General features: G+C 40.7%; 133 protein-coding genes and 1 riboswitch (2 of these 134 only partly in view). Of the genes, 123 read left to right on the top strand and 10 right to left on the bottom strand.

Features of this window, described 5'->3' with window-relative positions:
- The 35 genes from AJGP001_RS10830 to AJGP001_RS10670 all read left to right on the top strand — a co-directional run.
- On the top strand, positions 1 to 301 hold the 3' portion of the coding sequence (locus AJGP001_RS10830) for a hypothetical protein (RefSeq protein ID WP_071154201.1). Its footprint begins 146 nt before the window's first position; 301 of the gene's 447 nt are visible here — the last part of the coding sequence; the start codon falls outside the window, past its left edge; the stop codon is at positions 299 to 301.
- 36 nt (positions 302 to 337) lie between these two features.
- Positions 338 to 1,180 (top strand): terminase small subunit, encoded by an 843-nt coding sequence (locus AJGP001_RS10825; RefSeq protein WP_071154202.1) that lies wholly within the window; start codon positions 338 to 340, stop codon positions 1,178 to 1,180.
- Entirely contained in the window at positions 1,180 to 2,466 is a 1,287-nt protein-coding gene (locus AJGP001_RS10820; RefSeq protein WP_071154203.1) for a PBSX family phage terminase large subunit, read from the top strand. Before AJGP001_RS10825 ends, AJGP001_RS10820 begins: the two co-directional genes overlap by 1 nt.
- A gap of 3 nt (positions 2,467 to 2,469) precedes the next feature.
- A complete protein-coding gene (locus tag AJGP001_RS10815) occupies positions 2,470 to 4,032 on the top strand; it encodes a hypothetical protein (RefSeq protein ID WP_071154204.1) in 1,563 nt (520 codons plus the stop codon).
- Complete coding sequence (locus AJGP001_RS10810; RefSeq protein WP_071154205.1) at positions 4,029 to 4,937, top strand: phage minor head protein; 909 nt, start codon at positions 4,029 to 4,031, stop codon at positions 4,935 to 4,937. The genes AJGP001_RS10815 and AJGP001_RS10810 overlap by 4 nt, the downstream gene beginning before the upstream one ends.
- Before the next feature lie 47 nt (positions 4,938 to 4,984).
- A complete protein-coding gene (locus tag AJGP001_RS10805; RefSeq protein ID WP_071154206.1) occupies positions 4,985 to 5,233 on the top strand; it encodes a hypothetical protein in 249 nt (82 codons plus the stop codon).
- A 4-nt stretch (positions 5,234 to 5,237) separates the two neighbouring features.
- Positions 5,238 to 5,468: a multiubiquitin domain-containing protein gene (locus AJGP001_RS10800; protein ID WP_071154207.1), complete on the top strand. Its 231-nt coding sequence runs from the start codon at positions 5,238 to 5,240 to the stop codon at positions 5,466 to 5,468.
- A 29-nt stretch (positions 5,469 to 5,497) separates the two neighbouring features.
- Positions 5,498 to 5,623 (top strand): hypothetical protein, encoded by a 126-nt coding sequence (locus tag AJGP001_RS17725; RefSeq protein WP_256204365.1) that lies wholly within the window; start codon positions 5,498 to 5,500, stop codon positions 5,621 to 5,623.
- Positions 5,624 to 5,688: 65 nt separating this feature from the next.
- Positions 5,689 to 5,871 carry a hypothetical protein gene (locus AJGP001_RS10795; RefSeq protein WP_078080541.1) on the top strand — a complete coding sequence of 61 codons (183 nt, stop codon included), beginning with the start codon at positions 5,689 to 5,691 and terminating at the stop codon, positions 5,869 to 5,871.
- A gap of 164 nt (positions 5,872 to 6,035) precedes the next feature.
- On the top strand, positions 6,036 to 6,791 hold the full coding sequence (locus tag AJGP001_RS10790) for a hypothetical protein (RefSeq protein ID WP_078080540.1): 756 nt from the start codon (positions 6,036 to 6,038) through the stop codon (positions 6,789 to 6,791).
- Positions 6,791 to 7,141, top strand: coding sequence for a hypothetical protein (locus AJGP001_RS10785; RefSeq protein ID WP_071154210.1), 351 nt, complete (start codon positions 6,791 to 6,793; stop codon positions 7,139 to 7,141). The genes AJGP001_RS10790 and AJGP001_RS10785 overlap by 1 nt, the downstream gene beginning before the upstream one ends.
- A gap of 24 nt (positions 7,142 to 7,165) precedes the next feature.
- Positions 7,166 to 8,152, top strand: coding sequence for a major capsid protein (locus tag AJGP001_RS10780; protein WP_078080539.1), 987 nt, complete (start codon positions 7,166 to 7,168; stop codon positions 8,150 to 8,152).
- Positions 8,153 to 8,215: 63 nt separating this feature from the next.
- Complete coding sequence (locus tag AJGP001_RS10775) at positions 8,216 to 8,482, top strand: Rho termination factor N-terminal domain-containing protein (protein ID WP_071154213.1); 267 nt, start codon at positions 8,216 to 8,218, stop codon at positions 8,480 to 8,482.
- 34 nt (positions 8,483 to 8,516) lie between these two features.
- Entirely contained in the window at positions 8,517 to 8,900 is a 384-nt protein-coding gene (locus AJGP001_RS10770; protein WP_078080538.1) for a hypothetical protein, read from the top strand.
- On the top strand, positions 8,897 to 9,232 hold the full coding sequence (locus AJGP001_RS10765) for a hypothetical protein (RefSeq protein ID WP_078080537.1): 336 nt from the start codon (positions 8,897 to 8,899) through the stop codon (positions 9,230 to 9,232). The genes AJGP001_RS10770 and AJGP001_RS10765 overlap by 4 nt, the downstream gene beginning before the upstream one ends.
- Positions 9,229 to 9,621: a hypothetical protein gene (locus AJGP001_RS10760; RefSeq protein ID WP_078080536.1), complete on the top strand. Its 393-nt coding sequence runs from the start codon at positions 9,229 to 9,231 to the stop codon at positions 9,619 to 9,621. Before AJGP001_RS10765 ends, AJGP001_RS10760 begins: the two co-directional genes overlap by 4 nt.
- A 4-nt stretch (positions 9,622 to 9,625) precedes the next feature.
- Positions 9,626 to 10,171 (top strand): hypothetical protein, encoded by a 546-nt coding sequence (locus AJGP001_RS10755; RefSeq protein WP_078080535.1) that lies wholly within the window; start codon positions 9,626 to 9,628, stop codon positions 10,169 to 10,171.
- Positions 10,172 to 10,201: 30 nt separating this feature from the next.
- On the top strand, positions 10,202 to 11,230 hold the full coding sequence (locus tag AJGP001_RS10750; RefSeq protein ID WP_078080534.1) for a phage tail sheath subtilisin-like domain-containing protein: 1,029 nt from the start codon (positions 10,202 to 10,204) through the stop codon (positions 11,228 to 11,230).
- Positions 11,231 to 11,233: 3 nt separating this feature from the next.
- Positions 11,234 to 11,665 carry a phage tail tube protein gene (locus tag AJGP001_RS10745; protein ID WP_071152997.1) on the top strand — a complete coding sequence of 144 codons (432 nt, stop codon included), beginning with the start codon at positions 11,234 to 11,236 and terminating at the stop codon, positions 11,663 to 11,665.
- Positions 11,666 to 11,711: 46 nt separating this feature from the next.
- Entirely contained in the window at positions 11,712 to 12,119 is a 408-nt protein-coding gene (locus tag AJGP001_RS10740) for a phage tail assembly chaperone (protein ID WP_071152996.1), read from the top strand.
- A gap of 14 nt (positions 12,120 to 12,133) precedes the next feature.
- Positions 12,134 to 12,292, top strand: a complete 159-nt coding sequence (locus AJGP001_RS17530) for a hypothetical protein (protein ID WP_169835270.1) — start codon at positions 12,134 to 12,136, stop codon at positions 12,290 to 12,292.
- Positions 12,293 to 12,326: 34 nt separating this feature from the next.
- The gene (locus AJGP001_RS10735) at positions 12,327 to 13,079 is read left to right on the top strand and encodes a hypothetical protein (RefSeq protein WP_078080533.1); all 753 of its coding nucleotides are present in this window, start codon (positions 12,327 to 12,329) and stop codon (positions 13,077 to 13,079) included.
- Between the two features lie 274 nt (positions 13,080 to 13,353).
- On the top strand, positions 13,354 to 14,745 hold the full coding sequence (locus AJGP001_RS10730; protein ID WP_071152993.1) for a phage tail family protein: 1,392 nt from the start codon (positions 13,354 to 13,356) through the stop codon (positions 14,743 to 14,745).
- A complete protein-coding gene (locus AJGP001_RS10725) occupies positions 14,742 to 15,440 on the top strand; it encodes a LysM peptidoglycan-binding domain-containing protein (RefSeq protein WP_071152992.1) in 699 nt (232 codons plus the stop codon). Before AJGP001_RS10730 ends, AJGP001_RS10725 begins: the two co-directional genes overlap by 4 nt.
- An 11-nt stretch (positions 15,441 to 15,451) precedes the next feature.
- A complete protein-coding gene (locus tag AJGP001_RS10720; RefSeq protein ID WP_078080532.1) occupies positions 15,452 to 17,377 on the top strand; it encodes an XkdQ/YqbQ family protein in 1,926 nt (641 codons plus the stop codon).
- Positions 17,378 to 17,419: 42 nt separating this feature from the next.
- A complete protein-coding gene (locus AJGP001_RS10715) occupies positions 17,420 to 17,764 on the top strand; it encodes a DUF2577 family protein (protein ID WP_071152990.1) in 345 nt (114 codons plus the stop codon).
- A 1-nt stretch (position 17,765) separates the two neighbouring features.
- Complete coding sequence (locus tag AJGP001_RS10710; RefSeq protein WP_078080531.1) at positions 17,766 to 18,179, top strand: DUF2634 domain-containing protein; 414 nt, start codon at positions 17,766 to 17,768, stop codon at positions 18,177 to 18,179.
- Positions 18,176 to 19,264 carry a baseplate J/gp47 family protein gene (locus AJGP001_RS10705; RefSeq protein ID WP_078080530.1) on the top strand — a complete coding sequence of 363 codons (1,089 nt, stop codon included), beginning with the start codon at positions 18,176 to 18,178 and terminating at the stop codon, positions 19,262 to 19,264. The genes AJGP001_RS10710 and AJGP001_RS10705 overlap by 4 nt, the downstream gene beginning before the upstream one ends.
- Complete coding sequence (locus AJGP001_RS10700) at positions 19,264 to 19,917, top strand: putative phage tail protein (protein ID WP_071152986.1); 654 nt, start codon at positions 19,264 to 19,266, stop codon at positions 19,915 to 19,917. Before AJGP001_RS10705 ends, AJGP001_RS10700 begins: the two co-directional genes overlap by 1 nt.
- Before the next feature lie 3 nt (positions 19,918 to 19,920).
- Positions 19,921 to 20,670 (top strand): tail fiber protein, encoded by a 750-nt coding sequence (locus AJGP001_RS10695; RefSeq protein WP_071152985.1) that lies wholly within the window; start codon positions 19,921 to 19,923, stop codon positions 20,668 to 20,670.
- A 12-nt stretch (positions 20,671 to 20,682) separates the two neighbouring features.
- On the top strand, positions 20,683 to 21,081 hold the full coding sequence (locus AJGP001_RS10690) for a hypothetical protein (protein ID WP_071152984.1): 399 nt from the start codon (positions 20,683 to 20,685) through the stop codon (positions 21,079 to 21,081).
- The gene (locus AJGP001_RS10685; RefSeq protein ID WP_078080529.1) at positions 21,074 to 21,205 is read left to right on the top strand and encodes an XkdX family protein; all 132 of its coding nucleotides are present in this window, start codon (positions 21,074 to 21,076) and stop codon (positions 21,203 to 21,205) included. The genes AJGP001_RS10690 and AJGP001_RS10685 overlap by 8 nt, the downstream gene beginning before the upstream one ends.
- Before the next feature lie 46 nt (positions 21,206 to 21,251).
- Entirely contained in the window at positions 21,252 to 21,950 is a 699-nt protein-coding gene (locus AJGP001_RS10680) for a hypothetical protein (RefSeq protein ID WP_071152983.1), read from the top strand.
- 1 nt (position 21,951) lies between these two features.
- Positions 21,952 to 23,163, top strand: coding sequence for a hypothetical protein (locus tag AJGP001_RS10675; protein WP_078080528.1), 1,212 nt, complete (start codon positions 21,952 to 21,954; stop codon positions 23,161 to 23,163).
- 1 nt (position 23,164) lies between these two features.
- Positions 23,165 to 24,373 (top strand): WD40/YVTN/BNR-like repeat-containing protein, encoded by a 1,209-nt coding sequence (locus AJGP001_RS10670; RefSeq protein WP_078080527.1) that lies wholly within the window; start codon positions 23,165 to 23,167, stop codon positions 24,371 to 24,373.
- An 80-nt stretch (positions 24,374 to 24,453) separates the two neighbouring features.
- Here AJGP001_RS10670 and AJGP001_RS10665 read toward each other — a convergent pair whose 3' ends face one another.
- Positions 24,454 to 25,524: an EpsG family protein gene (locus AJGP001_RS10665; protein WP_245830289.1), complete on the bottom strand. Its 1,071-nt coding sequence runs from the start codon at positions 25,522 to 25,524 to the stop codon at positions 24,454 to 24,456.
- Positions 25,525 to 26,063: 539 nt separating this feature from the next.
- On the opposite strand from AJGP001_RS10665, the gene AJGP001_RS10655 reads away from it, so the two are divergent.
- From AJGP001_RS10655 to AJGP001_RS10610, 10 genes are all read left to right on the top strand, one after another.
- A complete protein-coding gene (locus AJGP001_RS10655; RefSeq protein ID WP_071152977.1) occupies positions 26,064 to 26,444 on the top strand; it encodes a hypothetical protein in 381 nt (126 codons plus the stop codon).
- Positions 26,445 to 26,459: 15 nt separating this feature from the next.
- Entirely contained in the window at positions 26,460 to 26,729 is a 270-nt protein-coding gene (locus AJGP001_RS10650; RefSeq protein ID WP_071152976.1) for a holin, read from the top strand.
- Position 26,730: 1 nt separating this feature from the next.
- Positions 26,731 to 27,672 (top strand): peptidoglycan recognition protein family protein, encoded by a 942-nt coding sequence (locus AJGP001_RS10645; RefSeq protein WP_078080525.1) that lies wholly within the window; start codon positions 26,731 to 26,733, stop codon positions 27,670 to 27,672.
- 262 nt (positions 27,673 to 27,934) lie between these two features.
- Complete coding sequence (locus AJGP001_RS10640) at positions 27,935 to 28,636, top strand: hypothetical protein (RefSeq protein ID WP_071152974.1); 702 nt, start codon at positions 27,935 to 27,937, stop codon at positions 28,634 to 28,636.
- Between the two features lie 4 nt (positions 28,637 to 28,640).
- Positions 28,641 to 29,312 carry a hypothetical protein gene (locus AJGP001_RS10635; RefSeq protein ID WP_177167555.1) on the top strand — a complete coding sequence of 224 codons (672 nt, stop codon included), beginning with the start codon at positions 28,641 to 28,643 and terminating at the stop codon, positions 29,310 to 29,312.
- 159 nt (positions 29,313 to 29,471) lie between these two features.
- Complete coding sequence (locus AJGP001_RS10630) at positions 29,472 to 30,731, top strand: Y-family DNA polymerase (RefSeq protein WP_078080524.1); 1,260 nt, start codon at positions 29,472 to 29,474, stop codon at positions 30,729 to 30,731.
- A 495-nt stretch (positions 30,732 to 31,226) separates the two neighbouring features.
- Entirely contained in the window at positions 31,227 to 31,415 is a 189-nt protein-coding gene (locus tag AJGP001_RS10625) for a hypothetical protein (protein WP_058384987.1), read from the top strand.
- A gap of 145 nt (positions 31,416 to 31,560) precedes the next feature.
- Entirely contained in the window at positions 31,561 to 31,992 is a 432-nt protein-coding gene (locus tag AJGP001_RS10620; protein WP_078080523.1) for a hypothetical protein, read from the top strand.
- A 60-nt stretch (positions 31,993 to 32,052) separates the two neighbouring features.
- Entirely contained in the window at positions 32,053 to 32,247 is a 195-nt protein-coding gene (locus AJGP001_RS10615; protein WP_078080522.1) for a hypothetical protein, read from the top strand.
- 88 nt (positions 32,248 to 32,335) lie between these two features.
- On the top strand, positions 32,336 to 33,070 hold the full coding sequence (locus tag AJGP001_RS10610; protein WP_078080521.1) for a class I SAM-dependent DNA methyltransferase: 735 nt from the start codon (positions 32,336 to 32,338) through the stop codon (positions 33,068 to 33,070).
- 60 nt (positions 33,071 to 33,130) lie between these two features.
- Here the strand turns inward: AJGP001_RS10610 and lexA are convergent, their stop codons facing one another.
- Positions 33,131 to 33,751, bottom strand: a complete 621-nt coding sequence (gene lexA / locus AJGP001_RS10605; protein ID WP_058384991.1) for a transcriptional repressor LexA — start codon at positions 33,749 to 33,751, stop codon at positions 33,131 to 33,133.
- Between the two features lie 165 nt (positions 33,752 to 33,916).
- Between lexA and yneA the strand changes: the two genes are divergently transcribed.
- The 6 genes from yneA to AJGP001_RS10575 all read left to right on the top strand — a co-directional run bounded on the left by yneA (position 33,917) and on the right by AJGP001_RS10575 (position 38,052).
- Complete coding sequence (gene yneA / locus AJGP001_RS10600) at positions 33,917 to 34,234, top strand: cell division suppressor protein YneA (RefSeq protein ID WP_058384992.1); 318 nt, start codon at positions 33,917 to 33,919, stop codon at positions 34,232 to 34,234.
- Entirely contained in the window at positions 34,231 to 34,884 is a 654-nt protein-coding gene (locus AJGP001_RS10595; protein WP_058384993.1) for a YneB family resolvase-like protein, read from the top strand. Before yneA ends, AJGP001_RS10595 begins: the two co-directional genes overlap by 4 nt.
- 58 nt (positions 34,885 to 34,942) lie before the next feature.
- Positions 34,943 to 35,176: a DUF896 domain-containing protein gene (locus tag AJGP001_RS10590; RefSeq protein ID WP_058384994.1), complete on the top strand. Its 234-nt coding sequence runs from the start codon at positions 34,943 to 34,945 to the stop codon at positions 35,174 to 35,176.
- Between the two features lie 87 nt (positions 35,177 to 35,263).
- On the top strand, positions 35,264 to 37,267 hold the full coding sequence (gene tkt, locus AJGP001_RS10585) for a transketolase (RefSeq protein ID WP_071154513.1): 2,004 nt from the start codon (positions 35,264 to 35,266) through the stop codon (positions 37,265 to 37,267).
- 130 nt (positions 37,268 to 37,397) lie between these two features.
- Positions 37,398 to 37,640: a YneF family protein gene (locus AJGP001_RS10580; protein ID WP_071154512.1), complete on the top strand. Its 243-nt coding sequence runs from the start codon at positions 37,398 to 37,400 to the stop codon at positions 37,638 to 37,640.
- Between the two features lie 130 nt (positions 37,641 to 37,770).
- Positions 37,771 to 38,052 (top strand): hypothetical protein, encoded by a 282-nt coding sequence (locus AJGP001_RS10575; protein ID WP_071154511.1) that lies wholly within the window; start codon positions 37,771 to 37,773, stop codon positions 38,050 to 38,052.
- A gap of 67 nt (positions 38,053 to 38,119) precedes the next feature.
- Here the strand turns inward: AJGP001_RS10575 and AJGP001_RS10570 are convergent, their stop codons facing one another.
- Both AJGP001_RS10570 and AJGP001_RS10565 read right to left on the bottom strand, forming a co-directional pair.
- Positions 38,120 to 39,061, bottom strand: a complete 942-nt coding sequence (locus AJGP001_RS10570) for an alpha/beta hydrolase (protein ID WP_078080520.1) — start codon at positions 39,059 to 39,061, stop codon at positions 38,120 to 38,122.
- A gap of 12 nt (positions 39,062 to 39,073) precedes the next feature.
- Positions 39,074 to 39,973, bottom strand: a complete 900-nt coding sequence (locus tag AJGP001_RS10565; RefSeq protein WP_078080519.1) for a hydroxymethylglutaryl-CoA lyase — start codon at positions 39,971 to 39,973, stop codon at positions 39,074 to 39,076.
- Positions 39,974 to 40,054: 81 nt separating this feature from the next.
- Between AJGP001_RS10565 and AJGP001_RS10560 the strand changes: the two genes are divergently transcribed.
- Positions 40,055 to 41,239: an acetyl-CoA C-acetyltransferase gene (locus AJGP001_RS10560; protein ID WP_071154510.1), complete on the top strand. Its 1,185-nt coding sequence runs from the start codon at positions 40,055 to 40,057 to the stop codon at positions 41,237 to 41,239.
- A gap of 13 nt (positions 41,240 to 41,252) precedes the next feature.
- Positions 41,253 to 41,462 carry a DUF3886 domain-containing protein gene (locus AJGP001_RS10555; RefSeq protein ID WP_058385001.1) on the top strand — a complete coding sequence of 70 codons (210 nt, stop codon included), beginning with the start codon at positions 41,253 to 41,255 and terminating at the stop codon, positions 41,460 to 41,462.
- 215 nt (positions 41,463 to 41,677) lie between these two features.
- On the opposite strand, the gene AJGP001_RS10550 is transcribed toward AJGP001_RS10555, so the two are convergent.
- Complete coding sequence (locus AJGP001_RS10550; protein WP_071154509.1) at positions 41,678 to 44,101, bottom strand: S-layer homology domain-containing protein; 2,424 nt, start codon at positions 44,099 to 44,101, stop codon at positions 41,678 to 41,680.
- Positions 44,102 to 44,595: 494 nt separating this feature from the next.
- Entirely contained in the window at positions 44,596 to 45,498 is a 903-nt protein-coding gene (locus AJGP001_RS10545) for an aldo/keto reductase (RefSeq protein WP_071154508.1), read from the bottom strand.
- 79 nt (positions 45,499 to 45,577) lie between these two features.
- Between AJGP001_RS10545 and AJGP001_RS10540 the strand changes: the two genes are divergently transcribed.
- From AJGP001_RS10540 to AJGP001_RS10510, 7 genes are all read left to right on the top strand, one after another.
- Positions 45,578 to 46,129 (top strand): NUDIX hydrolase, encoded by a 552-nt coding sequence (locus tag AJGP001_RS10540; RefSeq protein WP_071154507.1) that lies wholly within the window; start codon positions 45,578 to 45,580, stop codon positions 46,127 to 46,129.
- A gap of 104 nt (positions 46,130 to 46,233) precedes the next feature.
- Positions 46,234 to 46,695: a ferric iron uptake transcriptional regulator gene (gene fur / locus AJGP001_RS10535; protein ID WP_008430965.1), complete on the top strand. Its 462-nt coding sequence runs from the start codon at positions 46,234 to 46,236 to the stop codon at positions 46,693 to 46,695.
- A gap of 94 nt (positions 46,696 to 46,789) precedes the next feature.
- Entirely contained in the window at positions 46,790 to 47,692 is a 903-nt protein-coding gene (xerD, locus tag AJGP001_RS10530) for a site-specific tyrosine recombinase XerD (RefSeq protein WP_071154506.1), read from the top strand.
- Between the two features lie 67 nt (positions 47,693 to 47,759).
- Complete coding sequence (gene deoB / locus AJGP001_RS10525; protein ID WP_071154505.1) at positions 47,760 to 48,947, top strand: phosphopentomutase; 1,188 nt, start codon at positions 47,760 to 47,762, stop codon at positions 48,945 to 48,947.
- A gap of 48 nt (positions 48,948 to 48,995) precedes the next feature.
- Positions 48,996 to 50,300, top strand: a complete 1,305-nt coding sequence (locus tag AJGP001_RS10520; RefSeq protein WP_071154504.1) for a pyrimidine-nucleoside phosphorylase — start codon at positions 48,996 to 48,998, stop codon at positions 50,298 to 50,300.
- Positions 50,301 to 50,445: 145 nt separating this feature from the next.
- Positions 50,446 to 51,768, top strand: a complete 1,323-nt coding sequence (lysA, locus tag AJGP001_RS10515; protein WP_071154503.1) for a diaminopimelate decarboxylase — start codon at positions 50,446 to 50,448, stop codon at positions 51,766 to 51,768.
- A gap of 180 nt (positions 51,769 to 51,948) precedes the next feature.
- On the top strand, positions 51,949 to 52,308 hold the full coding sequence (locus AJGP001_RS10510) for a GNAT family N-acetyltransferase (protein ID WP_058385009.1): 360 nt from the start codon (positions 51,949 to 51,951) through the stop codon (positions 52,306 to 52,308).
- 1 nt (position 52,309) lies between these two features.
- Here AJGP001_RS10510 and AJGP001_RS10505 read toward each other — a convergent pair whose 3' ends face one another.
- Positions 52,310 to 52,810 carry a DUF309 domain-containing protein gene (locus AJGP001_RS10505; protein ID WP_071154502.1) on the bottom strand — a complete coding sequence of 167 codons (501 nt, stop codon included), beginning with the start codon at positions 52,808 to 52,810 and terminating at the stop codon, positions 52,310 to 52,312.
- A gap of 83 nt (positions 52,811 to 52,893) precedes the next feature.
- On the opposite strand from AJGP001_RS10505, the gene AJGP001_RS10500 reads away from it, so the two are divergent.
- From AJGP001_RS10500 to AJGP001_RS10450, 11 genes are all read left to right on the top strand, one after another.
- A complete protein-coding gene (locus AJGP001_RS10500; protein WP_071154501.1) occupies positions 52,894 to 53,667 on the top strand; it encodes a segregation/condensation protein A in 774 nt (257 codons plus the stop codon).
- The gene (scpB, locus tag AJGP001_RS10495; RefSeq protein WP_058385012.1) at positions 53,645 to 54,235 is read left to right on the top strand and encodes an SMC-Scp complex subunit ScpB; all 591 of its coding nucleotides are present in this window, start codon (positions 53,645 to 53,647) and stop codon (positions 54,233 to 54,235) included. Before AJGP001_RS10500 ends, scpB begins: the two co-directional genes overlap by 23 nt.
- Positions 54,236 to 54,488: 253 nt before the next feature.
- Entirely contained in the window at positions 54,489 to 55,220 is a 732-nt protein-coding gene (locus tag AJGP001_RS10490) for a pseudouridine synthase (RefSeq protein WP_058385013.1), read from the top strand.
- A 91-nt stretch (positions 55,221 to 55,311) separates the two neighbouring features.
- Complete coding sequence (gene resA / locus AJGP001_RS10485; RefSeq protein ID WP_058385014.1) at positions 55,312 to 55,872, top strand: thiol-disulfide oxidoreductase ResA; 561 nt, start codon at positions 55,312 to 55,314, stop codon at positions 55,870 to 55,872.
- A 13-nt stretch (positions 55,873 to 55,885) separates the two neighbouring features.
- Positions 55,886 to 57,544, top strand: coding sequence for a cytochrome c biogenesis ResB family protein (locus tag AJGP001_RS10480; RefSeq protein WP_071154500.1), 1,659 nt, complete (start codon positions 55,886 to 55,888; stop codon positions 57,542 to 57,544).
- On the top strand, positions 57,541 to 58,725 hold the full coding sequence (gene ccsB / locus AJGP001_RS10475) for a c-type cytochrome biogenesis protein CcsB (protein WP_078080518.1): 1,185 nt from the start codon (positions 57,541 to 57,543) through the stop codon (positions 58,723 to 58,725). The genes AJGP001_RS10480 and ccsB overlap by 4 nt, the downstream gene beginning before the upstream one ends.
- A 151-nt stretch (positions 58,726 to 58,876) precedes the next feature.
- The gene (locus tag AJGP001_RS10470; protein ID WP_058385017.1) at positions 58,877 to 59,593 is read left to right on the top strand and encodes a response regulator transcription factor; all 717 of its coding nucleotides are present in this window, start codon (positions 58,877 to 58,879) and stop codon (positions 59,591 to 59,593) included.
- On the top strand, positions 59,586 to 61,367 hold the full coding sequence (locus tag AJGP001_RS10465) for an ATP-binding protein (protein WP_071154499.1): 1,782 nt from the start codon (positions 59,586 to 59,588) through the stop codon (positions 61,365 to 61,367). Before AJGP001_RS10470 ends, AJGP001_RS10465 begins: the two co-directional genes overlap by 8 nt.
- Complete coding sequence (locus tag AJGP001_RS10460; protein ID WP_342743355.1) at positions 61,360 to 61,947, top strand: RNA polymerase sigma factor SigX; 588 nt, start codon at positions 61,360 to 61,362, stop codon at positions 61,945 to 61,947. Before AJGP001_RS10465 ends, AJGP001_RS10460 begins: the two co-directional genes overlap by 8 nt.
- Positions 61,937 to 63,127 (top strand): hypothetical protein, encoded by a 1,191-nt coding sequence (locus AJGP001_RS10455; protein WP_071154498.1) that lies wholly within the window; start codon positions 61,937 to 61,939, stop codon positions 63,125 to 63,127. The genes AJGP001_RS10460 and AJGP001_RS10455 overlap by 11 nt, the downstream gene beginning before the upstream one ends.
- Before the next feature lie 76 nt (positions 63,128 to 63,203).
- Positions 63,204 to 63,336: riboswitch (FMN riboswitch) on the top strand.
- Positions 63,337 to 63,480: 144 nt separating this feature from the next.
- Positions 63,481 to 64,062 (top strand): ECF transporter S component, encoded by a 582-nt coding sequence (locus AJGP001_RS10450; RefSeq protein WP_058385021.1) that lies wholly within the window; start codon positions 63,481 to 63,483, stop codon positions 64,060 to 64,062.
- A 228-nt stretch (positions 64,063 to 64,290) separates the two neighbouring features.
- Here AJGP001_RS10450 and AJGP001_RS10445 read toward each other — a convergent pair whose 3' ends face one another.
- Entirely contained in the window at positions 64,291 to 64,542 is a 252-nt protein-coding gene (locus AJGP001_RS10445) for a ferredoxin (RefSeq protein ID WP_071154497.1), read from the bottom strand.
- 106 nt (positions 64,543 to 64,648) lie between these two features.
- On the opposite strand from AJGP001_RS10445, the gene AJGP001_RS10440 reads away from it, so the two are divergent.
- The 36 genes from AJGP001_RS10440 to AJGP001_RS10265 all read left to right on the top strand — a co-directional run bounded on the left by AJGP001_RS10440 (position 64,649) and on the right by AJGP001_RS10265 (position 95,412).
- A complete protein-coding gene (locus AJGP001_RS10440) occupies positions 64,649 to 65,674 on the top strand; it encodes a YpbB family protein (protein WP_071154496.1) in 1,026 nt (341 codons plus the stop codon).
- Positions 65,671 to 67,098: a RecQ family ATP-dependent DNA helicase gene (locus AJGP001_RS10435; RefSeq protein WP_071154495.1), complete on the top strand. Its 1,428-nt coding sequence runs from the start codon at positions 65,671 to 65,673 to the stop codon at positions 67,096 to 67,098. Before AJGP001_RS10440 ends, AJGP001_RS10435 begins: the two co-directional genes overlap by 4 nt.
- Positions 67,099 to 67,177: 79 nt before the next feature.
- A complete protein-coding gene (locus AJGP001_RS10430; RefSeq protein ID WP_071154494.1) occupies positions 67,178 to 67,939 on the top strand; it encodes a LysM peptidoglycan-binding domain-containing protein in 762 nt (253 codons plus the stop codon).
- Positions 67,940 to 68,008: 69 nt separating this feature from the next.
- Positions 68,009 to 68,641, top strand: a complete 633-nt coding sequence (locus AJGP001_RS10425) for a CBS domain-containing protein (protein WP_071154493.1) — start codon at positions 68,009 to 68,011, stop codon at positions 68,639 to 68,641.
- Positions 68,642 to 68,707: 66 nt separating this feature from the next.
- On the top strand, positions 68,708 to 69,484 hold the full coding sequence (locus AJGP001_RS10420; RefSeq protein WP_071154492.1) for a metallophosphoesterase: 777 nt from the start codon (positions 68,708 to 68,710) through the stop codon (positions 69,482 to 69,484).
- 49 nt (positions 69,485 to 69,533) lie between these two features.
- Positions 69,534 to 70,502 carry a YpdA family putative bacillithiol disulfide reductase gene (locus AJGP001_RS10415; protein ID WP_071154491.1) on the top strand — a complete coding sequence of 323 codons (969 nt, stop codon included), beginning with the start codon at positions 69,534 to 69,536 and terminating at the stop codon, positions 70,500 to 70,502.
- A gap of 66 nt (positions 70,503 to 70,568) precedes the next feature.
- Positions 70,569 to 71,537, top strand: a complete 969-nt coding sequence (locus tag AJGP001_RS10410) for an asparaginase (protein WP_071154490.1) — start codon at positions 70,569 to 70,571, stop codon at positions 71,535 to 71,537.
- An 81-nt stretch (positions 71,538 to 71,618) separates the two neighbouring features.
- The gene (gene prsW / locus AJGP001_RS10405; RefSeq protein WP_071154489.1) at positions 71,619 to 72,308 is read left to right on the top strand and encodes a glutamic-type intramembrane protease PrsW; all 690 of its coding nucleotides are present in this window, start codon (positions 71,619 to 71,621) and stop codon (positions 72,306 to 72,308) included.
- Positions 72,309 to 72,392: 84 nt separating this feature from the next.
- The gene (gene cmk, locus AJGP001_RS10400) at positions 72,393 to 73,067 is read left to right on the top strand and encodes a (d)CMP kinase (RefSeq protein ID WP_177167604.1); all 675 of its coding nucleotides are present in this window, start codon (positions 72,393 to 72,395) and stop codon (positions 73,065 to 73,067) included.
- 1 nt (position 73,068) lies between these two features.
- Positions 73,069 to 73,659 carry a lysophospholipid acyltransferase family protein gene (locus tag AJGP001_RS10395; RefSeq protein ID WP_058385030.1) on the top strand — a complete coding sequence of 197 codons (591 nt, stop codon included), beginning with the start codon at positions 73,069 to 73,071 and terminating at the stop codon, positions 73,657 to 73,659.
- 68 nt (positions 73,660 to 73,727) lie between these two features.
- Complete coding sequence (rpsA, locus tag AJGP001_RS10390; protein ID WP_058385031.1) at positions 73,728 to 74,873, top strand: 30S ribosomal protein S1; 1,146 nt, start codon at positions 73,728 to 73,730, stop codon at positions 74,871 to 74,873.
- A 22-nt stretch (positions 74,874 to 74,895) separates the two neighbouring features.
- Complete coding sequence (gene fni / locus AJGP001_RS10385) at positions 74,896 to 75,930, top strand: type 2 isopentenyl-diphosphate Delta-isomerase (protein ID WP_281251052.1); 1,035 nt, start codon at positions 74,896 to 74,898, stop codon at positions 75,928 to 75,930.
- A 93-nt stretch (positions 75,931 to 76,023) separates the two neighbouring features.
- Positions 76,024 to 77,334: a ribosome biogenesis GTPase Der gene (gene der, locus AJGP001_RS10380; protein ID WP_058385033.1), complete on the top strand. Its 1,311-nt coding sequence runs from the start codon at positions 76,024 to 76,026 to the stop codon at positions 77,332 to 77,334.
- Between the two features lie 22 nt (positions 77,335 to 77,356).
- On the top strand, positions 77,357 to 78,376 hold the full coding sequence (locus tag AJGP001_RS10375; RefSeq protein ID WP_071154487.1) for an NAD(P)H-dependent glycerol-3-phosphate dehydrogenase: 1,020 nt from the start codon (positions 77,357 to 77,359) through the stop codon (positions 78,374 to 78,376).
- A gap of 87 nt (positions 78,377 to 78,463) precedes the next feature.
- The gene (locus tag AJGP001_RS10370; RefSeq protein ID WP_058385035.1) at positions 78,464 to 78,667 is read left to right on the top strand and encodes a DUF2768 domain-containing protein; all 204 of its coding nucleotides are present in this window, start codon (positions 78,464 to 78,466) and stop codon (positions 78,665 to 78,667) included.
- 10 nt (positions 78,668 to 78,677) lie between these two features.
- Positions 78,678 to 79,388, top strand: a complete 711-nt coding sequence (locus AJGP001_RS10365; RefSeq protein ID WP_058386878.1) for a hypothetical protein — start codon at positions 78,678 to 78,680, stop codon at positions 79,386 to 79,388.
- A gap of 170 nt (positions 79,389 to 79,558) precedes the next feature.
- A complete protein-coding gene (locus AJGP001_RS10360) occupies positions 79,559 to 79,831 on the top strand; it encodes an HU family DNA-binding protein (protein ID WP_006829858.1) in 273 nt (90 codons plus the stop codon).
- A gap of 470 nt (positions 79,832 to 80,301) precedes the next feature.
- The gene (gene folE, locus AJGP001_RS10355) at positions 80,302 to 80,886 is read left to right on the top strand and encodes a GTP cyclohydrolase I FolE (protein ID WP_058385036.1); all 585 of its coding nucleotides are present in this window, start codon (positions 80,302 to 80,304) and stop codon (positions 80,884 to 80,886) included.
- 22 nt (positions 80,887 to 80,908) lie between these two features.
- On the top strand, positions 80,909 to 81,130 hold the full coding sequence (gene mtrB, locus AJGP001_RS10350) for a trp RNA-binding attenuation protein MtrB (protein WP_058385037.1): 222 nt from the start codon (positions 80,909 to 80,911) through the stop codon (positions 81,128 to 81,130).
- Positions 81,131 to 81,206: 76 nt separating this feature from the next.
- Positions 81,207 to 81,983, top strand: a complete 777-nt coding sequence (locus AJGP001_RS10345) for a heptaprenyl diphosphate synthase component 1 (protein ID WP_058385038.1) — start codon at positions 81,207 to 81,209, stop codon at positions 81,981 to 81,983.
- A 5-nt stretch (positions 81,984 to 81,988) separates the two neighbouring features.
- Entirely contained in the window at positions 81,989 to 82,693 is a 705-nt protein-coding gene (locus AJGP001_RS10340) for a demethylmenaquinone methyltransferase (RefSeq protein WP_058385039.1), read from the top strand.
- 17 nt (positions 82,694 to 82,710) lie between these two features.
- The gene (gene hepT, locus AJGP001_RS10335) at positions 82,711 to 83,685 is read left to right on the top strand and encodes a heptaprenyl diphosphate synthase component II (protein WP_058385040.1); all 975 of its coding nucleotides are present in this window, start codon (positions 82,711 to 82,713) and stop codon (positions 83,683 to 83,685) included.
- 85 nt (positions 83,686 to 83,770) lie between these two features.
- Positions 83,771 to 84,217, top strand: a complete 447-nt coding sequence (ndk, locus tag AJGP001_RS10330) for a nucleoside-diphosphate kinase (protein ID WP_058385041.1) — start codon at positions 83,771 to 83,773, stop codon at positions 84,215 to 84,217.
- A 225-nt stretch (positions 84,218 to 84,442) separates the two neighbouring features.
- A complete protein-coding gene (gene aroC / locus AJGP001_RS10325) occupies positions 84,443 to 85,615 on the top strand; it encodes a chorismate synthase (protein WP_071154486.1) in 1,173 nt (390 codons plus the stop codon).
- 2 nt (positions 85,616 to 85,617) lie between these two features.
- The gene (gene aroB, locus AJGP001_RS10320) at positions 85,618 to 86,694 is read left to right on the top strand and encodes a 3-dehydroquinate synthase (RefSeq protein ID WP_071154485.1); all 1,077 of its coding nucleotides are present in this window, start codon (positions 85,618 to 85,620) and stop codon (positions 86,692 to 86,694) included.
- Positions 86,691 to 87,074 (top strand): chorismate mutase, encoded by a 384-nt coding sequence (gene aroH, locus AJGP001_RS10315; RefSeq protein ID WP_058385044.1) that lies wholly within the window; start codon positions 86,691 to 86,693, stop codon positions 87,072 to 87,074. The genes aroB and aroH overlap by 4 nt, the downstream gene beginning before the upstream one ends.
- A complete protein-coding gene (locus AJGP001_RS10310; protein ID WP_058385045.1) occupies positions 87,071 to 88,159 on the top strand; it encodes a prephenate dehydrogenase in 1,089 nt (362 codons plus the stop codon). The genes aroH and AJGP001_RS10310 overlap by 4 nt, the downstream gene beginning before the upstream one ends.
- A gap of 16 nt (positions 88,160 to 88,175) precedes the next feature.
- Positions 88,176 to 89,468, top strand: coding sequence for a 3-phosphoshikimate 1-carboxyvinyltransferase (aroA, locus tag AJGP001_RS10305; RefSeq protein WP_071154484.1), 1,293 nt, complete (start codon positions 88,176 to 88,178; stop codon positions 89,466 to 89,468).
- 77 nt (positions 89,469 to 89,545) lie between these two features.
- Positions 89,546 to 90,799: a tetratricopeptide repeat protein gene (locus AJGP001_RS10300; RefSeq protein WP_071154483.1), complete on the top strand. Its 1,254-nt coding sequence runs from the start codon at positions 89,546 to 89,548 to the stop codon at positions 90,797 to 90,799.
- A gap of 14 nt (positions 90,800 to 90,813) precedes the next feature.
- Positions 90,814 to 91,374, top strand: a complete 561-nt coding sequence (locus tag AJGP001_RS10295) for a ReoY family proteolytic degradation factor (protein WP_078080517.1) — start codon at positions 90,814 to 90,816, stop codon at positions 91,372 to 91,374.
- 9 nt (positions 91,375 to 91,383) lie between these two features.
- On the top strand, positions 91,384 to 91,836 hold the full coding sequence (locus AJGP001_RS10290; RefSeq protein WP_058385049.1) for a DUF2487 family protein: 453 nt from the start codon (positions 91,384 to 91,386) through the stop codon (positions 91,834 to 91,836).
- Between the two features lie 140 nt (positions 91,837 to 91,976).
- On the top strand, positions 91,977 to 92,480 hold the full coding sequence (locus AJGP001_RS10285) for a Rieske (2Fe-2S) protein (RefSeq protein WP_058385050.1): 504 nt from the start codon (positions 91,977 to 91,979) through the stop codon (positions 92,478 to 92,480).
- Between the two features lie 21 nt (positions 92,481 to 92,501).
- Entirely contained in the window at positions 92,502 to 93,176 is a 675-nt protein-coding gene (gene qcrB, locus AJGP001_RS10280) for a menaquinol-cytochrome c reductase cytochrome b subunit (protein WP_058385051.1), read from the top strand.
- Positions 93,177 to 93,214: 38 nt separating this feature from the next.
- Positions 93,215 to 93,997, top strand: a complete 783-nt coding sequence (locus tag AJGP001_RS10275) for a menaquinol-cytochrome c reductase cytochrome b/c subunit (RefSeq protein WP_078080516.1) — start codon at positions 93,215 to 93,217, stop codon at positions 93,995 to 93,997.
- 64 nt (positions 93,998 to 94,061) lie between these two features.
- Positions 94,062 to 94,673: a lipoprotein heptaprenylglyceryl N-acetyltransferase LhaT gene (lhaT, locus tag AJGP001_RS10270; RefSeq protein WP_058385053.1), complete on the top strand. Its 612-nt coding sequence runs from the start codon at positions 94,062 to 94,064 to the stop codon at positions 94,671 to 94,673.
- 55 nt (positions 94,674 to 94,728) lie between these two features.
- Positions 94,729 to 95,412, top strand: coding sequence for a zinc metallopeptidase (locus AJGP001_RS10265; RefSeq protein ID WP_078080515.1), 684 nt, complete (start codon positions 94,729 to 94,731; stop codon positions 95,410 to 95,412).
- Positions 95,413 to 95,453: 41 nt separating this feature from the next.
- Here AJGP001_RS10265 and AJGP001_RS10260 read toward each other — a convergent pair whose 3' ends face one another.
- Positions 95,454 to 96,320, bottom strand: coding sequence for a YitT family protein (locus AJGP001_RS10260; RefSeq protein ID WP_078080514.1), 867 nt, complete (start codon positions 96,318 to 96,320; stop codon positions 95,454 to 95,456).
- A gap of 107 nt (positions 96,321 to 96,427) precedes the next feature.
- Here AJGP001_RS10260 and AJGP001_RS10255 point away from each other — a divergent pair, with 107 nt between their 5' ends.
- The 16 genes from AJGP001_RS10255 (at position 96,428) to AJGP001_RS10180 (ending at position 110,601) form a co-directional block, all read left to right on the top strand.
- Positions 96,428 to 96,766, top strand: a complete 339-nt coding sequence (locus AJGP001_RS10255) for a nucleotide pyrophosphohydrolase (protein WP_071154482.1) — start codon at positions 96,428 to 96,430, stop codon at positions 96,764 to 96,766.
- On the top strand, positions 96,763 to 97,563 hold the full coding sequence (gene dapB, locus AJGP001_RS10250) for a 4-hydroxy-tetrahydrodipicolinate reductase (protein ID WP_071154481.1): 801 nt from the start codon (positions 96,763 to 96,765) through the stop codon (positions 97,561 to 97,563). Before AJGP001_RS10255 ends, dapB begins: the two co-directional genes overlap by 4 nt.
- Before the next feature lie 13 nt (positions 97,564 to 97,576).
- On the top strand, positions 97,577 to 97,981 hold the full coding sequence (gene mgsA, locus AJGP001_RS10245; RefSeq protein ID WP_071154480.1) for a methylglyoxal synthase: 405 nt from the start codon (positions 97,577 to 97,579) through the stop codon (positions 97,979 to 97,981).
- A gap of 11 nt (positions 97,982 to 97,992) precedes the next feature.
- Positions 97,993 to 99,135 (top strand): N-acetyl-alpha-D-glucosaminyl L-malate synthase BshA, encoded by a 1,143-nt coding sequence (bshA, locus tag AJGP001_RS10240; protein ID WP_078080513.1) that lies wholly within the window; start codon positions 97,993 to 97,995, stop codon positions 99,133 to 99,135.
- Positions 99,132 to 100,265, top strand: coding sequence for a CCA tRNA nucleotidyltransferase (locus AJGP001_RS10235; protein ID WP_058385060.1), 1,134 nt, complete (start codon positions 99,132 to 99,134; stop codon positions 100,263 to 100,265). Before bshA ends, AJGP001_RS10235 begins: the two co-directional genes overlap by 4 nt.
- The gene (locus tag AJGP001_RS10230) at positions 100,243 to 101,244 is read left to right on the top strand and encodes a biotin--[acetyl-CoA-carboxylase] ligase (protein ID WP_078080512.1); all 1,002 of its coding nucleotides are present in this window, start codon (positions 100,243 to 100,245) and stop codon (positions 101,242 to 101,244) included. The genes AJGP001_RS10235 and AJGP001_RS10230 overlap by 23 nt, the downstream gene beginning before the upstream one ends.
- A 281-nt stretch (positions 101,245 to 101,525) precedes the next feature.
- Positions 101,526 to 102,362: a pantoate--beta-alanine ligase gene (panC, locus tag AJGP001_RS10225; protein ID WP_071154479.1), complete on the top strand. Its 837-nt coding sequence runs from the start codon at positions 101,526 to 101,528 to the stop codon at positions 102,360 to 102,362.
- 3 nt (positions 102,363 to 102,365) lie between these two features.
- Positions 102,366 to 102,749, top strand: a complete 384-nt coding sequence (panD, locus tag AJGP001_RS10220; protein ID WP_071154478.1) for an aspartate 1-decarboxylase — start codon at positions 102,366 to 102,368, stop codon at positions 102,747 to 102,749.
- A gap of 143 nt (positions 102,750 to 102,892) precedes the next feature.
- Positions 102,893 to 105,652, top strand: coding sequence for an ATP-dependent DNA helicase DinG (gene dinG, locus AJGP001_RS10215; protein ID WP_078080511.1), 2,760 nt, complete (start codon positions 102,893 to 102,895; stop codon positions 105,650 to 105,652).
- Between the two features lie 24 nt (positions 105,653 to 105,676).
- The gene (locus AJGP001_RS10210; protein ID WP_071154477.1) at positions 105,677 to 105,847 is read left to right on the top strand and encodes a YpmA family protein; all 171 of its coding nucleotides are present in this window, start codon (positions 105,677 to 105,679) and stop codon (positions 105,845 to 105,847) included.
- Positions 105,848 to 105,855: 8 nt separating this feature from the next.
- Positions 105,856 to 106,332 (top strand): cell wall elongation regulator TseB-like domain-containing protein, encoded by a 477-nt coding sequence (locus AJGP001_RS10205; protein ID WP_078080510.1) that lies wholly within the window; start codon positions 105,856 to 105,858, stop codon positions 106,330 to 106,332.
- 5 nt (positions 106,333 to 106,337) lie between these two features.
- Positions 106,338 to 107,537 (top strand): pyridoxal phosphate-dependent aminotransferase, encoded by a 1,200-nt coding sequence (locus AJGP001_RS10200; RefSeq protein ID WP_269465416.1) that lies wholly within the window; start codon positions 106,338 to 106,340, stop codon positions 107,535 to 107,537.
- A 31-nt stretch (positions 107,538 to 107,568) separates the two neighbouring features.
- Positions 107,569 to 108,864: an asparagine--tRNA ligase gene (asnS, locus tag AJGP001_RS10195; protein WP_058385066.1), complete on the top strand. Its 1,296-nt coding sequence runs from the start codon at positions 107,569 to 107,571 to the stop codon at positions 108,862 to 108,864.
- Positions 108,865 to 108,893: 29 nt separating this feature from the next.
- A complete protein-coding gene (locus AJGP001_RS10190; RefSeq protein WP_071154476.1) occupies positions 108,894 to 109,595 on the top strand; it encodes a DnaD domain-containing protein in 702 nt (233 codons plus the stop codon).
- Positions 109,596 to 109,607: 12 nt separating this feature from the next.
- Complete coding sequence (gene nth, locus AJGP001_RS10185) at positions 109,608 to 110,288, top strand: endonuclease III (RefSeq protein ID WP_071154475.1); 681 nt, start codon at positions 109,608 to 109,610, stop codon at positions 110,286 to 110,288.
- Positions 110,263 to 110,601 carry a YpoC family protein gene (locus tag AJGP001_RS10180; RefSeq protein WP_071154474.1) on the top strand — a complete coding sequence of 113 codons (339 nt, stop codon included), beginning with the start codon at positions 110,263 to 110,265 and terminating at the stop codon, positions 110,599 to 110,601. Before nth ends, AJGP001_RS10180 begins: the two co-directional genes overlap by 26 nt.
- Positions 110,602 to 110,637: 36 nt before the next feature.
- Here the strand turns inward: AJGP001_RS10180 and AJGP001_RS10175 are convergent, their stop codons facing one another.
- Positions 110,638 to 111,134: the 3' end of a penicillin-binding protein 1A gene (locus AJGP001_RS10175; RefSeq protein WP_071154473.1), read on the bottom strand. The gene runs 2,179 nt beyond the window's last position; the window shows 497 of its 2,676 coding nt (coding positions 2,180–2,676); its start codon lies beyond the right edge, outside the window; it ends in the stop codon at positions 110,638 to 110,640.

Genomic DNA, 111,134 nt, shown 5'->3' with positions numbered 1-111,134 from the left:
CATCATCTCGAATTCTCGTAAACAGGCGAATGACTGGTTCAATCACACGAGCAAACAAGATGATGAATTGATTACAGGCTCTTGTGGACTGGAAGGATTAAAGAAATCCTTGGATATCATCATACAGTTCAGAAATCAGCTGAAAAAGAACGAGTATCTGTTTGTTCGTCCGAGTGATGACAGACGAAAGAGCGCATATCGACGGTTAGTGAATTATGAATTTGAAGAATTGTATTTAGATGGCGAATTTCATACGTATGCTTCTTTGAATCCAGCGTATTGGGATTGGATTGATGATTAATTAGAGAGTCTTATTGAGGGGGCGGAGTTGATGTAGATGGTCAACTGGGAAAAGATACAGAGTGAATGGGAATCATCAAAGATTACTATCGCTGCATTAGCTGAAAAACATAACTTGAAGCTCGGTACGATAAAGAGCAGAAAGAGTCGTGAAGGTTGGTCGAGAGAACCTTCTGAAAAAGATGCAACTAAAAGGAAAAAGGTTGCATCTGTCAAAAAGGATGCAACTCCTAAGGAAGTCTTTATAGAGTCGGAAGGGTTAACCGATAAACAGAGGCTTTTTTGCATTTACTACATTAAGAGCTTTAACCAAACAATGGCAGCTATTAAAGCAGGTTATAGTCCGGACAGAGCGCATGTCACCGGAAGTGAGCTGGTAAGAAATCGTAAGGTTGGTGAAGAGATCAGAAGGCTCAAGGGCGAAATGAGACAAGGTCTCTTCATTGATGCTATGGATGTGCTTGAAAAATACATCAAGATTGCATTTGCTGACATTACGGATTATGTCCAGTTTGGCACAAGAGAGTCGCCAGCGGTCAATGTGGTTACGGGAGAAAGGCTTTTAGATGAAGACGGCGAACAGATTATGCAGCCATATACTTATTTAGATTTAGGTGATTCAAGTATGGTAGACGGTTCGCTTTTATCTGAGGTTAAGCAAGGTCGTGATGGAATATCCGTAAAGCTTGCTGACAAAATGAAAGCCTTAGAAATGCTCTCCAAGTACTTCGACCTGTTATCTGAAAACGATAAGAAACAGCTGCAGGAAGAAAAACTAAAAGTTGATATTGCTAAAGGAAATGCTGAAATTGAAAAGCTGAGTGACGATAACGACGATGGCCCAATCGAAATCATGATTAGCCGAAAGGGTGGTCGCTGATGGTCGCTATCCAAAAGGAAGTAAATCCTCATTTCGAAGATTTCTTGTTTGACTGGAATCAGAAGTTTCAGTTCTTAGTTGGTGGTTACGGATCTAGCAAGAGTTACCATGCAGCATTCAAATTGATTCTAAAGCTGCTGGAAGAGAAACGGACCGCTCTGGTGGTGAGGGAAGTCTATGACACGCACAGAGACTCGACGTTCTCATTGCTGACGGAAATAATTGAAGACTTGGGGTTGAGTCACAGAATCCGCTCCGTGTCTTCACCGATGCAGATACGCTTCCCTAACGGCTCGAAGATTATCTTCAAAGGGATGGACAAAACAGCCAAGCTGAAATCCATCAACAACATTTCAATTATCTGGATTGAGGAATGTTCAGAGGTTAAATACGCAGGATTTAAAGAGCTGCTTGGACGGTTACGGCATCCGACACTTGATCTACACATGATACTTTCAACAAATCCTGTGAGTGAAAGCAACTGGACATTTAAGTATTTCTTCAAGGATGTCAGAAACAAGTTGTTGGTCCTTGACGACAGAGAACTTTATAAACGCCGCACAATCGTCGTGGGCAACACGTATTATCACCATTCGACAGCAGACGACAATCTTTTCCTTCCAGAAAGCTACGTGGAGCAGCTGGATGAATTGCAAGCCTTTGACCCTGATTTGTATCGAATTGCTCGTCAAGGACAGTTCGGCATTAATGGGGTGAGAGTGTTCCCACAATTCAAAGTGAAACCACACGCTGAAGTGATGGCAGAGATTCCGAAAATCAGACGGCCGCTCCGGAGAACCGGAATGGACTTCGGCTTTCAGACTTCTTATAACGCATTAGTGCGAATGGTGGTTGATCGCGAGAAACAGATCCTTTACATCTTTGAGGAATACTACAAGAATCGGCAGACCGATGATGTGACGGTTGAAGATTTAAAACACTTGAAGCGAGAGAATATAAAGGGCGATCCAGCCGAACCAAAGACCATTGCTTATTTCAACAAGAGCGGGTTCCGAATGGAAGGCGCCGATAAATTCGCCGGTTCTCGATTGCAATACACCAAAAAAGTGAAACGATTCAAACAGATTATCTGTTCGGATGCTTGTCACAATACGATATATGAATTAGAAGACTTGACATTCAAAGTCAATAAGAACGACGAGGTTGTTGAAGATGACTTTTCTATTGATCCACATACGTTATCGGCCATATGGTATGGCTTAGATGATTACGAAGTTGCCGATTTAAAGGGCGACTCAGTATATAGCAGTGCGAGGGGGTATTAAAACGTGATTGATTGGACAGAATGGAATGACTCAATAGTAAAGAAAGCGCATGGCGATATTTTTAATTTCAGAAAGTTGTATAACGGTACACACATTGAACTATTCCCTCGCGCGAAACGGCTGATAGATGAGCAAGAAGCCTATGACGCTGACGACATCGATGGGAAGACCTCTCCAAATGTTAAGACGCCTTATATCATTGCAAACTTGGCTAAGCCTATTTGTGAGATACCAGCAAACTACGTGAGCCGCTCTATTGGCGCTGTGAAATCATCGGTTCCATTTAATGAGCGGACGCAAGAGCAAAGTGATGTAGATGATGTGATTGAAGGACCGCAAGGAGATTCAGTCAATAACCGAGTTGACGACATTCAACAGGAAGTTATCAATCAAATCACTAAAAATAGCCGGTTGCAGTTCAAGCATTGGCAAAACATTGTGCAGCACCAGGTAGATGGTGGCATTGTTGGCGTTCCAATATTAGACCACATCGGCATCCGTATTGATTTTAAAAAGCGCGATCTTTATTTTCCGCATGAAGACGGTTTAGGCGTGGATCTCTCTTACTTTAAAAAGGTAGGAGACAAAGAATATCTACATGTCTACCGGGAGCGGGTTGAGATTGATGAAACGGATGACAGCCGCTCATTGGTGACAATGAATCTGCTCTACGAAATCGGCAAGGATACGAAAACTTCTCTTGTTGATGAAGAAGAGACCAAAAAGATTCTGGGTATGAATGAGTTGGTATCCGTTTACGAAGGACGCTCCACAACGTTTATCATGTTTTGGTCTAACGACCCGACCTTTGATGCACCACTTGGCAGGAGCGTACTGCAAGGGCAATTCAGCAGGCAAGATGAAATCAACTGGACACTGACCAAAGCTTCTTCCATTTTCACAAAGAATGGCGAACCCAAGATTGCTGTTTCGAAAGAGATATTCGACGCCGCTCAAGATAAGTCGTATGAACAGTATGGAAAAGACGGGGTGATTGACCATCGCGACTTCAACATCATCACCTACGATAAAAACGGCAAGGCTCTTGAGCTTATTCAATTAGATACAACAAAGATTGGGAATATGGAGTGGGTAAGGTCGTTGCAACGTGACATGTTAGCTGAAACGCGAACCAGTGAGAAGGCAGTCGATCTCTTCTCTGAAGGTAGTGGTGCGCAATCGGGTGAAGCGAAATGGTACGACCTCTTGACCTCGATTATGAAAGCAGAACAAATTCGGGATGAATACATCGTGTTCCTAAAAGAATTGTATGAATCAGCCTTATGGTTGGTCCATAACAAAGAAAAAGTAATGCTACCCGCAGGAGTAGAGCCGCGCCTCATTATTGAGGAGCCTGATATCGAAACAAAAGAAATGATTCCTTATAGCCGTAAAGAATTGGTTACGGAAAATAATGATGCATTCACTAAGGGCACACAGTCCTTAGAAACCACTTTGCGAAACCTAAACCCTCAAGCCAGTGATGAATGGATTGAGCGGGAACTGGAACGCTTAGAGCAAGCGGAAGATGTTGCTTACCCTGTTGAGGCAGGTGAAGCTAAGTGATTGATAACGAAGCTATCCAAGAGGAACTAGAAGCCCAGCAGGAGCCAGATGGAATCGGGGCGTTAGAAGCCGCGTTACTGGCTGCTCTTTTGCTGAGCACAACTGATCTATATACCGATTTCGATAATGGCGAAGGATTGAACATGAATCGAGGAAAACGTAAAAAAAACTTTTTCTCTCGCATCATGGGCATTGTTGCAAATCATTATGTAAATGTTTCCGCTCTGGTCGAAGGGAATGCGAAAGAGGCGTTCGAGTCAGCTTACGAGAAGTTCGTGGAAACATACGAAGAAGAGTTGGAACTGCCGCTGATTCAAACATTGACCACAGGAATGGTCGCTAACGCTTTTGAAGCGGGATTTCCGTTATCAAAAACGATGGCTCATAACAAAAAGATCACAACGAACATACTTCGTCGTACATTCCAGGAGTCATTTCGTCAGAACGAACCCTTACCCGAAGTAACTAGACGCGTTTCAGAAGTTGTCCGCAATGATGCCCAGCGAGTGCGAACAGTGGTACAGGAAGAGGCAGCTCGTATGCAGAACCAAGCGCAGACAGAGAGCGTGGTGCAGGCTGAGAAGCAGGGCGTCGATGTCGATGTAATCTGGAATTCTATGCGCGACAAAAAGGTGAGGAAAGCGCATCAAGAATTGAACGGCCAGAAAGCAGATGCTGACGGTTGGTTCTATGTTGATGGCGACAAAGCCAAGCATCCACACGGCTTTTCTAGAATTGGGTTAAACATTCGTTGTCGCTGTTACTTAGAAATCAGAGGCGTGAATGTAGCGGACTCCGAAACTGCTAGAGCGTTGAATTCTGCTGAGAGTAGTAGTGCAAGACGTGAAGAGTGGGAACGTCGGAGAGCGTTGGCTAAGGAACGTGCAAGAGGGGATATTTCTTAGGCATCCAATAGGGTGTCTTTTTTATGTTCTGAGAAAGGGATGAGCATATGGCGAAAGTAGAAATCAAGAAAAGAGAAGACGTTTCTAATTCTGCGAATAAATCTGACGGTTTAATATTTTTCGATTATCAAATATTGGTCGATGGAATTGAAATTGACAAGATGACAGGCATCAACTTAAACATGGATGCTTCAGAAATAAACTCCTGTACCTTAAGTTTCCTAGTGGATGATTTGCAGGTCGATGCAGAATTCGTTTCAGCTTTGCAAGCTCAACTAGAAGAACGGAAGGCGTGAGGATATGGGTGACACGACACTTTTAGTAGTTAATGGGAGCAATATGCTATTTAATAACTACGAAACGATTTCATATGAACAAGTTTTAAAGTTGTTAGGCATTAAGGATACTAAAAACTTCTCTGTTGTATACACCAGGGGCAAAAATAATTCAAAAGGTGGATTAAGTCGCGGTGAAAGTGTTGAAGTTGTCGATTTTATGCGTTTCAACGTAGACAGAACCACTAATAATTGAAATACGTTATCGAAAGGTGGTGATGGATCATGGAAACACCGGAAAAAATAACGGTGGTAACAGACAGCGGAGAAGTAGTTGCTTCAATCTCTTTTAAAGAAGGTAACGCAATCATTGCGGATGGATATCGAGTTCTTGGATATGACAAAGATTGAAAGGATGTGATCCATCATCTGCCGGCTCAGGCTTACGAGCAAATAGATTGGAGAGGGTGAACGATTTGAAAGATAAGACACTAGTAATTTGGATGGAAAACGGAACAACTTGTTTTTTCGAACGTGTCAAAATTCTTAAAGAATCAGCGAACAGTATTACTTTCGAATATTTCGGTGTCTCTACACAAACAAAACGAGAAGCGACGTTTTGTAAACATAAAATCGCAGGATATGCAATCGAGATTTAAACTATCGGGATTATTGACATAGTGCGCTTTCCCTAACTTTGGTGTAATGGGGTCAATCCAGAAGCTTTCTTGGTAAGGTCTTTTTTTCTTGGTCCATATCCGCGATCGGGACCCTAAACTTCGTGAGTATTGGTTCCTGCACCTTACGCAGAGGAGGTAACAACATGAAATTTTATTACACAATTTACGTTTGGCTTGTAGCCGTGATTCAAAACCTTTTTGAAGGCGACCTTCCCGCTCCAATGGAAGAGGGAAAAGTGCGGCCGCTCCGACTCGACCTTCAATTCTTTGCGGATGACGATGATGATGCGGATGACGACGATAGTGATGATTCAGGTGATGACGATGACGACGACATTGACCTAGAAGAATTATTGAAATCGAATCCGAAAGCTAAAGCGAAGTATGAAGTGTTACTGAAAACACAACTCGATAAGCGTTTGAAGAAATTCAAGGGCGTGGATCCCGCGGAATACCGTCGCTTAAAGGCGGAGCGGGACAAATTGGATGAAAAAGGTGACGGCGGTGACGATTCGGACACGTCGAAAGTAAATGAAAAAGTCCTGAAAGCCGAAGCCCGCGAGAAGCGAGCTGTTGCAAAAGAGTTCGCCATTGATGAAGGTATCGATCCCGTCTTGTTTGTGAAATTCATAAACCTGAAAGAAGTTGAGTTGGATGAAGACGGCGAGCCGTTGAACTTGGATGAATTGTTGGAAGATTTACAAGAAGGCAAGTACGCAAAGTACTTCACTGCTGCAGTCGATGACGATGAGGACGAAAAGGAGCAAGCGGCGAAGAAGAAAAAAGCGAGTTATGTTCCTGGCAGCATGCAAAAAGGCAATAAAAAGAAAAAAGTTGATGCCTATTCTGCTGGAGCGGAACGAGCGAAGCAACGACATTCAAAAGGAGATGACAAGTAATGAATTTACAACCACGTACAGATTCAATTACGGTTCAAAAAGAAATTCTGAAAACTACGCAAGGTCAAGTATTTAAAGTCGGTGGACTGACACTTGACAGCACAGCATTTGCAGCTGGAGTCGTACCAGCAGGAACGCCGGTATCTGTTCCAATCGCAGGAGGCAAAGCTATTTCTTGGACTGACTTGGCAACAGATGTTATTCCATATGTAACTACGCATGATGTATCTGTGAAAACTGGTTCAGATGCACTCGTCGGTGGATACGAAGAAGCTTATTTAGATAAAACAAAAGTGACACTAACACCAGCATTCATTACAGCAGCCGGAAGCCGTTACAAACTACGCTAAGGAAAATTAGAGGAGGAAAAATAAATGCCATTAACATTAGAAGAATTTCAACGCGAACAATTTCAGGGGTATGTAGAAAACGTCCCACCGGCACGCCGTCGCCTATTGGCTACCCATATGCCAAACGATACGACATTTGATGTAGATTTCTCTTATGGAGTAGCTACAGGTAAATATTCACGCGCTGCCAGCATTACAGCATGGAACGCAGGAGCTCCACTCCGGGATAAAGCAGGAATTGGCGTTGCTTATGGTTCGGTATCTAAAATTCAGCACGGTTTCAAATTGGACGAAAAAGAACTGATCAAATTTAATCGTCCCCGCTCTGATGGTGAACGTTCTGCCGTTATCGATTATGTTTACAACGAAACAGACGACCTAATTGAAGGTGTACTTGATACAGAAGAATTCTTCCGTGCTGCTGCTATCTATAAAGGTCGTTTAGAATTCGTTGAAAACGACATTGACCTAAATGTGGATTTCTTGATTCCTGCAGAAAACAAACTAACGGCTACTGCTGATTGGGCAACTCTAGCAACCGCTACACCACTGGCTGACCTGCAAGCGGCTGTGAAGCGATTTAAGGCAGCTAACCGTGGACAGGCGCCAGCTATCATGCACATGTCGGGAGCGGCTGAGTCAAACTTGTTGCAGAACGAACAAATCAAATCGCAAATTTATGGTTCTCCGACAGATCGCCGCATTTTAACATCTGCGGATATTCGCAACGTTTTCACAGCTTTGTCATTACCAGATTACATGGTGACGGATGAAATGGTTGATGTTGGAAATGGCGAAGAGCGTCTATTGCCAGAAGACCGCATCGTATTGATTGGCAACAGTCTCGGCAAGCTATTACTTGGACCAACCGTTGAAAATAACTACCAACCAGGCGTTTACGTTGTGCCGGAAATCAAAGCGACGAATCCGCCACAACAGGCTGTATTTGTAGGCGAAACGGCTTTCCCTGCATTGAAAAATCCAACCGCTATCGTTTGGTTGGATGTATAAGAAAACAAAGTGAGCGTCTATTGCAGGCGCTTTTTTCTATTTTAATTTTAAGGAGGAAAATAAATGCCGAAATATACATCAAATGCACAGCTTGTACATCGCGGTTCAGTAGTTGGGCCGGAGAAAGAAATTGAGTTAACCGTTGAACAAGCAAAACGCCTTGGCGACAAGGTAACTGCTGTTGAGGTAGAGAAAAAAGATTCTCTATCGGACAAAACAGTTCCAGAACTCAAAGAAGTCGCTAAAGACTTAGAAATTGAAGACTTTGATGGCCTGAAGAAAGCCGAACTGATTCAAGCAATTGAAGAAAAACAAAAAGTCGAAGCCTAATCCGCTCCGGCTTTTTTAATTGGAGGTGATCGGCATGATGGACTTTGCTAAAACGGATGCCTATCTGCTGAGATTGTCCGGTGCCGAGAACTATAAGGCGCTGACGCCAGTGGAGAAAGAAGAATTTGTCTTTACCGCTTATGAACGGTTGTCGCTGTATTACGCCGAATCCATGCTGACCCCTAAAGTCGTTGCGTTACAAACGCTCTACATGACGAAAAGTGCGAGTGTAGATGGGGAAGAAGGAGTGGCGTTACAAAACATCCGAAAAGCTGGAGCTAAATCCTACAGCTTAGAAGGTGTATCGGTGACATTCGATGATAACGCAACAGGTGATGGCATTGCACCAGATGTACTAGCCTATTTCGAATTGTTAGAGAGCCAGAAGAGTCGTGCCAGGGTGGGGAGATTAGTATGATCATCGTCGACAATCAAACCATTGCCCTGAAACGGATTACTGCTTGGGACAAGTACAAGGAGCCGCTTGCTTATATGACCTATGAGTTAAGTGCGCGCGTAACCAATCAAATCCAACGGACTACGAATCAAGCTGGAAAAGAAGTCATTACGAACTTAACGATTTCGATTCGTGCTGCTGAACTAAAACGTTCTGAAGCGTTACAAGTCTTGTATTCAGATGAATTTTCATTCGTTGATGAGTTTGGAAATGAAACAAGGCGTGTGCCGCAAAATATATCACCTGCTAGAGGCTTCAGTGGTTCCTCTTCTTTTGTAAGGATTGCCATATGACGAACTTAGAAAATGGACCGTTATTTAGACAGTTGCTACTTAAAACGCCATCTGATATTACGGATGGCGCGATAAACGGTCTGCATGAAGCCTTGGACGATTGGGTGAAGCGGGCACGTCCGAAAGCGCCGGAAGACATCGGGTTTTTGCGCTCCGAAATGAAAACACAAATCGACATCGGAAAGTTTGAAGGAACATTGCTATCGAATTCATACAAACGGGGATTTAACTACGCTTATTTCTTGCACGAGGTCGGCTCCAGAAGAGGATATAGGCCAAAGAAAGCGGGCACTTCTCTTACTTGGCTAGAAGACACGATGGATGAAGCGAGGTCCCGAGATATCGTTGAACGCGAAATCGAAAGGAATCTGGACACTAAGTGGAGGTGAGGAAATGGATCCGTTACTTGAACTAGATATACTAACCAACTACATTCAACCATTTACACCGATAGATACAGCGATTGAGTTGCTGAATCTGCCGGAGCAACCCTATAACGGGATGTTGGTCTTTCGCTTCTTAGAAGAAGAACTACGGATGATTAATGGATGGCAAAGTGAACACGTTCGAAGGTGGCAGGTGCTCTATTTCCATGAACACACCGCAAAAGTTGTTCAGATATCTACTCGAATCGCCAAAGCCTTTATTCACGGCATTACGATTCCTTATAAAGACGAAGAGTCAAGCATGTGGTTTACACGCATTAGAGCTTATAGCGTTGGACAACCACAAGAAACCGAGTCTGGAAAAGGATACATCCTATCGATACTGGAAACGAAAACGGGCGAAGTGCGTACGCAAGAACAATATGCACGCATGGAACAGTACTTAATCAATCTAACAGTGCCGGTTCTGATGCAAGATCTAACGTTCGGACAAGTGGAAGGCGCTGAGTTCAATACATTGGACGCCATGAAATTACCAGAAGAAACAATCTAACAAGATATTTTTAACGAGGAGGATGGAGAAATGACCTTTACTACAAAAGACAAAGGCCGACCAGGTGTTTGGATTAACTTTGTCGAGGCGGCATCAGCTGCTATCGAGGGTTCAGACGGCGTTGTTGCAATTGTAAAAAAGAATTATAACGTCACAGCAACTGCCAATACTCTTTATGAATTTAATGGAGATGGCGAAGCTAGAACAATTGTAGGTGTAAGTAATCTCGCTGACATTACACGTGCTTTCCGAGGCGGAGCGGCAAAGGTAATTGTTTATACACAGCCTGCAGGCGAACTAGATTATACAAAGGCTCAAGAAGCTCTCGAACTGCAGTTTTTTGAAGCCCTAACTTTTGATCACGCATTAACTACTTTGGAAGCAACTGACTGGAAAGCATGGTTGACTTCGCAAGAAGAGAACGAAAACCGGCACGAGATGTTTTATGGAGTCACTGATGATTCTGATGTAGCCGCAAGTATCGCTAGAGCGAATACTGATGGCAGCGAACATATCGCAACTATCATTAATGCACCTGTATTCGGAGATGAGGTTCTTTCTGGTTCGGAAATCGCACCACAAATTGCTGGAGCCTGGGCATCAACTCCGTTATCCGGGTCAATTACTTATTTGGAAATCCCAGGAGCGACGGATGTTAACGTTCGATTAAGCAATGCGCAGGTTCGGGACGCACTGGCTGCAGGAGCTATCGCCTTTGAGTACACAGGGCGAAACGTCCGTTTAATTCGCGGGTTAACTACAGCAGCTACCAGCCTAAAGCGTGTGGCCATTAAGCACACAATTTCTCGTGATTGGAAGTTTCTGATTGAGAATAAGTACATTGGCAAAGTTGCAAATGGACCGAATCAACGTCTGTCCATGCGAGCAGATCTAATGGATTATGCACGCTTATTGGAATATCAGGGCGTCATCGAAGCAGATACTTGGTACATCAAAGTAGAACAGGGCGCTGGGCCTCAACAAGTTGTTGTTACAGCATTTATGAGAGACCTTGAAGCCATGGAAGAAATTTATATCACGATCGGATTGGGGGCGTAAGGAATGAATCCATATCAAGCACACGAAGCCTTTTCCGGTACCTATGCACAAGTCATTGAGAACGGGAAGTGGTTGGCGCAATTTCACAGTGTCAATGCAGATTTAGAAACAGCTTACGAAGAAGTACGTCAGTCTGGAAGATTAAATCCAGGACAGAAGTTCTCTGGCTACACGATTTCTGGCAGCATGACTGGACACCAGTATGATGCAGAGTTTATCAAACGATTAACTAGTTTTATGAGAAATCCAAAACTCGCACCTCCTGTCACTAACCTGTTGATGGTGAACGAGGATCCTGCAGTGGAAAGTCCATATAAAGTACAACTGTACGGCGTAAAATTCTCTTCATTCCCACTTTTCAACGGTGAACACGGAACCGTAGTGGAACAAGAATTTTCATTTACAGCTGATTCATTTGAAATTATTGAAGAGTAAGAGGGGCGTATGCCCTCTTTTTTTATACCTTGAGGAGGAAAAAGACATGGAGAACAAAGGATTAGAAAAATGGTTTCAGAGAGATGTTAGACCGGTTGGAGAATTAGAGTTGCCAAGTGCTGGAATTACCGTCGAATTACGTGCTTTGGACTGGAAAACGGTGAACAACATAAGAAAAAAGAATTCGCACACGAATAAAAGTGGTGTCTTGGTTCGCAATGAAGATGGCTTGCCGATGGACATGATTGCAACAGCCATTCAAAAGATTAACGGCACCCCATTTAACTTTTATGACAAGGAAGTACTTAGTAGACTGGGAGCCAAAACGCACGAAGAAGCAATTAACAGCCGTTTTCTAGTTTCTGAAGTCGCGATGCTATTAAAAAAAATCAATGAATTAGGTTCAAATACAGCAGAAGCGGAAGACAAGGAAATCGAAGAGCTAAAAAACTAATACGAAGCGATTACATGATGGCGACTGCACATTCCATCCGCATTGCCACGGCGAACAAGTACGACATCGTGGACAGCCTAGAGATGGAACCACTCCGCCGCCGGATGTTGGTCGCTTCGATTTTAGTGGAAAGTGAAGATGCTAAAAATAAGAAAAAAATAAAAAGGGCTTAATTGCTGAATTATTTAAGCCGCCCTTTAGAAGGGAGTGAGTATCATAGCGTATGACTTAAAAGCCACCCTCAAATTAACAGACGAATTCACTACCCCTATACGAAACGCTGTGCGCATGTTCGATCGATTAGAATCAAGTATGCGTCAAACGGATAACTTGTGGAATGACATCGAACAGTCAGCCCGACAAGCGGGAACGCAAGTGCAAAACTTCGGGAACGATACTAACCAAAGTTCTCAGCACGTCCTCAATTTGCAACAGGAATTGGAGCGTGCCAGACAAGAAGCGGAACGGCTAGGAGATGCTGGTGGGAGTGCAGGCGGGGATATTGATAACCTTGGAAACCAAGGGCAGAACGCTGGAAATAAAATAGGTGGCGCGTTCAAAATGGCCATTGGTATTATCGCTTCTCTTGTTGCTGTGGATCAAATTAAAGATTTAGGTCTCAGCATGATTCAAGCGGCAGCAGACGGTAAAGCAATGACAGCTCAATTTTCTGAGGTATTCGGAAGTATGGAAGCTGATGCTGCTGATAAATTAGGAGCAATATCTGATGAAACCACGATACTAGAGAACAGAATGAAAGGCAGTTTCACGAAGATTGCGGCATTCGCAAAGACCGGTGGGATGGATACTGCCGAGTCACTGGACTTAGCGGATCGTTCCATGCGTGTTATTGCCGACTCGGCCGCATTCTATGATAAAGCATTAGATGATACGACCGAGAGCCTGCAGTCATTCCTTAAGGGTAAAATAGTTGCCCCTTGTTGCAGAAATGCAGCTTGAAAAACCAACCAAAAACGGCGGAAGCTAAGTCTAAGTGATAGGCCAGTGCCGTGGTAAGCGAGAACATCACTCGCCACCGTAACGCATAGGGATTGAGCGATAAGAGAGCAAAAATATCCCCACGAGTGGTTGGCACACAACTTATAGAGTTGTCTCGAAAGAGCCTAACGTTAAACGAGGGTGAAAACGTATGCTGAGCCGGGAATGAATCAACATTCCATCATGCGGTTAAAACCCCGGAAGCAGAGGATAAAAAGCCTTTGCGATAACACAAATGAACTATGAGAATGACGCAGCTCTTGGATTATCAGCAACAGAAACTACAAGAAATTCCGCAGCCAATGAATTATACGGAAAATCATTCAAGGATTTATCTGAAGCACAGAAGCAATTGACTCTTCTCCAAATGGTCGAAGATGCCAATAAAATTTCTGGCGCAATGGGAATGGCCGCAAAAGAATCTGATGGATTTGAAAACGTCGTGGGTAACTTGAGTCAGTCGTGGACAGATTTAAAAGCGGCAATGGGAGAACCAGTGTTAGAAGTGGCTGTTCAAGGTATGAAATGGATGACAGAGCAACTTCAAGGTATAGACGGAGAAAAACTAGCAGCTGGTATTATGACGGCTATCGCATCGATTGCAGCCACGTTCGACACCATCCGGAACAATCCCGCCATTCTTTGGATGCAAGAAACGTTGCCAGTAGTGTTTGAGGCGGTCAAGACAGCCATACAAGACGCCCTAGCTTCTGAAGCGGTCATGGCAGCAGTGGATGGCATGACAAGTAAAATAGAAAGTGTAAAGGAAGTGGGTCAAGGTTTATGGGATTTCTTTGTTTCCATGGGTCCAGGTGTCATGGTGATATTCCAAGACTTATGGACAATCTTGCAACCGATTTTCAACGCTTTAGGAACGGCCTTTTCATTGATAGGAGATATTGTTGGTACCGTTTTTAATACAATTGTCCTACCACTATTAAAACTAGTGTGGGAAGCATTTCAAATTTTGTGGGGAATTATTAGCCCTATACTTAAATTATTGGCGGTAGGAATTGAAGTAACATTTGCTTACCTTGAATTAGTTTGGCAAGAAATCATTAAGCCGGTACTTACATATATCGGCGAAAAATTCACCGAAACGTACGAAGTAGCAAAACCTGCACTAGATGGAATAAAAACATATCTCGGATTGGTAAGAGATTCTTTCGATACTCTAATGGGACGAGTAGATGATTTTGTTTCAAAAATAAAAGGTATCGAGATACCAGATTGGGTGACAAATGGAGTTTCAGCCGTTGGAGACTTCTTCACACCAAACTACATTGATGGATCTCATGCAACTGGATTAGCAAGAGTAAATAAAAATGGCTATATCGCAGAATTACATTCTGGTGAAGCTGTGCTCACAGCTGGGCAATCAAACACCTTGCGTGGCATGGGTGTTCTTAAATCATCCGGAGAAAAACCTGTATTAAATACTGCTGCTTTATCAAGACAAGGCACTGGAACCGGCAGAACTATATCCAAAGGACAATCTAAAAAGGCATCAACGTTCTCTTTTACTGGAGACATTAATATAAATGGTGCGAACCTAACAACTAAAGAAATGGCCAGAGAACTGGTAGATGAATTGAAATACGTAATTTCGGCAGGTGGATTAGCATGAGGAAATATATTCACATTTCTATATGGGAAGAACAAAATCCGAAAAGTTTCATCAAGTTGCCTGTATTACCTGAAACACTTCCAACTTCCGTTTCAGGTAAAGCAGAGGTTATTGACATTGTCGGAGTAGGTGAACGGGTCATTTTTGGTGGCAGCAAGTTAGATACGTTCACCTTAGAAGCATTCTTTCCTGCAAACTACGATGCCAGTTACGTCGCTGAATCAAAAGGGACGTATAAAACACCTTCAAAAAATATTCAGAAGCTTCGCCAATGGATTGATTTAGAAAAGCCGTTGCGTCTATACAGCAAAGAAGGCGATTTGAATCGAAGTGTGGTCATAACTAGTTTGGATTATGAAAATGAGCGGGCTGGAAATATTGGTGATGTTTTCTATTCTGCCGAATTCATGAATTACAAGGCGCCGCACACCCGGAGAGTCGCGTTGAAAAAGACGAGTGGCAATGGGGGCGTCAAAACGCCAGAAAAGAAACCGACAGCTGGTAAATTACCGACTACTTATACCGTGAAGAAAGGTGACTACTTAGGCAAAGTGGCGCTGTTTTTTTATGGAAAAGCGAACTACGCAAAACTCTACAACGCGAATAAGAAAAATATTGACGCAGCTAATAAAAAAGCGAAATCAAGAGATAAATACACAATCTATCCTGGTCAAAAATTAACAATACCAAAATAGGGGGCGGGTGGATGGCCTACACACGAAAGTATTCGACAACTGAGGAGCGTTTGAAGCCTACTCTCCAATTTTACTTGTACAACGATTCGTATCGATGGGAATTTACTTCGATGGTTCAATCTCACAGTTATGATGGTGACATTAATACTGCAAATGAATCTTTTGATATTTCCGTATGGAATCGTCAAGTGTCAACCGACCGACGGAATTTACCTTTTGAAGAAGGGTTAATGGTCAAAATTGTGCTGATGTACCAGCAAGAAAAAGGGAGACCTGACAAACCGAGAGAGTTATTTCGAGGCATTATTGTAAAACGTAGTTTAGATTCTGTTGGACAAGAAAGCATGAAGGTTGTCGATTACAATTGGTACCTTAATCAAAACGAAGTCACCAAATCATTTAAAAAACGACGCGGTGACCAAATCATTAAAGATCTTTGTAGTTTGGCGGATGTTCCTGTTGGATCAATCGCGAATACGGGATATGTATTTCCTGAATTAGAATTTATTGATAAAAGTATTTGGTCAATTATGCAGACCGTCTTATCAGAAACATACTTGCGCACAGGTAAGCGGTATATGGTGCGTTCTGAACAAGGTAAACTGGTTCTTCGTGAAATGGTAGTATCTTTGCAACGTACGATGATTGAACGCGGAGCAAATCTACTTTCGGCTAAACGAGATATTTCAATAGAAGATGTAAAGACACAAGTTGTGATGACTGGTGGAGAGAATCCTAAAAACCCTCGGCAATTTCGTTATGATGCGGCGTTAAAAAAGAAGTATGGCACGATGACCATCATCGAAAACGATCCAGACATAACCGGACCAGGTGGTTTAGGGACATTGGCCAACGCTCTGCTTGCTCGTTTGAAAAAACCATCAGACCAAATCAGCATTGAGGCGCTAGCTGACTACACCATTTCAGCAGGAACATTAATTGAAGTTTATGACGAATTCACTGGCGCTAATAATTATTACTATGTTACTTCTCACACTCATAGCGATGCGAATACAATGTCACTAGAATTATCGAAAAAAATTGAACAAGAATTAGTTCGGTATGAAGCTCCTGCTGAATATAATGACGGTAGTAAGGATAACAAAGACGGAGGCACAGTCGGAAAAGCGAGTGGGCTATCATATACTTCTGGCTATGTTGCGACTGCCTACGACCCTAAATTAGGTGGAATAAATGGCAACGGTGATTACTCGACAACGGCGAGTGGAACGAAGTGGACATACAATCGAACGATTGCAGTAGATCCAAACGTTATCCCTTACGGTTCCATTGTTCACATTTACGTTCCAGGGTTCCCGCAGTACTCTTCTGTATATTTAGCTGAAGACACAGGCGGAGCGATAAAAGGTAAGCGAGTAGACGTGTTAATTAAAGGAAAAAGCGCTACTGCAAAGTTCGGTCGAAGAAATGTGCAAATTGCCATTATTGAAAAAGGCAAAGGTCGAGCAGACGCGCGAACCAAAGCCAGTAAATGGAGCAGTCTGAAAAGTGGTTACTTAAAGAAAATAAATGTTACTTCAGGGACAAAGGTTTCTACTAAGCGAGAACAAATCGTCAGTTTATCGAGAAGTTATAAAGGAAAACTAAAGTATAAATTTGGCGGAAAAAATATTGATAGTGGTTCTGGTGATTGTTCTGGATTTACTTACTTAATCTATAAAAAGAATGGCATCAATATTGGTCACGGCACCTCTTCGCAAGTAACGAAGGGCAAGAAGATTGCGAAATCAGCAGCGCTTCCAGGGGATTTGGTTTTCTTTAAAGGCACGTACCGAGCAGGTGTTTCGCATGTTGGCGTGGTGACTACGCCAGGAATGTGTGTATCCCTTGCGTCATCTGGTTGTTTAGAACACTCGTACACTTCTGGATACTGGGGTAAACACTACATGCAAATTAATCGTGTACTAGATACTTAAAATCACCTTTTCTTTAAAATGGTTTAAACGGGAGGTCAGCAAATGAATACCACGCGCGAAAAGGGAAATCCCATTGCCGACTTAGCTAGAGTCATGAAAGAAACTGGCTACAATAAAGATGTTATTCTTTCACGAGCGACCGTAATTGATGAGGCACCCTTAACAGTTAGGTTGGAGGGGAACAATCTTGAGACAAGTAATTTACAACCGATGGCACATCTGATGCCTCAGTATCACCGTTTTGATATGATTTTTGACGGTGATTTAGGTAGACAAGCAGGAACCATCATGATCGATAACGGTCTGGAGATGGGAGATCTAGTCTATGTCATTTACGATATGGAAAAAAATTCTTTGAAAGGCTTTATCATCGGAAAGGAGGAATAGTGTGGCACTCATACCCGAAAACGTCAGTATCATTGAAATAGACGCCGAATCCATAGAAACGTCCGAAGATGTCCGTACTGATGCAGCGGATTTTTTTATTGATTTCGTGCAAGGGCGGATGACTTCTCAACGAATTACCGGCACTGACAAAGCAATACAGTGGCTAGGTATTGGTTGTAAGACAGAACGAGATCATTATCCGATTTACAGGGATTTTGGAACACCTTTCGAAAAACTCATTGCCGATAGTTTGCCGCGAGGAGTAATTGAAGGAGAGATTGTAAGGAATATTGAAGAATTAGGGACACAGCACGAGTTGATTCAGTCTTTAGAAGTGAGCGTTGATTTTAACGGTAGGCAAGCCTACGTCGGAATCCTCGTGAATGGCCAACAAGAAAGTGTGGTGGTTTCGTGAATTACGAAATGAACGATGAATTATCAGCTCAAATACTAACGAACCTTTTAGATAATACAGATCCTACGATTGATGTTAGAGAAGGTTCGCCTATGTACACATTACAAGCGCCAGTTGCCGATGAATTTTCTAACTTATATGCGGAATTTCAAGCTGTAAGAGATGAAACTTTTATTATTGATGAAGCTGGAGAAATTAGCATGTTCGGTAATCGATTAGATAAATGGGTAGCCATGTTTGGAATGGTTCGAAAAAGCGGTGGGAAATCAACTGGAATCGTTAAGATTACGGCAGATGAAGACACCTTAGTGCCATCTGGAACTGAATTATACGCACCAGCTACATTTAACGTCTCATTTATCACTATTCAAGACGTCATTGCTACTGTCAGTGGTACAGACGTTGCTGTTGTAGCTGTTTTTGAAGGTGCAGATGGTAACGTGTCATCCAATTCTATTAGCGGTGTCGTAGGCAACCTAGAAGGTATTATAAGTGTAACTAATCCAATTGAAACAGTTAATGGATTTGACGAAGAATCAGACGAGGAACTAGGGTCTCGTTATATTAACTACATGAGAAGACCTGCAGCGTCAGGTAACGCAAATGACTACTATCAATGGGCCACATCAATAGCAGGAATTCAAGATGCTCTTGTCATCCCTGTGTGGAATGGTCCAGGGACCGTGAAGGTGAAATTGTTAAATAGTGAACACCGAGCGCCCTCGCAACTAAAGATTCAAGAAGTAGTCGATTACATTGAATTAAATCGTCCTATAGACGCCAACGCAATTACTGTAGAAGGTGCCGATGAAATTTTGATAAACGTCAGTGCCGACGTTACCGTTACAAGCGATATACAAGCCATTACAGACGATTTTAAATTAGTATTAACTCAGCATTTAAATGAATTAGATTTCGGCAAAGGTGATTTGCTACGCGTCACTCGTGTACAAAATATTCTTTTGGATACTGAAGGGGTTACTGATTTCACAAATTTCGCTATCAATACAGGAACATCTAATGTATCTATTCCTACTGGAGCAATTGCGGTATTAGGGACGGTTACACTTAACGAGGTGGTCTGATGTACGGATACACAGACATTCGTGAACGATTAGAGATGGCCATACCCAAATGGTGGCAAGATATTTTAGAAGCTCGATTCTTTCAAGAGACGAACGCATATGAATTAGAAACGATCTGGAGTGACTTTTATACTTTCCAAGATGGGCGATACGCCGATTTAGCCACAACACAGTTATGGAAGTGGGAAGTGTTACTCGGTTTAAAAGTAAGCGAATCCGGTCAAATAACATGGGACGTCAATGAAACTCATCTAGTTCAAGATATGGAAAACATGTCTTGGGATTTACTCGAGTTCGACTATTCAACGAGACGATCAGCAGTTCTATCGAGGTTACGTGGATTTGGCGCTATTACTAGAAGAAGTTTAGAAGAAATGGCGAAAGCTTATACTGGTGGAGCGGTGAATATTATTGAGTTCCCAGGAGAATATCGCGTCATCATTGAATTTACAGATACTATCGGCGTTCCAGCAGGCATTGAAAGATTAAAAGAGATTCTTAAAGAAGCAATGCCCGCGCATATCCAAGTTGAATTTGCATTCAAATATATCAAGTGGAATCAATTTGATGCTAAAAATTGGACTTTCGATATACTAGATGCGCAATTACTTACTTGGGATGAGTTCGATGCATTAGAACCAGAAGGAGGGTAAGTCATGCCAGAATATAGCACGAATTTAAATATTGAAAAGGCTCTGGGGACTGAAAACGTCAACAGAGCTTATTTTATGCGCGTGATTGATGACATTGATGAAAAAGTTGGAGTGGCTAACGGATTGGCTAAACTCGATGCAAATGGCAACGTGTTAAAAGCAGATGGTTCATTGGCGGGTGAAGTGACAAAAGCACAATTCGATCTTCATACGAATAAACCTGCTACGACATTACAAGTTGGACACGTTCAACTATCTGATGCGGTAACAAGTATCGATGTAACTAAAGCCGCAACTTCAAATGCTGTGAAAAAAGCATATGATCGGGCCGATGCGGCTTTTACGTCAGCCAGTAACGGCAAGGCGGCCGTCAAGCAAGCCGTTGCTGGCGTTGATCCGCGCGTAGTCATTCCAGCAGACCCAACGTTTGCACAGCTCGCTACAGCGGTCGGACAAATCGAAACGGGAGCGAGGTGGGCGAAAGGCAACGCGTCGGGCGGTGGCGACTCGATTACAGTGTCCGGTCTCAATTTCAAGCCGCGACTTATTTTTATCGGTCTCGTTGGGGCAGAAACTTCGGCGCTGTCTCACACGTTTTGGTCGTTTGACCTTGACCCGACTCGCGTCTATTTAGGTGGGTCAAACGAGTCTTACCTACTAAGCTCTCTTGGCAACTACGTAAATATAGGCGGATTTCGTCTGAAGCGGGCTTCTTTACTTAGTAACCCGGCATTTTGGATTGCATATGAATAAGGAGGAATTACCATGAAAATAGGTAGACGTATTTACTATGAAATTAGTACAGGCCGCATCCTGGTGGACACGGGTGAACGTGAAGGTAATGTTGTTAAAACTACTGTAGCGCAGGATATTGCTACTTACAATGAATTAAATAAACGCGTACGCTCGACTTTTGATTACATAGAGCTTGCTTTCGGGGCCTATGCACAAGACTTTCGTTTGGCGAAAAGTTATACAATAATTCCCTCAACAAAGAAACTCACATTCAATTACGCAGACCAGCCAGCTCCTGTTGCTCCTTCTGCCCCATTGTCAGAGACGGTAGAAGTTTTGTCGACTAAAGTTGAAACGCTCGAAGGAGAAAATGCCGAATTTATGATGCGTTTGGCTATGTTAGAACTGGCAGGTGATTCAAATGTATAATTCCATAAAACGCTATTATGACTCGAATCGATATGACAACGATGACGTGAAGATCTTCGTCAAAGCAAAATGGATTACAGCCGAACAATATCAAGAAATTACAGGAATCCCCTATCAAGCATAGTGGGATTCTTTTTATGTCTTTTTTCCAATAGAGGAGGAGTTAATAGATGTCATCACGCAAAACTGATTATCTTAATATGCATGATTGGGTGGGTACGGATCCATGGCGCCGATCTGAGATTAGCGAAAACTTTCAGAAGCTAGATAATAAAGCCAAAAAACTAGATGAATCCTCGGCTTCTGCAACTGCAATTTCGAGCCAGGCTAAAACAACAGCGGAAGGAATTGATGCAAAAGCGGAGTCAGCGCTAACTAATTCAGCAAACGCAGTCCAGAGCGCCACTTCAGCAAACCAGGTAGCAAATGCAGCTAATGCTAACGTAATTGAAGCAAAAGGGATATCGGATCAAGCACTGGCCGTTGCTCAAGACGCAAAGACGGTTTCAACAAGTGCGGAATCCACTTCTCAATCCGTACGAGGAGAATTAGACAGAGTCATTGCGGATGCTGGGGGCAACAATCCTGAGGTCGTAGCAGCACGTGGAAACGACGTTAATTTAGGGGCAAGGTTGAATGGTCTTGGTCAACAGTTGGCAGAAAAAATAGGGCAAGGAGTAAAAGCAGAGCCGGAAGATTTATCTGAAAACACGATTGCATTGTTAACTGGTCAAGGGTCGATTAACTTGTTGAGTATTCCGCAAGATGATTCAGTGACTCTCGATAAAATGGAGCCTTCTTTGAGAGTGGAATTAAGCGACTTCTTAGACACCATAACAAACGAAAATGCGCCTTGGGAGGTAGTATAAGATGGCTGATAAGATGATGAGAGTTGCTGGTCGTGATGGTAATGGGTTTGCTAAATCAATAAAGACAAATAATCAAGGCGAGCTAGTTGTGTCTGAAAAGAATTCCAGTTCGCCGCAATTGTTGGGTGATTTCTTAGAACCTTACGAAGATGGTTATGTAGGGAATGTGACTGTAAGTGGTCTAGGAGTGTACGGTAATATAGATTTAGAATCGACTGTTATTGATGTTAAAGCAGGTAAAGACGCTGTATATGTGGCAGACACTGCTAAGACTGTCAAAAAGTTCGGTAGTTCACTTGATAGCAATGTTCCTCTTTGGACATATGCGAATTTTATGGGTGAGTATTCGGACGTTACAATAACACGTATCATGGTAGACAAGAACGATGACGTTTTGATAATTGGTACTAATGGCGCGGGACATAGAATGATTGAAAAAGTATCCGGTATTACCGGGACGGTGATTTGGCAGACTAACTATAATCTTTCTAATTATGTGGAAATAGAAGATAGTTTTGTCGACAAAAATGGTGACATTTATTCAATTGGCAGCTCAGGTACGCTTGACGAAAACCGCGCGATGTTGTTAAGAAAACAAAGTGGCGTTGATGGGAATCTTATTTGGGAATTAAAACATGTTGTTCAAGGCGTGACAAATTCGTTTTATATGGCTATTGATAACGACGATGACCTATATGTTTCGCACGCATACGGCATTGTTAAATTTGATCAGAGTGCAGCTAATGCAACTACAAGCCCGAATGTGGTTTGGACGTACAACGTCACGCATCCAAACGCATACGGTAACAATCTCTATATCAGATTAACCAATGATGGCAGCATTTACAGGATTTCTCAAACTTACTCCGCGAATGGTAACAACAAGAGGGGGTATCAAATCTCAAAACTGAATCAGCAACTAGCAGATACGACTTCTGCACCCACGGTGATATGGCAGAAGTATTATGAAGTCGACGGGATTTCAGCAAGGTTATTTTTGGATAGCAATGGTTCCATTTATACAAATGAAGGCAAACTAGATTCTGGTAAAAATGAGATTTGGGGCGGAAAAACACCGTTCGCAATTACCGATATCAGAGAAGACTTCTTGTATGGATTCAGTGCGGTTAACGGACATTACGGCAATACTATTTACAGGGTTTTGAAAACAGGAATAGATTTAATGCCGAAAACAGTAATGGGGGTAAAATAAAATGAAGTCACCTAATTTTAAAATAAACGGGATTAATACAGAGGATATTTTGAACGTTAAAGTGGTAAATGAGCCACCAGTAACAGAGAAGATGAATTTACCAGATCCGATTCTTCCGCTAAATCTACCCGTTAACACAAAAGTACAAAATACAAATGGTGTATTAATTCGCCATCTTACAAAAGAGGGCGTACTCTATGGGGTAAGAGATGCAGATTCTAGAATATTTAAAAGTGTAGACTTTGGGGGGAATTGGATTCCCGTGTTATCAACTGCCAATCCAGAATTTGACCGAAGAGCGTCACATATTCATAAATTCGACAACGGAAAGCTGTTGGCAATTACTGATTTTGGAGGGCGTGTACACTTATCGGATATAAACGAAGAAAACTTTGAAATGAAATACGAATTTAATACAGCCGTAGCGAGTGTTTTCGGTGTTGACATTCATGGCGATACCGTTTTAGTTGCGGGGTACGGTGGTGGAGTCAATTACAATAAATGTTTCATGTCAAAAGATTGTGGAGAAACGTGGGAAATAATTTTGCAACATCCCGATCCGACAGTCAGCCACTTCCACGATATTAGATATGATCCATACGAGGGAATCATTTGGGCTTCTTCTGGCGATTATGGAGTGAATGATAATATTTTCTACAGCAATGACTTAGGAAATACTTGGCAAACAACGTATGGTCTACCTGATTTAAATGTCAGAATTACCGCTATTATTCCTTTGCCAAAATGTGTTCTATTTATTAGTGATACAAACGGCTCTATGTTTGTTTGGCGTTATGACAGGTTGCCGGGAGGAACGCAAGGGAATCAAGTTTTTCCTTATAAAGCTTGGTATAGCAAGCGTGGAATTGACTTAGATAAAAGTGATTTTGTTGGTTCTAAGCCAGCTATTTCCTATGGGGCAAATTCAAGTGCGTTTTTCGGGTGGCATTGCTACTCTCTAGGCTCAGATGTGATTCCAGCAAATGTATTCGCAACAAAAGACGGATATTCATTTACACCAATATGGCAATCTGACAATTTGATGAATGCGTATTCTGTAGATTATGTTGACGGGGGTTTAATGGGTGTATTCGGACCAACCAATAAAAATGAGTTGGTTGCCTTTTACACAGAAGCAAATAAAGACGACAAGACTCTTCTTCCTGAAAGATATGCAGTTAAATTGGAATTTCCGGGATGGGGACAATAACTCGTTGTAGAGACTAAAAGGGATGAAAATAAGACAATAAAAAAAGGAGGGGATTATATCCTCTCCTGAAATTTATTCTTTTAAAAACCAAAGTCGTAAAATCCTTGAGTACTACTAATTCCGTTTAAAGCTAAGATAAGTAAAACAATAAAGAGTAAGAACGGCGAATGTTTTTCCTTGTTTAAAATCGGAAATAAAACCAAAATCGGAATAAGGAACCATGAATAAATTGCGATTCTATCTGAAAATGACACAAATCCCAAAAGCAAAAAATAACAATTCAAAGCAGTGTATATTTTAATTATTTTTAAGTAAGTAAGCTTTAACGCACTTTCCAACTTTATTGTTTTATATAGTATCAAACCTAGGATTAAGAAAAAAGCACTGAAAGCATAAAATTTCAAATTATTAACTTCGCCGCCGTAATGTTCCAAGGCGGCGGAACTTGCGTATGACTGAATGAGAGTTATCGAATTGACAAAAGGAATTTGCATGATGAATTGATTAAATCCGCTGATAAAAAGTAAGCTAAAGAATGCCCAATAAACCAAAAGCGTTTTAATTTTAAAATTGAATTGCTTTAACGACAACAAAATGATAGTTGCTGGAATTACAGAAAGATGAAAAGATGCCGATAGAATTAAAGCAATATAGAAATACAAGTTACGACCTTTGCTGAGCCAAATGGAAATGGCTAATAGTAGAAGCATAATAGAAAAACCTTGTCGTGCCCCATTAAATATATAACCATAGAAAAAAGTAAAGTTAAGGTAGGCGAACAAAATGAACATCATCTGCCAAGGTGAAAAAATGTTTTTAATAGATTTTCCGAGTGTCAATATGTATATAAGTACGGTGATGATTATATAAATAGAAGGATTGCTGGTGAATCTTGATATAATCCACTGTGTGAACACGAATGACGGTTCCCAAATAGCAATTTTAAAAGTATCAACCAAAGACATTCCGGCTATTTTTTGAAAAAAGTTAACATAATTATTCATGTCTCCACCGTAGGTATGGAAATCTCTAGATGGAATAGCTAACAACAAAAGGACTGTGAATAGTATAAGAAAGGCTCTTGAAACATAGGAATTTTTCAATAGTGTATTCGGTTGACCTAACGAAGAAAGTAAAACCCACGAGGACATTGTATAGAAGAGTATCATATTTTCACCCACTTACATTTTTTATAAGGGTAACATTTATACGAAGAAACAACAATACACAAATATAGATGCCTTGTGGTTGGTACAAATTGTTGACTAAGCACACAATTTAAAAGCTTAAAGGATTCCCGTACTTCCCTGTCGAAGAAATAGACTGGGAAAGGGGAATTAGAATTGAAAGAATGCACAGTTGAGAACTGCAGCGAACCAATAAAGTTTAAAGGACTTTGCGCATATCATTATTACAGAAACCGGACAAATGGAGATGCACCGTTACATCCATCGAAACGACACAATGCGTTGCAAGTTTGCGAAGTCCTGGACTGTAATAATAGCGTTTTTGCTACACATCTTTGTGGAAAGCACAATCGGACTTTTTATCGTTGGAAAAAGAATGGTGAGATTTTTACGGTAGGTGAATTCGTAGCAAAATGGGCGAATAGAAGAATTAAGCTTTAAAGAGTGTCCAATCGGGCGCTCTTTTTTATATGTCAAAATTCAGATGAAAAAGGGGGAAGAGGATGCCAAGCGGAGGAGACGAGTTGGGGATGTTCCGAACAGTCGAACTGAACACGAAAGACATAGCAGTCATCAAACAAACACTGGAAGATCACGCAGAACAAATGGAAGAAATGAAGAATAACGCCATCAAGCTTGAAACGACAGTGACACTTGAAAACAGGGAAACGCGCGCTATCGTTACACAACAAGTGGACAAGCTATATGTTCTCGTGGAGAAAGCTATGGGATTTAGAACAGAAAGCGCGTCACAAGAACATGAACTGAAGATGTTGCGATGGAATACGATGTCTACTGTCTTTTTAAAGATAGCAGGTTCCTTAGCGGCGTTAGCCAGTTCAGGCGGCGTGATTTACTACTTAATCGTAGAAGCACCTAAATAAGAGGAGGAATTTGAAATGGCAGCAGTATTAATATTTGCAGCAATTCTCGCACCCATCATCACAGCACTGGTAGAAATGATTAAAAAGGCAGTGAATATACCCCTTAACTTTATTCCGGTCATCGCTTTACTAGTGGGACTACTAATTGGCTTTGCAGCTGCACCGTTCACGGACTTAGATTATGTTAATCGTTTCTGGGCTGGTGGACTTGCAGGGCTTGCCAGTGTAGGGCTATTCGAAGTAGTTAAACAGCGCGATGGACAGTCAAAAGAAGGGGGATTTTAAGATGACGAAAATTCACGATATTCGGAGCCAAACAAAACGAAGTAACGGCACTAGGTCAGAATCAGCTATCAGAAACATTGCGCGTCATCATTCAGCAACTACGGCTGGTGACTTCTTTGCATTCTGGAAAACGTGGAACGGTGTAAAGGGGTGGGGAACAGGAGGCTATCATGAAATCATCTTACGTGATGGTTCTGTGCAGCTTTGCTACGATCCAATTGAAATTACGAATGGCGTGGCCAACCATAACACGAACATCTACCATATTTGCGTAGTTGGTAATGGTTCATTCACACCAGCGCAAGAAAAAGCATGGGATGAACGCTGCAGAATTGCACTGAAACGCTTCGGTCTTCCAGTGAGTGCTGTAAAGGGGCACAACGAATTTAGCGGCACGTCTACAGCGTGCCCTGGCATCAATATGAACACGGTACGAAAAGCTCTTTCTCAGGGACAGCCTGTACAGGTTTCATCCAAGGTAGAGAACAGAGATTACTTCTTAAATGGTGACACTGATCCAAGAATCAAAAATATTCAAGCTGATTTGGTAAAGGCCGGCTATAAATTAGTTGTAGACGGGATTTTTGGAGACGGCACTGAAGAAGTTGTTGAAGCATTCCAGCGAGCGAACAATCTTGATCCTGATGGAGTATGGGGCAAAGCTTCACAAGCAACGCTCAACGCGATACTAGACAAACAGAATAAGAAACCACCTGCAACAGTAGCTACACCAAAGCCAGAGGAGGCGGAAGAATTGGAACTGACAAAAAGACAGCGTGAAGAAATTGCAGCTACTTTCCAGAAGGCCAGAGAACGCGATGTGTTTTCTTCTGCAGCTCATGAAAAAGCGATACTCGATGGCAGCATGACGCAGAGTGAACTGTTGTATCTGAACAACCTGATTGCAGGCGCTGCGTTAATTGGCGGAGAGCGAATAAAGTAAGAACCGAATAAGAATAAAATAAGAGATGGATACTAAATAGTATTACTTCACAAAAGCCTAATGATTGCCGGGAGTCGGCCATTAGGCTTTTTTTAATTTGCATCGTAAAAACTGTTAAAATGAAAATTCCCATGACTAATAAGTTATAATTAAGGAGATATAATTAAAGGAATTTAATATTTAATATAGTAAATTAGAATGCTTAATGAATATAATACTATTACTAAGTATTATTTAGGGTAGTAAGAAAAGGGGTATGAATATGGACATAGTATTTGGAATCCTGAAGTGGGGCATACCATCTATTTTAGTCGTTTTAAATTTACATCAGTATTTATATAATAAATATCCAAAATACTACTTCTTTTTAGTAAAGAAGTTTAAAAAATGGAGAGATACAAAATGGAAAGTTCATGCTAACTTTACGATATCAAAGGAAACTGATTTCTATAAAGCTCTTGAAAAGTCTATAGATGAGGTATTTAAAGAAAAGCATAAGACAATTAATTTAAGTAATAAAAAGCAATATACTTTTGGCGACTTTACTTTACTTGCCATATATGATCTCGATGTTTCTAGAAACAATAATGTAAAAGTAGATTTAAATTTTTTGCCAATGAATGTAACTTACAAAACAGCACGTCTTAGATTAGCTGATTTAAGACTTCTGTTTAACGAGTTAGAAAAACAATTAGAATATATTGAAAAAAATTATAATCTAGATATTAATTTTACAAACAATTTTAATCCGTTTTTCGGATTAATGATTCAGAGATTAGGCCAAAGCAATATTGAACATTTTGAATGTGTATTTGATTTAAACACCCTTAAAAATAACCATAACAATAACGCTCTTTCAAGAAATAAAAATAAATTGCGAATTTTTAAAAACAAAATCACCCTAAATGAGAGATCTTTTGATATTATAGAAGAAGTTTCCAAAGACATTTTAATGATAGGGTGATTTGATGATAACAAGTATTGGGATTTTTGATGTCGTAGAAGGAGTATATGAAGGTGAACTAAAAGTTGATCATCGTGAGAGTACACAGAGAATAAATCATTTCGATGAAAAAATTGAAACCTACGTAATGAAAAATGAAACTTCACCTTCTGGTTACACAAACTTTAGAATTATTAATGATGAAGTTTACAATCAAACAGTTCGCGTAAAAGGTGAAACAGTTGATCAGGTTATTAGAAAAGAGGTACATGAAGCATATTTCAAAAATAATCCAACAGACAATGTTGGCCATTTAATTACTCTTTGCCGAAAAGATGATTCGGAAAAAGTAAGGTTGAAATTTGAAGAGTTGTATGATTTGAAATTCCAGAGACATCAATTCGATATTTTAAATATAATTCGAGAAGCTACAGATGTTCGCAGCGCAAAGTTCGATGTATCAATCGAGACTGTTAGCGGAGTTACAATGAGAGGTACTGGTGTTCATAACACTCAATATTACGCAAGCATGATTAGTTCAGGAGAATTAAAAGCTGTCATAGTAAGTTTCGACATGCCGGAGCAATCTGTTACATTCAGGATTTCTGTTGATGGTTCTATTTTACTTTATAATCAGCTATCTGATTATCAAGTTTTAGATTTGGTTAGAGACTTATTAAACATTTCTATGGCATAAAATTAAAAATATTGTTTTCAGATTTTATTTGACTTTTAGAATGTAAACCAAAACCCTCAACCTTACGTGGATGAGGGTTTTTTATTTGCCTAAATAGGATTGTAAACCTAAAATCCGTGGTATCATAAGAACAATTGTTCTTATTTTAGGGGTGATCAGATGGAACTGGCAGGCGTATCAACCCGAACCATAGCGTGTATCGACATGAAAAGTTTCTATGCCAGTTGCGCTGCCGTCGAATTAGGACTGGATCCGATGAAAGCCTGTATCGCAGTAGTAGGCAATCAGGAACGAAAAGGAAGCGTGGTTTTAGCAGCTTCTCCCATGATGAAGAAACGATTCGGCATTAAGACCGGATCACGCCTATTTGAAATACCCGACCATCGGGACATCTTACTGGTTGAGCCAAAGATGAAAAGTTACTTACTAAAATCCATGCAAATCACAGATTTGTTATTAAGCTATGTACCAAAAGAAGCCATTCATGTGTACAGCGTAGATGAAAGCTTCGTCGATTTAACCGGAACAGAAAAGTTATGGGGACCACCTGCAGACACGATGCGGCGTATTCAGGATGAACTTCTTGAAAAGTTTAAGCTGCCTTCCACAGTCGGGATGGGACCCAATATGCTGATGGCGAAACTAGCGCTGGATATAGAGGCAAAGAAAACGGGTTTTGCAGAATGGACTTATGCAGATGTTCCCTTAAAATTATGGCCAGTCACGCCACTAAGTAAAATGTGGGGAATTGGATTCCGTACAGAAGCGACGCTGAACAGCATGGGTATCTATTTAGTTGGAGACTTGGCAAACAGTGACTTGGAATGGCTGGAAGAAAAGTTTGGTATTATGGGCCATCAATTGTACCAACATGCGAACGGTATTGATCTATCCGAACTGGGGGCGCCTATCGTAGAAGGGCAAGTCAGTTATGGCAAAGGGCAGATATTATATCGGGACTATGTTGAAGAAAAGGAGATCATGACGATCATTTTGGAGATGTGTGAGGATGTGGCCATGAGAACAAGGGAGGCACGGGTGGCAGGCCGTACGATTCACTTAGGCGTTGGTTACAGCAAAACGGCATACGGGGGAGGTTTCTCGCGCTCGCATTCGGTGGACGAGGCTACCAATCAGACGATGAAAATATATGAAGTGTGTCAGGAATTATTTCGGGCATTTCATCAAGACAAACCAGTCCGTCAGATTTCGGTCTCCATCACCAATTTAGAAGAAGAATCATCGATGCAGCTCAGCCTATTTGACGAACGAAAATTCGAACAGCGCAGATTAGATGCGGCCATGGATTCTATCCGGAAGAAATATGGTTACTCGGCAATCTATCGGGGCATATCTGGAACAGCTGCAGGTACAGCCATAGCGAGAACCAAGTTACTGGGCGGCCATAATAAAGAATAGGATAGTAAGGTTGGCAAATATGTTATCACCTTTATATTGAAGGAACTTAAATATTAGCATTTTTATTTTGCCCAACAAGCATTTTAAAAATTGCCCAACTTTTGCCCAACGAACCAACTACAAATAAACACAAATAAACAAAGTTGATATTTAAGAAGGTTGATTTATCAACACTTAACCTCACACAAATACACATAAAAACACCAGGTATATAATCCGCACAAGCGTCCACCCGTGGGAACGTGAGCAATACTTGAAAATGTATTAAGTTGAAAACCGTTGGGGCTCTAAGGCTCCAACGGTTTTTTGTTTATAGAAAACAACTTCTTCTCCAAATATGTTTGCCAGTGAATCAAAAAAATACGAAGTATAAAATCCTAAAGGTTTAAAGCACCTGCAAAAAGGTTATACTAAAATGCAGCCTAAATATTTAGTAACTCGTACTGAATTTTCCTTTGGGTAACCAAAAGGAGGATTTTGTGGGAGGGGATTAAATTGAGGAAAGTACAAGGGCTTTCAAATTTGGTTAATTATTTGGAGTCAGTAAATTATCCACTGGCTGCAGAGCAGATTACAGACTTAATGTCGAAAAGAAAGATTCCGCATCGCAAAGCCTACAAAGATGTCATTATATTTAATTTAGAACATATTGATTGGTGGATTGCTGAGCAGCGGAAACGATGATTAATTAATGAATATGCGAATAAGAGAGGTAGCCTTAATTTTGGTTCTGTAGAGAATCACTATTAAGGTTTTTCTTTTTTGGTAACTTTATACACTTCTATCCGTCTACTGTTATAATAAACTAAAACGGAGGAGAGGGACGGCTATGCGTTTTTTAATGACAATTATTATTTTTTTAATATTTTTTTCAGTTGCAGGCATCGGTGCTTATGTCATAGGACCAGACTTTTCGGCAGATCGTATGGTTGCAGAAGTAACCAAAGAAATGCGGAATAATGGTCAGATGGAAAAAGTAATCGAGTATGTGGAAAGTGATCCGAAAATGCTCGAATACATAGAACAAGTGGAAGTTGCAGAACAACAGGACCAGCCCTTACCATTCCAAACAGCTGGAGATGCTGCCGGTACAGTCATTAAAAAAGTTGGGATAACAGATTTGGCTAAGATGAAGTCTGGAATTGAAGACGGCACGATGTCTGTTGATGAAGTGATTCAAACCTTAGAACAAGATCTAAACGAAGAAGAACTACTAGCTCTCAAAGTGATCGCTTATAAAGAATTATACAAGCAGCAATAACTTTAGATGTGGTAGACTGGTTCACGAAGACAAATTAACTAGATTAGAGGAGGCCATTATATGAAGACGTTTCGTGTAGAGTTCAACTTTGACCAAGGAAACACCATCGTTCATAAGGTTCAGGCTGTGGATAAAGAGTCGGCATTAAGCAAAATTCCATCCAATGGCACTTACGAAATTTCTAATACGGAAACAGGTAATATTCATCGCATTACAATTAATTTAGTTAAACATATAACAGTCAGCGAAGCTTAAAAGATGTCTTTTTAAACTAGCTGCAGAGAAGGTGCTGCTCCGGTAGCCTCTTTTTTTTGAACAAAACGTTAACTAGAGGAGGAGTAAGATGAACTTTAAAGGACCAAGTGCTTACGAAGAAAAGGACTTTTTAGCAAATTTTCTACTAAGAAGAAATCGTGTAGATAGTCCAAATAATAGCATTGAAAAGCCAGTCATCTATGAGCTGCTTGGAACGGTGCACAACAAACGGATATTGGATTTGGGATGTGGAGATGCTTTGTTTGGGCAAGAGCTGCTACAAGCAGGTGCGCAATTTTATCACGGAGTAGAAGGTTCTGAAGAGATGTATAAACTCGCACAACAAAATATTGAGGGCTTACATGCTGAAATGACATTCGCAACGATGGAGTCGTTCGATTTTCCAAAAGAACATTATGATCATGTGACCTCACGCTTGGCAATTCATTACTTGTCAGAGATAGATGAATTGTTTCGTAATGTTCATGCCTCTTTAAAAGAGGATGGAAAGTTTGTCTTTAGCGTTCAACATCCGCTAACCACATCCTCGTTTGCGAGTAAAAAAACAGGAGAAAAAAGAGGGAACTGGATCGTTGACGATTACTTTGTAGAAGGTGAGCGACAAGAACCTTGGATTGATAAAATAGTAGTCAAGTATCACCGCACTACTGAAAGTTATTTTAAAGCGCTGAGAAAAGCGGGATTTAGCATTACGGATCTTCGAGAAGGAATGCCCAATCGACAATACTTTGAAGACCAAGAAGAGTACGAGAGAAGAAAGCGGATTCCGGTTATTTTAGCTTTTAGTTGCAGCAAACAATAAAGTTGTTTACATAATAATAATATAAAAAACACCGAGAACATGTTCTCGGTGTTTTTTATATTATTGAATTTGACGATAAACGCCGACAACTTTGCCGAGAATAGAAACTTGATCAACGATAATTGGATCCATCGAAGAGTTTTCAGGTTGCAGTCGGAAAAAATTCTCTTCACGGAAAAAACGTTTAACGGTTGCTTCGTCTTCAGCTGTCATGGCAACAACAATGTCCCCGTTATTAGCTGTTTGTTGTTGTTTAACAATGACGTAATCCCCATTTAAAATTCCTGCTTCAATCATACTTTCACCCATAATTTCGAGCATAAAGATATGATCATCTTCTGTGCCATAGCTTTGGGGAAGAGGAAAATACTCTTCAACATTTTCAATAGCTGTAATTGGAATGCCGGCAGTTACTTTACCTATCAACGGTACGTGTAACACTGGACTTTTATCAATAAGTGCTTCATCGGTACTGATTACTTCAATTGCTCTCGGTTTTGTTGGATCTCGTCTAATCAAACCTTTACTTTCAAGGCGTGCCAAATGGCCATGTACAGTCGAACTAGATGCCAGACCAACTGCCTCACCAATTTCACGAACGGACGGTGGATAGCCTTTCAAGCGAACTTCATCTTTTATGAACGTCAGAATATCTTCTTGGCGTTTAGATACTTTTTTCAACAGTTTCACCTCATTTGAGTAATTCTACTTGATTTCTACCAATAGTATACCAACTCGGGCTATGAAATGCAAACATAGGTTCGAATTTTATTGTTGACAAAAACACTTGTTCGCATTAATATGAGAACATATATTCCGAACACACATTCCTAGGAGGCGTTTCAATTGACAACCATCCGACAAAATTCTTTTCTAGTTGCATTTTTTGTTTTAATCATTGTATTTACTTTTTACGCGATTGTGTCTCATAATACAAACAGTGCACAAATGAGCCAAGTTGAAATAGAAGAAGGCGACACACTTTGGACATTAGCTGAATCTTTCAGCGGCAAGACCCCTCATCACGAGTGGATAGAAGATATTATGAAAGAAAATAATCTTTCAACTTCTAAAATTATTGCAGGGCAATCTCTTAAAATTCCCAGTGATCAATTGAAGTTTGCTCCTGATGAAACCATTAAATTTGCAGGTGATGCTGAATGAAGAAAAACGCATTAATTTACTGCCGTGTTAGCACAACTAAAGACACGCAGGAGTCTTCACTAGAAAGACAAGAAGAAGAACTGACGAAATTCGCATATGAACAATCCTATAAAGTTGAAGCTGTATTTTCGGATCAACATAGTGGGTATGAAATGGATCGAGATGGACTGCTAGAAATGTTAAATAGCATCAAGACACAACCAGTTGATGCTGTCTTCATTCAGGACGAAACACGTTTGGGCAGGGGACACGCGCGGATTGCGCTTTTACATGTTATGAAAAAGTACGAAGTTGAGGTTTATACCTTATCAGATCAAGGACCGATTGCATTAAATGATATGGATGACATGGTGCTTGAAATCCTAGCAATCGTAGAAGAATATCAGCGCAAGATACATAATGCCAAAATTAAACGGGGCATGAAACGCGCTGTGGATAATGGCTATAAGCCGGAAAAGAATCTAAAGGGAAAAGGAAATCCTGAAGGCCGCGAACGTCTTGATTTGCCTATTGACCAAATTGTAAGTTTGAAGTCTAACGGCCTGACGTTCAGTGAAATTGCTGTTACGCTACAGGGGTTTGGTTATCAAGCTAGCAAGGCAACGGTTCATCGGCGCTTTAAAGAATACGAGCGACTAATGGAAGACTAAAACATTGCAGAAATCTTACTTTTTTTGTACGATATGAAAAGAAGAAAGGTGGATGTCTATGTTATCACCAGAAAAATTAGCACGTATTAACCAATTGTCTCGCAAGTCTAAAACAGAAGGTTTGTCTAAAGAAGAAGCAAAAGAACAATCTTCTCTGCGCCAAGAGTATTTGCAAACATTTCGCAAAACCATGCGCGGTACAATTGAAAACGTAAAAGTAATTGATCCTGAAGGAAATGATGTAACTCCTGAAAAGGTCAAAAATATTCGAGAGAATAAGTATTTGAATTAAATACTTATTCTCTTTTTCATTGTATTCTTTCCTATTGTTGACTAAACTAGAATAGGATTAAATTTTTGTTTGAGAGAGGATGTTACTATGTCAACCCACGCAGATCAACTTGCAGTAACAACAATTCGTACACTTTCTATTGATGCTATTGAAAAAGCTAATTCTGGTCATCCAGGATTGCCAATGGGCGCAGCTCCAATGGCGTATACATTGTGGACTAAACACATGAACCATAACCCGAAAAATCCGGATTGGTTTAACCGTGACCGTTTTGTGTTATCGGCAGGACATGGTTCTATGCTTTTATATAGCTTGCTTCATCTAAGCGGCTATGGTTTAGAAATGGATGAAATCAAAAACTTCCGTCAGTGGGATTCGAAAACTCCTGGACACCCGGAATTTGGTCACACTGTAGGCGTTGAAGCGACAACCGGACCACTAGGCCAAGGAATTGGTATGGCAGTTGGTATGGCAATGGCTGAGCGTCATTTGGCGGCTACATACAATAAAGAAAACTTAGAAATCATTGATCACAACACATTCGCTCTATGCGGAGACGGTGATTTAATGGAAGGCGTTGCCGGAGAAGCAATTTCTCTTGCAGGTCACTTGAAACTGAATAAATTGGTTGTACTTTATGATAGTAATGATATTTCGTTAGACGGACCCCTTGGAAAAAGTTTCTCTGAAAACGTTCAAAAGCGCTTTGAATCTTACGGCTGGAATTATTTGCGCGTAGATGACGGCAACGAACTGGACGATCTATCTGAAAAAATTGCCCAAGCCAAAGGTTCTTCAGACAAACCAACTTTAATCGAAGTTAAAACGGTTATCGGTTACGGTTCTCCAAACAAATCGGGTAAAGCAGATTCACACGGAGCGCCACTTGGTGAAGATGAAATGAAATTGACGAAAGAGCATTACGAGTGGACATTTGAAGAGGATTTCTATGTGCCAACAGAAGTATACGAAACGTTTGAGCAAGCAACGAAAGAGTTGGGCGCTAAAGCTGAAGCTAACTGGAACGACATGTACAGCCAGTATGAATCAGCACATCCAGAACTAGCAGAACAATTACAAATGGCGATTCGCGGCGAACTTCCGGAGAACTTTGATGCGAAATTCCCGACATACGACTTCGGCAAGAAACAAGCAACTCGTGCTTCTTCTGGAGACATGATTAACGCAATCGCTAAAACAGTGCCTTCATTCTTTGGTGGTAGTGCTGACCTTGCTGGGTCTAACAAAACAAACATCAAAGGCGGCGGTGACTTTGACGCTGACCATCCTGAAGGTCGCAATATCTGGTTTGGTGTTCGCGAATTCGCAATGGGTGCTGCTTTAAACGGCATGGCTCTTCACGGCGGACTTCATGTCTTTGGTGGAACGTTCTTCGTCTTTAGCGACTATGTTCGTCCAGCGATTCGCCTAGCTGCTTTAATGGGACTTCCTGTAACATACGTCTTCACACATGACAGTGTGGCAGTGGGAGAAGATGGCCCAACTCACGAACCCGTTGAACATTTAGCTTCTCTTCGCGCAATGCCGAACTTAAGCGTTGTTCGTCCAGCAGATGCGAATGAAACAAAAGCAGCGTGGCGTTTAGCATTAACGGCTAAAACGACACCGACTTTACTGGTGCTGTCTCGTCAAGACTTGCCGATTCTAGAAAACAGCGGCGAACTTGCTGAAGCTGGAGTTGAAAAAGGTGCTTATGTTGTGTCACCTGTTGAAAATCCGCAAGCATTGCTATTAGCAACTGGCTCTGAAGTTAGTTTAGCTGTAGCTGCACAAAAGCAATTGGCTGAAGAGGGTATCAACGTATCTGTTGTTTCAATGCCTTCTTGGGATCGTTTTGAAAAACAGGGCAAGGAATACAAGCAATCTGTTATTCCAAAAACGGTTAAAAAGCGTCTTGCAATAGAAGTGGGAACTTCATTTGGTTGGGACCGTTACACAGGCGATGAAGGCGAAATTCTAGCAATCGACCGTTTTGGTGCAAGTGCACCGGGCGAGCGCATTATGGAAGAGTTCGGATTCACTGTTGAAAACGTAGCAAGCAAAGTGAAAAACCTAATCAACGAACAGTAAGATAAAAAATGGAAGCATTTGTTGCTTCCATTTTTTAATTATTTAGCTACTTATAGTCACGATTCTTTTTTTATAGTATAATCCAATGTGGTGTACTACTTATTTACGCAACACGAAGGAGGTAACAAGAATGGATACATGGATCTGGATCGTAATCGTTATCGTGGCTTTACTCGCAGGTGTTGCACTTGGATTCTTTATCGCACGTCGCTATATGATGAAGTATTTGCAAGATAATCCACCAATCAACGAAGAAATGCTACGAATCATGATGATGCAAATGGGACAAAAACCGTCTCAGAAAAAAATCAATCAAATGATGACTCAAATGAATAAAGCGTCAACGAAACCTGGCAAACCAGCTAAAAAATAAAAAGTACTCTTCGGAGTGCTTTTTTTATTTGTCTTCATTTGTTCATTAACTTGAAGAGAAACGGGTATTGTAGTTAGAAGACACCATGTCTACTGCAATCTAGAGATTAAAAATAGAGGAGGCGTTGCAAGTGGATGAACGTGAAGAGTTGATGTTTTACTTGCCGGTTATTGAAGAAGATGATAAGGAGGCTGGGAATTTTCATTTGGAAAGCGCCAATATAAAAAAAGCGTTTCCGCTATCATTGGATAAGATACAGGAGTTAGTAAAGGATATGACGGATTATGAACTGGCTACGATTGAGCTGCATGTTACCGGTATTGTGAAAAGCGGCCCCATTACCGAATTGTTCATCGGCGTAGAAGGGGAAGCTGGCATGAAGCTCATCCTGAACAAAAAGAAAGAAATCTAATAAAAAGCACTCCGCGGAGTGCTTTTTATTAGATTTCGAAAGAGGGGGCAGTATCCTCTGGTATTGGCTACGCTTCATTATATGTGGGTGTTAGCAAGTCGTAGTTCATTAGAAATTTGGCGACTGTTTCTTCGTATTCCTCAGGATTTTTATTGAAAGACTGTGCATGTGCCCCTTCTGAAAACAGTTTTAATTGTTTTGGTCCCTGCTTTAATGCAAAAAGTTCTTCACTCATTTTCGGCAAAACAAAGTCATCGTGAATGCTATGGATAAAAAGAATAGGTTTTTTTATGTTCTTAATGGTTTCCCGCGGTGATACACTAGCGATGGAATAGCCATCACGTATTTTTAAAAAAAGACTTGCAAGCCGCAAAGCTAATGTCGTGCGAAGCGGTGTTGTCGTTCTCATAACATGGAGCACCTGTTCATAAATATCGGAATACGCACAATCTGAAATATAAAAATCTGCAGTATCTTCCAAACCTCCGTAAAGAAGTGTTGTTGCGGCTCCCATGGATTCACCGTGTATCCCGAAAAACAAATCTTCACCTACATGCAGCTTTAATGCATCTACGACAGCCTTTAAATCGATTTTTTCAAAATGCCCAAAGCTAGTCGTTTTTCCTCCAGAGTCACCGTGGCGCCGATGATCATAGACAACCGAGTTAAACCCTAATCGCTCGAACATCCGTGCAAATCTAAAAGAATTGACTTTTGATTCAGTGACACCATGACAAATGATAACAAAGCGGTTGGTATCATGTGGTTCCAAGAAAATAGCTTTGATGGGATAGCCATTTTTGGATTCGATCCATCGCTCACTTTTTGGTACATTAGCGTACCAAACTTCGTCGTAACGTTTTGCGGTCGTTTCTCTTTCTAAAATTTGCTGATCGTCTTTTTTCTTTACATACATTAAGCGGTTGCTGGCAATTAATCCGGCAGTGGTAGCCGAAGCAGTCAAAATACTGGAAATGATAGCAGAAGTCCAAAGCAATCTTTTTTTCATCGCAGAAACCCCTTATCCCTTATTTTTATACAATGTATACATACCAGTCGTTACGGGATTCGTTACGTGTGGCTCAATTTTTTCAATAGCTTTGCACAGAAGATCCAAATCAATTCCAGTGTGAATAGCCATTTGATGAAGCATATTCACAACATCTTCTGTTGCGACATTGCCAGTAGCTCCTGGTGCGAAAGGGCAACCGCCTAAACCACCTGCAGAAGAGTCAAAGCGGGTTACCCCTGCTTGAAGAGCCGCTGTGATATTGGCTAATGCCATTCTACGAGTATCGTGAAAATGCGCAGTCATTAAAACATTCGGAAAAGCTTCCACTAATTGAGTGAACAAAGCATAGCTTTCCTTTGGCGTTGCCATGCCGATAGTATCGGCAACACTTAGTTCGTCGACTCCCCATTCCACGAACTGACGGCAAAGCGATAAAGTAGCTTCTGGAGCAATGGCCCCTTCAAATGGACAATAGAAGGCAGTTGAAATACAAGCGCGTACAAAAATCCCTTGTTTTTTTAAGTCATAAATTAATGGCTGTAACGCTGCCATACTTTCTGCTGTTGTCTTATTAATATTTTTCTTATTAAATGTATTGGAAACACCTACAAAAACAGCAAGAGACGTTGCGCCTGATTCAAGTGCAGCAGTAACGCCTCGCTCATTGGGTGTTAGTACAAACTGACGACCGACTTTTTTTGTCTGAGCGACTATTTCTTTGGCGTCTGCCATTTGAGGTACCCATTTTGGTGACACAAATGAAGTGAGCTCCATTTCTTGAATCCCAGCATTTTGCAGAGCGGTTATAAACTCGAGCTTATTTTCAGTCGAAACAAGATTCCCTTCGTTTTGGAGACCGTCTCGCGGCCCAACCTCGATAATCGTTGCGTTATTTGGTAAACTGAACATAGTATCCCCCCTACTTTCCATTGTATAGAGGAGAGGGATAAAAGAGCAACTAGCAAACAATCAAACAAGGGGGAAAAGTAAATGTCACAGGAAATTGTTATTGTAAGCGCTGTCCGAACAGCGGTAGGTTCGTTTCAAGGGGCGCTCAAAGACATTCCAGCTACACAATTAGGGGCAATTGTGATTAAAGAAGCGATTGAACGCGCAGGAATTCAATCAGATCAGGTTTCTGAAGTCATTATGGGGAATGTACTACAGGCAGGACTAGGTCAAAATCCAGCAAGACAAGCATCCGTTCATGCAGGACTACCGGAAAGTGTACCAGCTATGACCATTAATAAAGTGTGCGGATCTGGATTAAAATCGATTCAATCGGCTTTTCAAGCAATTTATGCTGGAGACGCAGAAATCGTTGTAGCAGGTGGCATGGAGAACATGAGTCGTGCACCCTATTTGATGGAAAACGCTCGCAGTGGTTTCCGTATGGGCGATCAGAAGTTAGTTGATAGTATGCTCGTTGATGGGTTGACTTGTGCATTCAATAATTATCATATGGGTGTTACGGCAGAAAATTTGTGCGATCGCTATGAAATTACACGTGAAGAACAGGATAAATTTGCAGCTCGTTCACAAGCGCGCGCTACTGCAGCGATCGAATCAGGACGATTCGACGATGAAATCGTGCCAGTAGAAATTCCGCAACGTAAAGGAGAGCCAGTCATCTTTAAAACAGATGAATACGTCAAGAGCTCTTCTGATGAAGAAAAACTAGCGAAGTTACGTCCGGCATTTAAAAAAGAGGGCAGTGTAACAGCTGGCAACTCATCAGGTATCAATGACGGAGCAGCAGCAGTTGTAGTTATGTCAAAAGCAAAAGCAGAAGAATTAGGATTAACACCACTTGCCACAATCGTAGCAAGTGGCACTGCAGGAGTTGATCCATCTGTTATGGGGATTGGTCCTGTTCAAGCTGTGAAAAATGCTTTAAGTAAAGCGGACATGTCTCTAGGGGATATCGAGTTAATTGAAGCAAATGAAGCATTTGCGGCCCAGTCGATTTCAGTCGATCGCGAATTGGCATTTAACCATGATATTCTAAATGTTAACGGGGGAGCAATTGCGATTGGTCATCCGATTGGTGCAAGTGGTACACGTATTTTCGTCACACTGTTACATGAAATGATCAAACGCGATGCCAAGACGGGTCTTGCGACGCTTTGCATCGGTGGCGGTCAGGGAATCGCGACGATTATTAAACGCGCATAAGGAGAGAAGATCGATGGCGAAACGAAAAGAAGAATCTAACAGTATGTTTTCAGAAGACATGTTGTCAAGGCTAAAAGAAACAAAAAAAGAACTGCTCAAAGAAGAGCAGGCGCTAGAAGAAGAAAAAGAAGCACGTCGCTTATTTGAGCGGAAAGAACGCGAAAAAAACCTGTCGTTTGCCGAATTGTTAGAACGTCACGGAGACAAAGGAAACAAGTTTTAATTTAACTAGCCAACCCACTTGTTATAGGGTTGGCTAGTTAGATTTGCAGGGTATTTTGTGAAGATATCAATAAGCGCTGCTTAAATAAAGATACTGAAAATGCAAGTTTTTAAAAGAAAAATAGCACACTCGCCTAGTTGCTCTTAATGATAAGAGCAGCTAGCGGGTGTGCTATTTCAGTTTTAAGCAATAAACTAGCGTCTTATATACGCGACCTAATCCTCTAGATGATTAACGTTGTAAAGGAAAATCGCAAATTCTCCACGCTTCAGCGAACTTTCTGTCCCAAACTTAGTTGCTGTTAGGCCTTTAGTAATTTCATATTCTACTAGAGCAGCAACAGATTTCTCATACCTGTCAGATACGTCAGTAAAATGTGTCCCGTTTTTACTGGCTTCTAACTCATAGGCGTTTTTCAATATTATAGCTGTTTCGCCTCGCGTGATGTCTAAATCTGAACCGAACGTAGTTTCCGATTTACCATTAATAATCGAAGCTGCTTTTAAAGCATCTATATATTTTGCAGCTCGTTCAGGAACATCTGTAAATTTAGATTTTTTTATGTCCGTTGTCTTAAGATTTAATGCTTTAGCTAACATGACGGCTGCATCAACGCGTTTAATCGTCATGTCTGTGCCGAATTTGGTCGGTGTTAATCCTTTTGTAATGCCTTTTGATAGAAGGTAGTTTACTGATAGTGAATATCGATCTGGTACATCTGTAAATCCAGTTGGATCCGGATTAGGTGTTGGGTCCGGATTAGGCGTTGGGTCCGGATTAGGCGTTGGGTCTGGATTAGGTGTTGGGTCTGGATTAGGTGTTGGGTCTGGATTAGGTGTTGGGTCTGGATTAGGCGTTGGGTCTGGATTAGGACTAGGATCTTTAGCGCCTGTTGTAAATTGATAAATCGTTGAATTTTCGCTTTCTCCATTGCTGTTAGTCATGTTCATATACCATTGATAGTTTGTGTTTTTGCTAAGGTTTTTCCATTCGACAGAAGCTTTCTCGCCTGATTTCAACTCTTTATCTTGCCCAATTGATTGATTGGTGAAGATATTAACAGCCAAGTAATCTGTTTCAATTTGTCTTGGATTTTCTTTAGCTTTTACATCGGCCAAATCAAAATTCGCCGTAAAGCTTTCTTTATCAGGATCAAATTGATCGAAATTAGTATCTTCAAGATAAGGAGAATACGAAACGAAATCAAGTGTTTCATCAGTCGGATCAAATGTAAGTAAACGTAAATAACCATCTCCACGATCTGGAGCGAGATTCCCTTGGTAGTTACCTAATACTTCCAATAGTTCGCGACTCGTACCATCTTCATTCGGTACTTTTTTCACACGGTAATTTGACCCGTGGTGGTGGCCGCTAAGAACCATTTTAACGTTTTTGTTGGGATTAACTACTTCTCGGTTAATAATCCTTGCAGACTCGGTTGCATACTGTGCCACGGAGTTGATATTTTCGTGCATACCAAGAATGGCGTTTCGATTAGCGTATTGCTTAAGTACTTTGTTAGCCCAATTGACAGTTTCAGTTGTTCCATCTTTTCCGTACCCGAGATAGAGCATGATGAAGTCATGATCTCCGAATGAAAATAAATCATAATGATTTTGATTTTGTTCGTTCATTGCTTCACCAAACCAAGCGTTGTCTTTAAAGCGATTTACACCAGCATATTCACCAAAGCGCGTATAATCATAAATTTTTTGTGTTCGATCAGGCATAACATCTCGGTTTCCAGCGAGTACGCCATAGGGAATGTTGGCAGCATCCATTCGGTTTAAGTTGGTTTTCGCTACTTCCCATTGTTCGATTTTATCGTATTGGTTAACAAGATCTCCAGTATGCATTGCATATTCAAACGTTCCTTTATTAAATTCTTTAATCATCCAATCAGTCATGGAAGTCCAGACTTTAGGATAATCTTCTGCATAGTACTGAGTATCTGTAAACCACAACATCGTAAAGTCTTCTTCTTTAGAATTTGTCACAGTCCCAGAGTCATGGACCATAGCTTGAACTTTGCCATCTTTTACAAATCGTTCTTTATCAATTTCAGCTGATAGGATAATTTCTTGTCCTTTGGAATTTCCTTGTGCTTGATTTAAAGCAATCCAGGTGCCGGCTTTATAGTCCCATGCAGATAAGTTGGCCAAACCACTTGATAATGTTTTACCTTCCCAGTAGAGCTCTATTGCATTGCCTGTTGCTAAATCTTTGGATACATCAACGACAAAGCGTTGTGAAGGAAAGCCTTTGCTACTTTTTGTAACGGTTGTTTTGCCATCATTAGCTGAGATGGCATCAATTTGTCCTTTCGTTAAAGGTATTGCACCGGTTTGAATGCCAACAGAAATTGGATTGTCAGCGGTATCGTTTGTGAAGCCCGACATCGTCTTACTGTTGGCAAAGTCATATTTATATCCTTTTTTAAAATCAACCGTTTTAATGCCAGCACCGGTAGAATCTTTAACGATTGCTTCCAAAGTGGGATTTAAGCTGACATCTGTTGCGTAGTCAGACGGTTTAACATTCGTTGGTTCTTCCAAGCTAGTTGCTGCTAATGTTGCTAATGGAGCATTTGTTAAAACTAAAGCTAAAACGGCTGTAGTAGTGAAAATCTTTTTTATCATATTTCATCCTCCTTAATTGGTGTTGTCCTTGCTATATAAACTTTTCAAGTTTCCTTGAAAAATGAGTATAAAGTACTTTGGTTATAGGAATAACTATTCTTTTTAAATATGATTAGTGAACCTATTTATTCATAATAACAAAAAATAAAATAAAAACAACTTAATTTTCCATATATTTAGAAAATTTAATAAACAAGTCAAAGCTATTCATTAAAAAGAGGATTAGGATTTTAAAAAAATGTTTTTATAAAATTTGGGATTGCTATATAAAGTCGTACTAAAACCTAGTGTTTTTACAGGAGTATAGCTTTCCGCGATAAAGAACATTAAGTATTTTGGAGTTTTTTCCCGCTAAAAAAATTGAAATAACGCAAAAAGGCATAGATTGCTCTTTTGCAAGGGCAATCTACGCCTAATTTTTTTGAATTTTTTTCTAAGTATTTGTATAGTGGCAATATCATAAAATTTTGAAGTCTTCAATTGCAAAAAACTAACTATTTTCTATGTTCTTGGTAAATATCTTGCCGTGTCAATGTTTTTGCTTGTGAAATTTGCTCGGGTGAAACCAAAGTTTCGTATGCGTTGATGGTTGCTTTAATCTGGTCTGCTGAACTAGCGCCTACCACTACTGAACTGATCGTGTCGTGCTGCAATATGCTATGCAGCGCTAAAGCATGGAGATTGTCATGAACTGCCAGCAGATTTTCTAAAGTGTCTTTCAATTCGGTTGCATTATAGTTCAAATAGCCGTCCATTTTACCAGCCCGTTGGAGTCCTTCGCCAGTCAACAAGCCTTTTGCTAAAGTGCCGCGAGTAACGACTGATGTTCCAACTTGACCAATGCTGTCCAGCAATTCTTCAGGGCGACGATCTAGTAAACTATATTGCATCATGATGGAGGCAATGTCGCTTTTCTCAAGAAATTGGTTGATTACATTTGGACGTATCGAAGAAATACCATAAGCGCGAATCAACCCTTCTTTTTTTAATTCTTCAAAAGCTTCAATGGTTTCTTCAACGTCATCGGTGATCATGCCACCGTGTAATTGATACACATCAATATAATCTGTCTGCAAGCGCTTCAGACTCGTATGAATTTGTTTTTTAAGATAAGACTTGGTGGGGTTCCATTTAACCTCACCTGTTTGGTTGTTCCACTCGTTTCCAACCTTAGTAGCTAAGATGATTTCTTTTCGGTGATGCGTTAATACGCTGCCCACAATTTCTTCGTTGACTCCTTTGTCATATAAATCCGCAGTATCAAAATAATTAATACCTTGAGCAATCGCTTCATCAACGATCAGGCTTGCTTTTTTCACGTCTGTTGGCAAAGACATGCAGCCGAATCCAATTTCACTTGTTCTAATCCCGCTCGTACCTAATAAATTTTTCTTCATCTCTCCACCTCGTTTAGTCTGTCGTATCTAATATGGTATACTTTCTTTCAGAGAAACCACAAATGAAAAGAGGATTCCCATGAAAAAATTTGAAGAAAAAACGATCCATTCTAATCGGTTATACGAAGGGAAAATTATTAATTTAAAAGTTGATGATGTGTCACTTCCGAATGGTCACACCTCAAAAAGAGAACTGATTGAACATCCTGGTGCTGTCGCTATTATCGCAATTACAACGGACAAAAAAATCATTATGGTTGAACAATACCGAAAAGCGTTGGAACGATCTCTTGTGGAAATTCCAGCAGGTAAGTTAGAACCAGGAGAAGCTCCTGAAACTACCGCAATGCGCGAATTGGAAGAAGAAACAGGCTACACGGCTGAAAAGTTGGTGAAAATACAAACTTTCGCCACTTCTCCAGGATTTGCCGACGAAATTATTCATTTGTTTGCAGCCCAAGGATTGAGTAAAGCAACAAATGGAGCGGTTTTGGATGACGATGAATTTGTGGAACTAATGGCAGTAACGATCGAAGAAGCAGAACAAATGGTTGCGGACGAACGAATTTATGATGCTAAAACAGCATTCGCGGTCTTATGGGCAAAGCAACATTTGTTAATTGAGAATTGAAACCATTATCTCTTTATAACGATTATAATTAAAGGGTGAATAGTATTGTTGTAATTGAGAACTCCCTTTTGATATAATAGAGGCAGTTTGAGGGAGGGCGTCGCATGGAAACCAGAATTGATCGGATAAAAAAACAACTACACGCTGCGAGTTACAAATTGACGCCACAGCGGGAAGCGACAGTTCGAGTTTTGTTGGATCATGAAGAAGACCACTTAAGTGCAGAAGACGTCTATCTTTTAGTGAAAGACATTGCACCGGAAATCGGATTGGCAACTGTATACCGGACATTAGAACTTTTAACAGAACTGAAAATTGTCGACAAAATAAACTTTGGCGATGGCGTGTCGCGTTATGACCTGCGTCAAGAAGGCGCAGCGCATTTCCATCATCACCTTGTCTGCCTAGAATGCGGAGCAGTAGATGAGATACAGGAAGATCTCCTAGAAGATGTGGAGAACATAGTAGAGAAACGTTGGAATTTCCAAATCAAAGACCACCGTCTTACTTTCCATGGCATCTGCTGGCGCTGCAATGACAGCAACTCTCAAAATCCATCAGAATAACAGATGCCTAGAGGACGGCCCATGTAGGCCGTCCTTTTTGTATGGAAAAACGGGACTGATTGCCTTAAATACAAAACATAAAGGAGGCAGACGGATGAATTTTGGTAAAGATGCACTCCACGATTACGTGCATTTTCTGCGAGTTGAAAGACAACTAGCAGATAATACATTAACATCTTATAGGAGAGATCTTAACGTCTATCTTCAATATTTGAAAGAAGTAGAGCAGTTACAATCCTTAAGCAACATTGAACGAGTACATATAGTGAATCATTTACGTCATTTGAAAGAAACAACCAAAACGCCGCGAACAGTAGCGCGCCATATTTCGTCTATTCGTTCTTTCCACCAATTCTTAATTCGTGAACGAATTGTCGAAACCGATCCAACTGTTCACCTAGAGATGCCCCAAATGGATAAGAAACTGCCGAATATCCTGTCTGTTGAAGAAGTGGATGCCCTCATACAGGCACCTGCAACAAATAAAGCAAATGGATTACGGGACCAAGCGATGTTGGAATTATTATACGCCAGTGGAATGCGTATTAGTGAATGCATCAATTTAGATGTAGAAGATATTCACTTGACGATGGGATTTGTTCGCTGTACTGGAAAAGGCGGCAAAGAACGGATTATTCCTTTAGGGAAATCTGCTTTAACATCTTGTCAGACGTATTTGGAAACAGGTCGCCTCGACTTACTGAAGAGTGGAGAAAAGACCGATGCGATGTTTATTAACCAACGAGGTAAACGCTTGACTCGTCAAGGGTTTTGGAAACTATTAAAGCAGCATGCACAAAAAGCGGGTATACAAAAAGAGTTAACGCCGCATACGTTGCGCCATTCTTTTGCTACGCATTTACTGGAAAATGGAGCAGATATTCGTGCAGTTCAAGAAATGCTTGGACATGCAGATATTTCTACCACTCAAATTTATACACATGTTAGTAAGACGCGATTGAAAGACGTTTATTCTCAATTCCATCCACGCGCATAAAATAGGTCTGACTTCCGACGAGAAGGCAGAGTGTGGTAAACTAAAAGCAAAATAAGGAGGAATACTTATGACGACCCAACCATTTAAACGCGTTCACTTAGTAGTATTAGATTCGGTAGGCATTGGAGAAGCGCATGACGCTGAAGCATACGGTGATAAAGGATCAGACACACTCGGACACATTGCAGAAACTGTAGGCGGATTAATAATGCCGAACATGGAAAAGTTAGGTCTCGGCAATATCGTGCCCGTGAAAGGGCTTGCACACGTAGATTCGCCAGCTGCTTATTATGGCAAATTACAAGAAGCTTCTGTTGGAAAAGATACAATGACAGGGCATTGGGAAATCATGGGGTTGAACATTGATACCCCGTTTAAAGTATATCCGAACGGTTTCCCAGAAGAGTTAATTCAGCAACTTGAAGAAAAGACAGGTCGTAAAGTAATCGGCAACAAACCAGCAAGTGGCACTGAAATTTTAGACGAGCTGGGTCAACAGCATATGGAAACAGGCGCAATTATTGTTTACACATCTGCAGATCCTGTATTGCAAATCGCAGCTCACGAAGAAATTGTTCCTTTAGAAGAACTGTATCAGATTTGTGAAATTGCACGTGAATTGACATTAGCACCCGAATATTTAGTAGGTCGTATTATTGCGCGCCCATTTCTTGGAGAGCCTGGAGCATTTAAACGGACATCAAATCGCCATGACTATGCTTTAGCACCATTTGACCGTACGGTGATGAACGAATTAAAAGATGGTGGCAAAGATGTTATTGCCATCGGAAAAATCGATGATATTTACAACGGTGCAGGTGTCACAAAAGCAATTCGCACAAAAGACAATATGGACGGCATGGATAAACTAGTGAAAGTCGTTAAAGAAGATTTTCATGGATTAAGCTTTTTAAATCTTGTGGATTTTGACGCACTTTATGGACATAGAAGAAATCCTCAAGGTTACGGGGAGGCGTTAGAAGCTTTTGATGTGCGTCTTCCAGAAGTATTGGAAAACATGCAGCAAGATGATTTGTTAATCCTTACTGCAGATCACGGCAACGACCCGACATTCCCTGGTACAGATCATACGCGTGAGTATGTGCCACTTTTAGCTTATTCACCACGTTTTAGCGGTGGTCAAGAGCTTGAAACAGGAAAGACATTTGCAGACATTGGCGCAACCATTGCGGAGAACTTTTCGGTGGATATGCCTAAATTCGGAAAAAGTTTTTTGTCTCGATTAAATGGTTAAGTATGTTTTATTTGAAATGAAAACTAAATGGAGAAGGCGGTAATATTCATGAGAATGGTAGACCTGATTGAAAAAAAACGAGACGGCAACGAATTATCGACTGAAGAAATTACGTTCATCATCACGGGCTATACAAATGGAGACATCGCTGATTACCAAATGAGCGCTTTTCTAATGGCAGTTTATTTTCAAAACATGACAGAGCGTGAACGCGCAGATTTAACAATGGCGATGGCAGAGTCAGGCGACCAAATCGATTTATCAGCAATCGAAGGCATTAAAGTGGATAAGCACTCTACCGGCGGAGTGGGAGACACGACAACATTGGTCCTTGGACCTTTAGTTGCGGCATGTGGCGTTCCAGTTGCAAAAATGAGTGGTCGTGGTCTAGGTCATACGGGTGGAACGATAGATAAGCTAGAAGCAATCGATGGTTTTCATGTTGAACTTTCAACAGAAGATTTTATCAAACAAGTAAATGACCATAAACTAGCGGTAATTGGACAAAGTGGTAACTTGACTCCAGCAGATAAAAAAATGTACGCACTGCGTGATGTAACGGGAACCGTTAACAGCATACCGCTAATAGCAAGCTCGATTATGAGTAAGAAAATTGCAGCAGGAGCAGATGCAATCGTTTTAGACGTTAAAACGGGCGAAGGTGCGTTCATGAAAACGCCTGAAGACGCTAAAGAACTAGCGCATGCGATGGTTGGAATTGGCAATGCAACAGGCAGAAAAACAATGGCGATTATTTCTGATATGAGCCAACCTCTTGGATTTGCGATTGGTAATGCGTTAGAAGTTAAAGAAGCAATCGAAACATTACAAGGTAAAGGTCCGGAAGATTTAACCGAACTGTGTATGGTACTAGGCAGTCAAATGGTTGTCGTTGGTGGTAAAGCCGCAACCTTAGAAGAAGCACGTACGATGCTGGAAAAAGTAATTGAAAACGGGCAAGCTTTGGAAGTTCTCAAGCAATTTATTGAGGATCAAGGCGGAAATCCAGCGGTGGTGGATGATGTCACATTATTGCCACAAGCTAAATTTATAACAGAAGTTCCCTCTAAAGAAGAAGGTTATATTTCATTTATGGAAGCGGACGAAATCGGCACAGCGGCTATGGTGTTAGGTGCAGGCAGAGCAACAAAAGAATCGGTTATCGATTTAGCTGTTGGCATTGTTCTTCATAAGAAAGTTGGAGACTTTGTAAAAACTGGCGAGGCCATTGCTACAATTTATTCAAATACAGAAGAGCTCGCAGAATGTTCTAAAATGATATATAATAGTATCGAATATACAAGTAGACCGGTTGAAAAAATCAAACTGATTTCAGCTTTGATAACCGATTGACAAAATCTTGCTGGGTAATTGCTCAGCAAGATTTTTCATATACATAAGTGAAACTAGAAGAGAGATTTTTTAGTGAATAGTAGGGGATAATTCTGCTCTTTCTTCTTAAACTCTTTTAATAACACATCATAAGGAGGCGCTTTTTTTGCATTTATATGGCACACAAACAATTAATGAGCAAGGTCATTTGACGATCGGTGGGACCGATTCAGTGGCGTTAGCTGAGAATTACGGCACACCACTTTATGTTTACGACATTCAATTATTCCGTAAACGCGCTAGAGCGTTCCAACAAACCTTTATAGATGCCGGAATTGGCTATCAAGTCGCTTACGCCAGTAAAGCTTTTTCGACGGTTGCAATCTATCAAGTGGCAGCAGAAGAAAATCTGTCACTAGACGTGGTTTCTGCTGGAGAATTATACACAGCGGTCAAGGCGGGATTTCCGGTTGAAAAAATTCATTTTCACGGCAACAACAAAAGCCTGGAAGAATTGCAGATGGCGTTTCAAGTAGGAATCGGTTGCATTGTAGTCGATAACTTTTATGAAATCGACTTATTAAAGAGACTTTCCGAGCAAACCAAGCAATCAATGAATATTTTGTTGCGTGTTACTCCAGGCATTGAAGCTCACACACATGACTACATCACGACCGGACAAGAAGACTCGAAATTCGGTTTTGATTTGAAAAATGGTCAAGCTGACGAGGCATTCGAGCAAACCTATAATCACCAATATTTGAATCTAATGGGTCTACATTGTCATATTGGTTCACAAATTTTTGATACGAGTGCATTTCAGTTAGCTTCTGAAAAATTACTGCGAAAAATGGCTGGATGGCAACAGCAATTCGATTATACATGTGCCGTATTAAATTTAGGTGGCGGCTTTGGTATTCGCTATACTGCAGAAGATCAACCCCTTGAACCAGCTGTCTATGTCAGTAAAATGATTGAAACCGTGAAACAAACTTCTGAAGCATTGGGTTATCCGATTCCTGAAATTTGGATTGAACCAGGCCGTTCCTTGATTGGAGATGCCGGAACGACGCTTTATACGATTGGATCAACAAAAGAAGTTCCAGGAACGCGGAAATACGCTGCGGTTGACGGAGGAATGTCCGATAATATTCGTCCTGCTTTGTACGGAGCGAAATACAGTTCGCTCCTTGCTAATAAAGCAAATGCGGCTGCGACCGAGCAATACACAATTGCTGGGAAATGTTGTGAGTCAGGAGATAAACTTATCGAACAGGCTGAATTGCCACTAGTAGAAGCAGGAGACCTTTTAAGTGTTTTCTGCACAGGAGCTTATGGTTATTCAATGGCAAGCAATTACAATCGCATTGCACGACCAGCTGTTGTATTTGTTGAAAACGGCAATCATCAACTCGTTGTAAAACGTGAAACGAATGATGATTTGATCAAACAAGACTTACCTTATTCTCAAAAGGCTGTCCAAAGATGAAAAAAGGGAACCTGTTCTTACTGCTTTTTATTCTAGCGATGGCGATGGCGTGGGGGATTATTTACTGGATCTTTTTTGCAGAAAATGTCATTAGCGGATAAAGAAGGCTCTCTTGAGTTATCAAGAGATCTATAGTAATATGGTAAAAGCCGCTTTTAGACGAAAATGAGGGATTTAATTATGTTATTCAGATATAAGAAATCATTCGAAAAAATTGCTATGGGGCTTATGTCGTTCATGCCGAAAGAACGAGAGTTAAAAAAGCTTCAACAAACGATGCATATTTACGAGGAAAACCCCGATTGGCAATTGTTCCTTTGGAAAAAAGAGGATGATTTTGTCGGGCTATTAGGTGTGGAAGTTAGCGAAGAAACTTTCACCATCCATCACATATCCGTGAATCCTTCTCATCGCGGAGAAGGAATCGGTCGTGAAATGATAGGCAAAATCCAGCGTATAATGCAAGATCGAGAAATGCTTTCAACGGAAGAAACAGATGCGTTTCTCAAAAAATGTCCAGAAAAAAAAGGCGACCTTTAATTTAAAGGTTTCGCCTTTTTTTTTGTTCGCGTAAACTAATGATTGAAGATCGGTCACGAAGTCTATGCTTATGCATGAGGAAATAAGGATCTTGCAGCGTTAGCGGATTTTCTAAACGATAGGATTCTACTGCTTGTTTTAGATTTTCTGAAATAATAGGAATGTCTTGTGCGACAAAAGGCTTGCGTTCTGTGACAGCTTTAATCGAATCGGTTAAAATACCGATTAGCTTTTCATGATCAACGCCGTCAACCCAAACTCCTCCTGCAGAAAGCTTTACCTTGGCGCGGATAAACGACCGCAGTGCACCGGGATAATTGCTTCTTCGCCAATGGTACATGCCGACTGCTAATTGAATCCAGCCAGTCAAGGGATGTAATTTGTCTTTCGGGGCAACAGACTTCCAATAATCTTCTCCGACTTCATGGCATTCGAAAAAATCTTTTTCTTGATTAAAATTAATAATATACTGAATAAACAGCGGATGGTGAAGTGGATGCATTTTGATCCCCTTTCTACTATAATAAAGAATAATTGCCCATTAACTGGGATAGATGAGTATTTAAACAGTCAGGTGGTATAGTAATGTCTTACGAAGTGAAAGTGGAGGCCTTTGAAGGTCCTCTTGATTTATTATTGCATTTAATCCACCGTTTGGAAATTGATATTTACGATATTCCTGTTTCACAGATTACTTCACAGTATATGGAACACATACGTGCGATGCAAGTTCTAGAATTGAATGAAGCGAGTGAGTATCTTGTTATGGCGGCAACTTTGATTGCGATTAAGAGTAAAACCTTACTGCCAGTGCATGAGGGAGAGCTCGATGAAGTAGAGTATGACTTTGATGAGCAGGACCCACGAGAAGAATTGGTATCGCGACTTGTAGAATACCGTAAATTCAAAGATGCTTCCTCGAATTTAAGAGAGTTAGAAAGTAATCGTTCCGCCATCTATACGAAAGCCCCAATGGATTTGTCGGAAATACAAGCAACTATTCCCGGTGAGCAAGTTGATCTTGATGTGAATGCGTATGATATGCTTGGGGCTTTTCAGAAGATGCTGCGTCGGAAACAGCTAAAATCGCCTTTGTCTGCGCGCATCACTCGTCAGGAAATTTCCATCAAACAACAAATGACAGCTATTGTCGACCAATTAAAATTGTCAAAAGGTCGTACGTCTTTTAATGATTTATTTCCATCAAATGATAAGACTGTATTGGTGGTATCGTTCTTATCAATTTTAGAGTTGATGAAACGTCAAGTCATTGCAGTAGAGCAACAAATGAATTTCACGGATTTGATGGTGGAGCTCAGAAAGGACAAGTGGGAATATGAAGACGAATCTTTCGAGTAAAATAGAGGCACTGCTTTTTGTGGCAGGAGATGATGGCCTAACATTAAAACAGCTTCAATTTTTAACAGAAGTGAGCAATGAAGAGTTGCAAGCGGGAATTAGTGAATTGCATTCACGCTATGACGCTTCTGTCAGTGGCATTGCCCTTAAGGAATTAGCAGGTGTCTTTCAACTTGTCACTAAACCAGAAGTAGCTGAGACAATTCAAAAGTTAGTGGAAAATCCGACGGTCCAAGCATTGTCTCAAGCTTCGTTAGAAGTATTAGCGATAATTGCTTATAAGCAACCTATTACACGAGTTGAAGTAGAAGACTTACGCGGAGTGAAAAGCGAAAAAGCTCTTCAAACGTTAACTGCTAAAGGACTTGTTCAAGAAGCAGGACGTGTAGAAGGAACCGGTCGTGCCATTTTATACGGAACGACAAGCGAGTTTTTAAATTATTTTGGATTAAAAAGTTTAGACGAACTTCCACCATTACCTGAAGAAGCAGCAAATGATTTGGATGAAGATACGGATCTTTTTATGACAAATTTTCAAGAAGCCTTTAAAGAAGAAGTAAAAGTGTAAGGTTGTTCTAGAAGGCTGTGTTATTGACAGTCTTCTTTTCTTTTGAGCTTAGCGCTTCCGCTTTTACAGAAAATGTGACATAATTCCGAGAGGAACGAACGGCATATCGAGTTATTGTAATACATTTGCAGTGCTTGGCTCGGTTAAACAAGAAACGAGACACATTTCCGTTTTTCGCTTGTTTGGCCGCAGCACCTGTGTTCATCAGGCGCGTACGCTTTTCGAAAAAAATACTAATGAGGTGAACTTATTTATGGAAAGATTACAGAAAGTACTTGCACACGCAGGCGTAGCATCAAGACGTAAATCAGAACAATTGATTTTGGACGGCAAAGTAAGAGTCAATGGAAAAACAATTAAAGAACTTGGCGTAAAAGTTTCAAGTTCAGATAAGATCGAAGTAGAAGGCGTTCAGCTTGAAAAAGAGCAGAAGGTCTATTATTTGCTGTATAAGCCACGCGGTGTCATTTCCGCTGTTTCTGATGATAAAAATCGGAAAGTCGTCACAGATTTTTTCACGGATATTGAAAAACGGATATACCCAGTCGGGCGTTTAGATTATGATACATCTGGTTTACTGATCATGACGAACGATGGCGAATTTGCCAATATGCTGACACATCCAAAGTTCGAAATTGATAAAACGTATGTAGCTCGCTTAAAAGGGATTCCAGAAAGAGACGATTTGAAAAAACTAGAACGTGGCATCAAACTAGAAGATGGCATGACAGCACCTGCTAGAGTAAAGCTACTGTCTGGTGATAAAAAGACAGGTAAAGCAATCGTGCAAATTACCATCCATGAAGGAAGAAACCGCCAAGTCCGTAGAATGTTTGAAGCAATTGGATTCCCAGTTCAGAAACTGAGTCGTGAGCAGTTTGCTTTTCTAACTCTACACGGCTTGAATGCTGGTGAATCACGTGAACTTTCTTCGCATGAAGTCAAATTATTGCGTGTATTAGCGGATACAGGCAAACGCGTCTAACGTTCACAAACCCTTCAAAACTCCAGACTTGTGACTGTTTAAACTTTGTTATAATTAGGTTTGTCTAATATACCTCGAAGGAGGAACAAGCATGGATGAGCAAGGAAAGAAGAAAAACAACAACAAGAAGCAAAGGCGAGCTGTGATGAGAACGGCAATTTTGGCGATTTTAATAGCTGCTATAGGTTATACCATCTACAACAGTGCAACAGCTGAAGATGTCAGTGTACTTAAAGTCGGTGATAAAGCTCCTGATTTTGCTTTAGTAGATCTTGAAGGCAATAATCACAAATTATCAGATTATGAAGGTCAAGGTGTCTTTTTGAATTTCTGGGGTACGTGGTGCAAACCGTGTGCGAAAGAAATGCCAGCTATGGATCGGCAATTTGATGTCTTTTCAGACCAAGGCGTTCAAGTGCTTGCAGTAAACATTGCTCAATCGGATTTTGAAGTCCAATCTTTTGCGGATCAATACGGCTTGTCTTTTCCAGTAGTGATTGATAAAACAAAAAGTGTGATGACGGCCTATAACATCAGGCCATTGCCAACTACAGTGCTTGTTAATCCGGAAGGAAATATTCAGCGCATCATTACAGGTGAAATGACCGAACAGGATATTGAAGGGTTTATGGAAGAAATTAAACCTGACTAAGGAGATTTTTGGGATGGAGAATTTGCAATGTCAATGCGGTCATGTAAATCCGCCGGGTACGAAACTTTGTGAATCGTGCGGGCGGTCTTTGACTGAAAAAGATCAAAAGAGCAAACTGGTGGACATGCGTTATGAAGGAACGGCAAGACGTTCACAAACGTATAACAAATCTATTATTGACAAAATTTGGAACTTCTTTTCAAGTGTTAAAGTGGGCGTCAGTATTATTGTTATCTTGCTGGTAGCAGCAGCAATTGGTACGATTCTGCCGCAGCAAGCGTTTGTTCCGGCAAATACGGAAGCAACAATAAAGGATTATTACGCAGATACTTATGGCAGTATAGGGCGGGTTTATCATGCTCTTGGATTTCATGACTTATACAGTTCTTATTGGTTTATCGCCTTAGTAGGCATGCTTGCTATTTCTTTAGTAATTGCTAGCTTAGACCGTTTTGTCCCGCTTTATAAATCACTAAAAAAACAGCGTGTTCTGCGTCATCCAAGTTTTATGGAAAAACAGCGTATTTACGCTGAGGGACTTGGTTCAGAGGACACGCTACAAAAAGCTGAAACAAAGTTAAAAGAGTTAAAGTACAATGTTCGTACGGATAAAAATGGATTGCTGGCTGAAAAAGGCCGTTATTCCAGATGGGGTCCGTACGTCAATCACATTGGACTAATTATCTTTTTGTTTGGTGTTATGTTGCGCATGATTCCTGGTTTTTATATCGATGAGAGTTTATGGCTGCGTGAAGGTGAAACTAGAGCCATTCCTGAAGTGCCAGGCTATTACCTAGAAAGCGAAAACTTCGAACTTGAAACTTATTCAGGTGAAGGCGAAGAAGAAATTTTCGGTGAAGCCTTAGACCGTGTAGGTACGGTAGCGAAAAACTATCAAACGGATGTTATTTTGTATCAGAAGAAAGAAGATGCATTGCCTGGAGCAGCTGATAGCCAGGAGGTTGTTAAAGAATTTCCGATTCGTGTCAACCAGCCTTTAAAATTCGATGGCTATGCGATTTACCAAATGGATTACCGTTTGGATGAATTGAAAACAATGACATTTGCTTTGACTAACAAAAAAACAGAAGAATCGCTTGGTGAACTGACCATTGATTTGATTGATCCGGAAAAAAATTACGAACTTGAAGGTGGTTCGACTGTTGAACTACTTGGTTACTACCCAGATTTTTCAGGCTTTGAAAACGGTGAACCACAAACGGCAACACCATTGCCGAATAATCCTGGCTTCTTGGTGAAATTGACTACTCCTGAAACACCAGAAGCAGAAACAAGTTTTATTACGATTCAAAATACAGTAGAACCATTAGGTGAAAATGACTTTAAACTGACTTTCCAAAGTGTTGAAACGCGTGATGTATCGGGTCTTACAGTTCGGAAAGATAGCACTTTGCCGATTCTTGGTCTTGGCGGTTTGATCTTCATGATTGGTGTGGCACAAGGGATGTACTTTAACCATCGACGTTTCTGGATTCAACAGAAAGCGGATGGCACGATCTTGCTTGCGGGTCATACCAATAAAAACTGGTTCGGCTTAAAGAAAGATCTTGATCAAGTTGTTGAGTATGCATCATTGCCTGCTTACACAGATCAGCAAGATGAAATCGACCAAACAGAGAAAGCGGAAAAGGAAGGTGAAATATTGTCATGACATTAGCTGATATAAGTTCAAACCTATTATATGTAGCATTTATTGCTTATCTAATTGCAACATTCGTTTTTGGTGGAGCAGTTAAAGGCAATAAAGAGGGAACATTTAAATCGGAAAAACGATGGGGCAATGTTGCGATTATTATTACCCTTATCGGTTTTGCTGCCAATCTAGGCTATTTCTTTACTAGATGGGGCGCAACTGGCCATGCACCGCTAAGCAATATGTTTGAATTTACAACTGCTTTCGGTATGACTTTAGTTGGTGGATTTGTCATTTTGTACTTCCTCTACAGAACGCCGGTTCTTGGTATGATCGTACTGCCTGTTGCTTTACTGATCATCGCATTTGCTAGTATGTTCCCGAGTGAAGTTAGCCCACTTATTCCAGCCCTGCAAACAAACTGGTTGGCAATTCATGTCAGCACGGTTGTTATTGCAGAAGGAATTTTAGCTATTAGTGCCGCGGCAGGTCTAATTTACCTATTAAAGGTAGTAGACCTTACGAAGAAATCTAAGCAACGCTTTTGGCTTGAAGCAATTATGTACTCACTAGTATTAGTACTTGGTTTTGTATTAGCTAGTTCGTTCTTTTCTGTTACAGGCTATGAAGCAGAATTTAATTATGTAGATAAAGAAGCTAAAGAAGCTGCGATCACATATACAATGCCACCTATTTTTGGTATGAATGAATACGAAGCGTTAACAGACGATGCGATGACACCACTAATCGAAACGCCCGCCATTGTTGATGCTGCAAAACTGACGACTGTTCTTTGGTCAGTGATGGTCGGGACAGTTCTTTATTGGTTGATTCGTCTGGTTTTCAGAAAGCGTATTGCTGCAATTCTGAAACCATTCGTTAAAAATGTTAATCTGCAGCTGATGGATGAAATTGGTTACCGCGCCGTAATTATCGGATTTCCAGTCTTCACCCTAGGTGCCTTAATATTCGCCATGATTTGGGCACAAATTGCTTGGTCACGTTTCTGGGGCTGGGACCCGAAAGAAGTATGGGCATTGATCACTTGGTTATTCTATGCAGCATACTTGCACTTGCGTTTAGGTAAAGGATGGCAAGGTGAGAAGTCTGCATGGCTGGCTGTTATTGGCTTTGTGATCATCATGTTCAACTTGGTAGCAGTCAACTTAATAATTGCCGGGTTACATTCTTACGCATAAACAGATAGGCCTTTTCCGGAAACGGAAAAGGCTTTTTATTTATTAGGTAAATTAGAGCGTTCTGAGTTGATACATGCTGGCGCTTTTCTTTATTTTTTACAGAGTTATCGTTACAATGATACATATATAGAAGAAAGTTGGAGGGGTTAGCATGTCTGAAGAGATTACGATTTTAGTGGTAGATGATGAAGAGCGGATTCGACGATTGCTGAAAATGTATTTAGAGCGTGAAGGGTACTTAGTAGAAGAAGCTGAAGATGGTGTTCAAGCATTAGAAATGGCTTTGGAAAAGGATTATCATTGCATCTTGCTCGACCTAATGATGCCTGAAAAAAACGGTGTAGAAGTTGCTACAGAATTGCGTGAAACAAAAATGACACCGATTATCATGCTTACTGCTAAAGGAGAAGAAGCTAACCGAGTAGAAGGCTTTGAAGCTGGAGCGGATGATTACATTGTTAAACCGTTTAGTCCTAGAGAAGTGGTATTGCGTGTTAAGGCAATTTTACGCCGTTCATCTGCCTATTCACCGATATCCAATTCAACTGCTTCAAAAGACTTAGTAGTTTTCCCTCATCTTACGATCGACCACGATGCGCATCGTGTCACGGCTGATGGTGTGGAAGTAAATTTAACGCCAAAGGAATATGAATTATTGTACTTTTTAGCAAAAGCACCAGACAAAGTTTTTGACCGTGAGCATTTGCTGAAAGAAGTTTGGCATTACGACTTTTTTGGTGATTTGAGAACAGTCGATACACACGTTAAACGGTTACGCGAAAAATTGAATCGCGTGTCTGAATCGGCTGCGAAGATGATTGTTACTGTGTGGGGCGTCGGCTATAAATTTGAGGTCGGCAATGAATAGAATATGGAATAGTGTTGTCGGGAAGCTGTGGATTACGATCCTGCTTCTCGTTTCCTTTGTCCTTTTTATTGTGACAGTTCTACTTTTAGAGTTTTTGGGGAACTATCACAGTGAAACAGTGGAAGAAGCGTTGAACAGTGAAGCCAATATGATTGCGAATATTTTTAATGATCATGAAGAAGTGACCAGTTCGTTAGAAATTATAGAGGATATTATTGGGCAAGAAACCAATGCTGTAATTGCTGAAGAGCCTTTTGATAGTAGCTATTACATTCATGACGGATTGAATGGCGCTGAAACCCGAGAAAAAATATTAAATGAACCCTCTTTTCAAAAAGTGTTTGAGACAAGTGAAACAGTGATGAAAGAAATGCTCCTGCCTTCACTAACAGAACAAAATCGTCTGGAATCGTATATTGTCTTGGCTAGTCCGTTAAAGACTGGTGAAGACCGCCATGGTGTCGTATTTATCTATCAATCGTTGGAAGTGATGGACCGCACTGCAGAACGAACTACTAATATTGTATTTCTATCAGCGTTTATCGCACTTTTATTGACAACATTTTTTGCTTTCTTTTTATCCTCACGGATTACCTCTCCTCTCCGCAAAATGCGAGAAGGTGCTTTTGAGTTAGCGAAAGGAAATTTCGATACAAAAGTCAAGGCAACTTCTAGTGATGAAATTGGTCAATTGGCTACAGCGTTCAATCAAATGGGCCGTCAATTAAAGCATCATGTGGAAGTAATCAATCAAGAAAAAGAACAATTATCAAGTATTCTGACATCAATGGCCGATGCGGTCATTACTTTTAATCAAGATAAAACCATCTTGTTGAGCAATCCACCGGCTGAAAAGTTACTGCAGCAATGGATTTTTAAAAATGGTTCGACTAAAGCGCAGCCATTGCCGCCTGAAATGCTTCATATGCTTGACCATGTACTAGGTCTAGAAGAAGAAATTGAAGAAGAACTCGAAATTGAAGGTGCTTATTACGCCATTAATTTCAGTCCTTTATATAGTGGCGAATCGATACGGGGAGCTGTCGCTGTTTTGCACAATATGACAGAGCAGCATCGCCTAGAGAAGCTGAGAGAAGACTTTATTGCTAATGTATCACATGAGTTGCGAACACCAATTGCGATGCTTCAAGGCTATAGTGAAGCGATTTTAGATGATGTTGGGGCATCTGAAGAAGAACGACGTGAAATGACCAGAATTATTTACGAAGAATCGCAGCGGATGGGTCGATTGATTACTGACTTGCTGAATTTGGCGCGTTTGGAATCAGGCCACATGCGACTTTATAAAGAAATTGTTCAGTTGAACAGTGCAATCGAGCGGATGACATTGAAGTTTTCACAAATTGCCAAAGAAAACGACGTTCAATTAAGGTTTGAAACGACAATCGATGATTGGGCAGCTAGTGAGATGGATCAAGACCGAATTGAACAAGTCATGACAAATTTGATAGATAACGCTATACGACATACACCTGCAAACGGACAAGTCGTAGTTCGTGTCGAACAACAGCAGGAGTACGCAAAAATTTCAATTAATGATAACGGGATAGGTATTTCAAAAAAAGATTTAGAATTTGTCTTTGAGCGTTTTTACAAAGCAGACAAAGCGAGAACACTTGGAAAAGGTGGCACAGGACTAGGTTTAGCCATCGCTAGTAACATTATCCAAGCCCATGAAGGTAAAATATACGCAGAAAGCTTAGAAGGGCATGGAACTTCTTTTGCCTTCCTACTGCCTTTGAAAAATATGTAACTTTCTAAAGACGAAGACGACTAATCTTAAGAGCGGAGGGAGTATATTGAATGACTCCGTTTTCCATCGACTGTACGATGAATTTCATCAGGATGTCTTTCAGTTTTTGATTTATCTGGTGAAAAATAGGCATGTGTCAGAAGACTTAATGCAAGAAGTGTATATTCGTGCCTTTCGAGCATACGATCGCTTTGAAGGAAGAAGTTCAGAAAAGACATGGCTTTTTTCGATTGCAAAAAACGTGGCGATCGATCATTTTCGGAAAACAGCAGTACGCACAAAACATTCGATGGCGTATTTTGATTGGGAAACACAACAATTGGTGTCGTCTGAAAAACTCCCAGAAGAAGTTTCCTTATTGAATGAAGATAAAATATTTCTTTATAAAGCATTGGATACGTGTACAGGAGATCAGAAAATGGTCGTCATAATGCGGTTTTTTCAAGACTTGTCGATCGCAGAAACTGCAGAAGTTTTAGGCTGGACTGAAGGAAAAGTGAAGACAACACAACATCGTGCAATAAAAGCATTACGTGAAAAATTAATAGCTAGGGAAGGGGGAGACGACAATGTCAAATGACAAATGGACCGATAAATCCATCGAAGATTTGTTAAATGATTTCCCTTCAATAAAAGATAATCGAGCAAAAGAAAAAATTTACAGTCAGCTGGTTGATCAAAAGAAAGGTCAAAAGCGTCCGAAAAAATGGTTGCCCTTGCTTGTAGCGGCATTGGCATTTATTGCTTTTGGAATGCTGGTCTCCTCTATTATCAGCCAAAATGGCTTGGATGCTGCTCAAAATAAGGACAGTTCAAATGAAGAATCAGTAGCAACATCAACTGACAGTTCAGAGCAAGCTGATAGCTCGTCTGAAGCTGAAAGATCTGGCACTGAAGAATCAAATCAATTTTCTGTAGCGCAAGCAGATGAAGTGTTGCGAACTTCAGTTTACGAAGAAACGATTGGAAACCAGACATTAATGACGATCGGCTTAACCGAAAATGCTAACGTGGTGCCCGTTTCTTTTCTTGTTCCAGAAAATCAGATAACAGCAGCATTTGGAGATTTAGTACCATCATCGCTTGAATTGTATCAGCAATATGCAGACGATATTGACGAAACGCAATTAGGTTTCGATGAGTACCACCCCTATCTAGGTAATTTAGAAAAAACGGTGAAAGGAATACGCCACATCTTGCCGCAGGATCACCAATACGATTTGGCTTCTGCAAGTATAGGTGTGTATTTCAATACACTTTCGGCGACTTTTCCAGACGTCGCTGAAATTACAGTAGTCAATGAAGATGGTTCTGCAGCAGAATTTTCCCAGGTAGGATCTGTAGAAGCAATCAGTCCAAAACAGAAAGATGTTGCTTATTATTCATTTACAACGACAAATGGCGAAATTTATCTTGCTCCGGGATACGATAGTCCTTTCGCCGCAGCGACTGAAGCGATCGAAGCGCTTGCGCAAAGCCCAAACGACTTTTATCGTGCTACAATTCCACAAAATGTGGATTTTCAACTATCAGAAACTGGAGATTTGGTGCAAATTGATTTTGAGGGCTCAGTCGATTTAGAAACAATGGATCGTTTAGAAGCAGTTCGAATGATTGAAAGTTTGGCGTTGACTGCAGCTTCTTTTGATAAAAAAATAGCAGTAAAAGGGTTACAGTCTGATAGTTGGAACGGGTTTGATTTTACTCAGCCATTACCCGTTCCACTAGCGCCTAATTTATTAGAATGGCCAATACAATAAGGAAAAGAAGCGTTGTAAACAAATTTGTTTACAACGCTTCTTTTTTATACTACGATTAGGCTATAACAAAATATCGATTCATCTTCGGGGCAGGGTGAAAGTCCCTACCGGCGGTAATTGAACTCTGTTCATAAGCCCGCGAGCCGTAAAACGCAGGATTTGGTGAAATTCCAAAGCCGACAGTATAGTCTGGATGGGAGAAGGTGAAGGTGCGGACGTTTGTCGTTTACATGTAGACGGAACGCTTATTAAGTGTGCCTTTTCTCCCTTAAGTACTAGTGCTTAAGGGATTTTATATGTAAATGTTGGGTCCAAGCTTTTCTTCTGGTGAATCACGACAAGGAGAGAGGAATATGAAGAACAAAAAGTTACAAACGATGATTGTGATTGGGATGTTAAGCAGTATTTCATTTATATTGATGCTTTTTAACTTTCCATTACCTGCATTACCGGCTTTTTTGAAAGTGGATTTTAGTGACGTACCGGCATTAATTGCAGCCATCACGATGGGGCCAGTTGCAGGGATTTTAGTAGCATTCTTCAAAAACGTGTTGGATTGGCTTTTTGCAGGAAGTCCGACAGGTGTACCTGTTGGTCATATGGCTAACTTTATAACAAGTTTGCTGTTTATCCTTCCGGTTTATGCTATCTACCACAAAGTAGCGAATAAAAAAGGCATGATTTTTGGCTTAGCTGTGGGAACATTAACTATGGCAATTGGTATGAGTGTTTTAAACTATTTTGTGTTCTTGCCAATGTATACGTACTTTTTAAATGTGCCTGCTGAAACGGGCAATGCGTTATTTGGCACAATCGTCTTAGGGATATTACCATTTAACTTAATCAAAGGTCTATTGTTAACTTCGGTCGTCCTGCTAGTATTCAGCAGCATGCACACATGGATCGAAAAGCAAAGATCCTATTATTTATCATAGATATAGAAAAGCGAAAACAGCCGTGTAGATTTGACGGGCACAAGATGCACTGGCGAAGCGGCATTTTTTCAGCCGCATAGCCAGTGTGGCTTGTGACCCTAAAATATGGCTGGTTGAGTCTGGACAAAGAAAAGTGAAAACAGCCGTGTAGATTTGACGGAATTTGAATTAGCACAAATTAAAAGAAGGCGTACTGGAGGGATTCTCCAGTACGCCTTCTTTTTTGATTCAGTCTTCGTATTTTAACGGATCGCCTTCGAAAGATGCATCTGCAACTTTGATCGAATCTGTTGGACAGCCTTCAAATGCATCTTCCATGTCTTCTTCGAGTTCATCTGGAACTTGTTCTGTTCCCATGTTATTATCTAAAATAACAAAAGCGATTCCTTCGTCATCATAATCATAAATGTCAGGTGCAGCAGCACCACAAGCACCACAAGCGATGCAAGTGTCCTTGTCGACAATGGTATACTTAGCCATATTGTTTTCCACTCCTTTATCTCCGAACAAGTTCAGTTATACTATCGTATTTATTCTAAAGGTGTTTGAACAGTTTTTCAACCTAAAACCGTTAGGGGGAGCAAGCTTGTTAGTTACTGAACTCATTTTGGCCATTATGAAGACTGTCGATCGGCAGCGAACCGTCTCTTCTCCCTATCATTTGATAAAAGGAAAGAAGTCTGGGCAAACGATACAGGATATTGGTTATTTCGGCCTTTATCCTTATTTTGGCGTGTTGCCAAAACTGGATAAGAAAGCCTATGATCAAGTAGTTCAAGGCTTGTTTTCGCAAGGTTATTTACTAGCAAATGAACAAGTTATTGAACTATCCGAAAAAGCGTTAAAGTTAAGTGTTGCCCCGTCGTCGTTGAATGGTTGGAAATACCGAGGGAACGAAAATTTGTTTTTTAGTCGCTTGTCACTAATTGTTCAAACTTTGTCCCACGTCAGTCAACGCGTAAAAAGCTTTGACCCCGTTGTCAGTAATGAAGAAGTGCAAAATTGGGTGAAAAGATACCTGCAACGGATTCAGTTTCGTGATTTAGCTGTAGTTCAAGCGTTTAAAAAAGAACTCTTTACTACATTAGCCGAAACGGACATTTCTGAAACACATAAAATGATTTTGATCGAGCGTTTAACGGGTTTTACGATAAGTGGCTTAACGTGGCAGCAAATTGCCGATTCTAAAGAACTATCCTTACTGGATGTTCAATTAATGACAGTAGAAGTTTTGCATGGTTGGATGGCAGTGATCGAACAGTCCAAGCCTCAATTGCTGGTAGGTCTCATGGAAGGCATTATTCAGCAGTCTTCCTTGACCGAAACAGCGCAGCGCACAGAAAAATTGTTCGAAAGAGGATTTAACTTGGAACAAATTGCGTCATTACGCCAATTAAAAACCAGTACGATCGAAGATCATGTGGTCGAATTGGCAATGAACGATCCTTATTTTAACTATATCCCATTTGTGGGTCATGAACAGTACGAGGCAATTATTGCCGAAAGCCGACGTCGAAAAACGAAAAGATTACGTGAAATTAAAGAATTTTTACCTGAAGTCAGTTATTTTCAAATACGTCTTGCGCTAGCGATTAGGAGGGAACGAAGATGAATCTCGAGGAATTATTGTATTCAAGCTATGGTTTTTCTTCATTTCGTCCTGGTCAGCGCGAAATTATCGAGCGAGTAGTCGCAGGTGAGGATGTTATTGCGCTACTGCCAACTGGAATGGGCAAATCTATTTGTTATCAATTGCCGGCTAAAGTTTTACCTGGAAGTATCTTAATCGTTTCACCTTTATTATCACTCATGCAAGATCAAGTGGTTCAATTAAAAAAAATGGGAGAGAAATCCGTAGTAGCCATCAACTCATTTTTAAAGCCAGAAGACAAAGAAAAAATTATGTCTAAGCTCGGCTCTTATAAATTCATTTTTATATCCCCAGAAATGCTTGTCCAACCGTTTATTAAACAAAAATTACAGCAGATGCAAATTTCGCTACTAGTTGCTGATGAAGCACATTGTATTTCGCAGTGGGGGTTTGATTTTAGACCAGATTACTTAAGGATTTCAGAAATTTTGCCTTTTTTGAATTCCCCTCAAGTGTTGGCACTGACGGCAACTGCTACGGACAAAGTCACCAAAGAAATAAAAGAGTATTTAGCTTTGAAAAAGCCGTTTGTGTATTGTCATCCGATGGATCGAAAAAATATTGTGTATGATTTGAAAAAATTTGATGACAGTCGTGAAAAAGTAGATTTTTTGAAAAAATTTGTTCAGAAGTTTAATGGTCCCGGTATTATCTATGCAGGAACTAGAAAAAAGTCCCAGCAACTGTCTATGCTATTAACAGAGCAAGGAATTTCTTCAGCTTTTTACCATGGGGGTATGGAGCACCAAGATCGCATTTTTGTACAGCAACAATTTCAAAACGGAGAAGTGCAATGGATTTGCTCCACAAATGCATTTGGCATGGGTGTTCATATTCCGAACATTCGTCACGTCATCCACTTTCAACTGCCGACTTCTATTGAAGGATATGTGCAAGAAGTTGGAAGAGCTGGTAGAGATGATAAACCGGCTTTAGCTACTTTACTGTATGCACAAGGGGACGAGGTATTGCTCGAAAGTTTAGTGATGGATGATTTACCAACACAGCACGAGATAGAAGCAGTTTATAGCAAAGGAGCTACTGCTACTTATTTAATCGATCAAGGAATCGTTCGGGAGACGGCTTTTCGAGTAATCGCTTATTGGCTGACAAAGTTGCCGTTAGATGGTGTCATCAAGCAAATGGAATTGCTGAGAAAAGGAAAAAGGCAACAAGCGATAAAAATTCGTGAATTGATTTCGCGCGAAACTTGTCTGCGGAGTTACATCATCGAATGCTTTGATCAACAACTAATAGATAAACCGACCAACTGCTGCGTTAACGACGGAATTGATTATCAAATTTTTGAAGCCTTTGCTTCACCGAAAGAAAAGCGATTGCCACTTGAATGGCAAGACCGTTTAAGTGTAATATTACCTATGTAAGAATCTTATTAACTGTCATTTACAAATGAGCCTTTTTTCGTCATAATAGATATATTAGTACAGATAGGGGTAGTCATGTATGGGGAATCAAAGTTATCATGAGTCGATTGAAAAGAATCGACAGGAAATATCGGTGGACAAAAATTCGGCATTGTCGAGAGCAGGTCAGAGACAGGCACAAAAACCCAAAACTAAAAAAACTAAAAATCTTTTGATGCCTGCATTATTTTTTATATTTATCTTAATTCCGGTTTCTTTGCTGATTTATGTAGCTTTCGTATTTGAACCCGACGATTCATTGACAGCCAAACCCGCAGAAAACGAAGTGAGTTTTGAGATGAATGCCCAACCATCCCAATCTTCTGTTGCTGCGGCTGATGAAAAAGAAAAAGAAAAAGCTGAGAAAGCCAAAGTAGAAGAAGCCAAAGCTGAGAAAGCCAAGGCGGAAAAAGCACGGGCCGACGCTGAAAAAGAAAAAGTAGAAAAAGCGGAAGCGGAAGCTAAAGCACAAGCTGAAGTAAAGGCTAAAGCTGATGCGGAAGTAGCCGCCAAAGAAAAAGCTGATGTAGAAGCCAAAGCTGTAGCTGAAGCACAGGCGAAAAAAGAAGCACAAGCTGAAGCACAGGCGAAAAAAGAAACACAAGCTGAAGCAGATAAAAAAGAGGAAATACCAAGTGCTAATGGTAAGACTTACGTAGTACAATCTAGCGAAACGCTTTACCGTATTGCAGTAAATAATTACGGAGCAGCAGGAGCAGCAGCAGCGGTAGAAAAAATCAAACAAGCTAATGGCTTGAGTTCGAATAGTATTAGTCCGGGTCAAACTTTGGTTTTACCTTAAGCCATTCGACGGATTAACAAGTAAGTAATTAGGGAATAACAGTAACATCATAGAAAGTGGGGCGAGCAAATGTTTGTTAAAAGTGTAATGGTTGAAAGAGAAAAATGTTATGCAGTCAAAATGGACGATTCGGTACAAGTAGGCTTTGATTTACTAGAAAAACACACAATTGATGCTTTACCTGTAGTTGAAGGCACTGAGTACAAAGGAATCTTCACTTGGTATCATGCTTATCGTGCGTTTTTCTATTCAGGAAAAACGAAAGAAGATTTTGTTAGCTCAACTAAGGTCAGCGATGTAATCGTGAATGAAGACACTTATTTGAGCATCAATGATGTCTATGAAAAAGCGTTAGTGGAATTAAATGATTTTCCAATTATTGCAGTAGTTGAAAAACATCAATTTTTAGGGATTGTTACTCGCTTTGATATTGTCAATCAATTACAAAGTGCCTTTGGGATGAACCAGTCAGGCTATCGTATTACGTTCACTTCAGTAGAATCAGAAGGGCGTATTGGACGATTGGGAGAGATTATCGAGAAATACAAAGAGTCGGTTATTTCACTTGTTACTTTTGATGAAACCAATAAAATGGTTCGTCGCATCGTTCTAAAGATTAAAAAGAAAGACAATATCGATCGTTTTGTCAAAGAACTTGAGAAATCTGGTTTCCGAGTATTGGACATCGCAGAAGATAAATAGCAAAATAAGATAAAAAAACATAAGCCTTGCTTATGTTTTTTTGTTCTTTGTGAAAGGAATCATTGCATGAAATATTTAATGAAAATCGCTTTGGCAGCGCTCGCTTTTCTGCTAGTGATGGTGCGCAATGCCTTTGCAGAAAAGCTCATCCAGCAAACGGTTAAATTACCCACAGACAAAGCATTCGAACCGTTCAAGCTTCTTTTTATTGCCGATATCCATAGGAGAGTCATTAAAGCAGACTTGATCAAGTTTCCTGTCGATGTGATTGTAATCGGCGGCGATTTAGTAGAAAAAGGCGTACCGCTTGAACGGGTTCAAGAAAATATTAAAAACTTACGTGCTTGTGCACCTGTGTATTTTGTGTGGGGCAATAACGACCGGGAAGTAGACGAAAATAAACTCAGAGAAATTTTCAAACAATTTGATGTAATTGTGCTAGAGGATGAGTCGGTAGCTTTGTTTGGCAATGAACAGTTGAAGTTGGTCGGACTCGATCATTTTGCCTATAAACCGAACGGATTCAAAAATGCTTTCGAAAATGTTAAAGAAAACGATACTGTATTGTTTGTCTCACATACACCTTTTGACTTTTGGAAAGTAAAAGGACCGTATTCAGCCGATTTGTTGCTGGCTGGTCATACGCACGGCGGTCAAATTCGGATTGGTCCATTCGGTTTATTCGATAAGGGCTCGATGAAAATAAAGAAGGACCGAATTGAATTAATCAGTAATGGTTTTGGTACGACGACTCTGCATTTGAGACTGGGTGCACAGGCAGAATATCATGTGCTAACAATTACGCCTGCAATTAGAAAAGATAAAACAATTGTCATAAAGTAGCAGAGTCCTTTATTCTTAATTAAGAATAAAGTACAGGAGATGGTTTGAAATGGAATATGTAGATGCGCTTATTATTGGCGGTGGACCTTGTGGGTTATCGACCGCAATCGAATTGAAGAAACGTGGATTGGAAACAGTAGTTATTGAAAAAGGCAATATCGTCAACGCGATTTTCAATTACCCAACACACCAAACTTTTTTCAGTACGAGTGAAAAACTAGCGATTGGCGATGTGCCCTTTATTATAGAAGGACGGAAACCAAAACGAAATCAAGCTTTGGTTTATTACCGGGAAGTGGTTAAAAGAAGTCGTATTAAAGTGCGGCCGTTCGAAATCGTGGAACGTGTTGAAAAAGATGAATTATTTACTGTGGTCACTTCAAAAACTCAATACAAGGCGAAATATGTAATAGCAGCAACAGGCTATTACGATCAGCCAAATAAACTTGAAGTTGAAGGGGCGGAACTGCCAAAAGTGATGCATTATTTCAAAGAGGGGCATCCCTATTTTGATCAAGATGTGTTAGTAATCGGTGGTAAAAATTCGGCTGTAGACGCGGCTCTAGCTTTACATAAAGCTGGTAGTAGAGTGACAGTATCTTATCACGGCACGAGCTACTCCAAAAGTATCAAGCCGTGGATTTTGCCAGAATTTGATGGTTTAGTGAGAAAAGGTGAAATTACGATGCTGTTCGATTCAATGGTAGATCGCATTACAAACAGCACGGTAGAACTGACGGTTAATGACCAAAAAGAAACACTTTCTAACCAATTTGTTTTTGCTATGATTGGCTATCATCCAGATCATCAATTTTTAAAATCAATGGGCATTTCCATCGATTCGATTTCAGGTCGACCGACTTTTGATGAACAAACAATGGAAACAGATATAGACAATCTATATATTGCCGGTGTAATAGCTGCAGGCAACAATGCCAACGAAATTTTTATAGAAAATGGGCGTTTTCATGGGCAACAAATTGCAGAAGCGATTGCTGAAAAAGAACATAGACCTTAAATAGATCTTTTTTAAAATAGATTTCAAAGGACAGTAAACACTGCGAACGTGAAAGGGAGTTTTAAGATGAAAAAAAAAGTATCATTAATTACAACGGGTGGTACCATTGCAAGTCGGGAAATTTCTGATGGGCTTTTGGAGTCTGGTGCAATTTCAGGGAAAGAACTGGCGGAACTTTGCCAACTCCCAGAAGAAATTGAAGTAAAAGTAGTCGATGTATTCCAATTGCCAAGCATGCACATTGGTTTTGAACAGATGTTGACAGTTAGAGAAGCGATTCTACAAGAACTTCAAGATCCTGAAGTTGAAGGAATCGTTGTCACACACGGAACAGATACTTTGGAAGAGACTTCTTACTTTTTGGATCTGACAATCGATGATGATCGGACTGTGGTCATTACAGGGTCACAGAGATCTCCTGAAGAAGTTGGCACCGATGTCTATTCAAACTTACGCAATTCAATTTATGTAGCAGTAAATCCTAATCTGAGAGGCATTGGAGCTGTTGTGGTCTTTAACGAACGAATTTACAGTGCGAAATATGTGAAGAAAGTGCACTCCAGTAATTTACAAGGCTTTGATTCGTTTGGGCATGGTTATCTCGGCATTATTGATAACGATACGGTACGTGTTTACCAAAAACCAATTATCCATGAGGTGCATGCTGTAACAAAGTCGTTGCCTCGAGTAGATATTATTAAATGTTATTCAGGTCAAGATGGTTTTGTTATTGATCAGCTAGTGGCAGGGCCGTCAAAAGGGATTGTTTTGGAAGCAGCAGGTAGAGGGCAGGTATCTCCGCACATGGTCGATGCAATTGATCGAGCTGTAAGACAAGGGATACCGGTCGTTTTGACAACGAGTGCTGAAGAAGGCAATACTTATCCGGTTTATAGTTATCCAGGTAGTGCTCATGATTTGTTAAATCGTGGCGTTATTTTAGGGAGCGATTACGATAGTAAAAAAGCGCGCATCAAGCTCGCAGTTTTGTTGTCAGTCGAAGAACATGTGAAAACAGATGCTTTTAATCGGTAGCGGTAATTCGTTAAAAGAGAGCTGAAAATGATATAGGTAAACATGTTACAATGAAGGGAATCTGAATAAAGGGGTACGCGTATGATCATTTTATTAACTGTAGCAATAGCCCCGGGTCTGGCGCTTTTCAGTTATTTGTATTTGCGCGATCAATTTGCAGGTGAACCGTCAAAACTGATATTTCAAAGTTTTGTGTACGGAGCCGTATTGACGTTCCCGATTCTTTTTGTTCAATATGTATTCAATGCTGAAGGTGTCTTTACGAATAGCTTTATGCAAAATGTTTTGTTTTCGAGTGTAATTGAAGAGTTTTTTAAATGGTTGGTCTTGTTAATTGCAGTCTATCGTCACGTCGATTTCGAGGATCCTTACGATGGAATTTTGTATGGGGCGAGTGTTTCTCTTGGATTCGCTACAATTGAGAATATTTTGTACTTACTTGAGTTCGGATTAGAGACTGCTTTTATACGAGCATTCTTGCCGGTATCGAGCCACGCGTTATTTGGTGTTGTCATGGGCTATTATTTTGGGAAAGCCAAATTTAGTAAAAGCCATAAGCGCAGACGGTGGATTGGTTGGGCACTTGTCAGTTCGGTAATTCTTCACTGGGCATATAATAGTAGCCTGTATATTTATGATAATATTATATACGGAGCTATTCCATTTATGCTGTTCTTATGGTGGTTTGGTCTTCTGAAAGTTAAACAAGCTCACCAACTTTCCATGTCGCATTATGGCGAAGATCCTTCTTCTATACCGTCAGAAGAGTAAAGTAAATACCGAGGAAAAGTCTTATACATAAAGACTTTTTTTTTATGTTAAAATATGATGAATACATAGGATGAGGTGACTATTTTGGTGAAACCGATACAAATAGCAATCGATGGACCAGCAGCTGCGGGAAAAAGCACAATTGCAAAAATCGTAGCAGAAAAACTGGGCTATGTTTACATCGATACCGGTGCCATGTACCGAGCTATTACATTAAAAGCATTAACAGAGAAGATTAATTTGGCTAGTAATGAAGAAGCCGGTAAATTACTACAGAAAACTGAAATTGATTTGCAACCGTCAGAAGACGGACAGTTGGTATTTCTTGATAAAAAAGATGTGACTGAGGCAATTCGTTCTCAACATGTCACAAAAGCTGTGTCTCAAATGGCCGCTCATGAACTGGTTCGTCTTCGCATGGTTGAATTGCAGCAGCAATTAGCAGAAGGGCGCGGAGTCGTTATGGATGGTCGAGATATCGGCACGCATGTCCTTCCAAGTGCTGCTTTAAAAGTATTTATGTCGGCATCGGTTGAAGAACGTGCCAGAAGAAGATTCGAAGAAAACAAAAATAGAGATATTTTAACTCCGCTTGAGGAGCTTCAGGCGGAAATAGCTATGCGGGATAAAATGGACAGTGAACGCAAAGTAGCGCCTTTGCGAAAAGCGGAAGATGCTATTTTTCTTGATACAACTAACCTGACAATTGATCAGGCAGCCGGAGAAATATTGAAATTGGCTGAAGAAAGGTTGATGTAAAGTGAACTTATATGCAGTTGGAAAAGGACTTGTAAAAACAGTATTAAGCCCATTGTATCGTTTCGAAGTAATCGGAATTGAGAATTTCCCGAAAGAAGGCGGCATTCTTCTTTGTTCGAATCATATCAATGCACTCGATCCGCCTGTTGTTGGAATGACCGCTCCTAGAACGGTTCATTTCATGGCAAAAGAAGAATTATTCAATGCGCCGATACTCAAATCAATTTTGCCGAAAGTAAATGCTTTTCCCGTAAAACGTGGAATGAGCGACCGAGAAGCTCTTCGTACGGCATTAAAAATATTGAAAAGTGGAGAAGTTGTTGGTTTGTTTCCAGAAGGAACACGCTCGACAGATGGAGTATTACAAAAAGGCCTTAGCGGAGCAGGTTTTTTTGCACTTCGTGGCAATGCAGACGTTATGCCTTGTGCAATTATCGGACCGTATAAAGCGTTTCGAAAAGTGCGCGTAGTTTATGGCGAGCCAATCCGCATGGCACCTTTTCGTGAACGAAAAGCTTCAGTCGATGAGGTAACTGAAGCCATTATGTCGAGTATCCAGAATATTCTTAATGACTATGCGAGTAATAAGTGATAATTTTTGTTTTTATTAGAGAATTCGCATAAAATAGAAGATGGATAGTTTGTGAAGGAGGGCTACTTATGTCAGAGGAAACGAATATGATGGAAAACCGTGACTTCCAAACAGGAGATCGCGTCAAAGGGGTAGTAGCAAAAATAGAAGAAAAAGCAGTCACGGTAACAATTGAAGGTGCACCATTTGATGGTATTATTCCAATCAGTGAGTTATCAAGTCTGCATATTGAAAAAGCATCAGATTCGGTAGAAGTTGGAGATGAACTGGATTTGATCATCACAAAAATTGAAGATGAGAATTTCGTTTTATCCAAGCGTAAAGTGGATGCCGAACTGGCATGGGGCGAATTGGAGAAGAAATTTGAGTCTGGTGAAATTATTGAAGCTGAAGTTAAAGACGTTGTAAAAGGCGGTTTAGTGGTCGACTTAGGTGTCCGTGGATTTGTCCCGGCTTCTTTAGTGGAAGATTACTTTGTTGAGTCTTTTGAAGACTATAAAGGAAAAGAATTGACGTTTAAAATTGTAGAAATGGAAAAAGAAAATAATCGGTTGATTCTTTCGCATCGTGCCGTTATCGAAAAAGAAAAAGAGTCGCAAAAAGAAAAAGTGATGGAAAAAATTCATGCTGGAGATGAGCTGAAAGGCAAAGTGCAACGTATTGCTTCTTTCGGTGCTTTTGTTGACATCGGTGGTGTAGATGGTTTGGTCCATATTTCACAGTTGTCTCATGAACACGTGGAAAAAGTTTCTGATGTCGTAACCGAAGGTCAAGAAGTTACGGTCAAAGTACTATCTGTCGATCGTGATTCAGAACGTATTTCGTTGTCTATTAAAGACACGCTTCCTGGACCATGGGACACGATTGATGAAAAAGCACCAAAAGGTTCTGTTCATACTGGAACGGTTAAGCGTCTTGTTAGTTATGGGGCGTTTGTAGAAGTTCTACCGGGTGTAGAAGGTCTTGTTCACATTTCACAAATTGCACACAAACACATCGCAACGCCGAACGAAGAATTATCAGAAGGTCAAGAAGTGCAAGTTAAAGTACTTGAAGTCAATAAAGCGGACAAGCGGTTGTCTCTTAGTATTAAAGAATTACAAGAAAAACAGGGTGACCAAGATTTCTCGAATTACGAAATGCCTGAAGAGTCTTCTGGTTTTTCAATTAGTGATGTGATCGGCGATAAACTTAAAGGTTTTAAACCTGAATAATATGTCAAGAGCTGAGCGTAAAATGGATCATATACAATTTGCTTTATCGACAGGGCAAAGTAAAAAAAATATGTTTAACGATATTCGATTTGTTCATCAAGCTTTACCGAACTCAGCGGTTTCTAATAGGTGCATAAAGCCAAAAATAGGTGATTTGAATTTAGAATCACCTGTTTTTATTAATGCGATGACAGGCGGTGGTGGACGGGCTACTCAACAATTGAATAGTCTGTTGGCAAGAGTTGCTCGGGAAACCGGGATGGCTATGGCTGTAGGATCTCAAATGGCTGCGCTTAAAGATTCGAATGAGCGGCAGTCTTATACGGTTGTCAGAAGAGAAAATCCGAATGGTATCTTATTTGGTAACCTTGGTAGCGAAGCGACCGTGCAACAAGCGCAAGATGCAGTCGAGATGATAGAAGCGAATGCACTACAGATTCATTTAAATGTTGTGCAAGAGCTGACGATGCCAGAAGGAGATCGTGACTTCCGAGGAGCTCTTGAACGCATACAAGCGATTGCTGAGAAGCTTGATGTTCCGGTAATTGTTAAAGAAACAGGATTTGGTATATCTCGTGAAACTGCGGAGAAACTGAAGGGAAGTGCAGTTTCAGTAATTGATGTCAGTGGCTTTGGCGGCACAAACTTTTCATTGATCGAAAATGAACGTCGCAAGATAAAAATGGCTTATTTTGACGACTGGGGTATTCCGACAGCAGCAGCAATTGTAGAAGTAAAGAGTGTTTTTGATAAAACAGTTTTTGCTTCAGGCGGCATTCAAAATGCACAGGATATGATTAAAGCATTTATGCTGGGAGCTGATGCGGTAGGTCTTGCAGGTGCTTTTTTAAAAACGGCGATGCAAGAAGGCGAAAAACAGCTAATCGATGATATACATGCGCTCTATGAAGACTTGGCAATGATGATGACAGCTCTTGGAGCAAATAACTTGGTAGATTTGCAAAAATGTCCAGCAGTTATCACGGGAGAATTAGCACAATATCTCATCGCCAGAGGCTTTAATCCGGCATCCTATGCAAATGTGAAGAAAAACTGAATATTGCACATATAAGGGGGATGGACATTTAACAGATGCCATCGCCTTTTTCGTGTATAATAGGCATATCAGAAGTGGAAGGATGAAGTGATTATGTCAAAACCGGTAGTAGCAATAGTTGGCCGGCCGAACGTTGGTAAGTCCACGATATTCAATCGCGTGGTAGGAGAACGGGTTTCAATTGTGGAAGATATTCCAGGAGTAACGCGTGACCGTATTTACAGCTCGGCAGATTGGTTAACACATGAATTCAATATTATAGACACAGGCGGTATCGATCTTCGAGACGAGCCGTTTCTTGAACAAATTCGTCAGCAGGCAGAAATTGCTATGGATGAAGCAGACGTTATTATTTTTCTTGTAAATGGACGCGATGGCGTGACTAATCAAGACGAACAAGTAGCAAAAATTTTATATAAGACGAAAAAACCAGTTATTTTAGCAGTTAACAAGATTGATAATCCTGACATGCGCCATATGATTTATGACTTTTATACGTTGGGAATGGGCGAACCTTTCCCTCTTTCAGGATCCCATGGTTTAGGCCTAGGAGATTTACTGGACGAAGTAGCTAAAAACTTCCCTCAAGACGATGATGAGGAATATCCAGATGATGTTATTAAATTCTCATTAATTGGTCGTCCTAACGTCGGCAAATCTTCTCTCGTAAATTCATTCCTTGGAGAAGAACGTGTCATCGTCAGTGAAGTTGCGGGAACGACGCGCGACGCTATTGATACACAGTACGTCTACAATGAGCAGCCTTATGTCATCATTGACACAGCTGGAATGCGTAAAAAAGGGAAAGTTTACGAAACAACAGAAAAATACAGTGTTTTACGTGCATTGCGTGCGATTGAACGCTCAGATGTTGTTTTAGTGGTTTTGAACGCCGAAGAAGGTATTCAGGAACAAGATAAGAAAATTGCTGGATATGCTCACGAGGCAGGTAAAGCAGTAATTATTATTGTTAATAAATGGGATGCTATCGAAAAAGATGAAAAAACAATGAATGTTTTTTCTCGTAAAATCCGTGAGCATTTCTTATTCCTTGACTATGCTCCTATTATGTTTGTATCCGCAATTAGTGGCAAACGAGTGCATAGTATTTTAGAAATCGTTAACAAAGTAAATGATAATCATTCAAGAAGAATTCAATCGAGCATTCTAAATGAAGTTATAGAAGATGCAGTTGCTATGAATCCAGCACCATCGGACAATGGCCGTCGTTTGCGTGTTTATTACGCAACACAAGTCGCCATTAAGCCACCGACATTTGTAGTGTTTGTAAATGAGCCTGAAATAATGCATTTTAGTTATGAACGCTTCTTGCAAAACCGGATTCGCGAAAGTTTCGACTTTGAAGGAACTCCTCTTCGTCTTATAACGAGAGCTCGTACTTAAGATAAAAAGGTGGGTTTAACTTATGGAAAAAGTTTCTGTTTTTGGGGCAGGGAGCTGGGGAACTGCATTGAGCTATGTACTTGCTCAAAACGGCCATGATTTACTGCTTTGGACACATCGTCAGGAACAAGCTGATGAAATTAATCAACATACAAATAAACGTTATTTAAAAGAGATACAACTACCAGACAGTTTAAAGGCGACAAGCAATTTGCCACAGGCTGTAGCACATGGGAATGTCTTAGTTTTGGCTGTACCCACAAAAGCAATCCGAGAAGTTTGCCAGGATATCAAAGAAAATCTTGATCGCAAAGTCTTATTCGTTCATGTTTCTAAAGGCATTGAACCGGATTCTTTAAAGCGAATCAGCGAAATGATCCGTGAAGAAATTCCGGAGCAATGGATTGAAGATGTTGTTGTACTGTCCGGACCAAGTCATGCTGAAGAAGTGGTTCAAGAGCATCCAACGACTGTTACGGCAGCTTGTGAGAATACGGAAGCGGCCATTCGAATTCAAGACTTATTCATGAATGGGTATTTCCGCGTTTATACGAATACGGATGTAATTGGTGTCGAAATTGGTGGTGCTTTAAAAAATATTATCGCATTAGCAGTTGGGATTACTGATGGATTAGGGTTTGGGGATAACGCAAAAGCGGCTATTATGACACGCGGGTTAGCGGAAATTGCACGGCTCGGTGTGAAAATGGGAGCAACACCTTTAACTTTCTCTGGTTTGACCGGGGTGGGAGATTTGATTGTTACTTGTACGAGTGTCCATTCGCGTAATTGGCGAGCAGGCAATATGCTAGGTAAAGGAAAGTCTTTAGATGAAGTGCTAGAAGAAATGGGCATGGTTGTTGAAGGAATCCGGACTACTAAAGCGGCTTATCAATTGTCGAAAGCATATGATGTACCGATGCCAATTACTGCTGCACTTTACGCGGTTCTTTTTGACAATGTGTCAACAGATGACGCAGTTGGAAAGTTGATGGGGCGCATGAAAAAGAACGAAATGGAAGATTTGATAGACTTGCTTTAATTGTCACAAAAGAAGAGGATGCTTAAGGCTGACTCTTCTTTTTTTGTGCTATACTATGGACTGAAACACTACGAAAGGCGGGCAATTATGAGTGCTTTAGATAAAATGTGGGTGTCATTTGCTGGAATTGCTTTTTTGATGATTTCTATGGGTATGATTTACTTGAGCAGATATAAACTGAAGAACGGAATTCTTAAATTTACTTTTGCGTTAATTGCTTATATCTTGCTAATACTAGGATTTTTCATCATGGTATTCACAGTATTTAGTGGCCCAACAGGCGGCGCGTGAGGTGAGAAAAATGAAAAAAACGGCAATGATTATGATGCTCTTGCTAGTGGGTGGATTTTTAACAGCTTGCGGATATCCGCAAAATGAGCGAGCTGAAAACCAAATTCCTTATGAAGATCAATTAATCACTGTGCAAAATGCAGTAAATCAGTATAGAGACGCTACGGGTGGCTTATTACCAATAAAAACGCGTGATATGGATATAGATCAATACATCAAATACCCGGTGGATTTCTCGAAACTTGTTCCTACGTATACTGCAGAAATACCAACAAATGCATTTGAAACGGGTGGTGTTTTTCAGTATGTTCTAATGGACGTTGAAGAAAATCCAACGGTAAAATTGGTTGATTTACAGGCTGCGGAAGCGATAAGATCTGTGAACGTGCGAAAAAGTGCTAACGGTGGACAAGCTCCGATTGCTGAAATTCTTTCAGACAATGTCTATAAATTTAATCATGAAGCCATGGGTTTTTCTGAGGAACCGACTGTCGTCAGCCCTTATAGTGGAAGAAATTTACCAATGGTAATTACCGGTAATGGAGATGTCTATATCGATTATGCCATGGATCTTTTTACAGCACTCCAAGAATACAAGGGTGAGTTAAAACCAGGTCAGGATATTCGTTTTATTCTTTATGAAGACAATCCTGTCGTCCCTGCCTATTCACTTCCTTACACCGTAGATGAAAATAATGAACCGATATTCTTAACAGAATAAAACATTGATTTGCCGCGTTTTAATAGAAATAGCCGCTTTTTAGAAAATTTTGTTAGTATTTGGTGGTTTTATTCGGTAAGTGGGCTGTTTGTTGTTGCTATGCGATTTTCGATGTGATACTCTTTTTACAGGATTGATGGTTGCATCCCCTTTGAGAGGAGGTGAATAGCATGAACAAAACAGAATTAGTGAACTCTGTTGCTGAAGCAGCTGAGCTTTCTCGTAAAGACGCTGCCAAAGCAGTTGACGCTGCATTTGAGACGATTCAAGACGCTTTAACTAAAGGTGAAAAAGTACAGTTGATCGGATTCGGTAACTTTGAAGTACGCGAACGCGCGGCCCGCAAAGGACGTAACCCGCAAACTGGTGCTGAAATCGAGATCGCTGCAAGCAAAGTTCCTGCATTTAAGCCAGGTAAAGCGCTTAAAGACGCAGTGAAGTAAGCTTTAGCCTCTGTACATAGGATGACTTTTGCGAGACACAATCTTGCAAAAGTCATCCTTTTTTTGAGCCAAGATTTTGCGAAACACCTGTGCGTGTGCTACGATTCATGTGAGAAAAGCGCAGGAAGCCGTCAAGACCCGACAAGCATAAGACGCCTTGGCGAAGCGGCGGTATTCAGCCGCACAGCCAAGGTGCCTTATGATCTCGAGGGGCTGGCTTTCGGAGCTAGCCAATAGAGAAAAGCGCAGGAAGCCGTCAAGACCCGACAAGCATAAGACGCCTTGGCGAAGCGGCGGTGTTCAGCCGCACATTAAGGCATCTTAACAAACCGATAAAGCGCATTGCTTAATCTTAATGGGTAAAGCCCTTAAGGCTGAATAGTGAACTTCTAACGCATATAAAAATAATAGCAGCAGCCATCCTGCTGCCAAAACAAATAACCGATTCGTTTTCAACAGGGGGAAGTAAAATGATAGATGTCAAAGCCCAAAAAGTAGACCTTGCTAAAATAGAAAAAGCGGTCTCAATGATTTTAGAGGCAGTTGGGGAAGACGTAGACCGAGAAGGATTAGCGGATACGCCTAAAAGGGTAGCTAAGATGTATGCAGAAGTATTTTCTGGATTGAAAGAAGATCCAAAAGAATATTTTAAAACGGTGTTTCATGAAGGTCATGAAGAATTGGTGCTGGTCAAAGATATTCCTTTTTACTCAATGTGCGAACATCACCTTGTTCCTTTTTTTGGTAAAGCACATATTGCCTATATTCCTCGTGACGGAATTGTGACAGGCTTAAGTAAATTAGCTCGTGCTGTAGAAACGGTGTCAAAACGACCTCAGCTTCAAGAACGAATTACTTCGACAATTGCAGATTCACTAATGGAAACATTAAATCCACATGGTGTATATGTAATGGTCGAAGCGGAACATATGTGCATGACCATGAGAGGCATCAAGAAGCCAGGCGCAAAAACGGTAACAGCTGTTTCGCGCGGAGTTCTCGAAACCGATACGATCAAGCGTTCTGAAGTAATCACATATATCAATATGAACTAATACTAAAAAAGTGGGTGTTAAAATGGCTCAGACAGAATACATTGTTATTCGCGCTCAAGAAGACGGCGTGAATGTAATAGGATTAACTCGAGGTAACGACACAAAATTTCACCATACTGAAAAATTAGATAAAGGCGAAGTAATGATTGCACAATTTACCGAGCATACTTCAGCTATGAAAATTCGTGGCAAAGCGGAGATTCATTCTGCTCACGGTATCGTTGAAAGTGAAGCTAAAAAATAAACGATATTGCTGAAGGCAAGGCTTTGCCTGTGATATACTAGTATAGTATGGCTAAATCATGAATGGAGCAAGCAGTATGAAGGGACACCAAATACAATCGAAAATTATTTCTATGGAAATCGAGGTCTTAGATGCTGTTCGGCAACGGACACTCGATCAGTTTACAGAAGGTCCCTCTGTCAAAGAGTCCCGTTTGTTTTTTTTACTGTTGCCTTTTTTCAGTGGAAAAACATGGTCGGCAGAAATTGAATCCTCTGCAAAAACGGTTTCCATCGTCTATGCGGCTTTGCATGCACACGATCAAGTAAGAGAAGATAACCCAATTAGCAAAGAGCAACAATTGACCGTGTTGGCTGGTGATTTATACAGCGGAATTTATTACCAAATGTTGGTCAATAGCAAGAATATTGCTATGGTCCAGAAATTGGCAACGGCTATCATTCAAGTGAGCGAACGGAAAACCTCTTTTTTTGAAGGGATGGACCGGTCTATTGCAGAGGTAGAAGAAGCCATCACCATTATTGAAACCGAACTTCTAATTTCTTTTTATAAATTCTACGGCTACACTGAATATGAATCACTTGCAAAACAGGCGTTGCTTTATATACGTTACGCCGATGAATTGGAGCGATTGCAGTCTAAAAACTACTCCAACTTTCTACGTGAATTAACTAGTAACTTGAATCATAAAAATTATGTAGAACACTGGCTAGTGGAAAAACTTGATAACTTACACGAGAAGATAGTGAAATCTATTGATGAGTGTTCATTGGATTACGAACTTGCACAATTCTTGCTCCATCAAATAACCCCGCACCAGCATAGAGCTGAGCAGCTGACCCGAGAAGGATGACTGATATGCCTAAAACGAAAGAACAAAGAGTCCACGAAGTATTTGAGAAAATATCCGAGAATTACGATCAAATGAATTCAGTTATTAGTTTTCAACAGCATAACAAGTGGCGTGAAGATACGATGTACAAAATGCAAGTTCCAAAAGGAGCTGCAGCTATTGATGTTTGCTGTGGCACCGCTGATTGGACCATTGCGCTTGGCGAAGCAGTAGGTGAAACAGGACGTGTAGTTGGACTAGACTTTAGTCAAAACATGCTAAATGTTGGCCACGACAAGACGAAAGATATGCCTCAAATCAAACTGATCCAAGGCAATGCAATGTCACTGCCGTACCCGGATAATTCTTTTGATTTTGCGACCATCGGATTTGGGTTGCGCAATGTGCCGGATTACCGTCAAGCCCTTTCTGAAATGCATCGTGTTTTAAAGCCAGGTGGAATGATTGCTTGTCTAGAAACGTCACAACCCGAAAATATCGTATTCAAGCCATTTTTTAGAATGTATTTCCGTTTCATAATGCCGGTATTTGGTAAGCTTTTTGCTAAAAGTTACAAAGAATACTCATGGCTACAGGAATCGGCAAAATCGTTCCCCGGCATGAAACAATTAGCCAAACTGTTTGCGGAAGTCGGATTTGAAAAAGTAAAATACAAGCCTTATACAGGAGGCGCCGCCGCCCTCCATTTAGGAATAAAAAAAGTAAACTAGCGGGAGAAGGATTTTAAGTGGAAAAGATGAAGTTGAAATTGCTCTATTCCGACCTTAGACCGGAACTAGAAATGATCGAGAAGGAATTGGAACAGGCAGTGGATTCCGAGTCTCTCCTTTTAAATGATGCGTCTCTTCATTTATTACAGGCCGGAGGGAAAAGAATCCGACCTGTTTTTGTTTTGCTTGCTGGAAAATTTGGTGATTACAATATTGATGTGATGAAGCAAGTGGCAGTGCCGCTTGAATTGATTCACATGGCTTCACTGGTGCACGACGATGTCATTGACGATTCAGAAATTCGTAGAGGCCGACCGACAGTCAAAGCACAATGGAATAACAGCGTAGCGATGTATACAGGTGATTTTATTTTGGCGCGAGCGTTAGAACGCATTACTGAAATTACAGCTCCGCGAGTTCATGAAATATTATCTAAAACGTTGATTGAAGTGTGCAGAGGCGAAATTATTCAAATTCAAGACAAGTATAAATTAGATCAAAATTTGCGAGATTATTTCCGCCGCATCAAGCGCAAGACTGCGTTGTTGATTTCATCAAGCTGTGAATTGGGTGCGCTTGTTTCAGGTACCGATGAGAAAACTGCGGCGCATTTACGTCGTTTTGGGTATTTTATCGGCATGTCATTTCAAATTATTGACGATATTCTTGATTTTACCTCTACCGATGAAGAACTTGGAAAACCAGCGGGCAGCGATTTCATTCAAGGGAATATCACCTTGCCTATTTTATGTGCGCGGAAAGATCCTGAAATCTATCAACTGTTAAAAGCCAATTTGAATAAGGAACTATCCGACCATGAACGATTGGAAATTGTCGGAATCATTCGCAATAGTTCCGGAATCGAAGAAGCGAAAGCAATGAGTGAACGATACTTACAGAAGGCGTTACGCGAACTTTCTTTCTTGCCAAAAGGACCAGGAGTAAAAACGATGCGAAAAATTGCATTCTTTATCGGTAAACGAAATTTTTAAGTTGTTGGTTGACAAATGACTCGACAATGATAGTATTTTTTAAGGTGGGCAAAATGCCCGAGCTTTTAATAGAGGAGTGTTTACATTGGAAAAAACATTTTTAATGGTTAAACCAGATGGCGTTCAACGCAACGTAATCGGAGAAATCGTCGCACGTTTCGAGAAAAAAGGATATCACTTAGTAGGTGCTAAATTGATGCAAATTCCTACTGAGTTGGCTGAAGAGCATTACGGCGAGCATAAAGAGCGTCCATTCTTCGGTGAATTGGTTGAATTTATCACTTCAGGTCCTGTATTCGCAATGGTTTGGGAAGGCGAAAACGTTATTTTGACTGCACGTCAAATGATGGGCGCGACAAACCCGAAAGATGCAGCTTCAGGAACTATCCGCGGCGACTTCGCAGTTACTGTCGGCAAAAACATGATTCACGGTTCAGATTCTGCTGAAAGTGCAGAACGCGAGATCGGCTTGTTCTTCAAAGAAGAAGAATTGGTTTCATATGAAAAAACAATGAACAACTGGGTTAACTAATCCAATTTTTAAAAAAGCAGCCTAGCTGCTTTTTTTTATTTATCTTGAGAGTCTGCCAAGAAATGTGGCTGCTCTTTTTTTAGGTTGGAAGTGCTTAAGTGATGAAGGAAAAAAATCTCAATTGATTGAAGTTTCACTTTATCTAATTTTCATATAGAATTGAAGAAATACCTTGTGGTATAGTGGTACATAAATACTTTAGCACGTTGAAGGGAGAAAGCGTAAATGCGTTATTTAACAGCAGGAGAATCACATGGTCCGCAATTGACTGCCATCATCGAGGGATTGCCGGCGCAGTTGCCTTTAACGGCAGAAATAGTTAATAAAGAATTAAAAAGAAGACAAGGCGGCCATGGTCGTGGTAGAAGAATGCAAATCGAAAAAGATACAGTTGAAATTGTGTCAGGTGTTCGACATGGTAAAACTTTAGGTTCACCTGTCGCTTTAGTTGTGAAAAATGACGATTGGAAACATTGGACATCGATTATGGGGATTGAGCCGATAGAGGATACAGAAGAAGTAAAGCGTCAGTTATCGCGTCCACGTCCTGGTCATGCTGATTTAAATGGCGGTATGAAATATGGTCACCGTGATCTTCGAAACGTCTTAGAACGTTCTTCAGCACGTGAAACAACGGTACGCGTAGCAGTTGGTGCAGTAGCAAAGCAGTTACTTGCTGAACTCGGCATCAAAATTGTTTCACATGTGACTGAAATAGGTGGAATTAAAGTAAATCCAGAAAGTTACCTTGGAAAGTCTGTAGATGAAATTCGAGAAATTGTTGAAAATGATGCTGTTTATTGCGCTGATCCAACGGTGACTCAGGAAATGATGGATTTAATAGATAAAACCAAGAAAAACGGTGATTCTATCGGTGGAACAGTAGAAGTGATCGTGGAAGGCATGCCTGCTGGAATTGGTAGCTATGTCCATTACGACCGGAAACTGGACGCTAAATTAGCAGCTGCCATTATGAGCATAAACGCCTTCAAAGGGGTTGAATTTGGTCTAGGGTTTGAAATGGCTAGAAAACCAGGCAGTGAAGTTCATGATGAAATTCTTTGGGATCAAGAAAATGGCTACACACGCAAAACGAATAATCTCGGAGGTTTCGAGGGCGGAATGACGACTGGAATGCCTATTATCGTTAGAGGTGTAATGAAGCCGATTCCGACTTTGTATAAGCCGCTTAATAGTGTGGATATTGAAACGAAAGAACCTTTTCAAGCAAGTATTGAGCGTTCTGACAGCTGTGCCGTTCCGGCAGCTTCGATTGTTGCTGAGCACGTAGTCGCATGGGAAGTCGCAAACGCATTGTTGGATCAGTTCGACGCAGATCAAATGCCTCGCTTAGTAGATAATCTGAAAAATTACCTGGAATACACGAAGGAGTTTTAAGAATGAAGCAATTGCGAGTCGAGGCAAATCATCCTTATATGGTTCATATCGGTGCGGGAGCTTTCGATTTGTTCGCAAATGCTTATCGCCCTTTGCTAGATAATGCCGATCGAATTGTGGTTATCGTCGACAAACAAGTGGCAGAGCTTCATTTACCGTATTTATTAGCTCATTTAACAGATTGGGACGTTCGTGTGTTAACAATTCCGGCTGGAGAAAGTGCAAAGTCCGTGGAAACCTTTATGGCGTGTCACAGCTTTCTGCTTTCCGAAAATTGCTCAAGAGCTTCTTTGCTACTCGCTTTTGGTGGAGGCGCGACAGGAGATGTAGCCGGATTTGTTGCTTCGACTTTCATGCGGGGCATCTCGTTTATCCAGCTTCCAACGACGATTTTGGCTCATGATAGTGCAGTCGGCGGTAAAACAGCCATCAATCATGAGTTAGGAAAAAATATGATCGGTACATTTTATCAACCAAAAGCCGTTTTGTATGATAGTAAATTGCTGGCAACTTTACCTGTTCAAGAAGTACGTTCAGGTATGGCTGAAGTGATCAAGCACGCCTTTATATCTAATGAAGAGTGGCTGAATGAATTATTGGCTATTGAGAACTTTAAAGACATGACAGAAGACGATTTGAATCGCCATTTGGAAAAAGGCATTGCTGTAAAAGCGGCGATTGTTGAAGAAGACGAATTTGAAGGCGGCGTTCGTAAATACTTGAATTTTGGTCATACGTTGGCACACGCATTAGAAGGACATCTGGGTTATGGCAAACTTACACACGGAGAAGCCGTCGTGCTTGGAATGTCTTATGCTCTTCTTTTGTCAGAGCATAGTAAATTAGCTGAATTTATCAGGTGGTCTAGTACAAATGGCTATCCCCTTCATTTACTACAAGAAATTCATTTTGAGGCATTGTTGCCTTATATGAAAAAAGATAAAAAATCTTCAAGAGGAACACTGAATTTTGTTTTACTTGAACGCACAGGCAAACCGTTTGTAGAACAAATTGAAGAGCAGCACGCACGTGCAACCTATGAAAAGTTAGTCTTACAGATAGGAGAAGTGATTAGATGATACGTGGAGTACGAGGTGCAATTACAGTTTCTGTAGACCAGCCAGAAGAAGTATTAAAAGAAACACAACGGCTAGTGTTAGAAATGGCTAAAGAAAACAATATTGAACCAGATGATGTTGCGTCAGTCATCATTTCGACGACGACTGATATTTCATCTGCTTTTCCGGCGAAAGCTGTTCGGACAATTGCGGAATGGACATATGTACCCGTCATGTGCACACATGAAATGGACGTTCCTGGGAGTATGCCTCTATGTATCCGTGTCATGATGCACGTTAATACCGTGCTGGGTCAGCAAGACATTCACCATATTTATTTGAACGAAGCGATAAAGCTGCGTCCGGATTTATCTGCTAAAAGCCAGGTGAGTTCGACGTGACAACTCATATTTTAATTATTGGATTAGGCCTGATTGGCGGGTCGCTCGCAAAAGCGCTTCAGCGTAATCAGGATGTCCATGTCGCAGGGTACGATGCCGATCCATTGACCGCTAGAAAAGCTTTTAAAATGGGGATCATACATAGTTCGCCGCCATCACTTGAACAAGCAGCATCAGAAGCTGATGTTATCGTCTTTGCTACACCCGTAGGGGCTACAATCAAGTTAATGGAACAAAGTAAATATTGGCAGTTGAAAGATGATGTCATCTTGACAGATACGGGTAGTACTAAAATACAAATAATGGAATCTTCGAAAAGCTTGAACCATCTTTTTATAGGCGGTCATCCAATGGCGGGATCGCATAAGAGTGGGGTAGAAGCAGCAAAAGAAGTGTTATTTGAAAATGCCTATTATATTTTAACACCTGGTAACGCGACGGACGATGAACGTTTACAATTTTTAAAGGAATTATTGTCAGTTACCAAAGCGAAAATTAAAATATTGCCAGCAGAAGAGCATGATCATATGACAGCGATAGTGAGTCATTTCCCACATTTGATTGCAGCATCACTGGTTCATCAATTAGATCAAGAGGATAAATTTCCTTTTGCTCGACAACTAGCGGCTGGTGGTTTCCGGGATACGACGCGTATCGCTTCGGCAAATCCCGAAATGTGGAGAGATATCACCACTCAAAATAATACAATGATTGTTCAGCAGTTGGATAATTGGATGGAGCAAATGGAACAATTAAAACAGATGCTTAAAAAAAATGATCCAGAACCGATTCAACAATTTTTCTCGCATGCTAAGACAGTACGGGACGAGTTGCCGATTTCTGGGCATGGTGCGATGTTCTCGGTATTCGATTTGTATATCGATGTACCCGATATACCGGGTATTATCTCGGAGTTAACTGGCTATCTAGCAGAAGAAGAAATCAGTATTGTCAATCTTCGAATTTTGGAAACGCGTGAAGACGTATTTGGTATTCTTGTTATCAGTTTCCAAACAACGGAAGATCGTGCGCGCGCACAAAAATGCATGATGACGCGAACTGTATACGATACATATATTTCCTGAAAGGACGGATAAGCCCGTGGTATTATCTTTAGCGTTTAAAAAACCAGCCTTAAAAGGCACCATTCAAGTTCCAGGGGACAAATCAATTTCTCACAGAGCTATTATGTTTGGATCTATGGCAACAGGGACAACGACAGTAGAAGGTTTTCTTATGGGAGACGATTGCCTAAGCACCATCTCCTGTTTTAAAAAGCTGGGCGTAAAAATTAATATTACAGAAGACTTAGTGACCATTCAAAGTAGAGGAGAAGATTCTTGGAAAGAGCCTTCTGAAGTTTTGGATACCGGGAACTCGGGAACGACAACAAGATTAATGCTTGGATTATTGGCGGGAACTTCTTTTCATTCAATTTTAGTGGGAGATGAGTCTATTGCAAAGCGTCCAATGAGACGCATCATCGATCCGCTTCGCGAAATGGGTGCAGATATTCGAGGGCGAGAAGACGGACAATACACACCTTTAGCAGTTCAAGGAACACCGTTAAAGGCGATTGACTATACATTGCCAGTTGCTAGTGCTCAAGTAAAATCCGCCATTTTATTGGCTGCATTAAAAGCAAATGGCAAAACGATTATTCATGAGCCAATCGCTTCGCGCGACCATACAGAAATCATGCTAGAACATTTTGGCGCTACGATTACACGTGAAGACCACCAGATTAAGTTAGAAGGTGGTCAAAAGCTAACGGCTGCACATGTGAAGGTGCCGGGTGACATTTCGTCTGCGGCCTTTATGATAGGTGCTGCGTTAATTACTGAAGGGAGCACAGTGACGCTAGAAAATGTAGGGATTAATCCGACGCGGACAGGTATTTTAGATGTGATTGAACAAATGGGCGCTAATTTTGAATTGGAAGAACATGATACGCAAGGAGAACGTTCCGCAGATGTAACAATTCATTCGAGTAAATTGAAAGGAATTGAAATTGGCGGAGAGTTGATTCCACGATTGATTGACGAAATTCCTTTGATTGCCCTTATTGCTACACAGGCTGAAGGAACGACAGTGATCAGAGATGCTGAAGAGCTTCGCGTGAAAGAAACAGATCGTATTTCTGCTGTTGTCAAAGAATTGACGAAAATGGGCGCAGACATTGAAGCGACTGAAGACGGCATGATCATTCATGGACCAACGGCTTTAACCGGTGCTGAAATGACTTCTTACGGCGATCACCGCCTTGGGATGATGGCGGCAATTGCTGCGTTAATAGCATCTAGCGAAGTTGTCATTGATGACGCTGAATGCATTTCAGTTTCCTACCCTAACTTTTTTGAACAACTTAATTTACTGACAACTAGACTCTCCTGATGGGGAGTTTTTTTAGTATGATAATAACAAGATTTCGTGTAGGATGAGAGTGAGAATGTGAAGGAATAGGTGATAGTATGGCTAACATAGAACAGATACAAAAAGCAGTCGAACAAGGAGATCCCAAACTTCTAAATACATTACTGGATGACTACTTGCTACAGGGAGATCCTGATGAGCAATACGGGTTGTCGGAATGGCTGGCAGAAATCGGTTTTGTAGAAGAAGCGATTAAAGTACTTGAGCATTTGCAATATATTTTTCCGGAAGAAGCGCAATTGGTTATCGATCGAGCAAACTTGCTGATTGATGCTGATCGCGAAGATGATGCGTTAAATGCGTTAATGGAAGTGTCTAAAGACGACGAATTATATGCCCAAGCGCTCGTAACTTTAGCGGACTTGTTCCAACTTCAAGGCTTGCTAGAAGCTGCTGAAAGTCGCTTAAATGAAGCGATTGAATTGATGCCTGATGAACCGCTTCTGCAACAAGCGAGAGCAGAACTACTTCTCGACTCGGGCCGTTATCTGGAATCGGCAAAAATTTATCAAGAACTGGAGTCAAAACAAATTGTCATTGAAGGAGTCAATCTTTCAGAGAGACTTGCTGAAGTTTACAGTGCAGGAGCTGCTTATGAAGAGGCATTACCATACTACGAAAAGGCGTTGGAAAATCAAGCTACGCCAGACGTTTTATTTGGAGTAGCATTTGCAGCTTTTCAAACACGCCAGTATGACATGGCTGTACGTCGGCTTGACGAATTGATTGGCATTGATCCGGATTATTTTTCTGCTTACTTATTAAAAGCACAAAGCTTGAATATGGCAGAAGATTATCAGGCAGCCTATCAGGCGATAAACGAAGGAATTACTAGAGATGAATTTGACAAGGAATTGTATTTGTTTGCAGGTAAACTTGCCATGAAACTTGGTAAATCAGCAGAAGGTGTTGGCCATTTACGCCAGGCAATCGCATTAGATCCAGAATATATGGAAGCGATCTATACGCTGGTGTCTTACTTCCATGCCGAAGAGATGGATGAAGAAGTTCTTGAACTTGCGCAGATGGTAATTGAAAGTGGAGATGATTGGGCTGGTCTTTATCCGATGATTGCTGAAACTTACGAACGCAGTGAAGACTATGAGCAGGCGACCGTGTATTATGAAAAAGCTTATCCAGCTTTTAAAGATGATGTTATTTTCCTTAAGAAATACGCATTATTTTTAATAGAAGAAGGAAAAAGAGCTGCTGCTCTCGAAATGATTAAAGAGCTACAGGCATTAGAACCAGAAAATCCAGAATGGTTTGATTGGCAACAGTCGTTTGACTGAAAGGAGGAAGTTTCATGACCGCTTCAGTGTCGATAGGTGAAAAAAAGCAATTTGTCCGTTGGTTTCTGCAATCATACAAAATGAAAAGACGTGAATGTATTTGGATTCTCAATTATATGTTGAGCAACGAAGATTTGCTTGAGAAAACCCATTTTGTTGAAGAAGCGCATTACTGTCCGCGCGCAATGGTCATGTCTTCAACCGATTCCAAAGAAATTCCGTTTCGTTTCTACAAAGGCAACTTGATGACGGCGGATGCTGAGAAATCGTTTCACGATTTACGTCTCAATCCGGACGAACATTTATATATTCAATTGAATTTCCCGAACATTCCTCCACCTACCATGTATTTATCGGTGTTGGAAGAAAATCCATATATCCCTAAGGATGCTTCTGTTAACGAGCAAGATCGTCAAATTGCTGAAAAAATTCTTGAGGAAAGCATGTCCGTGTTCCATGAAGAAACGATTTACAAACAAATTGATGAAGCCTTGGACGCTAATGATCGTGACCGCTTTTTTGAATTGTCCGCGATGTTGAAAGCGTTCAAAGCGATAAAAAAAGATGGAGAGTGAAAAAGCGCTATGCATTTTATCGGAAAAGAGATAGATCAATACTTGAGCCAACAAGATTATATAGATACAGCAGTCGTGCCACTTCTTCAGTTAGATTTAAGTGAAGCAGGCATGAAATCGAGTGCAGGAGCTTCTGAGTACTTACAAAACTTGACTGCTTTATTAGAGAAACAATTTAAAGGGCGGATCCTTTTGTTCCCGCCCATTTCTTATGGCAAAGGAGCAAATCGTCAACGAATTGCTGAAGAACTGTCGCAAGAATTGGGACATACGAAATTCAAACACGTTTTTTATTTGACGACAGATTCAGAGTGGCGAACCATTGACAGTCTTAAAAATGTGTTATGGCTACCTGCGATTCCAATTGAAGATATGGATCAATCTTTTAAAAATTCGGTGATGGAAGACCAGTTAAGGCAGGTATTGCCGCTATTTACAAAAGAATGGTCACATCATTCATGAAATGTTCACAAACTGCATGATTAGGCTGAATGCGATATTGACCTAAAGATTTGATTGATATATCATTAGGTTGTCCTAGTAATTATATTTGAATGAGTATGTCCATTGGACTGACCTTGAATGTTAGAGGGGGGAAAAGGATGAGTAATAATCGTGTATCACGACGTCAATTTTTAGGCTACACATTAACAGGTGTAGGTGGTTTCATGGCAGCAGGAATGTTGATGCCAATGGTTCGTTTTGCGGTAGACCCGATACTTCAGCAACATGAAGGCGGAGACTACGTTTTAACTGATCAAGCTGTAGCTGATATCACGGCAGAACCAGTACGTGTCGACTTTACGTTTGAACAAACAGACGCTTGGTATGTATCTGAAGTGACGAATTCAGCTTGGGTGTATAAAGAAGGCGATAAGTTAATCGCGCTTTCACCTGTTTGCAAACATTTAGGATGTACAGTGAACTGGGCGGGTTCTCCGGAACACCCGACACAATTTTTCTGTCCATGCCACGCAGGCCGTTATGAGAAAAACGGACAAAACATTGCAGGAACACCGCCGCTTGGACCACTCGATGAGTACCAAGTGAAAGAACAAGATGGCTTTGTAGCTATCGGTGCAGTAAGAGAAAACACACTAGTTTAATAGTTAGGGGGTACGACACCAGTGCTAAACAAGTTATATGATTGGGTTGATGAGCGATTAGACATCACGCCTATCTGGCGTGATATTGCTGACCATGAAGTACCTGAGCACGTAAACCCCGCACACCACTTTTCAGCATTTGTTTATTGTTTTGGGGGACTTACATTTTTCATTACAGTAATCCAGATCTTATCCGGTATGTTCTTAACAATGTATTATGTGCCAGATATTGAAAATGCTTGGCAGTCGGTTTATTATCTTCAAAATGAAGTTGCTTTTGGAGAAATTGTGCGTGGGATGCATCACTGGGGAGCTTCGCTTGTAGTGGTCATGATTTTCCTTCATACATTACGAGTATTCTTTACAGGTTCTTATAAGAAACCTCGTGAATTGAACTGGGTAGTTGGCGTTTTGTTATTCGGCGTCATTCTTGGATTAAGTTTCACAGGTTACTTGCTTCCATGGGATATGAAAGCTTTATTTGCAACAAAAGTTGGAATTGAAATTGCGGCATCTGTACCCGTGCTCGGTGAATCGATCAAAATTCTATTGGCTGGGGATTCAACAATCCTTGGTGCACAGACTTTGACACGATTCTTCGCTATCCACGTCTTCTTCTTGCCTGCAGCTTTGCTTGGGTTGCTAGCTGCTCACTTTATCATGATCAGAAGACAGGGTATTTCAGGACCGCTATAAATCATTCCGTAACAAGGATTTTTTAAGGAGGGAACACTATGCATCGCGGAAAAGGGATGAAATTTGTAGGGGATTCGCGTGTTCCAGGTTTGGAATTCCGTCAGCCGAATGTTCCTAAAGATTACTCCGAATACCCTGGTAAAACAGAAGCTTTCTGGCCGAACTTCCTTTTGAAAGAATGGATGATTGGTTCAGTCTTCTTAATCGGTTATTTGTTGTTAACTGTCGCTCATCCGTCACCTCTTGAAGGACAGGCAGATCCGACGAATACAGCTTATATTCCATTGCCAGACTGGTATTTCTTGTTCTTATACCAATTACTGAAATACCAATTTGCTTCCGGACCATTTAACGTGGTTGGTGCTATCATCATTCCAGGTCTTGCTTTTGGTGCACTTATGTTGGCGCCATTCCTAGATCGTGGACCGGAAAGACGTCCTTCGAAACGCCCATTGCCTACAGGATTTATGATTCTTGCAATCGCATCAATTATTTTCCTTACATGGGAATCAGTAGCCAACCATGACTGGGAAGCTGCTGAAGCGCAAGGAGAAATTAAAGAAGAAGTGGAAATTGATACAACGGATCCAGGATATGAAGTTTATGCTGGTGCGGCATGTATCAGTTGTCATGGCGATAACTTAGAAGGAGCAGTTGGTCCAACACTTGTTGGTACTGGTCTGACTCCTGAAGAAATCGCTGAAATTGCTGTCAATGGTATCGAAAAAGATGGAGCTCAAGTGATGCCTCCATCTTGGGACGGAACAGATGAAGATCTGCAAGTCTTAGCTGAATTTATTTCAGGCCTTGAAGCAGAATAATCAATAATAAAAAAAGAGCCGGGAAACCGGCTCTTTTTTTCTACCTTAGAAAGGAAGAAAAACAATGCTTTCCTTCGCGATTAAAATTTCAGCTTGGTTGATGTACCGGCCATTTTTGATTTTGCTATTTCTGGTCAATCTAGCTGGTACAATTTATGGATACATATGGTATGGCTGGCAATTGAAAATAACAGAGCCGCGTTTTTTGATTTTTGTTCCTGATAGTCCGACCGCGAGTTTGTTTTTTACCATTGTTTTGGGACTATGGATTTTTGGTAAAAGAAGCCGTTTGTTTGAAGCGCTGGCATTTATTACATTAATCAAATACGGGTTGTGGGCAGTGGCGATGAATTTACTAACGCTCTGGGAAGTTGGTTCCATCGGCTGGATTGGTTGGATGTTGATTGGCTCCCATTTCGCTATGGCGCTTCAAGCGGTGCTGTATATTGAGCATTATCGCTTTGGTTGGCTATCGGCGACGCTGGCTGCTGTATGGACGCTTCACAATGACGTTATTGATTATGTTTTCGGCCAAATGCCAATTTATAGCACCTTGAGTGAGTACACGAGTCAAATTGGCTATTTTACTTTCTGGCTATCAATCGTTTGTGTCGGCTTCGCCTTTTATGTTGTTCGTTTGAATAAAAAGCAGTCCATTTCAGTTGACCAATATTGACTAATGCAAGTAAAATAAACGTATCAAGCAGAAAGAAAGAGGTGTTGATTTATACATGGGAATGGGCGGATATATCTTCTATTTTATCCTATTGCTAATCATCCCGATTTGGGCGCAATTCAAATTAAAAAGAACATACAAAAAATACTCAAAAGTTCGGTCGACTTCTGGTCATAGTGGCGCACAAGTGGCACGGATCATTTTGGATGCTAATAATCTTCGAGACGTTAAAGTCATAGAAAGTCGTGGCCTGCTTAGTGACCATTATAACCCGCTGACAAAAACAGTAGCACTCAGCAGTCATAATTATCACGAAGCATCGGTTGCAGGAACAGCGGTTGCGGCTCACGAAGTTGGACATGCGATTCAAGATGCGGAAGATTATTCGTTCTTGCGTCTGCGTCATCGTCTTGTGCCAATTGTTAATGTATCTTCTAATATGTCTTGGATCTTTATTATGATTGGTTTCTTTTCTGCGTGGAGCGGGGCGTTACTGATTGGAATCGTCTTACTAGCTGCTGGAGTCGTCTTTCAGTTAGTGACCTTACCGGTCGAGTTTAATGCTTCTAGCCGAGCGATGGATCAATTGCTGTCGCATAACATCATTCGCAATGAAGAAGAACGTCACGCAAAAAAAGTATTGAGTGCAGCAGCGATGACTTATGTCGCAGCTACTGCAGTTGCAGTTCTTGAACTTGCCAGATTAATTTTGATTTACACCAATATGAATCGCTCATAAAAAAACGGCCCGCGTTTGGGCCGTTTTTTAATATAGAAAAATTAATCAATCGGTCTTTTTTCTTCGTCAAGTGTAAATCCTTCACCCATCACATCGTGAACATCCATTAAGGACACAAATGCGTGAGGGTCAACAGAGTTGATAATGCTCTTCAATCGAACAATTTCATTTCTTGCGATAACGCAATACAGAACTTCACGTTCTTCTTTTGTAAAGTGCCCATACCCTCGAAGAATTGTGATGCCTCGGTCCATCTCAATGGCAATGCGACTGGCGATTTCTTCTTGGGAATTTGAAATGATCAAAGCGCCACGACCTGAATAAGCGCCTTCTTGAACAAAGTCGATAACTCGTGCACCAATAAAAACAGCAACGAGTGTGTACATCATGGAGCGATGATCGAGGAATGTCAACCAAGACAGCATAATGACGCCGGCATCAAACAAAAACATTGTTTTGCCCATGCTCCAGCCTATGTATTTTTGGGCCAAGCGGGCAATAATGTCTACGCCTCCCGTAGTTCCTCCAAATCTGAAAATAATGCCAAGTCCAATGCCCACAAAAACACCGGCAAACAAGGCTGCTAAAAACAAATCATCTTGTAAGTTGATTTGAATTTCATAGATTAAAAAGATTTTTAAGAATACAGAAACAGCTACTGTTCCAATAACGGTATACAGGAAAACTTTTCTGCCAAGGAGCTTCCATCCGATAAAGAATAGAGGAATATTCAACAATAAGTTCATCAATGCAGGATCCCAATGGAAGATAAAGTACAAAATCAATGTAATTCCAGCAAAACCGCCTTCTCCCAATTCGTTTTGGATATTAAAGTGAACAAATCCAAAACTGTAAATAGCGGCACCGAGAACGATGAAAAAGATATTTTTAATTTTTAGTTCTTTCAAATCATCCAAGCCCCTTTCAAGAATGTCAACTTCTGTATTATCGTTGAAAAGATGAGTTTTGACAACATCTCTAGTTTTCTTTACGATTGACTGAGGAGCGTGATGAAATGAACAGTGAAAAAACGATGAAACAGCTTCAACAAGACGTTGATACATATATTGGACAATTTGAAGAAGGCTATTTTCAACCGATGGAAATGATGGCGCGAATGACAGAAGAACTCGGCGAACTTTCAAGAGAAGTGATGCATCAATACGGTCCAAAGAAAAAGAAGAGTTCAGAAGCTGCTAACAGCATGGAAGAAGAAATGGGCGATGTCTTATTTGTTTTAATTTGTATGGCAAACTCGATGGACATTGATTTGGCAAAGGCTCATGACCGCGTGATGGAGAAATTTTCTAGTAGAGATAAAGATCGTTGGACAAGAAAGGATGAAGTCAAATGACAATTCGCGTGGCAATTGCAGGAGCAAGAGGTAAAATGGGCAAAGAAGCTGTACATACGGTTATGAACAACGACGAAATGGAACTAGTTGCTGTTTTAGACTATAAAGAAATTGGTCGCACGTTAGCAGATACTAATTTATTTCCTTCTCATTACACGGTACCGGTTTTTATCGATCTTCAAGAGCTGCACACAATCACCAAACCGGATGTGCTGCTCGATTTAACGACACCTGAATTTGTCTATGAACATACAAAGCAAGCACTAGAATTAAACATACGTGCTGTTGTTGGGACGACCGGTTTCTCAGATGAACAACTTGAAGAGCTGAAAACGCTCTCTAAAGCTTCGAAAATTGGCTGCATCATCGCACCCAATTTTGCCATTGGAGCTGTATTAATGATGAAATTTGCTGAACAAGCTGCTAAGTATTTACCAGATATTGAGATTATCGAAATGCATCATGACCAAAAACTAGACGCGCCTTCTGGAACTGCGATGAAGACCGCTCATTTGATTTCACAACAACGCCCGATCTATCAACAAGGACATATTCGTGAGAAAGAAACTCTGCCAGGTGCTCGTGGCGCTAATTATGACGGCATGCGCATACATAGCGTGCGGTTACCGGGGTTGGTTGCTCATCAGCAAGTGTTGCTTGGAGGAGAGGGACAATTGCTAACGCTGCGTCACGATTCGTTTAATCGAGGTTCGTTTATGTCAGGCGTTGTGTTATCTATCAAAACCGTAATGGAAAAAGAAGAACTTATTTATGGCTTAGAACATATAATCGACTAAAGGGGAAGATGACATGAAAATTGCATTAATTGCCCATGACCGAAAAAAAGATGATTTGATCCAATTTGCTATAGCTTACGAGTCAATTTTGTCTCAGCACACACTGTATGCGACTGGAACGACGGGTCAGCGAGTAATAGACGAAACAGACTTATTGGTTATTCGTTTTCAGTCAGGACCGCTTGGAGGGGATCAGCAGATTGGTGCAATGATCGCGCAAAATGAAATGGATATGATTATTTTTTTTCGTGATCCATTAACTGCCCAACCCCATGAACCTGACGTAACAGCGTTAATTCGTCTATGTGATGTCTACAGCATTCCACTGGCTACGAATATGGGAACGGCTGAAGTTTTACTTAAAGGATTGCAACATGGTTTTATTGATTGGCGATTGCTCGGAGAAAGAAGAGGATAGGAGAGGGAACTGTGCGAAAAATGAAAATCGGCATTACTTGCTATCCAACAGTCGGAGGGTCTGGGGTTATTGCTACAGAATTAGGGAAGATGCTGGCGGAAAAAGGGCACGAGGTTCATTTTATAACATCCAGTACTCCTTTTCGGCTAAATAAAACCTATGCAAATATCTTTAATCATCAAGTTGATATTAATACGTATTCCGTATTTCAATATGCGCCTTATGATATTGCGCTGGCTACCAAAATTTCTGAAGTCATTAAAAATGAAAACTTAGATCTTTTGCATGTTCATTATGCGATTCCACACGCCGTCTGCGCCATTCTTGGGCGAGACATGGCGGGCTCAAATATCGGAATTGTAACGACCTTACACGGCACAGACATCACAGTACTAGGTTCTGATTCATCATTGAAAGAAGCAATTCGCTACGGGATTGAAAAATCAGATATTGTTACAGCCGTATCAGATTCATTAAAAGAACAGACCTATGATCTTATTAAACCGAATAAAAAAATAGAGACAGTTTATAATTTTGTTGACGAAAGAGAATATTTCCCGCAAGATGCTACGAAACTAAAAGAGCAATTAGGCATCGGTGCTAATGAAAAAGTAATGATTCACGTTTCGAATTTCCGTAAAGTGAAACGTGTTCAAGATGTTGTAGAGACGTTTTCTTTGGTGCGTCAACAACTGGATTGCAAGCTATTATTAGTAGGAGACGGACCCGAAATGAGCCGAATTATTCAGCAAGTAAGGGATTTGGAGTTGGAAGATCACGTATTATTTCTTGGCAAGCGCGAAGGCCTTGCTGAATTTTATAGTATTAGTGACATTAAACTGTTGTTGTCTGAAAAAGAGGCATTTGGCTTAGTTCTACTCGAAGCGATGGCGTGCGGTGTTCCCGTAATTGGCTCCAATATCGGCGGGATGCCTGAAATTATTGATCCAGAAAATAATGGCTACCTTGTTGAACTAGGAGATACACAACAAGCTGCGCAATATGCGATCCGTATATTAAGTGACGATGAGCATTTACAAAATTTGCGACAAGGTGCTTTGGAGACTGTAACTGAGCATTTTCATTCATCAAAAATTTTAGAACAGTACGAAGGCTTATATGAACAGTTGATGATGAAGGCTGAGCAACAATGAATACGGCCATAAAAGTAATCGACACGCTAAAAGATGCTGGATTTGAGGGCTATATAGTCGGTGGAGCTGTCCGTGATTTGTTGTTAGGAAAAGCACCACAAGATGTCGATGTGGCATCTTCTGCATTACCACAACAGGTGAAGGCGCTGTTTAAACGAACGGTGGATACAGGCATCGACCATGGCACGGTATTGGTACTGCTAGACGGAGAAGGTATTGAAGTGACAACATTTCGAACAGAAAGCGGTTATTCTGATAATCGTAGACCGGATTCAGTCGAATTTGTTTTATCACTCAAAGAAGATTTACGACGTCGCGATTTTACGATCAATGCGATGGCGATGACTGAAAATCAGGAGATTATCGATCCTTTTGGCGGACAAGAGGATCTGCAAAATCAAATCATTCGCGCAGTTGGCAATCCGGATGAGCGTTTTGAAGAAGATGCCTTACGTATGCTGAGAGCAATTCGTTTTACAGGACAATTAGATTTCATAATCGATATGAAGACCTTACATTCGATTCGTCGCCATGCACGCTTAATCAAAGCAATTGCAGTCGAGCGATTAAAGTCAGAAATCGATAAAATATTCGTCAATCCCAGAACACAAAAAAGTATGGCTTATTTATGGGATTCGGTATTAACAAAATTTTTGCCAGCAGGCGAACTTTTTCAAGTAGACTGGATACCCTATAAATCGAATGGTACGTCTACGTTTGGTTGGTTTTATCTGCTACATCAGCAAAATCGTCAGTTTTCAGCTGTCAAAGAATACCGGTTCTCCAACGAAGAAAAGAGACTCATTGAAAAAAGTTTGGAACTAACAAAGCTCGAAACTTGGGACCAATGGACGTATTACCACTATTCAATCGAACAATTGGAGATGGCCGCTTTGGTAACTGACAATGTAGAAAACTTAACAGCTGCTAAGCAACAATTACCGATTCAATCGAAGTCTGATATCGCAGCAAACGGTCTGGACTTAATGCAATGGAGCGGTGACAAATCAGGTCCTTGGCTAAAAGTATGGATTGAAAAAATGGAAAAGCTCATTGTCTATGGTGAATTGGAGAATGACAAAGAACTCATAAAGGACTGGTTTAAAAATGAATATCACCGTCACGCTTAAGATAGCAAAACGATTGATTGAGTCGAATGGTGAAGCTGTATCAGGTCAACATTTAGCAGATGAATTGGGTATTTCGAGAACGGCAATTTGGAAGCACATAAAAGAACTTGAAGAAAAAGGGTACGGCATTGAATCTGTCAAGAAAAAAGGCTATCGGATTGTGATGTTGCCAGATACATTAGAACCACTCGGCATACAAACGGGCTTGAAAACAAAGAGCATTGGTCGAGAAATAGAATATGTCGAAAGTTGCGCATCAACTCAAATCATCGCGCATCAACTCGCGCAAGAAGGTGCCCCTGATGGCACAGTAGTACTTACAGAAACGCAAACAGCTGGACGTGGTAGATTGGCTCGGAAATGGGACTCTGCGGCTAACAAGGGTGCTTGGATGAGTATTATTTTGCGTCCTGATGTGGCACCGCAAAAAGCACCTCAATTTACGCTCGTAACTGCCGTAGCAGTCGTTAGGGCAATCGAAGAAGTGACAGGGCTGCAACCGCAAATTAAATGGCCAAATGATATTTTACTGAATGGCAAAAAATGTACCGGCATTCTGACTGAATTACAGTCGGACGCAGATGGGATTCAAGCTTTGATTATTGGTATCGGTTTAAACATCAATCAAGAAAAAGACGATTTTGATGCCGGGGTACAAGATATCGCGACTTCACTGAAAATGGAAAGTGGAGAAGCGGTAAATCGTCAAAAATTAGTTCAGTCTTTGCTGTTTTACATGGAGCTCTATACGCAAATGTATATCGAAGAAGGTTTCGCTATGCTGAAGATCTTATGGGAGAGCTATTCGACGACAATTGGTCAGCCGGTACGAGCTCGAATGACCAATCAGACACTTGAAGGCATCGCAGAAGGCATTACCGATGACGGCGTCTTGCAATTACGGACCGCTGACGGTAAACTTCATGGTATTTATTCAGCTGATATTGAAATGACTAACAAATCTAGGAAGACGCCATAATAGAGATACATCGGTTTTTCACTAGTCTCTTTAAATAATTTAATCGCTAAGCATACAATATGCTTTTTTAAAAAATTCTGGTATAGTATTTTCAACGGGCAGTATCACTCTTGAACTGCACCGAACAATCGCAAGACACCCAAAATTCTTTATAAATATGTTCTGCCTTGATCAGATTCATGACAGGGACGGAGGAAACCAAGCGTACATTTACTGTCCTTCTGTCTTTTTTTCAGCAGAAGGGCTTTTTATATGGTTTTCTTCCCGAGAGGAGAGAAAAAATGTTGATTTTACAAACGGTAATCGAACTAAAAGAATGGGTTCGTGATACCAAAAAAGCTGGCAAAACAATTGGTCTTGTGCCAACAATGGGTTTTTTGCATGAAGGTCATCTTTCGCTAGTCGAAAAAGCAAAAGCGGAAAACGACAAAGTGGTCATGAGTATTTTTGTGAATCCCGCTCAATTTGGACCGAACGAAGATTTTGATCGCTACCCAAGAGACTTAAAACGAGATCAAGAGCTTGCTAAAAGAGCCGGTACTGACGTGATTTTTGCGCCAAGAGTTGACGAAATGTATCCGCGCGAAAGCCAAATTCAACTATTTGCAGGCGCTCAAGCTGATGTGCTTTGCGGTGCGAAAAGACCTGGGCATTTTGATGGGGTTTTAAAAGTAGTTACCAAGTTATTTCATTTAACAGAAGCTGACTTGGCTTATTTTGGTCAAAAAGATGCCCAACAATTAGCGATTATTGAATCGTTTGTGACAGATTTTAATTTTCCAATGGCCATAAGACGTGGAGAGACGGTTCGCGAAAAAGATGGCCTCGCGAAAAGCTCTCGTAATGTTTACTTGAGTGATGCGGAGCGGAACGAAGCGCCTCACTTGAGAAAAGCATTGGAAATGGGCAAGGCCACATTTCTAAAGGGACAGGATCCAATCGAATCTATGACTGCCTACTTAACTGAACATACATCTGGAAAAATCGATTACATCGAATTACTTGATTACCCAACATTAACGACTACTATTCAGCAGGATGCCATTCTAGCTTTAGCGGTACAGTTTGAAAAGGCGCGTTTAATTGATAACATTATTTTTAATCCAAAGGAGAACTGACCCATGCTTAGAATGATGCTCAATTCAAAAATTCACCGTGCGACGGTGACAGAAGCTGATTTAAACTATGTTGGTAGTATTACCATCGATCAAGATTTGCTGGATGCTGTTGGCATGTTAGCCAATGAAAAAGTGCATATTGTCAACAACAATAACGGTGCACGATTTGAAACTTATATCATTGCAGGAGAGCGCGGTAGTGGTGTGATCTGCGTCAACGGAGCAGCAGCGCGTCTTGTGCAACGAGGAGATATCGTGATTATCTTGTCGTATGCATATGTGATGAACGACAATGCTCGTGATCATAAACCGACTGTTGCTATTATGGATGCCAACAATCAAATCAGAGAAATCATTCACTATGAACCTGAAGCGACAGTCATGTAAAAAACAGCCTCCGAAAAAATTCGGGGCTGTTTTTCTTTTGCCTGAGAGTGTAGCGAAGAAGATTGAATTTTCATCTTGAAAGCGGAAAACGGTAGGATATGTTACAATTTTTTTAGGCAATCACCTAAGAAAGAGGGGCTAAGATGAACACGCAAAAGTATGTCGTTGTCGATATTGAAACAACGGGCCATTCCCCTGCAAAAGGTGACCGGATCATCCAACTGGCAATGGTAACGATTGAAAACGGTGAAATTACCGATACATATACAACATTTATTAATCCTAGGCGCACAATTCCGTTATTTATACAGGATTTAACAAATATTACAGAGGAAGATGTAGCAGATGCCAAGACGTTTGAGCATTATGCAGAAACCATCTATGAAAAAATGCAAGATGCTATTTTTGTCGCACACAATACCAATTTTGATTTACCCTTTTTGCAAGCCGAGCTAAAACGTAGTGGATTGTCAAAATGGCAAGGATTGACGATGGATACAGTCGAACTAGTCAGACTTATGTACCCGACAGCTTTTAGCTTTAAGTTGCAGGACATTACTTCTGAACTTGGCATTCCACTCGAGAGTGCTCATCGTGCAGACGATGATGCGATGGCAACGGCTTTATTGTTTTTACGTGCAAAAAATGACTTGGAATCGTTGCCTTATGACACGTTGGCATTTCTTCACAAACGTTCTTTCCAGTTAAAGTCCGATTTGTCGAGGCTATTCTTTGAGCTGACACAGAAAAAAAGAAGCGCTCAATCAGATGATTTTGATCGGTTCCAAGGAGTACCATTAAAAGCCAGAAAAATATTTGAGAAAGATAGGATCGACAGCCCCATCCCACGCGATTGGCGTGAAGGTCTTGAAACGGTCTTTCCGAATTTTGAAAAGCGACCAAGCCAATATGACATGATGGCGACGATTGAAAATGCGTTAAATGAAAAAAAAGAAGTTGTGATTGAAGCATCAACCGGTATGGGCAAAACAATTGCGTACCTGTTACCAGCTGTCAATTATGCACTCGATACCGGTAAGCAAGTTTTAATTAGCACGTATACGACACATTTACAAGATCAGTTGGTGTTAAAAGAAGGTCGAATGATCGAAGCCTTTATTGGTTCGCCGGTGCGTATTTCTTTAATTAAAGGATTATCTCATTATATCGACTTGACCAGATTTGTTGAATTGCTACAAAGTGATGACGAATCTTACGATGAAACGTTTACGATTATGCAAGTACTAGTCTGGTTGACAGCCACAAAAACAGGTGACTTAAATGAAATTAACGCCTCCAGTGGCGGCCAATTTGTCGTTGATAAAATTCGTCGTTCACATATACGCAAATTGTCAAAGCAAGAAAGAAAAGCAGATTTCTACGAGTTTGCGTTAAATCAGGCGAGACACGCACACATCATTGTCACAAATCATGCATTTTTATTGAATCAGCATTTGAGTAAAAAAACAATTTTGACTAATGTAGGTGCTTATATTTGGGATGAAGCGCATCAAGTGGTCCAAGCGGCAGTGTCGCAGCACGAGAAAACGTTTGTGTACACGCAGTGGAAATATATTTTTGGTCAAATTGGCAGTTTCGACGACAAACAATTAGCGTCAGCCCTTTTTGAAACCGCAGAGCGGACTGGATTTTCAACAGTTCCAGAAATGTTGAAACTCGAGTCACTGTTTTTAAGATTCACAGCCCTTTTCGATGAGGTTTCAGGCTTGATAGCTGCTGAATTTACTGCTAGATTTGCCCACAGTCGACACAAAAAGAATTCTGCATTATTGAGTGAACTGTCGCTTTCAGACAGTCGCTTCACAGAAATGTTGTATTATTTAAACGAATGGATCGATTTGTCGCAGCTTATTTTACAAAAAGCGGAACGGTTGTCTGAAAAAACCATGAAAGATCAACTGACGATAGCAGACTGGCGCTATTGGACTGAAGAAATGATGGTTAAAGCAGTGGAGTTTAGTGAAATTTTTGTTTTTCCAGTCATTGAAGAAGTCAGTTGGATTGAAGGGGATTTGAGAAGTTTGCCGACTAGTTTGTCCTTGTACAAGAGACCATTTGCTGTAGCTTCCTTAGTCGACAAAGTAGTGGCTCCTGCGCGTGAAGGCAAAGCTGTTATTTGGTTATCTGGAACGATGACTGTTCCGGCAAATGAACGCTTTATCGTCAATCAAATTGGCATACCTCAGCATGTGCCAATCCTAAAATTCGAACCTCCAAAAGATTTTTATCAAGGCGCACATGTTTATATTGTGGAAGATATGCCCGATATCCAGCATGTTTCTCAGCACGAGTACATCGAATCGGTTGCAGATGCTGTTATTCAAACCGTAATTGTGACAGAAGGTCGCTGTTTTGTCTTGTTTACGTCACAGGATATGCTCCGCAAAACAGTGGATTTAATTCAAGACACCGGCTTACTCGATGATTACATGTTATTTGCGCAAGGAATTTCTTCAGGTAGTCGGATGAAACTATTGAAATCTTTCCAGCGTTTCCAGAAGTCTGTGCTGTTTGGGACGAATAGTTTTTGGGAAGGTGTCGACGTGCCGGGAGATGCACTTCGCGCGGTAGTGGTAGTCCGTTTGCCATTTACGTCTCCAGATGAGCCGATTTTCAAAGCGCGTTCTGCGATTATCACGCGTGAAGGCATCAATCCATTTTTACAATATGCTTTGCCGGAGGCGGTACTTCGTTTACGACAGGGCTTCGGTAGATTGATTCGTTCAAAAAATGACAAAGGTTTGTTTATTGTGCTCGACCGAAGAATTGAGACGAAATCCTATGGTCGTGAATTTATAAGTGCATTGCCAAAAGTCAAAGTATCCAAAGTGTCTTTAGAAAAGATGGTAACCGATATTGAAGCTTGGTATAATAAGCAATGATATAATGAAAGGATGGGCGCAAACATGGAATCAAAAATTGAAGTAATCTCCACAGTGGAACTTACGTATCAAGCAGATTTATATAAAGTGGTAGACGCCTTGAACCGAACGTTAAAAGACAGGAACTTAATGTTCGGACTAGCGCTCGACAAAGAAAATAATGACAAAGCAATTTTTACAATATATAAAACATAGGTGATTACATGAGACAATGGATTACATTCATAATCGGTTTTCTTTCTTTTTTGGCAGTTGCCATCATCATTCTTGTTTTATTTCTTGGCAATAAGCCGTATTCAGAAACAGAGCAACTAGCCATTGATCGCGCAAAAAGCGAGCAATTGATTGAAGATGTGGAGCGTGCTTACGTCTATACGAATACTGAAGCATCCGTCACCGTACTTGGCACAAACAGTAAGGGTGAATTAACCGCTGTATTTGTTCCAAAAGACGGAGGTAAAATGCAGGCAGCTCTTCTTAAAGACGAAATTACTGCTCAACAAGCACGTGAAATTGTTATGGATGAAATGGCTGTCAAAAAAATATTGCATACTAAGTTAGGAATGGAAAAAGATGGACCGGTATGGGAAGTTGCTTTTTTAGATGAAAAAGAAAGTTTAAACTATGTCTATTTGTCAGCAAGTGATGGGACTTGGTGGAAACGCATATTGAATTTGTGAAAGGGCTGAAAAAATTGATCAACTTAGCGAATCGTGTACAAACGTTAACACCTTCAACAACTTTGGCAATTACTGCAAAAGCAAATGAATTAAAAGCACAAGGAGTCGATGTCATTGGACTTGGCGCCGGCGAACCGGATTACAATACACCCGCAAATATTCTTGAAGCTGCTTATCAGTCTATGCTAGCTGGAAAAACAAAATACACGCCAGCAGGCGGACTTCCGGCGCTTAAAGAAGCCATCATCCATAAATTGCAAAGAGATCAAGGGTTGAGCTACTGTCAAAAAGAAGTGATGGTTGGCATTGGTGCAAAGCACGTGCTTTATACATTGTTTCAAGTTCTGCTGAACAAAGGCGATGAAGTGATTATTCCGATTCCGTATTGGGTTAGCTATCCTGAGCAAGTCAAGTTGGCACAGGGCGTTCCGGTGTACATAGAGGCGACAGCTAGTCAGGAATACAAAATTTCACCACAGCAGTTACGAGAAGCGATCACAGAACGGACAAAGGCGATCATACTTAATACACCAAGCAATCCGACAGGAATGATTTATTCCAAAGAAGAATTAACAGCGTTAGCGGAAGTTTGCCGCGAATTTGATATTTTAATCGTTTCAGATGAAATCTATGAAAAATTAGTTTACGGAGATATCGTTCACACATCTATCGCGACTCTTTCAGAAGATGCAAAAAATCGCACCGTAGTAATCAACGGCGTATCGAAATCGCATTCGATGACGGGATGGCGAATCGGTTATGCAGCGGGAGACGCTAAATTGATCAAAGCAATGACAGATTTGGCGAGTCATTCTACATCAAACCCAGTAACAACTTCGCAATATGCGGCCATTGAAGCTTATAATGGACCACAAGATGCAGTAGAGGAAATGCGCCAGGCTTTTGAAGGGCGTTTAAATGCGATTTATCCGAAATTACAGGCGATTCCAGGGTTTACAGTATTGCGACCTCAAGGTGCTTTTTATCTGTTGCCAGACGTTTCAGAAGCGGCTAAAAAAACGGGCTATTCGTCAGTTGATGATTTTGTAACGGCGTTATTGACAGAAGCGAATGTGGCGGTTATTCCAGGATCTGGATTTGGCGCGCATGCAACGATTCGCTTGTCCTACGCCACGTCACTCGAAACTTTGACAGAAGCGGTAGAGCGGATTCATCAATTCGTAACATCAAAATGGAAAGACTAAGACAACATTATTCTTTGGAGGCTATTGCTGGATGAAAAAAATTACGATTGCCGAAATGGCTAAATATAACGGACAAACAGTTAAATTAGGAGCTTGGATCGCTAACAAACGTTCAAGTGGTAAAATTGCATTTTTACAGTTGCGTGACGGATCAGGATTCGTACAAGGCGTGGTTGTAAAAGCTGAAGTAGGCGATGAGCTATTCGCTACAGCGAAAGCGTTGACGCAAGAAACGTCTGTTTATGTTACTGGTGAAGTAAAAGAAGATACGCGCTCTGCCTTTGGTTATGAGCTAGCTGTTACAGACGTTGAAGTTATCCATGAAGCGAAAGATTTCCCAATTACACCAAAAGAACATGGTACAGAATTTTTAATGGATAACCGTCATTTGTGGTTGCGTTCACGTAGACAGCACGCAATTATGAAAATCCGCAACGAAATTATTCGTGCGACCTATGAATTTTTTAATGACAATGGCTTTGTCAAAGTAGATCCCCCAATTTTGACTGGCTCATCTCCAGAAGGAACGTCTGAATTATTTGCTACTAAATATTTTGACGAAGATGCGTATTTATCGCAGTCTGGCCAGTTGTATATGGAAGCAGCAGCGATGGCACTTGGAAAAGTATTCTCGTTTGGACCAACTTTCCGGGCAGAAAAATCGAAGACGCGTCGTCACTTAATCGAGTTTTGGATGATCGAACCGGAGATGGCATTTATAGAGCATGCAGAGAGCCTTGAAGTACAAGAGCAATATGTTTCTCATATCGTACAAGCGGTATTGACCAACTGCAAATTGGAATTGGAGCGTCTTGAAAGAGACGTATCGAAACTTGAAAAAATAAAAGCACCATTCCCGCGCGTTTCTTACGACGATGCGATTAAATGGCTAAATGATAATGGCTTTGATGACATCAAATGGGGCGAAGATTTTGGAGCGCCACATGAAACGGCGTTAGCAGAAAGCTATGATATGCCAATATTTATCACGCATTACCCAATCGGCATTAAGCCATTCTATATGCAGCCGCATCCAGAACGTGACGATGTAGTGTTATGTGCAGATATGATTGCGCCAGAAGGCTACGGAGAAATTATTGGAGGATCAGAACGAATCCATGACTACGAGCTAATGAAGCAACGGATTAAAGAGCATAATTTAGATGAAGAAGCTTATGCTTGGTATTTGGATTTAAGCAAATACGGAGCGGTTCCGCATTCTGGATTTGGCTTAGGTCTTGAACGAACAGTAGCTTGGATTAGCGGCGTTGAACACATTAGAGAATCTATTCCGTTCCCTCGTCTTCTAAACCGGTTATACCCATAAAATCGAATAAACAGAAAGGTGGTTGGGATATGAAACAACCTAATCGACTACAAACGTGGATTGAGCAGGGGAATGTTACCATTTCCCAGCTTTTTTTTCAGTTTTATAAAGAACTGAAGATTACAGACGAAGAAGCTATGTTGCTTATGCATATACAAGCATTTCAGCAACTTGGAAACCCATTTCCAACACCAGACGAAATCGGTGCGCGCATGATGACTTCTCAAAAAAGTGTAACGACGATGCTACAAAAATTGATGCAACAAGGCTATTTAGCCATTCAACAAACGACGGAAAGCGATGTGTTAACAGAAGTCATTTCGTTGCAACCTTTATGGGATCGGTTATTAGACTGTGTCTATAAAGAACAGCATGAAATCAAAGAAAATACGCAAAAAGAGCTAGAAGGAGAAATTTTCCAACTGTTTGAGCAAGAATTTGGTCGTTTCTTATCGCCGATGGAAATTGAAACCATCTCTATGTGGATGGATCATGATGGTCATACACCTGACGTAATCCGTATGGCGCTAAAAGAAGCGGTTATTTCACAAAAAATCAGTTTGCGTTATGTCGACCGTATTTTGTTCGAGTGGAAAAAGAAAAACATCAAAACTTCTTCTCAAGTTACGAAGCACGCAAGTTCTTTCAGAGAGAAAAATATCCGGATTCAGCCGACAGAAAACGTTGTGAAAAAAGTTCAGTTTTACAATTGGCTGGAAGACCGCAGTTAGAAGGTGAAGTAGATGATGTCAAAAAAAAAATGGCTAGCCTGTCTAGAAGAAATGGACCTTATGTTTCCAGAGGCACATTGTGAATTGGTGCACCGCAATCCTTTTGATTTATTGATTGCGACACTGTTATCTGCACAATGTACAGACAAGCTAGTAAACCGTGTGACTGCTACTTTATTTCAGAAATACCACGTACCAAAAGATTATGTTTCGGTTTCTTTGGAGGAACTGCAACAAGATATTCGTTCAATTGGATTGTTTCGTAATAAAGCTAAAAATATACAAGCACTTAGTGAAATTTTGATCGCCGATTATGATAGCATTGTACCGGCTGATCGAGACCTGCTGATGACACTTCCAGGAGTCGGACGGAAAACAGCAAACGTCGTTGTTTCTGTAGCGTTTGGTATTCCAGCTTTAGCAGTAGATACGCACGTTGAACGGGTTGCCAAACGTCTGGGATTAAACCGTTGGAAAGACAATCCGCTTCAGGTAGAAGAAACCATTATGAAAAAAACACCTGCAGACCATTGGTCTAAAACACATCATCAAATTATTTTCTTTGGTCGGTATCACTGCAAATCACAAAATCCAGGATGTCCTATTTGTCCACTTTTTGACCGTTGCCGTGAAGGCCAAAAACGCCAAAAAAAAGGACTTGTTAAACGTGAAATCGTCACAGAAATTAACTAAAGAGCAGCTGGAACCGTATTTTTTGGAATGGCTTCGAATCACGACGGAACTGGCCAATTTGCATGAGCAGCGCAGTAAGCAGACTAAGGTCACCATCCAAGAAGGTCTTGAATTGTATCAGCGTCTACTGTCTCACTGTCGCGATGCCTTACAGGATGATGGGTTTGAGCCGTTAAACGGTTCGGAACGCCTGACCTTTATTAAGACGTCTTCTGGAACGTATGCGGCTTATCGTCAATTGGATGAACTGTTTACTGAACTGAAGAAGATATTGGCAAGAAAACGGATTGAACTAAAACGCTTGAACGACTAAAACAACCCACCTCAAATGCATTTGAGGTGGGTTGTTTTAGTTGGAGTCGTCTTTATCTTTATCTTCGTCTTTATTATTGTCATTGCCATTAGTAGCATTGTTGTTTTCACTATTATTGGCAGCCGGTTTTTCGCTTTCTTCTTCTTCAGTCGGATCTTCTGGAACATCAATTGGATCTTCTTCAACGGCTGGTTCCTCTTCCTCGACTGGTTCTTCTTCAGCGGGTTCTTCCTCGACTGGTTCTTCTTCGACCGGTTCTTCTTCAACCGGTTCTTCCTCAACTGGCTCTTCCTCAACTGGCTCTTCTTCAACCGGTTCTTCGACTGGCTCTTCTTCAGGTTCTTCAGGTGCAGCAGCAACTTCAACTACAGTCGATGCAGGATCGCTTCGTTGCGTGCTGTTAACGGCTACAACGCTAAAGGTATAGCTTTTCCCTTCTTCAAGGCCATTAAATGTATAAGACTGGCTTGATGAGGTGCTAAGAACTGAGCGAGAGCCATCAACTTCAACGGACACTTCAAATGATACATCGT

Source organism: Planococcus faecalis (assembly GCF_002009235.1).
Classification (GTDB): Bacteria; Bacillota; Bacilli; order Bacillales_A; family Planococcaceae; genus Planococcus; species Planococcus kocurii.
Note: the sequence above shows the minus strand (reverse complement) of the source record. Positions and strands in the feature narration are given on the sequence as shown.

What these genes read in the sequence shown, in the direction of transcription:
- prsW (WP_071154489.1), top strand. Translation starts at nt 71,619, where the DNA reads ATGATCATTTTATTAACTGTAGCAATAGCCCCGGGTCTGGCGCTTTTC.
- xerD (WP_071154506.1), top strand. Translation starts at nt 46,790, where the DNA reads ATGAATTTTGGTAAAGATGCACTCCACGATTACGTGCATTTTCTGCGA.
- AJGP001_RS10265 (WP_078080515.1), top strand. Translation starts at nt 94,729, where the DNA reads ATGGGAATGGGCGGATATATCTTCTATTTTATCCTATTGCTAATCATC.
- AJGP001_RS10500 (WP_071154501.1), top strand. Translation starts at nt 52,894, where the DNA reads ATGTCTTACGAAGTGAAAGTGGAGGCCTTTGAAGGTCCTCTTGATTTA.
- AJGP001_RS10765 (WP_078080537.1), top strand. Translation starts at nt 8,897, where the DNA reads ATGATCATCGTCGACAATCAAACCATTGCCCTGAAACGGATTACTGCT.
- aroC (WP_071154486.1), top strand. Translation starts at nt 84,443, where the DNA reads ATGCGTTATTTAACAGCAGGAGAATCACATGGTCCGCAATTGACTGCC.
- AJGP001_RS10825 (WP_071154202.1), top strand. Translation starts at nt 338, where the DNA reads ATGGTCAACTGGGAAAAGATACAGAGTGAATGGGAATCATCAAAGATT.
- AJGP001_RS10770 (WP_078080538.1), top strand. Translation starts at nt 8,517, where the DNA reads ATGATGGACTTTGCTAAAACGGATGCCTATCTGCTGAGATTGTCCGGT.
- AJGP001_RS10290 (WP_058385049.1), top strand. Translation starts at nt 91,384, where the DNA reads ATGCATTTTATCGGAAAAGAGATAGATCAATACTTGAGCCAACAAGAT.
- mtrB (WP_058385037.1), top strand. Translation starts at nt 80,909, where the DNA reads ATGGCTCAGACAGAATACATTGTTATTCGCGCTCAAGAAGACGGCGTG.
- AJGP001_RS10695 (WP_071152985.1), top strand. Translation starts at nt 19,921, where the DNA reads ATGCCAGAATATAGCACGAATTTAAATATTGAAAAGGCTCTGGGGACT.
- nth (WP_071154475.1), top strand. Translation starts at nt 109,608, where the DNA reads ATGATGTCAAAAAAAAAATGGCTAGCCTGTCTAGAAGAAATGGACCTT.
- AJGP001_RS10620 (WP_078080523.1), top strand. Translation starts at nt 31,561, where the DNA reads ATGCGTTTTTTAATGACAATTATTATTTTTTTAATATTTTTTTCAGTT.
- AJGP001_RS10565 (WP_078080519.1), bottom strand. Translation starts at nt 39,973, where the DNA reads ATGTTCAGTTTACCAAATAACGCAACGATTATCGAGGTTGGGCCGCGA.
- AJGP001_RS10255 (WP_071154482.1), top strand. Translation starts at nt 96,428, where the DNA reads ATGAACAGTGAAAAAACGATGAAACAGCTTCAACAAGACGTTGATACA.
- AJGP001_RS10545 (WP_071154508.1), bottom strand. Translation starts at nt 45,498, where the DNA reads ATGAAGAAAAATTTATTAGGTACGAGCGGGATTAGAACAAGTGAAATT.
- AJGP001_RS10365 (WP_058386878.1), top strand. Translation starts at nt 78,678, where the DNA reads ATGAAAAAAACGGCAATGATTATGATGCTCTTGCTAGTGGGTGGATTT.
- AJGP001_RS10360 (WP_006829858.1), top strand. Translation starts at nt 79,559, where the DNA reads ATGAACAAAACAGAATTAGTGAACTCTGTTGCTGAAGCAGCTGAGCTT.
- AJGP001_RS10205 (WP_078080510.1), top strand. Translation starts at nt 105,856, where the DNA reads ATGAGACAATGGATTACATTCATAATCGGTTTTCTTTCTTTTTTGGCA.
- AJGP001_RS10610 (WP_078080521.1), top strand. Translation starts at nt 32,336, where the DNA reads ATGAACTTTAAAGGACCAAGTGCTTACGAAGAAAAGGACTTTTTAGCA.
- ccsB (WP_078080518.1), top strand. Translation starts at nt 57,541, where the DNA reads ATGACATTAGCTGATATAAGTTCAAACCTATTATATGTAGCATTTATT.
- lhaT (WP_058385053.1), top strand. Translation starts at nt 94,062, where the DNA reads ATGCTTTCCTTCGCGATTAAAATTTCAGCTTGGTTGATGTACCGGCCA.
- AJGP001_RS10415 (WP_071154491.1), top strand. Translation starts at nt 69,534, where the DNA reads ATGGAATATGTAGATGCGCTTATTATTGGCGGTGGACCTTGTGGGTTA.
- AJGP001_RS10800 (WP_071154207.1), top strand. Translation starts at nt 5,238, where the DNA reads ATGGGTGACACGACACTTTTAGTAGTTAATGGGAGCAATATGCTATTT.
- AJGP001_RS10445 (WP_071154497.1), bottom strand. Translation starts at nt 64,542, where the DNA reads ATGGCTAAGTATACCATTGTCGACAAGGACACTTGCATCGCTTGTGGT.
- panC (WP_071154479.1), top strand. Translation starts at nt 101,526, where the DNA reads ATGTTGATTTTACAAACGGTAATCGAACTAAAAGAATGGGTTCGTGAT.
- AJGP001_RS10675 (WP_078080528.1), top strand. Translation starts at nt 21,952, where the DNA reads ATGGCTGATAAGATGATGAGAGTTGCTGGTCGTGATGGTAATGGGTTT.
- resA (WP_058385014.1), top strand. Translation starts at nt 55,312, where the DNA reads ATGGATGAGCAAGGAAAGAAGAAAAACAACAACAAGAAGCAAAGGCGA.
- AJGP001_RS10580 (WP_071154512.1), top strand. Translation starts at nt 37,398, where the DNA reads ATGGATACATGGATCTGGATCGTAATCGTTATCGTGGCTTTACTCGCA.
- AJGP001_RS10785 (WP_071154210.1), top strand. Translation starts at nt 6,791, where the DNA reads ATGAATTTACAACCACGTACAGATTCAATTACGGTTCAAAAAGAAATT.
- AJGP001_RS10740 (WP_071152996.1), top strand. Translation starts at nt 11,712, where the DNA reads ATGGAGAACAAAGGATTAGAAAAATGGTTTCAGAGAGATGTTAGACCG.
- AJGP001_RS10685 (WP_078080529.1), top strand. Translation starts at nt 21,074, where the DNA reads ATGTATAATTCCATAAAACGCTATTATGACTCGAATCGATATGACAAC.
- AJGP001_RS10665 (WP_245830289.1), bottom strand. Translation starts at nt 25,524, where the DNA reads ATGTCCTCGTGGGTTTTACTTTCTTCGTTAGGTCAACCGAATACACTA.
- dinG (WP_078080511.1), top strand. Translation starts at nt 102,893, where the DNA reads ATGAACACGCAAAAGTATGTCGTTGTCGATATTGAAACAACGGGCCAT.
- AJGP001_RS10570 (WP_078080520.1), bottom strand. Translation starts at nt 39,061, where the DNA reads ATGAAAAAAAGATTGCTTTGGACTTCTGCTATCATTTCCAGTATTTTG.
- AJGP001_RS10420 (WP_071154492.1), top strand. Translation starts at nt 68,708, where the DNA reads ATGAAATATTTAATGAAAATCGCTTTGGCAGCGCTCGCTTTTCTGCTA.
- AJGP001_RS10410 (WP_071154490.1), top strand. Translation starts at nt 70,569, where the DNA reads ATGAAAAAAAAAGTATCATTAATTACAACGGGTGGTACCATTGCAAGT.
- folE (WP_058385036.1), top strand. Translation starts at nt 80,302, where the DNA reads ATGATAGATGTCAAAGCCCAAAAAGTAGACCTTGCTAAAATAGAAAAA.
- AJGP001_RS10650 (WP_071152976.1), top strand. Translation starts at nt 26,460, where the DNA reads ATGGCAGCAGTATTAATATTTGCAGCAATTCTCGCACCCATCATCACA.
- AJGP001_RS10210 (WP_071154477.1), top strand. Translation starts at nt 105,677, where the DNA reads ATGGAATCAAAAATTGAAGTAATCTCCACAGTGGAACTTACGTATCAA.
- AJGP001_RS10720 (WP_078080532.1), top strand. Translation starts at nt 15,452, where the DNA reads ATGGCCTACACACGAAAGTATTCGACAACTGAGGAGCGTTTGAAGCCT.
- AJGP001_RS10630 (WP_078080524.1), top strand. Translation starts at nt 29,472, where the DNA reads ATGGAACTGGCAGGCGTATCAACCCGAACCATAGCGTGTATCGACATG.
- AJGP001_RS10480 (WP_071154500.1), top strand. Translation starts at nt 55,886, where the DNA reads ATGGAGAATTTGCAATGTCAATGCGGTCATGTAAATCCGCCGGGTACG.
- AJGP001_RS10590 (WP_058384994.1), top strand. Translation starts at nt 34,943, where the DNA reads ATGTTATCACCAGAAAAATTAGCACGTATTAACCAATTGTCTCGCAAG.
- AJGP001_RS10725 (WP_071152992.1), top strand. Translation starts at nt 14,742, where the DNA reads ATGAGGAAATATATTCACATTTCTATATGGGAAGAACAAAATCCGAAA.
- rpsA (WP_058385031.1), top strand. Translation starts at nt 73,728, where the DNA reads ATGTCAGAGGAAACGAATATGATGGAAAACCGTGACTTCCAAACAGGA.
- AJGP001_RS10345 (WP_058385038.1), top strand. Translation starts at nt 81,207, where the DNA reads ATGAAGGGACACCAAATACAATCGAAAATTATTTCTATGGAAATCGAG.
- AJGP001_RS10780 (WP_078080539.1), top strand. Translation starts at nt 7,166, where the DNA reads ATGCCATTAACATTAGAAGAATTTCAACGCGAACAATTTCAGGGGTAT.
- AJGP001_RS10750 (WP_078080534.1), top strand. Translation starts at nt 10,202, where the DNA reads ATGACCTTTACTACAAAAGACAAAGGCCGACCAGGTGTTTGGATTAAC.
- AJGP001_RS10455 (WP_071154498.1), top strand. Translation starts at nt 61,937, where the DNA reads ATGTCAAATGACAAATGGACCGATAAATCCATCGAAGATTTGTTAAAT.
- AJGP001_RS10730 (WP_071152993.1), top strand. Translation starts at nt 13,354, where the DNA reads ATGAACTATGAGAATGACGCAGCTCTTGGATTATCAGCAACAGAAACT.
- AJGP001_RS10430 (WP_071154494.1), top strand. Translation starts at nt 67,178, where the DNA reads ATGGGGAATCAAAGTTATCATGAGTCGATTGAAAAGAATCGACAGGAA.
- AJGP001_RS10425 (WP_071154493.1), top strand. Translation starts at nt 68,009, where the DNA reads ATGTTTGTTAAAAGTGTAATGGTTGAAAGAGAAAAATGTTATGCAGTC.
- AJGP001_RS10275 (WP_078080516.1), top strand. Translation starts at nt 93,215, where the DNA reads ATGCATCGCGGAAAAGGGATGAAATTTGTAGGGGATTCGCGTGTTCCA.
- AJGP001_RS10300 (WP_071154483.1), top strand. Translation starts at nt 89,546, where the DNA reads ATGGCTAACATAGAACAGATACAAAAAGCAGTCGAACAAGGAGATCCC.
- AJGP001_RS10470 (WP_058385017.1), top strand. Translation starts at nt 58,877, where the DNA reads ATGTCTGAAGAGATTACGATTTTAGTGGTAGATGATGAAGAGCGGATT.
- AJGP001_RS10450 (WP_058385021.1), top strand. Translation starts at nt 63,481, where the DNA reads ATGAAGAACAAAAAGTTACAAACGATGATTGTGATTGGGATGTTAAGC.
- deoB (WP_071154505.1), top strand. Translation starts at nt 47,760, where the DNA reads ATGACGACCCAACCATTTAAACGCGTTCACTTAGTAGTATTAGATTCG.
- AJGP001_RS10760 (WP_078080536.1), top strand. Translation starts at nt 9,229, where the DNA reads ATGACGAACTTAGAAAATGGACCGTTATTTAGACAGTTGCTACTTAAA.
- AJGP001_RS10640 (WP_071152974.1), top strand. Translation starts at nt 27,935, where the DNA reads ATGGACATAGTATTTGGAATCCTGAAGTGGGGCATACCATCTATTTTA.
- dapB (WP_071154481.1), top strand. Translation starts at nt 96,763, where the DNA reads ATGACAATTCGCGTGGCAATTGCAGGAGCAAGAGGTAAAATGGGCAAA.
- tkt (WP_071154513.1), top strand. Translation starts at nt 35,264, where the DNA reads ATGTCAACCCACGCAGATCAACTTGCAGTAACAACAATTCGTACACTT.
- AJGP001_RS10700 (WP_071152986.1), top strand. Translation starts at nt 19,264, where the DNA reads ATGTACGGATACACAGACATTCGTGAACGATTAGAGATGGCCATACCC.
- AJGP001_RS10230 (WP_078080512.1), top strand. Translation starts at nt 100,243, where the DNA reads ATGAATATCACCGTCACGCTTAAGATAGCAAAACGATTGATTGAGTCG.
- AJGP001_RS10805 (WP_071154206.1), top strand. Translation starts at nt 4,985, where the DNA reads ATGGCGAAAGTAGAAATCAAGAAAAGAGAAGACGTTTCTAATTCTGCG.
- AJGP001_RS10465 (WP_071154499.1), top strand. Translation starts at nt 59,586, where the DNA reads ATGAATAGAATATGGAATAGTGTTGTCGGGAAGCTGTGGATTACGATC.
- fur (WP_008430965.1), top strand. Translation starts at nt 46,234, where the DNA reads ATGGAAACCAGAATTGATCGGATAAAAAAACAACTACACGCTGCGAGT.
- AJGP001_RS10370 (WP_058385035.1), top strand. Translation starts at nt 78,464, where the DNA reads ATGAGTGCTTTAGATAAAATGTGGGTGTCATTTGCTGGAATTGCTTTT.
- asnS (WP_058385066.1), top strand. Translation starts at nt 107,569, where the DNA reads ATGAAAAAAATTACGATTGCCGAAATGGCTAAATATAACGGACAAACA.
- AJGP001_RS10745 (WP_071152997.1), top strand. Translation starts at nt 11,234, where the DNA reads ATGAATCCATATCAAGCACACGAAGCCTTTTCCGGTACCTATGCACAA.
- AJGP001_RS10555 (WP_058385001.1), top strand. Translation starts at nt 41,253, where the DNA reads ATGGCGAAACGAAAAGAAGAATCTAACAGTATGTTTTCAGAAGACATG.
- fni (WP_281251052.1), top strand. Translation starts at nt 74,896, where the DNA reads ATGGATCATATACAATTTGCTTTATCGACAGGGCAAAGTAAAAAAAAT.
- AJGP001_RS10615 (WP_078080522.1), top strand. Translation starts at nt 32,053, where the DNA reads ATGAAGACGTTTCGTGTAGAGTTCAACTTTGACCAAGGAAACACCATC.
- AJGP001_RS10505 (WP_071154502.1), bottom strand. Translation starts at nt 52,810, where the DNA reads ATGCATCCACTTCACCATCCGCTGTTTATTCAGTATATTATTAATTTT.
- AJGP001_RS10820 (WP_071154203.1), top strand. Translation starts at nt 1,180, where the DNA reads ATGGTCGCTATCCAAAAGGAAGTAAATCCTCATTTCGAAGATTTCTTG.
- AJGP001_RS10550 (WP_071154509.1), bottom strand. Translation starts at nt 44,101, where the DNA reads ATGATAAAAAAGATTTTCACTACTACAGCCGTTTTAGCTTTAGTTTTA.
- aroH (WP_058385044.1), top strand. Translation starts at nt 86,691, where the DNA reads ATGATACGTGGAGTACGAGGTGCAATTACAGTTTCTGTAGACCAGCCA.
- AJGP001_RS10680 (WP_071152983.1), top strand. Translation starts at nt 21,252, where the DNA reads ATGTCATCACGCAAAACTGATTATCTTAATATGCATGATTGGGTGGGT.
- AJGP001_RS10595 (WP_058384993.1), top strand. Translation starts at nt 34,231, where the DNA reads ATGAAGAAAAACGCATTAATTTACTGCCGTGTTAGCACAACTAAAGAC.
- AJGP001_RS17725 (WP_256204365.1), top strand. Translation starts at nt 5,498, where the DNA reads ATGGAAACACCGGAAAAAATAACGGTGGTAACAGACAGCGGAGAAGTA.
- AJGP001_RS10655 (WP_071152977.1), top strand. Translation starts at nt 26,064, where the DNA reads ATGCCAAGCGGAGGAGACGAGTTGGGGATGTTCCGAACAGTCGAACTG.
- AJGP001_RS10510 (WP_058385009.1), top strand. Translation starts at nt 51,949, where the DNA reads ATGTTATTCAGATATAAGAAATCATTCGAAAAAATTGCTATGGGGCTT.
- AJGP001_RS10790 (WP_078080540.1), top strand. Translation starts at nt 6,036, where the DNA reads ATGAAATTTTATTACACAATTTACGTTTGGCTTGTAGCCGTGATTCAA.
- AJGP001_RS10715 (WP_071152990.1), top strand. Translation starts at nt 17,420, where the DNA reads ATGAATACCACGCGCGAAAAGGGAAATCCCATTGCCGACTTAGCTAGA.
- AJGP001_RS10375 (WP_071154487.1), top strand. Translation starts at nt 77,357, where the DNA reads ATGGAAAAAGTTTCTGTTTTTGGGGCAGGGAGCTGGGGAACTGCATTG.
- AJGP001_RS10670 (WP_078080527.1), top strand. Translation starts at nt 23,165, where the DNA reads ATGAAGTCACCTAATTTTAAAATAAACGGGATTAATACAGAGGATATT.
- aroB (WP_071154485.1), top strand. Translation starts at nt 85,618, where the DNA reads ATGAAGCAATTGCGAGTCGAGGCAAATCATCCTTATATGGTTCATATC.
- AJGP001_RS10540 (WP_071154507.1), top strand. Translation starts at nt 45,578, where the DNA reads ATGAAAAAATTTGAAGAAAAAACGATCCATTCTAATCGGTTATACGAA.
- AJGP001_RS10645 (WP_078080525.1), top strand. Translation starts at nt 26,731, where the DNA reads ATGACGAAAATTCACGATATTCGGAGCCAAACAAAACGAAGTAACGGC.
- AJGP001_RS10490 (WP_058385013.1), top strand. Translation starts at nt 54,489, where the DNA reads ATGGAAAGATTACAGAAAGTACTTGCACACGCAGGCGTAGCATCAAGA.
- AJGP001_RS10775 (WP_071154213.1), top strand. Translation starts at nt 8,216, where the DNA reads ATGCCGAAATATACATCAAATGCACAGCTTGTACATCGCGGTTCAGTA.
- AJGP001_RS10755 (WP_078080535.1), top strand. Translation starts at nt 9,626, where the DNA reads ATGGATCCGTTACTTGAACTAGATATACTAACCAACTACATTCAACCA.
- AJGP001_RS10235 (WP_058385060.1), top strand. Translation starts at nt 99,132, where the DNA reads ATGAATACGGCCATAAAAGTAATCGACACGCTAAAAGATGCTGGATTT.
- AJGP001_RS10295 (WP_078080517.1), top strand. Translation starts at nt 90,814, where the DNA reads ATGACCGCTTCAGTGTCGATAGGTGAAAAAAAGCAATTTGTCCGTTGG.
- AJGP001_RS10560 (WP_071154510.1), top strand. Translation starts at nt 40,055, where the DNA reads ATGTCACAGGAAATTGTTATTGTAAGCGCTGTCCGAACAGCGGTAGGT.
- AJGP001_RS10635 (WP_177167555.1), top strand. Translation starts at nt 28,641, where the DNA reads ATGATAACAAGTATTGGGATTTTTGATGTCGTAGAAGGAGTATATGAA.
- AJGP001_RS10285 (WP_058385050.1), top strand. Translation starts at nt 91,977, where the DNA reads ATGAGTAATAATCGTGTATCACGACGTCAATTTTTAGGCTACACATTA.
- AJGP001_RS10520 (WP_071154504.1), top strand. Translation starts at nt 48,996, where the DNA reads ATGAGAATGGTAGACCTGATTGAAAAAAAACGAGACGGCAACGAATTA.
- AJGP001_RS10340 (WP_058385039.1), top strand. Translation starts at nt 81,989, where the DNA reads ATGCCTAAAACGAAAGAACAAAGAGTCCACGAAGTATTTGAGAAAATA.
- mgsA (WP_071154480.1), top strand. Translation starts at nt 97,577, where the DNA reads ATGAAAATTGCATTAATTGCCCATGACCGAAAAAAAGATGATTTGATC.
- AJGP001_RS10690 (WP_071152984.1), top strand. Translation starts at nt 20,683, where the DNA reads ATGAAAATAGGTAGACGTATTTACTATGAAATTAGTACAGGCCGCATC.
- AJGP001_RS10190 (WP_071154476.1), top strand. Translation starts at nt 108,894, where the DNA reads ATGAAACAACCTAATCGACTACAAACGTGGATTGAGCAGGGGAATGTT.
- der (WP_058385033.1), top strand. Translation starts at nt 76,024, where the DNA reads ATGTCAAAACCGGTAGTAGCAATAGTTGGCCGGCCGAACGTTGGTAAG.
- panD (WP_071154478.1), top strand. Translation starts at nt 102,366, where the DNA reads ATGCTTAGAATGATGCTCAATTCAAAAATTCACCGTGCGACGGTGACA.
- scpB (WP_058385012.1), top strand. Translation starts at nt 53,645, where the DNA reads ATGAAGACGAATCTTTCGAGTAAAATAGAGGCACTGCTTTTTGTGGCA.
- AJGP001_RS10435 (WP_071154495.1), top strand. Translation starts at nt 65,671, where the DNA reads ATGAATCTCGAGGAATTATTGTATTCAAGCTATGGTTTTTCTTCATTT.
- AJGP001_RS17530 (WP_169835270.1), top strand. Translation starts at nt 12,134, where the DNA reads ATGATGGCGACTGCACATTCCATCCGCATTGCCACGGCGAACAAGTAC.